Genomic DNA, 109,984 nt, shown 5'->3' on the forward strand with positions numbered 1-109,984 from the left:
GAGCTCGGGAGTATGTGGCAATTCAAGGAAATTGAGCTCCACCAGCCGTTCCCTGCTCAAACGCTCCAGCGACGAGCCGTGGCGCGGATGATGCATGAGGATGCGCCGCGGCGGCACGTGATATTCGGAAAAATCGTCACCGGTCGTATCCAAGGCAGCACCCCTTCGGGCACGCATGTTAAGTCCGATATCCTCACAAAACGTTAGACGTTCCAACCGCCATGGCCGGCCGTCAGCAGCCGACTGCTGGCGACCGGCATCGGATCGGCAATCGGGCTTCGTCAAGCCACGCCTTGTTGTTTCCCGCGGCGGGTGCTGAAGCCGAGCAAAGTCGAGCGGTCGCGTTCTTCGGCCTGTTTCCGAGACCGCACGCGCATCAGATCCTTCCAGCCGACATAGCCGACCAGTTGCAGGCTTTCGGGATTGACCACCGGCAGATGGGACACGTTGGCCATCAGCAGCTTGTCGGAGAGGCCTTCCAGATATTCGTCGGGATAGGCGAGCGTCACCTTGCTTCCGGCGAGCAAGTCGCCGAGCGTCGTCGTCCTGTGCTTGCCGGCACGGCGCCAGCGCAGAATTGCCGGCGGATCGATGAGGCCGAGCACCTGCCTGTTCTCATCGACCACAGGAAAGCTCGGATGCCGCGTTTCCGGTGCGGTCAGGAAAGCCGCCGCGCCATGCAGCGTCATGGTCGCCGGCACGCTCTCGACCTGCGAGGTCATCACCTCGCGCACCCTGGTCAGCGCGAAGGGATCGACACGATATTCACGAACCAGATGATGTCCTCTTCTGGCGATCTTCTCGGTCAGGATCGAACGTTTCATCAGCAGCACCGTCACGGCGTGCGCCGCCGCACAGGCCGTGATCAGCGGCACCAGCACATGCGTGTTGCCGGTCAATTCGACGGCGAAGAAAGTCGCCGTCAGCGGCGCGCGCATCGTGCCGCCCATCGTGGCGGCCATGGCCAGCAGCGTCCAGAAACCCGGGTCCGCCGGAGGCAGAATTCCGGCAAGCACCGCCCCCATCGCCCCGCCCATGATCAGAAGCGGCGCGAGCACGCCTCCGGATGTTCCCGAACCGAGCGCCACCGACCAGATGATGGCCTTGACCACGAGCAGGAGCAGTGCCGCGGTGGCGAGCGTGCGGCCATCGAGCATGTCGGCGATATTGTCGTAGCCGACGCCAAGCGCCCTCGGCTCGATCAGCCCGCCTATGCCGACCACCAAGCCGCCGAGCATTGGCCACCACATCCAGTGGATGGGCAGCTTCTGGAAGCCGTCCTCGCAGGCATAGACCATCCGCGTCAAAAGCCCTGACAGCAAGCCGGCGCAGATGCCGACCAGAACCCAGCCGCCAAGCCCAAGGAACGAGACCGCCATGCCGCCCTGGAACGGGAAAATCGGCCCAGGCAGATGCAGCAGAGTGCGCTCGACCTCGGCGATGATCGCGGCAACCGCAACGGGAATGAAGCTGCGCGGCGTCCATTCGAACAGAAGCAGCTCCACCGCGAGCATGATCGCGGCGATCGGCGTGCCGAACACGGTGGTCATGCCCGCCGCCGCCCCCGCCACCAGCAATGTCTTGCGCTCATTGTCGCTGACCGGCAGCATCTGCGCGATCAATGAGCCGATGGCGCCGCCGGTCATGATGATCGGCCCCTCGGCGCCGAACGGCCCGCCGGAGCCAATCGAGATCGCCGACGACAGCGGCTTCAGGATCGCCACCTTGGCATCGAGCCTTGAACGTCCGAGCAGGATCGCCTCGATGGCCTCGGGAATGCCATGGCCTCGGATCTTCTCGCTGCCATAGCGCGCCATCAGGCCGATGATCAGCGCACCGATGACCGGGACGATGACGGCGGCAAGCCCAAGCGGCGTGTCCTGCAGCTTCAGCTCGGCGAGCGAGAACTGGCCGAAATAGGCGATATTGGTGGCGAGCCGGATCAGCTTCAACAGCACGATGCCGGCAAACAGCCCAGCCGTGGCGACCACAACGGCTATTGCCGCGATGAACAGCACCCGTGCATCTGTGGTGAAATCCCTGAGATGACCGGGGTTGGGTTGATGGGTCTTCATCGTGGTTTGCTTCCTGGCGGCGGGCCGTGTCTGGGATATGCGGCACGGTCGAAACGGCCAGCCGGACTGTCGGCTGGCTATGTATCGTAACGCGATATAATTATTCAAGCCGGTTTCGCCTGAAATCCGTTTGAGCTTTCGCCGGAAAACGAACAAATGTCTGGCATGACGCAGCCCGCAAAATCTCGCCCCGCCATCAAACAGGCCGACTACCAGCGGCTGTCCGAGTTTCGCTATCTGATCCGCCGTTTTCTCGAATTCAGCCAGTTGCAGGCGGAAGACGCCGGCCTGACACCGCGCCAGCATCAGGCACTGCTGGCGATCAAGGGATATCCGGGCGGCGGACCGGTGACGGTCGGCGATCTGGCGGAGCGCCTGCGCATCCGCCACCACAGCGCCGTCGAACTGGTCAACCGCCTTAGCGAGGCGGGACTGGTCGTGCGGGATCAGGACACGGACGACCATCGCCGTGTGCTGCTGCGGCTGACGGAGCGCGCCGACGATTGCCTGGCCGAGCTGTCGGCGGCGCATCTCGACGAGCTCTCGCGCATCGAACCCGTGCTGAGGCGCCTGCTCGATCGGGACCGCGAGTGACGTCTCGGGTCTTGGGTGGAACGATACTGATTATTTCCCGGCACCCGAATCCTGTGGCTTCGCCGCAGGGTCTTGGACGCAGGACAGCCAAAGCAGCGATGCCGTGAAATCAATGGCTGTCCCCGTTGCTGCCAACGGCGCTGTCTCGGTGCATGGCAAGATCAGGCCAGCTTGATCAGGTCCTGAGCCACCAGCGTGCCGCCAAACTGCTGCAGATGGCTGGCCTGCCGCAGCGTGCCGAGGTCAAGCGCCGCATAGCCGAGTCGCTCGATGAGAGCGGCAACCTGGGACCTCGCGCTGCCGTCATCACCAGACAACACCACAACGCGCCGCCCGCCCGCCTGCGCTGGCGGCGCTTCCAGTTTTGCCGCCGGGACCGTATTGAAGGCCTTCACGACACGGGCGCCAGGGAAAGCCTCAGCAACGATTTCGGTTGAGAGACGGCCGCCCAGATCGGCGGGCTTGAACGCTGGAAAATCGACCGCGTTGCTCGCGTCGATCACCAGACGGTTGTTCCAATCGGCACCCGTGCTCCCGGCGAACGCCTGAATGGCACCAAACGGAATCGCCAGGATCACCACATCGGCGTGGACCACGTCACCGGTGGTGGCAGGCTTGATGTTGGGACCGAGTGCGCGTGCCATGTCGGTGAGCGACGACGGTCCTCGGCTGTTGGCCACCATCACATCGATGCCTTGGCGCGCGAATTGCGTGGCGATGGCATGGCCGATGGCGCCAGATCCGATTATCGCATAGGTCATTTGCCAGGTCCTCTGAAGTCGGTGGAGTCGTCTGTTGCGAATGGTAGCGCCCCTGACCAAGGTACGAAACTTGTAAAATTTCGAGTCTTCTATTCGAGAAAATCGTCATGTCTGATCCCGGCACGCCGCGCGCGCGAAACTTCCAACGTCGATCACGGTCAGAAACACTCGCAATTGATCAGACGTTGGCGCGCCAGCTCAACCGAGCCACTTCGGTTGTCAGCTACACGATCACCAATCTGGAAGCGTAGCTTGGCGTCACGCTTTTCGAACGAGATTCCACCCGCCGGCCCGGCTCACTGACAACGGGAAAGCGCTGCTTTCGCAAGCGCGCAATGTCGCCCGAGCAGCAGACGTCGAATTGAGCAAATGGGAATAGCGAGCGAATGCATGTCACCCAAAAGTGACTTCGGTTTTGGCAACACGACAGGCATAAGACAAAGACCAGAGACGGGTCGCCTGAATCCGTTGAGAGGCGACGCGCTTGGAGCGCTGGTGGCTCCAGTCGGCGCGTAGCGCCGGCTTCGCCGCAAGACAGTCAATTTAGTTCGATGATCCACACGCCTCGTAACGGCTTGTCGATGGCGTCGAACGTCACGCTCGACCGTATCTGACTGTTCGCCTGATGCAACTGCGGTCAAATCTGATCCCGTACGAACCAGCTATTCGATCACTTGAATTGAAGATTGAACCACCATGCGGATGGGCGCAGACCCGTCTGCGAAAATGACAAAAGGAAATTACATGGCCGCTGCAGTATTCCCCAAGGTTGGTCTCGAGGCGATGTTGACGCCCGAGAATTGCGTCCTTGTGCTTATCGACCATCAGGCCTTCCAGGTTGCGGGTGTTCGAAACATCGACCCGCAAATCATGATCAACAACACGGTTGCTCTCGCAAAGGTGGCCAAAGCGTTCAATGTGCCGACACTTCTGACGACGGTGATCAAGGATCGCGGTGGAGAGCTTCTCAAGGCGATCCAGGACGTGTTTCCCGATCAGGTTCCGATCGACCGGACCACTATCAACACCTGGGAGGACAAGGCCTGCGTCGACTGGGTGAAGAAGACCGGTCGGAAGAAAGTCGTCATCGCTGGCCTGTGGACCGAAATATGCCTCGCTTTCCCCGTCATCCAGGCGCTTGGCGAAGGCTGGGAAGTCTACTTTGTGACCGACGCTTCCGGCGGGGTCAGCACGGAAGCGCATGATCGCGGCGTTCAACGGATGATCCAGGCCGGCGGCGTGCCGCTGACCTGGATAGTATTCGCATCGGAACTCCAGCGCGATTGGGCGCGGGAATCCACCGTTCCGGCGCTGGCGCAGGTCCTCCTGGACCATGGTGGAGCGACCGGCACCAGTCTGGCGTGGGAATGGCAACTCCTCGGCTCGCACGGCGGAGCCTGACGGCACGGCGAAGCCCGCTGCCAGGCTGCCGCGGGTTTCGCCTTCCGGACCTCATTGGTTACTGCCGCACGACCTCCCTCCGGTTTGTAGAGATCGGCGGGTTAAAAGTTCGGCTTTCGAGCGCTCTTCAATTCCGCGTCGGGGCGTAGCCCGGTGAAGGTTCTCATGTCTGGAGACTGGCGATGACGACGATGCGCGCCGTTCGCTTTTCGGCCTTTGGTCCGCCCTCGGTCCTGGGCGTTCAGACTATCGCAAAGCCCGTCGCGCAAGCGGGCGAGGCGTTGGTGAAAGTGCTGCTTCGGCGATCAATCCCAGCGACGTGAAGTTTGTCTCCGGCGTCTTTAACCCAACGTTGCCGCGCACGCCTGGCCGCGACTATGCCGGGACGGTCGTCGCAGCTTCGAGCCGTTGGGCGGGCAAGTCCGTATGGGGCAACGGCGCCGGTTTCGGCATCAACCGCGACGGCTCCCATGCCCAGTTCGTTGCCATACCGGAAGATTGGCTTTCGGAGATGCCGGCGAACCTGTCGATGGAGCAGGCCGCCGCCATCGGCGTCCCCTTTGTCACGGCGTGGTCCGCGCTTGTGGTGGCGGGCGATATCCGAGCCGGCGAAACGGTGCTCATCACCGGCGCGTCCGGCGCCGTCGGCCCCGCGGCGATCCAGATTGGGCACTGGAAGAAGGCTCGCGTGATCGGCGCCGACATCAACATGAGCCAGGATTCCGAAGCGGATATCTTCATCAACACGAAAACCAAGGACCTGCCCACCATGGTGGCGGCGCTGACCGAGAACAAAGGCGTGAATCTTGTGCTGGACGCTGTCGGCGGGCCGGTCTTCGAGCTGGCGATGAAGTCGATGGGTCTGGACGGCCGCCAGGTGGCGATCACAAGCGTCGGTTCGCGCCGTGTCGAATTCGATCTGACGGATTTCTATCACAACCGTCAACGTTTGATCGGCGTTGATACCGCCAAGCTCACAGGCGTCGAAATCGCGGTGATCATGAACGCGCTTCGCCCGGGTTTCGAGAGCGGCGCGTTGCGACCGTCGCCGCTCAAGACCTGGCCGCTCGATGATGCCGTGAAGGCCTATGAGGCAGTCGCCGCCGGCGATGCCTCGGCAAAACATATCCTGCATCCGCAAGACGCCTAGACCGTTGCAAGAAGGATCCGCTGATGTCCGACTCCGAAGCCAACAAAGCCATCGTGCATCGCTATTTCGAGATGTTCAATTCCGGCGACCTCAGCCGGCTCGCTGACATTGTATCGGAGGACTATGGCGACAAGCTCGAGGGGCAGACCTCGGGAATCGAAGTCGTCCGGAGCTACCTCAAGGGGCTGAAGGCCAGCTTCCCGGACTTCACCTGGACCATCGAGCAGATTATCGGCGAAGGCGATCGGGTGGCGGTGATGAACCGTGTCAGCGGCACCCAGGTGAATGATTTCGGGGACATCAAGGCGACCGGGAACCGCGTCGATTTCGCCGCCTTCCAGTTCTACCGGATCGCCGATGGCAAACTCGCGGAGCACTGGGAAGTCGCCGACTTCGCCAAGTTCCAGGAACAGCTCACCGCCAAGCCCGCGGCGACCGCCTTCAAGTCCTTCCAGAACACCCTGAAGGACTGATCTCCAAACGGCGCGCAGACGCGTCCCATTGTTGATCCGGTTGTCGGCGGCGCTGATCTTTCGGCGCGAGCGGGGAAGGCGGCTGCCCTACTGCCCTACTGCCCTACTGCCCTACTGCCCTACTGCAGCGACTTCAGCAGATTGTCGATCGTGAACGGATTGGCCTTTGGCTTGGCCGGAGGGTTGTCGTTGGCCTCGGGCAACGGCGCACGCTCGACCTTGGACGCCCGTTCCGCGGACTTGCGCTCGGCATCTTGCCTGGCCTTTTCCTGCGCTGCGATGCGCATCGCCTCTTCCGCGTTCTGGCGTTCCTGCTCAGCCTGCGCCTTGGCGGCCTCGTCCGCCGCTTGCTGTTCCGCGGCGGCTTGCGCTTCTGCGTCGGCCTTTGCCTTGGCGTCGGCATCAGCCTTGGCTTTCGCTTCCGCTTCGGCCTTCGCCTTCGCATCCGCTTCAGCCTGGGCCTGCGCGTCAGCCTCCGCTTTCGCCTTGGCGTCCGCCTCGGCTTTCAGGCGGGCCGCTTCCTCCTGCTGGCGCAGTTCCTCGGCGGCCTTGTCGCGCGCGTCCTGCAGCGCCGCGTAGTAACGCACCTCGCGCCGCAGGCGCTGCTTCTCCAGCAGCGCCGCCTGCATCGCTTCGACGCGCTGCTGCTCCTTTTCCAGCGCGCGCTGGGTCAGGAACTGTGCCAGCGGCTCGCTGTCGAACTGCCGCTTCACGGCGCCGAATGGACCCTCGGCGGTAAAATTCATGACCGGCTCGGAGCCGACCAGTGCCTCGTCGCCGGGCCGATAGGTGATCGCGCCCTTGGCGGAAACCGTGCTGGCGTTGAAATCGGCGGTGACGTCGGCCGACAAGGTCGCCGCCGGATTCTCGAGACTGATCGGCGGCGCCCTCAGCATGCCGCCGGCAACCGTGAAGGCGATGTCGGCGTCCTTGGCGGCAAAGCTGCCATCGGCGGCAATGTCAGGTGCAAAGGCGGCGGTCTTGGCCGCGTCGATATCGCGCCCGATGGCATCCGCCTTGGCAAGGAACGCGCTGAACGCATCGGGATTGACGCCAGCGACCTGCATCCCCCTCAGTGCCGCCGTGCCGGAACCCGACAGGGCGGCGACCATCGCATCGACCGACTTGCCGCTGGTCGACAGCGTCGTCGAGAAATCGCCATTGCCGCTGATGCCGGCGTCGGGCAACACGTTTGCCAGATCGGCGCCCGCCAGCTTCATCTGGCCGGTGAAAAGCCCGGTGCCGTCATTGTTCTTCAACTCGAACAGGCCGGTCAGCGCGCCGCCCAGGTATTTCGCCTTGAGGTCGGAGACACGGATGCCTTCCTTGTCGAGCTTGAGTGAAAAGGCGGCGCCATAGGCGGTGGCTAACGGGCCGGCTGCCAATGCCGCCGTCGTCAGGTCGAGGTCGGCGCTGAACGGCAGGCTGGATTTCTGGCTGAACGGCGCGGCCGGCCACACGGTGCCCTTGTCGCTCGCGGTTTTGTCGGCCCCGTTCTTGTCGGCCCCGTTATTGTCGACAAGGAAAGCGGAATCGCCAAACAGCGCCACCGCCAACGGATCGAGGTCGAGTTCATCGAGCACCAGCGCGCCGGCCAGATGCGGCGCGCCGTCCTTGATATCGATATTGACGTCGCCGGAGACCGCTGCTTCGTTGATGGCACCATTGACATTGTCGAGCACCAACAGGCCGTTGCCATAATCGCCCTGCGCCGCAAGCGACGTCGACATGCCAGCCCCCATGCCCGGCAGACCGATACCTGTGGTCATCAGCCAAGGTTCGATGTCGGCGGCATCAAGGCTGATCTTGCCCTTTGCCGTGGGTCCCTGCGGGGTCGCCGCGACAGTTCCTTCGAAGCCGGCCCTGAAGTCATTGCCGGCGAGATTGAAACTCGTCGCCAGGCCGCCGCCAAATGTGCCCTTGGCCTGGATATCCGTGCTTGCCTCGCCCAACATGCCGAGCGGCAGCGCCGGCAGGCCGTAGAGCGCCAACAGCGTTGTGGCATCGGGATTTTTGGCGTTGAAGGTCAGCGTCACCGGCGCTTCGAGCAGTTTGTCGGGCGCCCCCTTCCCCGACAGCGATGCGGAAAAAGCCGAACCACCGGCCTTGCCTTGCCCGCTTACCGCCAGCCCCGTTGTGCCGTCGCCATTGTCGGCGGCACTCGCCACAAGGTCGACGCGGGCGTCCTGGAAAAGTTCGGGATAGGCAGCGGCGCGGCTCGCCAGTCCCTTCAGCACCGCATTGCCCGGATAATGCTGCGCGGCAACGTCGATCAGCGGCTTCAGGTCGACGGCGACAACCGAGGCATCGAGCTTGCCGGTCGGGCTTGCCGCAAAATCCTTGATCCGGCCGGTGGCGCTGATCGAGGCGCCGGCCAGCCCGCCAACCGAGAGCCGGTCGACTTCAAGCAACCCGTCGCGCAGCCTGAGCGCCGTGTCGACCGTGTCGGCGGTCAACCCGCCGGCGCTGACCGGCCCGGCCTTGATCTGAAAATCGAGATCGCGATCGGCAAAGCGGTTGGCGCCCTTGTCGCTGACGAAGATCGAGGCGAAGGCCGCCAGCCCATCGACATCGAGCTCACCGCCCTCGAGCCGCATCAGCACCGAAGGCCTGGCATCGTCGGGCTGGCTGGAATCGATGCGTCCGGAAAATTTCGCCTTGCCCAGGATCAGCTCGAGATCGCTGAAGGCCTGGCGCTTCTCCGAGAGATCGACCTTGGCCTTGAAGCCGGCGGCCGGCAGACGGCGGATCGCCTCGTCTACGTCCTTCGACAGCCAGGCGGCAAAGCCGGAAGGTTGGGCGACGGCGAGCAGGAGCGAACCGGTGAAGCCGAAACGGTCCTCGACGCTGAGCATGCCGTCGGCTTCCAGCGTGGTGCGGCCGGGCAACGTCGCGGCAAGCGATTTGACCGACCAGCCGCCTTCGACGGGTTCGGCGGAGAGATGGACGTCACGCACGGTCGTGTCGCCGGCCACCACCGCGGGCAGCCTGACCTCGACGGTGCCGGGTATGGTCGGCTTCGGCAGTTCGAGCAGCGCCTGCTCCAGCCCGGCAATGCGCTGGTCCAGCGTCAGGCCGGCGCCGGCCTGGGCGCCCACCGCCTCGTCGAACTGCACCTGCGCGCCGTTGGCCTCGATGGCGAAGCTCGGCCTCTGGCCGAGATCCACCGAAGCCTTGCCGTCGGCGGTGTAAGGGTTGTCGAGCGGACCCGTTTCGAAACGAAATTCGTCGACACCGAGCTTCCGGTGGTCGAGCGAGAATTTGCCGTTCAGCCGGAAGCCGGGATCCGGCTTGCCGGCGCTGACCTTCACCGTCTCGCCGTCGCTGCCGCGCGACTGGGCCGAATTCTTGTCGGCACCATTCTTGTCGGCACCGGAGACTTTGAACTGGCCGGAATAGGCGGCGGCACCATTGACGATGCCGGCATTGCCATCGGTTTCGATCACCAGCGGATAGGCGTCGGGATCGGCCTTCAGCCGGATCCGCATCTGCCCGGAAGGTTCGGCCTTGCCGGTCGATGCCGCGATCTTGGTGCGCAACCCGTCAAGCCGCAACGTGCCATCCATGCGCCACGGCCCGGCCAGCGACTTGGCCGAAATGGTGGTGTTGATCTCGGAAAAGACATGGCTGCGTCCGCCGGCGGCATGGCGCAATTCGATCCGCCCCTCCGTCACCGTCAGCTTCTCGATCGAGATCTGGCCGGGATTGACCGGCGTGGACGGGCGCATCGCCCAGTCGACCGTGCCGTCATTGGCAATACCGATTGTCGCTTTCGGGTGCACCAGCCGCATGTCGAAGATCAGCACCTCGCCGCGCAGGAAAGGCGCCAGTTCCGCATCCATCGAAAACGTCTCGACGGTCATCGCCGGCTGGCCGTTGGGGCCGCCGGCGACCGCGACGTTGGAGAAGGTCACCGAAGGGAACGGCAACAGTCTTGCCGTGGCGTCGCCCTGCACCGTCACCTTGCGGCCAAGGATGGCGCTTGCCTCGCGCTCGAACTCGGCGCGGTAGCCGGTCCAGTCGACAAAGTACGGCACCACCAGTGCAGCGCATAGCACCAGTACGAAAAAGCCACCGAAGATCACGAACAGACGTGCGAGCATCAGCTCCGAACTGGTTGATTGAAATTCTGCCGCACTCTACCCGCATCCGCGTGTCGATAAAGAGGCAATTCACCCAGTGTTGCGTCGCGTCGGCCGATCTGAAAACAAATCCGGGACAAAGCAGGGATTTTTGGACGTCTCCATCTCGCAGGGCAGCACGACATTTTTTGGCGCCTGATGCTGGGGTTTTGTCCAGAGCAAGCAGAGGCAAATCCCGCTGCACGCTAAGGTGGCGGGCCGACAGTCACAATTGAAAAAACCTCAGCGTGCGTCGCGCTTCGCCTGCGCCACCTTGCCCGCCTTGCGCTGGCGGCCAAGTTCCGCCGGCCGCACCAGCTTCGGCGTCCGCTCGTTGGCCACGACCCGCATGCCCTTGTGAGCCGTCCGCGAATTGTGAGCGGGACCGTCCGCCGACGCATCCTGCTTCATCGCCAGGGCGTTGCGTGCATTTCCGACCAGCGAAACGCGAGCCGCCAGTTGGCGCCGGCGTTCGGCCTCGCCATTCAGGCGCCGCATGGCCATCGCCAGCACCGCCAGCTTCACCTGGGAACCACCATCGGCCTTCGAGGCGGCCGCGCCTTTGGGCGCGCCCTTGCCGCGTATTTCCCGCCGACGGCGGTGAGCTTCGGTCTGCGCCTTGTCGCGCCGCTCCCGCAGCAGCTTGACCAGGCCGGAAAGGTCGGCGTCGGAAAGATCCTGCACCGCCGGATGGTGCGATTTCTCCACCAGTTCCTTTTCATCGGCGCTCAGCGCGCGGGCTTCTTCCTTGCGTGAAATGGCCATGACAGTCCTCCTCAGCCGGCAGACCCGTGTTTCAGGGTTGCCAAAGGAAGCCTCGAACTGAATGGCGGCGCCGTCAAGGCACGGCAAATCGGAACAATCGTGCCGCCAAAACCTATCGAGAAAGCGGACCGGCTTCGACATGATGTGGGATAGGATTTACGGCGGCCTCCATCAACGCGGCGAGGACCGCACCTTCATGAAGGCTGGTCGAGAAACTCGCGGCGACGAACTCAAGTGTGGAATCGTGGAACGTTAGGATGAAATGCCGATAGCCGGAGAACAGCTCCGGCGCATGGGACGAGTGAACCCGATTTGCCCTTTCAAGAGATTCGATCCAGGACGAATTGACGACTTCGAACGCGGAATAGGGCTGCAAACCCAATACATGCAACCGATGCCCACTGATCGTTTCGTCGTTCGGCGGTCCAAATTGCAACGCCAGATAGGGATCTGCCGCCAGTATAACGACGGTCTGGTTGCCGGTTGCAGCAGAAACCGATCGCGGGTTTGTGCCATCGAATGACGGGCCCGGGATGTTGGCCAGGTAGGCTATGAGCAGCCTGCCTTCATCCGCAAATACATGAGGCAGCGGCGCGCCGGCGCTCGACGGCGGCATCGCGATCGGCCGCAAAGTCTCGGCTTTCGACATCTAATGATCGTCGCCAGGCAATATCTTGCCCGGATTCATGATGTTTTGCGGGTCGAGCGCTTGCTTGATCGTGCGCATGATGTCGACACCATGGCCGAGTTCGTGGCGCAGGAAGCCGATCTTGCCCTGGCCGATGCCGTGCTCGCCGGTGCAGGTGCCGTCCATGGCGATCGCCCGCATGTTGAGCCGCGCGACGAATTTTTCCGACAACGCGATCTCCTGGGGATCGTTGACATCCATCAGCACCAACACGTGAAAATTGCCGTCGCCGGCATGGCCGACGATCGGCGCGATCAATCCCATTTCGGCGATGTCGGCTTCGGTCTCGGTGACGCATTCGGCAAAACGCGAGATCGGCACGCAGACGTCGGTGGAAAGCCCCTTGGCGCCCGGGCGCAGCGTCAACGACGACCAGTAGGCGTCATGCCTTGCCTTCCACAGTTTGGAGCGTTCCTCGGCGACGCTGGTCCACAGGAACGGGCCGCCGCCATTCTCTTCGGCGATCATGCCGAAAGTCTCGGCCTGTTCGGCGACGCCGGCATCGCTGCCATGGAACTCGACGAACAGGCAAGGGCTCTCGGGATAGTCGAGCTTGGAATAATTCTTCATCGCCCGCATCTGCAGCGCGTTGACCAGTTCGATGCGCGCCACGGGAATGCCCATCTGAATGGTCGCGATGACCGCGTTGCAGGCTGCCTCGACGCTCGGAAACGGGCAGACACCGCCGGAGATCGCCTGCGGAATGCCTTGCAGCTTGAGCGTCAGCGAGGTGATGATGCCGAGCGTGCCTTCCGAGCCGACCAGCAGCCGCGTCAGATCGTAGCCGGCCGAGCTCTTCTTCGCCCGCTTGCCGGTCGTCACCGTCTCACCGTCTGCCATCACCGCCGTCAGCGACAGCACGTTTTCGCGCATCGTGCCGTAGCGCACCGCATTGGTGCCGGAGGCCCGCGTCGCCGCCATGCCGCCCAGCGAGGCATTGGCGCCCGGATCGATCGGGAAGAACAGCCCGGTGTCGCGCAGATGCCGGTTCAGATCCTCACGCGTCACGCCAGGCTCGACCGTGCAGTCGAGATCCGGCGGATTGACCGCAAGGATGCGGTTCATGCGTGACGTATCGACCGATATGCCGCCACCGGGCGCGTTGGTATGGCCTTCCAGCGACGAGCCGACGCCGAAGGCAATCACCGGCACGCGGTGCGCGGCGCAAGCGCGCACGATCTCCTGCACCTCGGCCGTGGTCTCCGGGAAAGCGACACCGTCCGGCGCTTGCGTCGGAATATAGGTGGTGGTGTGCGCATGCTGCGAACGGATAGCCTCCCCGGTCTGGAAGCGCTCGCCCAGCCGCTGCTTGAGGATGCCAAGCACCGCCGCGATGCCTTCCTCGTTGCGTTCGACCGGATTGAGGTCGCTCAGAGCCATGAATTCCTCCGCGAATGGACCAGCACGCATGCTTGTCATGCGATTATGGATGCGTAGTCTCACCAGCCACGCTGTGTCCAGCACCAGAACAAGGAAGTTTCGATGTCCATCCCCGCCCCCTTCGTCTCCAGGCCCATGGATATCGAGAAGGATTGGATCGACTACAACGGCCATCTCAACATGGCCTATTACAACGTGCTGTTCGACCGCTGTTCGGACGAGGCCTTCGAAGCGATGGGCATGGGGCTGGATTACGTGAAAGAGCGGCGGCTCACTATTTACACCGCCGAAGTCCATGTCTGCTACGTGCAGGAGCTGCACCTGGACCACAAGGTCACGGTTTCCTTCCAGCTCATCGACCATGACGAGAAGCGGCTCAGGGCCTACCAGGAAATCCGCCATGTCGACGGCTGGCTCGCCGCCACGTCCGAGACCCTGTCGCTGCATGTCGACATGGCGGGGCCGAAGGTGGCACCCTTCCCCGCCGATGTGCTGGCCAGGATCGAAGCCATGCGCGCCGCCCATTCGGCCCTGCCCATGCCCGAGCGCGCGGGCCGCTCGATCGGCATCAAGCGCAAGTAGGGCGAGGCCGGTATTCGTCCAGCTCCCGAACGGCGAGGCGACCGGGTCTGACTTCAATGCCACACCCGAAACTCAAAATCGCCGAACCTTTGATGTCCGCTGGCACCGGTGCTTGAAGCGGCTCCGGACCCACGTTAACCTTACCGAGGTTTTAACGGGAACAAGCCAATTGAGACGTTGAACGACTCAGCGGAGCGGTCGAAAACGATCCGCATTGAGTTGCGATACGGGCGGCGGGGCAAAGCCGGTTCGAGGGACGTGCATGAAAACCGACATCAAGGTCGAGGTGGACAGGCTGGCCGCCGATCCGCGCATAACGGACTATGATTTCTGGCGTTCGCTCAAGAACGTCGACAACGAAATCTTCCACATCGCCAACAACAATGAGCCGATCCCGTTCGACATGATCCGCTGGCGCAGCATTTTAAAGCGCGCCCGCCTGAAGCGCGGCCATGCCTGACGCCGGCGAGCCGGCCCGAGGCTGATGCCGTTCGTCACAGCCGCCCCGCAGAAACATCCGATAACCTCGCGCTATTTCACGGCGATCGCCGGATCGCCGCCAGAGGCGAACGCGTGGTCACCGGCGACGACTGGATGATGGCCGTGTTCGTCATCGCATAGGGGATGATGCGGTCGATCACCCGTTCGAGTTCGGCGACCGAGCCGACGTGCGCCAGGGCGATGAAGCAGTCCTCGCCGGTCACCCGGTCGCATTGCGCGATTTCGGGCAGTTCGCGAATGATCTCGGCCACGACCGACAATTGTCCCGGCACCGGCCGGATGCGCAGCCACGCCGACAGCTTCAGCCCAAGGGCCGCAGGATTGATCCTCACCGAATAGCCTTCGATCACGCCATTTTCCTGGAGCCGCTTGATGCGCTCGGCGACGCTGGGCGCCGACAGGCCGACCGAGCGCGCAAGCTCCGCCGTGCTGGCGCGTGCGTCTTTTTCCAAGAGGCGCAGGATCTTCATGTCGGCCGCATCAAGATCGATATTTTCAATTCGAAGACGTTTCATTGAAATCTCCTTGCTTCCAGTGATGAAAACGGCCGATAATCGACCATTATCCATGTAAACTGCGAAAAACGCCTGCGATACTGATCCGATGGACGATCGAACGCAAGCTTCTGCCGCCAGCCCTGCCCTCGGCCGCCACCTGCCCGGCAGCCTAGCGGAAAACCTGCCGCCGCATGTCTGGTTCGGTGTCAGCGCCGTCTTCCACTATCTCGGACCGGCCTTCGCCGTGCTGCTTTTCCCGCATGTTGGCGTGCTCGGCATGGCATGGCTGCGCATCGCCAGCGCGGCGCTGATTTTTGCGCCGCTGACGCGCCCATGGCGGAGCTTCGCCCGCGCCGATCGCCCAACCCGCCTGCTGTTGCTGGCCTTCGGCACCTGCCTGGCGGTGATGAACTGTTCGTTCTACCTGGCGCTTGACCGACTGCCGATCTCGCTGGTGGCGGCGATCGAATTCGTCGGCACCATCGGCGTCGCGCTGGTCGGCCTCAGAAGCGCTCGCAGCCTGGCCGCCCTGGCCGTGGCCGTCAGCGGCACCTTGCTGCTGATCGACGTCAAATGGTCCAGCGATCCTGTCGGGCTGTTCTGGGCCTTCCTCAACGGCGCGCTCTTTGTCGGCTACATCGTTCTTGGCCACCGCGTCGCCCACGCCGGTGCGGGCGACGGCATAGCGGGCCTCGGCGCCGCCATGGCGGTCGCCTTCGTCGTCGTGCTGCCGATCGGCCTCAGAGACGCGCTGCCCGCCTTCTTCTCACCGCTGCTTCTCATTGCAGCGATTGGTGTCGGCATCTGTTCTTCGGTCATTCCCTACATCTGCGATCAGCTTGCCATGTCACGGCTGCCGCGCTCGAGCTTTGCGCTGATGCTATCGCTGCTGCCGGTCACGGCAACGCTGATCGGCGTCATCGTGCTACGCCAGGTTCCCGGCCTCAGGGATTGCCTCGGCATCGCGCTGGTGGTGGCCGGCGTTGCCTTCCACAAGCCGGCCCCATCAGCCGGGTGACCCGGCCGGCTGCGTGACACTCGCGCTATGCCAGTTTCTGCTTGAGGAAAGCGACAGTCCTGCCCCAGGCGAGATCGGCCGCCTTCTTGTCGTAGCGGGCCGCCGACGTGTCATTGTTGAAGGCATGGTTGGCGCCTTCATAGACATAGACCGTGTACTCGACATGGGCGGCGTCGAGCTCTTTCTTGAAGGCATCGATGCCGGCATTGGTGCGTTCGTCGAGCCCGGCATAGTGCAGCAGCAACGCGGCCTTGATCTTCGAGACATCGGCGGCCTTCGGCTGCATGCCGTAATAGGCGACGCTGGCGGCGAGATCGGGCGCGTTGACGGCCAGCATGTTGGCCGTCCCGCCGCCCCAGCAGAAGCCGATGACGCCGACCTTGCCATTGCCGTCCTTGTCGGCCTTGAGGAAGGCGACGGTCGCCACGCCGTCGGCCACGGTCTGCGCGGAGTCCAGTTGAGTGAACATGTCGCGCGCCTTATCCTCGTCGGCGGGTGTGCCGCCGAGCGGTGACAGGAAATCCGGCGCAAGCGCCACGAACCCCTCCAACGCCACGCGCCGGGCGACGTCGCGTATATGCGCGTTGAGCCCCCTGTTTTCATGGATGATGATGACGGTGCCGAGCTTGCCGGTCTGGTTTGCCGGTTTGACCAGATAGCCCTTCATTTCGCCGCCGCTGCCGGGATAGGTGATGTCCTCGCCTTTCACGCGGGGGTCGTTGTCGGCAACGATTGCCGCCTGGGCGGAATTGGCAGCCAGAAGCGGCGCGATCGCGGCCGCCGCCGCGCCCGATCCGGCAAGCCTCGTCAGCTGTTCCATGAAGCGCCGGCGATCGAGCGTCAGATGGGTGTATTCGTCATAGGCGTCGATCATCGCCTGGGTAATGACGGGTTTTCCGGTGTTTGCGGATGTCGTCGTCATGGACGCACTCCTCGATCTCGATGCCTCGACTGCCTTGCGGTTGGCAAGATAGGGGCGAGCCTCACATCGTCCAGTCACGGCTCGGTGACACTCCGGTTGCGCGGCTATGGGCGAGCGGCGGGACGATCATCACGTTTTGGTCATCGGCGACAAATCTTGATGGCGCTGCCACAATAGTGGGGGAAACTGAGGAACCGGCCGCCCCATGGGGCGGCCACGGTCCTGAATGGTCCGATCTGAAAGGAACACGCCGATGACCATGACCTCGCCAATCCTGGCAACCGCCTTCATGGTTGCCGCAGCCGCCATCCTGGCGATGCGCGCGACCGTTGTCGCCACGAGCTGGAAATCCATGGTCAAGGTTCGCAGCCGCCAGCGCCATCCGGCAAACACCAAAACCCAAGGATGAGGTGAGATCATGAACGTCCAGGATATCGTCAACACCGTTTCTCAAAAGGCAGGCCTCGATCAGGCGACGACGGAGAAAGTCGTCGGCACCATCCTCTCGGTGCTGGAGCACGAGGCCGATGGCACCAGCGCCTCCTCGTTTTTCGCCAAGATCCCCGGCGCCGATGATCTTGCCCACCAATATGACGTCATGGCCGCCGCCCCAGCCGGCGGTGGCGGCTTCCTGTCCTCACTGCAGGGCGCGCTTGGCGGTGTTCTCGGCGAAAAGGCGGGCGCGCTGGTCAACGGCCTCGCCGCGCTCAAGGCATCCGGCCTCGACATGGCGCAGATCCAGAAGGCGGGCGCCACGCTGGTCCAGCAGGCCGAAGCCGCCGCCGGCCCCGATTTGACCAACGAGGTGCTCGGCTCGGTGCCGAGCCTGAAGAGCCATCTGGGGCTTGGCTAAGGCGTTCGACTCGGAAGGCTTTGCGCCGCCCTCATCCGGCTGCCGCCACCTTCTCCCAGTGGAGTGACTGGGGAGAAGGTGCAATTTCAGCCCTGGCGCAATCCCTGCACAACAATTCCGGCAGAACTTGATCGATCACTCGTCCAGCATTGCCTTACTTCGGCAGCGCGTAAGCCATCACATAGTCCCCGGGCTTGGTGCCGACCGAGCCATGGCCGCCGGCGACGATGACCACGAACTGGCGTCCGTCGGCGACCGTATAAGTCATCGGCGTCGACTGCCCGCCGGCCGGCAACCGCGCCCGCCAGAGCTGCTTGCCGGACGTCAGGTCGTAGGCGCGCAGATAGTCGTCGACCGCGGCACCCAGGAAGGCGACGCCACCAGCGGTGATCATCGGCCCGCCGATACCGGGCACGCCGACCCTCAAGGGCAGCGGCAGCGGCGTCATGTCGTAGACCGTGCCGTTGCGGTGCTTATAGGCGATCGCGCCGGTCCTCAGATCGACGCCGGCGACATAGCCCCAGGGCGGCGCCTGGCAGGGAATGCCGAGCGGCGACAGGAACGGTCCCATAACCACCGCGTAGGGAGCGCCCTCATTGCGGTTCAGGCCCTGCTCGCTGCCCTTCGCGTCGCCCGGCGGCGGCACGTCGGCGCGAGGAATAAGTCTGGATGTGAACGCCAGGTAGGTCGGCATGCCGAATATCACCTGCCGCACCGGGTCCACGGCGACCCCGCCCCAGTTGAAGACACCGAAATTGCCGGGATAGATCAGCGATCCCTGTAGGGAGGGCGGCGTGTAGCGGCCTTCATAGTGCAATTTGTGGAAGGCAATCCGGCACGCCAGCTGATCGAACATGGTGATGCCCCACATATCGGCATCGGTCAGCGGCGGCGGGTTGAAGGAGAGGCCCGATGCCGGCTGCGTCGGCGATGTGTGGTCGCCTTCGATGGCGCCACCGGGCGCCGGCATTTCCTTGACCGGTATCATCGGTTCGCCGGTACGCCGGTCGAGCACATAGAGGTCGCCCTGCTTGGTCGGCCCGACCAGCGCCGGCACCACTGTCCCGTCGCCCTTGGTGATGTCGATCAGGCTCGGCTGCGCCGGCACGTCCATATCCCAGAGGTCGTGGTGCACGGTCTGCCGCACCCATTTCAACTGCCCGGTGTTGAGGTCGAGCGCGGTGATAGAGGAGGAGAATTTCTCGACATTGGCGCTGCGCCCGGCGCCGAGCTGGTCGGGAGTCTGGTTGCCGAGCGGCACATAGAGCAGGCCGAGCTTCTCGTCGGCGCTCGGCGTCGACCACATATTGGGCGAGTTGGCGGTGTAGGTCTGGCCGGCCGGCAGCGGCGTGGTCTGATCCGGATTGCCGGAATCCCAGTTCCACAGCAATTTGCCGGTGCTCGCATCATAGGCGCGGATGACGCCGGACGGCTCCTGCGTCGAATAATTGTCGTTGACCGCGCCGCCGACGATGATCTTGCCGCCCGCGATCAGCGGTGCCGAGGTCGAATAGTAATAACCCGACTTCGGGTAAGGCATGCCGGTCAACAGGTTGAGCGTGCCGCCCTCGGCGAAGGCCGGACAAACCTGCCCATTGGCGGCGTCGAGCGCGATCAGCCGCGCATCCGACGTCGGCAGGTAGACACGGCTTGCGCAAGGCTGGCCGACGGCCCCGGCGGCATCGGCATAGTAGGACACGCCGCGACATGTCTGGTGCTGGCGATCCTTGTCGAGCTTGATCTTGGGGTCGTAGCGCCATTTCTCCTTGCCGGTCGCCGCATCGATGGCGATGGCGAAATTGTGCGGCGTGCAGATGTAGAGCGTGTCGCCGATCTTAAGCGGCGTCACCTGATAGGTGGTCTCGCCGACATCGTCCGGCCCCTTCACATCGCCGGTGCGGTAGGTCCAGGCCGGCTGCAGATTGGCGACATTGTCCGGTGTGATCTGATCGAGCGGCGAGTAACGCTGGCCGAACTGCGTGCGGCCATAGAAGTGCCACTCGCCGGCCGGCACGTCGCCGCCAAGATTGGCATTGGGGATCACCTTGTCGGTGTCGAGCGCGCCGCCGATGTCCTTCGGGTCCGCGGTCATCGAATAGCCGGCCACCGCCAACGATGCCAGCACGGCCAGGATCAGCGGCGCGCGCCCGTCAGGCCCGGCAAGGCCGCGCCTCGCCCAGGGCGTCAAAAGCCACAGCGCCACCAGCACGATGATGCCGCCGCGCGGGCCGAGTTCCCACCAGTCGAAGCCGGTTTCCCAGACCGCCCAGGCCAAAGTGCAGAGCACGATCGCCGCGTAAAGCCACAGGGAGGTGGACCGGCGTCGATAGAGTAGCCAGGCGGTGATCAGGAAGGCGAGGCCTGCAATGATGTAATACCAACTGCCGCCCAGCGAAGCCAACCAGATGCCGCCCGCGCCGAGCGCCAGGCCGATGAGGAAGAGGATGAGGGAGGTGATGGAGACAGCCAAGATGATACTCCTTCGACTGTTGCACGCCAGCGAGGCGGCCATGGGCAACGTCCCTGCCCTTTGTTCAGCTTTCCCTCACCCGCTCCGCCTGTCAAGCTGGCCCACACGCCAAGGTGGCAATCCATCTTGCCATAAGCAGGCCGGTAACATTCGCGAGAAAGCCGAAAAGCGGATCATGGAAAATACTGCTTTCGCGTGTCGCGACTTGTCGCTTGATGATCTCGGCCTTTACGAAGCTTTCCTGGCCTCACCTGCCGGTAGCCACTATTACGACCAGATGCAGGTCGCTCTGGGCGCGGCGATAACCGACGAGGCGCGTGCGGTAGGGCAGCGATTTTTCGTCGCTCTCGGCTACCGCAAGGCCTGAGCGGCCTTCTCGGCACTTTACCGGGAACAAAACGTAGACAGTTCTGGTCTTTCGCCACCGAATCACTACATTCGGGGGAGATGTCCGGCTTTTCCGAAGACATGCCCTTTTTCGACGAACCCAATGCGCGGCCCTCGGCCCCGTCGGGTATTGCCGCGCGCGCCATGGCCGCCCGCGGCGCCCATAACAACGCGCCCGACTATCTCAGGGGGTTGAACCCCGAGCAGAGGCTGGCGGTGGAAACCACCGAGGGCCCGGTTCTGGTGCTGGCCGGCGCCGGTACCGGCAAGACGCGCGTCCTGACCACCCGCATCGCCCACATCCTCGCCACCGGCAAGGCCTTCCCGTCGCAGATCCTGGCCGTGACCTTCACCAACAAGGCCGCGCGCGAGATGAAGCAGCGCATCGGCATCCTGATCGGCGAAGGCAATGTCGAGGGCATGCCCTGGCTCGGCACCTTCCATTCGATCGGCGTGAAGCTGCTGCGCCGCCACGCCGAACTCGCGGGGCTGCGTTCCGACTTCACCATCCTCGACACCGACGACGTCGTGCGGCTGATCAAGCAACTGATCCAGGCCGAAGGCCTGGACGACAAGCGCTGGCCGGCCAAGCAGTTCGCCCAGATGATCGACGGCTGGAAGAACAAGGGGCAAGGTCCGGCCGATATCGCCGAGGGCGACGCGCGCAGCTTCGCCAATGGCAAGGGCCGCGAACTCTACAAGGCCTATCAGGAGCGGCTGCGGACGCTGAACGCCTGCGATTTCGGCGACCTGCTCTGCCACCCGATACGCATCTTCCGCGCCAATCCGGACGTGCTGAAGGAATACCACAAGCGCTTCAAATACATCCTCGTCGACGAATACCAGGACACCAACACCGCCCAGTACATGTGGCTGCGCCTGTTGGCGCAAAGGCCGCAGGTTTCGCGCACACCCCCGACAAGCGATCTCCAATCGGCCGAGGGCCGCAAGCCCGACCGGGCGTCCGAGCCGTTGCGAGGCCCGCGCGGAGGGCCCGCGCCGGCAGGCGCGGAACAGCCCGTGAGCGATAACAAAGTCAACATCTGCTGCGTCGGCGACGACGACCAGTCCATCTACGGCTGGCGCGGCGCCGAGGTCGACAACATCCTGCGCTTCGACAAGGATTTTCCCGGCGCCACCATCATCCGGCTGGAGCGCAACTACCGCTCGACCGCGCATATCCTCGGCGCCGCCTCCCACCTCATCGCCCACAATGAGGGCCGCTTCGGCAAGACGCTGTTCACCGACCGTGACGATCCCGAGGACGGCAAGGTCAATGTGCACGCGGCCTGGGATTCCGAGGAGGAAGCCCGCGCCATCGGCGAGACCATCGAGGCCTACCAGCGTCAGAAGCACAATCTCAATGACATGGCGATCCTGGTCCGCGCCTCCTTCCAGATGCGCGCCTTCGAAGACCGCTTCATCACGCTCGGTCTCAATTACCGCGTCATCGGCGGTCCGCGCTTCTACGAGCGCATGGAAATCCGCGACGCGCTGGCCTTCTTCCGCGTCGTTGCCAATGGTACCGACGACCTTGCCTTCGAGCGTATCGTCAACGTCCCCAAGCGGGGACTCGGCGAGGCCACCATCCGCCAGATCCATGACACGGCGCGCGCGCTGCGCATCCCGATGCTGGAGGCTGCGGCGACTTTGGCCGAAAGCGACGAGCTGAAGCCGAAGCCCCGCGCCGCTTTGCGCGAAGTGGCCGCCAATTTCGAACGCTGGCAGAAGGCGCTGGAAAACAAGCCGCACACCGAGCTTGCCGAGACCATTCTCGAAGAGAGCGGCTACACCGACATGTGGAAGAACGACCGTTCGGTCGAGGCGCCCGGCCGGTTGGAGAACCTCAAGGAACTGATCCGCTCGATGGAGGAGTACGAGTCGCTGCGCTCCTTCCTCGAACATGTCGCGCTGGTCATGGATGCCGAGCAGAATGCCGACCAGGACGCCGTCAGCATCATGACGCTGCATTCGGCCAAGGGCCTCGAATTCGAGACCGTCTTCCTGCCCGGCTGGGAGGAAGGCCTCTTTCCCCATCAACGCGCGCTCGACGAGGGCGGCCGCTCCGGGCTGGAGGAAGAGCGGCGGCTGGCCTATGTCGGCCTGACACGGGCCAAGAAGAACCTGCACCTCTGGTTCGTCTCCAACCGCCTCATCCATGGCCTGTGGCAATCGACCATCCCGTCGCGCTTCCTTGAGGAACTGCCGGAAGCCCATGTCGAGATCGCCGAAGCCGGCAACTCCTATGGCGGCTACGGCAATCCCTATGGCGGCGGTTCCTTTGCGTCGGGCCGTGGCGGCAAAGGGGCAGGAAGGCAGAATCCCTACGGCGCCTCGCGCTTCGACAATATCGGCGGCAACGCCAGCGGCACGGAAAAATCCGGCGCCTTCTCCAACACCTACTCGACGCCGGGCTGGCAGCGGGCGCAGGCCAACCGCACCGAGGCGACCGACCGCAACTGGGGCACGCGCTCCGGCCATCAGGTCGAGCGCATCGGCTATGGCGAGACCGATTCCGGCTACGGCGCCGGCCGCACGAGCGTGAAAGGCCGCACCATCGACGGCGAACTGGTCGCCAAATCCGTCGCCGACAAGCCGTCGCCCTTCAGCGTCGGCGACCGTGTCTTCCACCAGAAATTCGGCAACGGCAACATTTCGGCCATCGAAGGCAACAAGCTGACCATCGACTTCGACAAGGCCGGCCAGAAACGCGTGCTGGACGGGTTTGTCGCGGCGGTGTGAGTTCTGCCGGCCCCGTCTGGCCGCAGCCCCTCAATCCACCTTCTTCTCGCCCCGCTCGCCGGCCTTCACGATATCGTCCGTCGTGAACAGGATTTCCTTCAGTTCCGCCCGCCAGTCCAGCTTCTGGCGCAGCAGGAATTCGAGATCCATGCCGAAATGCTTGAATTCCTCGCTCTGCGCGTTCTGCATGATCGCCTTGGCCTGAGGGTCCTTCTCCACCGCCATGCGCTGTTCGTACCAGCTTATCGCTTCCGCCTCCTCGATCAGCGAGGTGATCATGCGGGCAAAGGTCCGCACTTGCTGCGACAGTTCTTGTGGCGGTTCGTGATACTGGTCGAAACCCATGTCGTCCTCCGTGGTTAGTCCCAGTGAATGCCCGGGAACGGCGCCGGTTCCGCATCATCGTTGCAATTCGGCCAGCGCCCTCTCCAGCGGTGCCGTCGATATTTGGATCGGGCCGGAAAATGCCAGATCCATGTCGAAGATCAGGTAGATCGCCCCGGCAATCATGGCTGCCGACACCACGTAGGTGCCGATGGTGATCGCGTTTCGCGGTGCCCTGAAGCCGAAACCGGCAAAGATCAGCACCAGCCAGGCAACCAGCATGACAATCAGCGCCACGGGGATCGTACTCTCCGACTGCTCGATCAGAACCCAACGTAGTTCCGTCACCTTCTGCAGATGCTGGCGGGCATCTTGCAGCAAGGCGCTATGCGCGTCATCCGCCGGTATCAGCGCACTCAGCCTATTGCCGATCTCAATGAGCAGGTGCTCCGATAGCCGGTTGGCGTCGATTGGCGTTTCATGGGTCGGCGAGTCCTGACCCGTCACGCGCTGCACATAGATGCCAAGAGGCTGGCGCACCACGTCGGTCTCAGGCCCGTATTGGCGGAGCGACCGGTCGAGAAGGATCATTTCGGTCGCATAGGCGTGCACGTTGCGGTCGATCGATTCGTAGGTGTTCCTGGCCGAGTTGATCATGAGCCCGAGCATCAGCGACGTCATGACCCCGAACAGATTGGCGGTGAGCCGAACCACGGTGTTCGTGTCGTCGTCGCGATGTTTGGCCGGCAATGTCGGCCAGATCGCCATGCTGGCGAACGCCGCCGCCACCAGACACAGGAAGATCACCAATGCGATCAACGCTTCGCGCATCCGCTCATTTCTGCACGGCATGCGCCAATTGCCAATGGCAAGACACTGGTCACACAGCGAAAGTTGCGACTCCGTCAGGCGTTCTCGTATCTCTGGTGTCTTACGACACCGGTGCTGCTCCGCCTTCCTCGGTGCGCCGCGCGATGAACTCGTCCAGCACGCCCGACGTGGCTACCGCCGTCGCCGGCGGCTCGAAATCGGCGAGGATGCGTTTCCAGATGCCGGTGGCGCGTTCGGTGGCGGTCTTGGAACCGCTTTGTGTCCAGTTGCCGAAATTCGACCAGTCGGCCACCAGCGGCTCGTAGAAGGCGGTGCGGTAGCGCGCCATGGTATGGCCGGCCGAGAAGAAATGACCGCCCGGCTGCACTTCGGCGATCGCCTCGAACCCAATGGAATCGCTGTCGCCGGGCGTCGCGGCACAAAGTTCGGCGATCGTCTGCAGGGCTTCGACATCGGTGACCAGCTTCTCCAGCGAGACGCTCAAGCCCCCCTCCAGCCAGCCGGCCGCGTGGATGCAGACGGTGGCGCCGGCCAGCACCGAGCCCCACAAGGCGAACTGCGTTTCATGCGCCGCCTGCGCGTCCGAGATGTTGGCGGCACTGCCGCCGCCGGACCGCCAGGGAAGTCCGGTGAAACGGGCCAGCTGGCCGGCGCCGAGCGTCGCCTTGATGTGCTCGGGCGTGCCGAAGGCCGGCGCTCCGGACTTCATGTCGACATTGGAGGAGAAGGAGCCATAGACCACCGGCGCGCCGGGCCGCACGATCTGCGCCAGCGTCAGGCCGGCCAGGGCTTCTGCATGCTGCAGCGCCAGCGCGCCGGCCACCGTGATCGGCGCCATGGCCCCCGCCAGGCAGAACGGTGTGATGATCGAGACCTGGCCCGCCTTGGCGAAATCGATGATGCCTTGCGCCATCGGTATGTCGAGCTGGCGCGGCGAGTTGGTGTTGATGACGGTGTAGCACCAGGCATTCGACTGAAATTCGTCCCGCGACAGGCCGCGCGCCAGCCTGACCATCTCGAAACTGTCATCGACCTGCGGCGTGCCGCGCGCGAACACGAAGGGGAACTTGTCGGACAGCGTCAGCTGCGCGCGGTTGACGGCATAGTGACGGAAACGGTTGTCGACGTCCTGCGGCTCGACGCAGGGCCCCAGCATGTGCAGCACGTCGAAATGCTGCACCATCTTGATGAACTCCTCGAAGGCCTCGAGCGTGCCAGGCCGCCGGCCGCGTACGAGGTCGGTGACGTTGGGCGCGCCGGAGCCGGCCAGGAACGTCATCGACCCCAGTTCGAGGGACAGGTCGCGGTCACGCGCGCCGGCATGAGCATGGATCGATCGCGGCGCGGAAGCCAGCGCCGCCGCCACCATGTCGCGGCCGATGCGCACCATGTCGGTGTCCGGATCGACCAGCGCGCCGGCGCGGGCGAAATAGTCGCGCGCCTGCGGCAGCAGCACCTTGATGCCGAGCTCTTCCAGCACACGCAGCGCCGTGTCGTGGATCGCCGCGACCTGGTCATCCGAAAAGATCGGCTGCGGCAGGAACGGGTTCTTCAGCGACCGGTAATTCGGCCGGCGGCTGCTCTCGCTGCCGGCCTCGCCTGTCCGTCCACGCCGGCGTTCGCGCCTGGCGTCTCGTGCCGCGTCATCGACCATCGAAAATCCTCCTCATTGCCGCATCGCCTTGCCCGAGGGATCGTAGGGCGAGGCCGCGATGACCCGCGCCGGCCGCTCGACGCCGACAATGTGCACCGAAAGCGCCGTCCCCTCCTCGGCAAAACCGTCGTCCACCAACGCCAGCGCGACGCTCTTGCCGATCGTGTAGCCAAAGCCGCCCGAGGTGACGAAGCCAACTCGCCGTCCGTCGAGCCACACCGGCTCGAAGCCGCTGGCGTCGGCATCGACGGCGTCGATCTCCAGCGTCACGATCCGCTGCGAGGTACCCGCCTCGCGCTCCCTCAGCGTCGCGTCGCGGCCGACGAAATCGCCCTTGTCGAAAGCGATGAAGCGGTCGAGTCCGGTCTGCCCTGGCGTGTAGCCTTGCGTGAATTCGCGTGACCAGATGCCGAAGCTTTTCTCCAGCCGCAATGCATTGAGCGCGTAGTAGCCGATCTCCACCAGACCAAGGTCCTCGCCGGCGGCCAGCAGCATCTGGCGCAGCGTCGCGTGCATGGCCACGGGGCAGCTGATCTCGAAGCCGAGTTCGCCAGCAATGGAAAGGCGGGCAACCCGCGCACGCACCATGCCGATGTCGAACGCGCCGCAGGCCATGAACGGCAGCGCTGCCGCCGACACATCCTGATGCGTGGTGCGTTCCAGGATCTTGCGCGCATTCGGCCCCGTCAGCAGGAAGCCGCTCATGGCGTCCGAAATGTCGGTGACCGTAACGTCCTCTCGCGCCTGGCCCTCGAACCAGCGCATGTGGAATTCGCGCAGGTAGTAAGAGCCCATCAGCCAATAGTCGTCGCCGCCCCAATTGATCACGGTGAGGTCGCCCTTCAAGCGCCCGTCCGGCCCGAGCATCGGCGCCAGCCGCGCCTGCCCGGCCTTTGGCAACCTGCACGCCAGCAGCCGGTCGAGCCACGCCTCGGCGCCCGGCCCGCACACCGCATAGCGTGAGTAGGCCGAGATATCGATGAGACCCGCCGCACGCCGCACCTGCAGCGCCTCGTCGCCGACAATGTCGAAGGCGTTGGAGCGTTTGAGCGTGGTGTTCTCGCGAAATCCCATCGGCGCGAAATAGGCCGGGATTTCCAGCCCCCATGAGGCCGTCCATTCGCAGCCCGCGGCAGCCATCCCGTCATAGGCGCCGGGGCGCTTCAAGGGCCGGCCCGCAGGCAGCCGCTCGTTGGGAAAGGTCATGACGAAACGGCGCGAATAGAACTGGCGCGTCGTCTGCTTGAGATATTCGCGGTTGGCGGCGAAGGCGCCGTAGCGGGCAATGTCCATGCCGAAAATGTCGGCCTGCGGCTCGCCGAAGATCATCCACTCGGCCAGCGATTTGCCGACGCCACCGCCCTGGCTGAAGCCGGCCATGACGCCGCAGGCGACCCAGTAATTCTTCAAGCCGCGCACCGGTCCGACGATCGGATTGCCGTCCGGCGTGAAGGTAAAGGCGCCATTGACCCATTTGCGGATGCCGGCCGTTGCAAGGCAGGGAAAGCGCTCATGCGCCTTGGCGAGTTCCGGACTGATACGGTCTATGTCTTCCGGGATCAGTTCGATGCCGTAGTCCCATGGCGCGCCATCCATGTTCCAGTGCTTCGGATTCTGCTCGTAAACGCCGAGCAGCACGCCCTTGCGCTCCTGGCGCAGGTAGGAGAAGCCGTCGAGGTCGACGGCGATGCCGATTTCCCTGTCGAGCGCTGCGATCTCGGGAATATCCTCGGTGACGAAATAATGGTGCTCCATCGGCGTCACCGGCAAGTCGACGCCGGCCATGCGGCCGAGTTGCTTTGCCCACAAGCCGCCGGCATTGACGACGTGCTCGGCGACGATTGTGCCCTGCTCGGTGACGACGTCCCACTGCCCATCGGCGCGAGACTTCAGCTCGACCACCCGGTTGCGCAGGATGACATCGGCACCGCGCTTCCTGGCGGAGCCCGCATAGGCATGCGTCGTGCCATAGGGATCGAGATGGCCCTCGTTGGAATCGTGCAGGCCGCCGAGCACGCCGGCGACATCGACGATCGGGCAGATCTCCCTGATCTCTTCCGGCGTCACCAGCCGCGCGGTTTCGATGCCCACAGACTGGAACACCGCCCAGGCCGACTTCAGCCATTCCCAGCGGGCGGGATCGCTGGCGATGTTGACGCCGCCGGTCATGTGCAGGCCGATTTCCTGGCCGGATTCGGCCTCGATCTCGCGGTAGAGGTTGATGGTGTAATCCTGCAGCGCCGCGACGTTGGGATCGGCGTTGAGCGCATGGAAACCGGCCGCGGCGTGCCAGGTAGAGCCCGCGGTCAGCTCGGCACGCTCGATCAGCGCCACATCCGGCCAGCCGAACCGCGTCAGATGGTAGAGCACCGAAGCGCCGACCACCCCACCTCCGATGACCACTGCGCGATAATGCGGCTTCAAGGCCTTCCCTCCCGATCTGTCCGAAGCCGGCACCATATACGCACTGGACATAAGTGTCTAGTGCGCTGAATGCGCCCGATGCAGATCAAGCCTCTCGCGCTATCCCGCCTTTCATCGATGCATGAAACGCCGGCAGGGATGCGCCGCCCGCTGTCACGCCAGCATCATGTTCACCCCTTAGATCGCTTCCGGGGAGGCGCGCGCGGCATCATCGATGTGGCACCTCTTTCCGTTTTCGTCGTTCAGCCGCTCCGGCATGCTTCGTCACAAAGAGGATTGTCCATGAATCACCCGCACCGAACCGCGTCGCTCGCCGTCGCGCTGGCCTTGTTCACCGCCCTCACGCCGGCGCTCGCCGAGACCACCGCGGCCGTCGGCGGCACCAGCTTCGTCAACAAGGGCCTGGTCGGCGTCGGCCGCATTCCGGCCGCGCAGCGCGACAAGTTCGGCGAGACGTTCGGCTCGGGCTCCGGCATGGCGATCGACACGTCAGGCTGGACGCGTGACGCGGCCGGCTACAAGGGTTCGCTCTGGTTGCTGCCGGATCGCGGCTACAACGTTGCCGGCACGACCGACTACCGTGCGCGCGTCAACACCATCGGCATCGAGTTCTCACCTATCGCGCCGGGCGCGGCACCCGCCGCCGGCCAGGAGCAGACCGCCGTCAAGGCGACGCTTGCCGACACGATGCTGCTCACCGACGACAAGGGCGCCGACACCACCGGCCTCGATCCGCTGTCGGATGTGCGCCCGGCCGCCGGCGACATGCCGATGCTGCCTGTCGCTACCAACGGCAAGCTCGCCCTCGACAACGAGGCGATCGTGCGGCTTCCCGACGGCTCGATGTTCATCTCCGACGAATATGGCCCCAATATCTACCGCTTCTCGGCGCAAGGCCGCCTGATGTCCGCGACCCAGCCGCCCGCCGCCCTCGTGCCGATGCGCAAGGGCGCGCCGAATTTCTCCTCGGACAATCCAGGTCCGGGCGCTGCCGATCCTGATCCGAAGGATCCCGAGACCGGCCGCCAGAACAACCAGGGCCTGGAAGGCATGGCGATGACGCCGGACCGCAAGTTCCTGATCGCCGTGCTGCAGTCGGCGCCCAGGCAGGATGGCGGCGATTCCCCTGCGACGCGGCAGAACACCAGGGCGTTGGTCTATGGCGCCTCCGATCTCGCCCACCTCAAGCTCGCGCATGAATATGTCGTGCCGCTGCCGGTGTTCAAGGATGCCAAGGGCAAGACCAAGGTCGCCGCGCAAAGCGAGATCGTGGCACTGTCGGATACGGCGTTCCTGATGCTGGCCCGCGACAGCGGCAACGGCCAGGGGCTGGCAAAAGGTGACGCCTCGCTCTACCGCCGGATCAACATCGTCGATGTCTCCGCTGCGACCGACATCGCCGGCGGCGCCTTCGATGCCGCCGACAAGCCGGTGGCGCCCAAGGGCGTGCTCGATCCGTCGGTGACGCCGGCCAAGCTGATGCCGTTCATCGACATCAACGACGCTGCCGAGCTCGGCCGTTTCGGCCTGCACAATGGCGGGGCGAAGGACCGCAACGAGCTTTCCGAGAAATGGGAAGCAATGTCGCTTGCCAGCGTGCTCGATCCGAAGCTGCCCGACGACTATTTCCTGTTCGTCGCCAATGACAACGACTTCCTGACCCAGGACGGCTTCCAGGTCGGCGCATCCTACAAGGCCGACGATGGCGCCGATGTCGACACCATGTTCCTGGTCTATCAGGTCACAATTCCGGGTCTCGCAAAGAAGTAATGCCGCATGCGGGCGGGCGCGCCGAGCGCGTCCGCCCGCAAATCGTAAAGACCCGACTCAACATCTCCGCCTCGCTTGGCGGCACGGGCTCGACCACGCCGGCTATGGAATCCAATCCGACGTGCCGTGCGGTCGCGCGTGTCTTTTGCGGCGCGGACGCGGGCCGGGCGGCAAGCCGTCCTGGACTTGCCAGTTCCAGCCGACGCTGTATCTGTTCAGGCGGCAGTGTCCAGACCGGCCATCTCTTCACCGGCTGGACCACGGCCTGGACGCTTCACATCGACCTGTCCGGTTCAATCTGCAATCATCGCAACCGGGTTCAAACAGGTCTTCACCGAATTGCCAGCCATGGACGAAAAAATGCCCTCACGCCGGCGAACCGGCGACCTGACAAGCGGTCCGATCCCGCGGACACTCCTGCTGTTCGCTCTGCCGGTCCTCGGCTCCAACGTGCTGCAATCCCTCAATGGGTCGATCAACGCCGTCTGGGTCGGCCGCTTCCTTGGTGAATCGGCGCTGACCGCCACGTCCAACGCCAACCTCGTCCTGTTCCTGATCCTTGGCACCGTGTTCGGCATCGGCATGGCGGCCACCATCCTGGTGGCGCAGTCGGTCGGCGCGCGCGACCTGCCCGAGGCGCGCCGCATCGTCGGCACAAGCGCCACGTTCTTCTTCCTCATATCGGTGGTCTTCGCGGTCTGCGGCTGGATCTGGGTCGATGCGATTTTGCGCACGCTCGGCACTCCGGCCGACGCGCTTCCACTGGCGCGTTCCTATCTGCGCATCATCTTCGTCGCCGTGCCGATGATGAACCTTCTGTCCTTCGTCATGACCGTGCTGCGCGGCGCCGGGGATTCGCGCACGCCCTTCATCTTCATGGCGCTCGCGGTCATGCTCGACATTGTGCTCAATCCCCTGCTCATCCGCGGCATCGGCCCGTTTCCCGAACTCGGCATCGCCGGATCGGCGACCTCGACGCTGATCGGCCAGACGGTGAGCGTGATCGCCATCCTTGTCGTGCTCTACGCCCGCAAGCATCCGCTGCGGCTGGCCGGCGCCAACCTCGCCCTGCTGCGGCCCGACCCCACCCTATTGCGCATCGTCGTCTTCAAGGGCGTGCCGATGGGCCTGCAGATGATCGTCATCTCGGCGGCCGCGCTGACCGTGATGGGCATCGTCAATTCATACGGGTCGCAGGTCGCCGCGGCGTATGGCATCGCCGCGCAGCTGTGGACTTACATCCAGATGCCGGCGCTCGCCATCGGCGCCGCGGTCTCCTCCATGGCGGCGCAGAATGTCGGCGCCGGCCGCTGGGACCGGATCGGCCGCGTCGCTGCCTCCGGCGTCGGCTTCAATCTCGTCCTGACCGGCGCCCTGGTCGCGCTGCTTTGGGTTTTCGACCGCTCGATCCTCAGCCTGTTCCTGAGCAGCGACAGCGCGGCGATCGACATTGCCGCCCACATCAACAATATCGCGTCCTGGTCGTTCATCCTGTTCGGCGCCACCATCGTTCTGTTCGCGACGGTGCGCGCCACCGGTGCCGTGATGCCGCCATTGATCATCCTGGTGATCTCGGTGTTGGTCGTGCGCACCGGCTTTGCCTATTTCATGCGCGGTGTGATCGGCGAGGAGGCGCTGTGGTGGAGTTTCCCGGCGGGTTCGATCACCTCGCTGGTTCTGGCCGCGGCCTATTACCGCTTTGGTGGCTGGCGCACCGTCCATATGATCGAGAACAGGCCCGCAGCGGGCGAGCCGCCGGATACCGGGCTTGGTGTGCCGCGCCAGCGCGCGCATCTTTCTCCGGGAGCGCCGAACGGCTGAGGCCGGGCACCGCGTCGTGTTACCGGCTGTGCTTCACCCCGAAGGCCAGCGCCACCAGCGCAAACACGATGATGATGCCGGCGAAGGCAAGGCTCGCGGCGACGGAACCGGCATAGGTAGAGACGATGCCGATGCCGATCACGGGCAAGGCGTTGCCGACAAAGCAGCAGATGAAGAAGCTGGAGACGACTTTCGCCCGGCGATCCTTCGGCGCGATCTCGTTCACCACCTGCAGGCCGCCCCGGTAGCCAAGCGCCGCCACGACGCCGCAGCAGGCGGTGGCCACGATCATCAGCGCCATCGAGGCCGATATCTGTGCCGCGACCACCAGCAGGACGCTCGGGATCATCAAGCCCAGCGCGGCCAGCATGGCCCTGTTGCTCTGCACGCGCATCAGCACCACGATGCTGGCCGCCGCGACGATCGCTAGTTCGAAGAACAGCGCACCGGCAACAGCGTGGTTGGCCTCATGAAGCTGCTGCGCCAGGATGCTTGGCGCCACTGCAGCGTAGAAGCCGACCAACGCCATGGCACCAAAGCCGGTAACCGCCGGCGCAACAAAGCGCGCGCGGATTTCCTGCGGCACGGAGAATTGCGGCCGTATGGAAATGCGCCTGAGGCTGCCTGGCTTCGCCACGGTTTCGCGGGTGCGCCAGACCAGGATCGTCACCACTGCAAGCGCCAAGAGATAGGTGACGAAGACGAGGCGCAAAGGCCAGGGCTCATATTGAGCCAACAGTCCCGAGACAAGCGCGCCAAAGCCGAGGCCGAGGAAATTGGTGCTGGTGGCGATCACGCTGGCGCGCGACCTGTCGGTACGGGAGAGAAGTTCAGCAATCCAGGCGGTTCCGGACCCCGCGCCGATACCGATGCCGAGCCCGCTCAGGATGCGCGCTATATCCAGCGAAAGAACATTCTCGGAGAACAGGAAGACGATCGCGCTGACGATGGCAACGATCATCGCCCCGAGAGCGGCGGGCCGGCGCCCGACAACATCCGACACGCCGCCGAACAGCAGCAAGGCTCCTAGGTTTCCCACGACATAGACCGCGTAGATCAACGTCAGCGTGATCTGTGAAAAGCCGAATTGCTGCTTGTAGAGGATATAGAGCGGCGTCAGCACCGTGCTGCCGGCAAACAGCACGGCGATCATCGCGGCGACGGTCGGGATGGCAAGACCGTCGCCGCGAGTTGCCTCTTGCTTATGCGCCAAATCGGGAAAGCCCATGCCAACCTCGTTCCGGTTTGGGGGATCGCGACCCTAACGCGTTTTCATCCGCGGCGTTCCGGCCGGTTGGCGGGCTCCTGACACAACGGGCCGGAAAGCCTGGAGAGGAAAGCCTGGAGAGGAAAGCACGAACCGAAAAGGACGGACCGGAGCCATTGATCCCGGTCCAATCACGAAGCGGATTTGTGCCGTATATCCGGTGCAACCAGGTCCATTTGCAGGCAAAGCTGGGCGCGATCTTCGGCGCGAGGAAGGCAAGAGCCGGGAGCAGAAAGGTCAACAACCAGCCAATGCCTGTCAGCACCATCGGCGGCCTGGCGCGAAAGTTCCCCTGCCATGGTTGAGGATTTGTCGCATGCCGTTTATCGAACCGGCCAGATGAGCTAACAATTTGCTGTCTTTCGACAATTCCTTTTAGGCAGGGCGGTGATCATGGGCAAAGGCAGGGTCGAGGCATTCACCGACGGCGTGGTGGCCATCATCATCACCATCATGGTGCTGGACCTGAAAGTGCCGGAAGGCGAGGATTTCTCCACCCTGGTGCCACAACTGCCGATCTTCCTCTGCTACGTGCTCTCCTTCGTCAATGTCGGCATCTACTGGAACAACCTGCATAACATGTTCCACACCGTGCAGCGCGTCGATGGTGGCGTGCTGTGGGCAAACCTGCATCTGCTGTTCTGGTTATCCCTGATGCCGGTAACGACGGCTTTCATGGGCGAGAACCATTTCGCCACGGTTCCGGTCGCGGTTTACGGTTTCGACCTTGCAATGTGTGCCGCCGCTTACGGCATCCTGGTCATTACCCTGCATCGGCTGCACGGGCCGGACACCGCCTTCGCCAAGGCGATCGGCCGGGACCGCAAGGGAAGGCTTTCCCTCGCCGTCTACCTCGCGGCGATCGCGCTTACCTTCCTCAACCGGTGGATCGGCGTGGCGCTCTACGTCGCTATCGCCCTGGTGTGGCTTGTACCGGACACGCGTTTTTCGCGCGTTCTCGAAAAATAACACGCAGGCTCATCGCTCGGCGCGATGCCGGACGGAAAACCGCTTCGCACTTTCCTGGAATTGCTCTTGGGTTCGGCGCAATTCCGGGCGGAAAACCGCTTCGCACTTTTCCTGCAATTGCTTAGCCGCGAATTGCTTAGCCGCGCATCTCTTTCAGTTTTTCCGCCACCGCGGCGGCCAGATCGGCATAGCGCTCCTCCAGCCGTTCCGCGGCCTTGATGATCGAGAAATCATGGCCGAACTTTTCCAGCGCCATGCGCAGTTTCTCGACGAAATCGGCCTGCTTTTCCAGCGCTGAAAACAACGTCTTCACCTGGGCTTCGGTGATGTCGGGGTTGGCCAGCATCTGCGGTACCTCGCGCCCCATCTGTTCGCCGGTGGCGGTCTGCTCCTTCAGAATTGCGACCCAGTCCGTCAATCGAAAATCTCCATTTGCCGGGGCAGCATGCGCAGCCTCGGCCGGCATGGTCAACCCGAACCCATCTCTCCCGCTGGGGAACGCGCTGCGGTTTGGGGACAAGGACATGCATGAAACACCACTTTCAGTGTGCGCCACGGGGCCTTGAGCGCCGCTGCCCGAAGGGCTTGCGCAAGCCCGTCGCGGCGCTAAGTTCGGCGCTATCGAAGAAGGAAGCCATCGCCGATGATCCCCGACACCGAGATTCAGACCGCCCTGCCCGCCCTTGAGCCAGGCAGGACCGCTATCATCACCGGCGCCGCCAGCGGAATTGGTCTCGCGGCCGCCAAGCGGCTGGCGCTGATGGGAATGAAGATCGTGCTCGCCGACATTGGCGGCGCGCGCCTTGACGATGCTTCCCGGGCCATCTCCGCGATCGCCGGCAATGACGCTGTGCTTGCGGTCGCCGCCGACGTTTCGAACGCCGATGAGGTCGATCGTCTAGCCGACCGGGCATTCGGCGCCTTCGGCGACATCTCGCTGCTGATGAACAATGCCGGTGTCGGCGACAACCCCGGAAAGCCCTGGGAAAACCGCGACGCCTGGAAACGGCTGCTCGATATCAATTTCTGGGGCGTCGTGCATGGCGTCGAAGCTTTCGCCCCGCGCATGCTGGCCTCAGGCAGGCCGGGCCTCATCGTCAACACAGGCTCCAAGCAAGGCATCACCACACCACCCGGCAACCTCGCCTACAATGTCTCCAAGGCCGGGGTTAAGACATTCACCGAAGGCCTGGCGCATGCGCTGCGCAACGAGCCCGGTGCCCGTCTGTCGGCCCATCTGCTCATCCCCGGCTTCACCTATACCGGCCTCACCATAGGGGCGACGGAAAAGCCCGCCGGCGCCTGGACAGGCGAACAGGTCGTTGATTTCATGCTGGAATCGCTGGTCCGGGGCGACTTCTACATCCTGTGTCCCGACAACGAGACGGCGCGGCCGCTGGACGAGAAGCGCATGGCATGGGCGGCCGGAGACATCATCGAAAACCGCCCCGCTTTGTCACGCTGGCATCCAAACTACAAGGACGCGTTCGCGGCCTTCATGAAAGACTAAGCTCGAGTCTTTAGGCCGCGCGCTTTTTCGGAGTTCGTTTTTGCGCCACGGCCTTCTTTGCGGCCATGGCGGCGATCTTCTCATCGTGCCGGCGCGCCGCCTGCTCGCACTTGTCGCGGATTTCCTCGACCTCGGATTCCGTCAGGTGCTCGATGCCGATGAAGCGGTTGCGGCCCTCGCTGACCCGGATCAGTTCATCGAGTTTGGCCTGGATCGCCGCGCCGTCCCGATTCTGGGTGTTTTGGATGAGAAACACCATCAGGAAGGTGACGATGGTCGTGCCGGTGTTGATCACCAACTGCCAGGTGTCCGAGAATTTGAACAACGGCCCACTGGCCGCCCAGATGACGACGATCAGGCAGCAGACGGCAAATGTCGGTGACAGGCCGGCTATGTGGGCGACCCGGTTGGCGATCCTGGTGAAGAGCTTTTCCATCTGTCGAGGTCCCTCAATGGCTGCCGCGATGAGAAACAACCGGCGACCGTTCGGGTTCCCGCAGGCAATAAATACAACCGCTGCAATTGAATGCACGCAAAGCGTGCATATGGTGAAAAACACACCTTATCGGTTCAATGTCATGGTAACCGTGCAGGCAAAAGTGCCTGTTCCGTCCGCTTCACGGCGGTTTACCTCCAGCCCCTTCCGCCGCGCCACCCCCGCATGGCGGAAGGGGTTTCAGTCCGTGGCGCGGAGCCTGGTTTCCCGAAAACGCCGACCAGCATACAGACAGACGGTCACTCCCCTTTCCCGCAGCCTGCTTCGCCAGTGCGGGCAGGCTCAAACGGCGTCGTTTTCCCAGCGATCGAGGAAGGCCTCGATCGGCATTGCCTGGATGTCGGGAACCGCCCTGGCGAGTTTCTCGACCGGCCAGTCCCACCAGGCGAGAGCTTCGATCCGTGCCGCGATTTCAGGAGCGAAGCGCGGCCGAAGCGGCTTCGCCGGCACGCCGGCGACGATCGTGTAGGACGGCACGTCGTGAGTCACCACCGCATTGGCGCCAATGACGGCCCCATTGCCGATGGTGATATCAGGCATGACCACCGCCCCATGGCCGATCCAGACATCGTGGCCGATAGCCACGGCCTTCGCCTGCCGCCGCTCGCGAAATGCGGCATCGACGCCCAACCAGCGAAAATACTCGTTTGGCCGATAGCTGACCTTGTGCTGGGTCAGCCGTTCGATCGGATGCCCCAGCGCATTGATGCGGCTGTTGGCGGCGATCGAGCAGAATTTGCCGATGCTCGTATAGATCGCCTCCGCATGGCGCTCGAAATAGGAAAAATCCCCCACGCTCACCTCGCGCAGCACCACCCGCTCGCCGATCGAGGTATAGCGGCCAAGCTTGCACGCCTTCAGCTCCGCGGTCGGATGGATGCGCGGTTCTGGATCTTTCAGGACGAGGTTTTCGGAATGGTCCATGGGCGCGGCTTTACGTCAGAGCAATTGTTCCCGCAAGCGGGACCAATTATCCGTCAAGCCAGTTCCGGGAAAGAGTTCGATCAGCCTATCTCGGCTTGCCCTTGGTCCACACCACGTTCTGGCCGTAGAGCGGCACCGTCGTGACCGACATCTTCGCGGAGCCGTTCTGCACCTGGCGCGAGTGCGACAGATAGATCAAGGTCTCGTTGGTCTTGTCGTAGATGCGGTTCACCACCTGCTTCTTCCAGATCAGGCTGAGGCCTTGTTTGAACACCTCCTCGCCGCCCTCGCCCATATCGATGTCGCCGATGGTGATCGGGCCGGTCTGGCGGCACGAGATCGAGGAATCGCTGGGATCCTCGAACCAGTTGCCCTTGTGTAGCCTATCGATGATGCTTCGGTCGAAATAGGCGACATGGCAGGTCACCCCATCAACCTTGGGGTCCTTGATCGCGTCAATCATAATGTCATTGCCGACCCAGTCGACGCCAACCTTGCCGACTTCCTCGGCAATGGCGCCGCCAGCACCAAGGACAAGGCATGCGGCCAGAGCGCCGCCGATCAGTTTTGGCCCAATCGGTCTTTGCAAGGAAGCCTCCTGCGGTTCGAGTAGCCGGTCTCAGGTGGGGCGAGTTGGGCTGCTTTGCAAGCAGCAACGTCAACACCATATGCGGTTGCGGCAACGCGGCACTTTGCCTGGGCAAGGTCGAACCGCTAAGACTGTCGCACCGGCGCGGCACTGAGCCGGCGCGATGATTTCTGCGGACGGACTTTTCTGATGATGCGTTCTATCCTGATCGGCATTCTCGTCCTGATGGCGGCCGGCATCGGTTGGCTGACCTTCGACTGGTATCGCGGCCACTATGGCGGCGAACCGTTCGGAGCCCCGTTCACTCTTGTCGACCAGAAAGGCGCGCCGATCACCGAGGCCGCCTTCCGGGGACAGCCGAGCGTCGTCTTCTTCGGCTTCACCCACTGCCCCGAGGTCTGCCCGACCACGCTGTTCGAACTCTCCGGCTGGCTGAAGACGCTCGGCGACGACGGCAAGAACCTGCATGCCTATTTCGTCTCGGTCGACCCGGAGCGTGACACGCCGCAGGTGATGAACGCCTATGTCAGCAATTTCTCCGACCGTATCACCGGCATCACCGGTGACCCGGACAAGGTCCATGCCATGGCCAAGTCCTTCGGCATCTACTGGAAGAAGGTCGACACCGGCGACGGCGACTACACCATGGATCACACCGCCTCGGTGCTGCTGCTGAACGCCAAGGGCGACTTTGCCGGCACGATCGCCTACGGCGAAAGCGCCGGCACCGCCGTGGAGAAGCTGAAGCGTCTTGCCGCCAAGGGCTAGGGCTTGAATCCGAAAACCAGTTTCGGACAAGATCAAGCTCAAGGAAGACCTTAATCCATATGACCCAGACGCGGCTGCATTTCACCACCGGAAAGATCGAGGCTGACCGCATTTTCGCGGCGCTCGAGATCGCCTTCGAGGATGAAGGGCTGCCGATCGCCGTGCTGGAGGTGGACGAGGACGAGGACATCCACGAAGTCTCGCTCTACGCCGACGACGACGTCGATGCGGTCGAGGCGCGGGTGAAGGACGTTCTGGCCGGCCTCGCTCTGTCAAAACCGGTCGAGCGCGAAAAGCTGCCCGACATTGATTGGGTGGCGCGCTCGCTGGAAGGCCTGAAGCCGGTGCGCGCCGGCCGTTTCTTCGTCCACGGCGCGCATGATCGCAGGAAGCGCCACAGCGGCGAACTCGCCATCGAGATCGAGGCCGGCCTCGCCTTCGGCACCGGCCATCACGGCACCACCGCCGGCTGCCTCGAAATGCTGGAGAAAGTGGTGCGGCGCGAGCAGCCGCGCAACGCGCTCGACCTCGGCACCGGCAGCGCGGTGCTGGCGATCGCCGTTGCCAAGCTGGCGCATATTCCGGTGCTCGCAACCGACATCGATCCGGTGGCGGTGAAGGTCGCCGCCGCCAATGCGCGGCTGAACCACGTCAAGGCGCTCATCGAAACGGTGACCGCCCCGGGCTTTCACCACCCGATCTTCGGCAAGCGCGCACCCTTCGATCTCATCGTCGCCAACATATTGGCACGCCCGCTGATGCGGCTGGCGCCGCAAATGGCCGCGCATATCGCGCTCGGCGGCTCGATCGTGCTGTCAGGCATTCTCGATCGCCAGCGCGACGCCGTCATCTCGGCCTATATCGGCCAGAACTTCCGCCACGTGCGCACGCTGCACCGCGAAGGCTGGGTGACGATCCACCTCAAGCATTGAGGCCGGCAGGATAGTTGGCCGGCCGTCGACGCCCCAACGACCTCACGTCGAACAGCACCATCCGTGCGATCGCGAGCTGGAAAGCGTGTTTCAGCGGCATCGACCTTTGTGCTGCCACTGGACCAAGCGCGGTCGGTTGTAAGCCAGGCGACGCTGTAGCAGTTTGCGCCGGCTGGAAATCGATTCCGATTTCCGGCCCCATAGGTTACGGTCGCGCCAATACTAGGAGGCCCATCATGTTCCAGACCTTCGATTCCGCGGGCGACCCGGCGGTCGGCAAGCCGCGCGTGACGCTGCTGCGCCAATGGCTGGCGGCGAATGGTCTGGACGGCTTCATCGTTCCACGCGCCGACGAGCATCAGGGCGAATATGTCGCCGACCGTTCGGCGCGGCTGAAATGGCTGACCGGCTTCAGCGGCTCGGCCGGCGTCGCCATCGTCCTGCGCGACCGCGCCTTCATCTTTGTCGACGGCCGCTACACGCTGCAGGTGCGCAACGAGGTGGACCTCGACATCTTTTCGATCGAAAGCCTGGTCGACAATCCGCCCGCCGTCTGGCTCCGGGACAATATCGGCAAGGGCGCGCGGCTGGGCTTCGATCCATGGCTGCACACGATCAGCGAGGTCAAGGCGCTGCAGGCCTCGGCCGACAAGACGGGCGCCGTGCTGGTGCCACTCGACAGGAACCCGATCGACATCATCTGGAACGACCAGCCCGCCGCGCCTGTGACCCCGGTCGAGCTTCACCCGATCGGCTTTGCCGGCGAGCTCGCCAAGGACAAGCTGGCGCGGCTGGCAACAGCAATCGGCAAGGAGGGCGCCACCCATGCGGTGCTGACCGACCCCTCCTCCATCGCCTGGGCCTTCAATATCCGTGGCGGTGACGTGCCGCACACGCCGCTGGCGCTCGGCTTCGCCGTCCTTGCCGCCGATGGATCGCACCAGCTGTTCATGGACAAGCGCAAATTCTCGCGCCAGGTCGCGGCCTATCTCACGCAGCTCGCTGATCCGCATGAGCCCGGCGAATTCGAAGCGGCGATCGTGGCCCTCGCCAAGGGCGGCGCCAAGATCGCGCTCGACCCGGTGCTCGCGGCCGACAGGCTGCGCATGCTGGTCGAGGACAATGGCGGCACGGTGATCGCCGCGCCCGACCCGGCCCGCATCCCGCGCGCCACCAAGAACCAGGCCGAGATCAACGGCTCGCGCGCCGCCCATCGTCGCGACGGTGCCGCGGTGGCCAAGCTCTTGTGCTGGCTGGAGCGCCAGAAACCCGGCTCCCTCGACGAGATCGCCGTTGTCACCAGGCTGGAAGAGACGCGCCGGCAGACCGGCGAGGAGACCCAGATGCCGCTGCGCGACGTCTCCTTCGACACCATTTCCGGCGCCGGCCCCAACGGCGCCATCATGCATTACCGCGTGTCACGCGCCACCAGCCGCAGGCTTGAGGCCGGCGAGCTGTTCCTGCTCGATTCCGGCGCGCAATATCAGGACGGCACCACCGACATCACCCGCACCGTGCCGATCGGCCAGCCAACCGAGGAGATGCGCGAACGCTTAACCCTGGTGCTGAAAGGCATGATCGGCATTTCGACGCTGCGCTTTCCCGCCGGCACGCGTGGCTCGGAAATCGACGCCGTCGCGCGCATGGCGCTGTGGAAGCACGGCTGCGACTTCGCCCATGGCACCGGCCATGGCGTCGGCTCATATCTGGCCGTGCATGAGGGTCCGCAGCGCATTGCGCGCACCGGCACCGAAAAGCTACTCGAGGGCATGATGCTGTCCAACGAGCCCGGTTACTACAAGGAAGGCTCCTACGGCATCCGCATCGAGAACCTGATCCTGGTGACGCCGGCCGAACAGATCGAGGGCGGCGACATTGCCATGCATGGCTTCGAGACGCTGACGCTGGCGCCGATCGATGTAAGGCTGGTGCGGTCGGACCTGCTAACGCGCGAGGAACTGCACTGGCTGGACACCTACCACGCCCGCGTGCTGGCGGAGATCGGACCGATGCTCGACGGCGAAACGCTGGCCTGGCTGCAAAAGGCGACCGCGCCGCTGCCGCATGACGCCAAGATTTGAGGCGGCCGATATTCAGCTTGGAAGGCTGGCGCTGCCCCTCATCCGCCTGCCGGCACCTTCTCCCCGTGTAGTGACGGGGAGAAGGGAGCTGTCGCAACCTTCGCCGCAGCGAGGAAAACTGGCGAAATCGTCGATGACAGCGTCTTTCCCCCCGTCCCTATACGTGGAGAAATGCCCGGCAGGGCAATGAGGGGGCGGCGCCTACGTCGGAAGCATCGCGAGGCAGAGCTCTTATCCGATGAACTGCCGCGCCAGGATCAGCACCGCGGCACCCGCCAGAAACATCGCCATCAGCCCGCCACGCAGCGAAACCGTCGCCGTGACGACCAGCGCCGCCCATTCCGCCGGTCCGGCGTTCAACAGCTCCGGCGCCACCAGCGTCGTCAGCACCGCCGCCGGCACCGCATTGAGGCCGGCTTCCACGCGCGGATGAATGTTTTCGAAGCGGGAGATGACCAGATGCCCGCCGATGCGCGTGAGATAGGTCGCGATTGCGCCGGCGATGATGATCCAGAATGTCGTGCTCATGGCCGCTCTCCCACGCCGCTATGGTGCGGTGGCAGGATGACGGCGAGCAGCACGCCGGCGACGGCGCCGATCGAGACGTGCCAGGGTGAGCCGACCGTCTTGTAGGCGATGATCGAGGCGCAGCCGCTGGCGACGACCACCGGCAGCCATAGCGGCCGCTTGCGAAAACCCATCACGAGGCCAAGAAAATAGATCGGCAGCAGGAAATCGATGCCCAGCGCATGCGTGTCGGGAATGAGCTTGCCGAACACCGCGCCGAGCGCGCTTTCGGTGATCCAGAACAGATAGACCGGCAGGCCGAGCCCCAGATACCAGGCAAAGCCGACGGTCTGCCCCGATTGCGCCCGCGCTTCGGCAACCGCGTATTGCGGATCGGTGAGGATGAAATAGCCGAGCGCCTGCTGGATGACAGGCCAGTGCGCGATGCGCCGGCCGATCCCGGCGGAATAGAGCACGTGGCGGAAGTTGACGGCGAAGATCGAAAGCACGATCAGCCATGGCGCGACATGCTGGCCGAACAGCTGGATGCCCACCATCTGGCTGGCGCCGCCGAACACCAATGCGCTCATCAGGAAGGCTTCGAAAACCGAGAAGCCCTGGTCGACGGCAAGCGCCCCGAACAGCACGGCAAAGGGCGCCGACGCCACCACGACCGGCATGGACAGCCGCACGCCCTGCCAGAACTCGCTCTTGCCGCCGCTTTCGGAAATAGCGTCCGTCGCCATCGATCACTCCTGATGCATGTCGCCCAAATTGCGTGGCGGTTTTGGGACAACGGCATGCACAATAAAGGGAGTGGCGGTATGTAGGTGGCATGCCCCGCCTTGTCACACGAATTCGCTTGAGCCGAACGATCAGCGGAAATCATCGCGGATCGCGGCGTCGACGATTCAGCCGTTCGCGGGTTTGCCTTCGATCGCCCTGCCCCAGTCGAGCAGCGGCTTGGCCCGCAAAGTGAAATCGACGAGTTCCTCGACCAGTTCCGGTCCATGGATACCAGCCGGATCGATGACGTGGCGAACAACAAAATGCCGGTTGCGGATGGCGGCAACGAGATCCTTTTCCACGACATGTTCGAAGCCACGCGGCGTGCGTTTCATGCCGCCTTCGGCATCGAGCTCGAGGCCATTCTTGTTCAACGCCTTCACCATGGCGCGAAACCTTTCGGGCCACGTCTCGATGGCGCGCCGCATCGACAACAGCAGCGCCGCTTCCGGCTGCCACCAGGCGACACCGGCAAAGCAACCCTCCAGCCCGATATGGACGTAGAACACGCCTTGCTCCATCTTGCTGCCGTCGGGCGACAGGATCGCCGACAGATGCCGGTTGTAGGGCCGCTTGTCCTTGGCGAAGCGCACGTCGCGGTTGATACGGAACAGCGATTTCTTGCGATCTCCGCGCAGACCGAGCCCGGCTGCCAGGAAACGCTGCGTCAGCGCTTCGACGAGATCGCCCAGGGGATCGCGCAATTCCTTTTCGAACAATTCCCGGTTCTCCAGGAACCACTCCCGGCTCTGGTGGAAATCGAGCGCCTTCAGGAATGGGATGGCCTTTGGACCGAACCCTTTGAATTCGCCCGACATCACGCCTTGCCGACCCGCTGCAGCCAGGTGTCTTCGTCGATGACTTCGACACCGAGTTCACTGGCAAGCTTGAGCTTGGAGCCGGCACCCGGTCCCGCCACCACCAGATCGGTCTTGGCCGAGACCGAACCAGCCACCTTGGCGCCAAGCCGTTCGGCCATCGCCTTGGCTTCGGAGCGCGTCATCTTCTCCAACGAACCGGTGAACACGATCGTCTTGCCGGCGACCTCGCTGTCGGCCAAGATCGTGACGATATACGGCTTCGGCTCGACCTGTTCGAGCAGCTTGTCGAGGACGTCGTCATTGCGCTCATTGCCGAAGAAATCGCGAAGCGCATCGATCACCGTGTCGCCGATGCCGTTGATGGATGGGAAGACTGTGTGCGGGTCCTCCGCCGCCGCCGTCTCCTTGCCGACGCGGATCAACTCCTCGATCGTCGAGAATGTCCGGGCAAGCACGGCCGCCGTCGTCTCGCCGATATGGCGGATGCCGAGCGCAAAAATGAAACGATCGAGTTCCGGTTCGCGGCGCGCGTCTATGGCCGCGAACAGCTTGTCGAGACCTTCATAATTGCGGTCCTCGACGCCGCGCACATTCTTGCGCGTCTTGCCGGACGCGGCCTCGCGCTGCCTGGCCTGCTCCTCGCGCCGCTCGGCCAGCGCCCTGGTGACGGCCGGACGGCGATCCCGGAGCGTGAAGATATCGGCGGCTGTCTTGACCAGTCCAGCATTGAAGAACAGGTCGATGTTTTCAGCGCCCAGGCCTTCTATGTCCATGGCGCCGCGCGACACGAAGTGGCGCAGCCCTTCCACGGCCTGCGCCGGGCAGATCAGCTCGCCGGTGCACCGGCGGCGCGAATCCTCCTTGCCGGTCTTCTCATTGATCTCGCGCGTCGCCGGCGAGCCGCAAACCGGACAGGTGTGTGGGAATTCGTAAGGCACGGCATCGGCCGGGCGCTTGTCGATGACGACGCTGACGATCTGTGGGATCACATCCCCTGCCCGCTGGATGACCACCGTGTCACCGATGCGTACGTCGATGCCGTCGCGGATCGGCAGGCCATTGCTGTCCAGGCCCTTGATATAATCCTCATTGTGCAGCGTCACATTCTCGACCACGACGCCGCCGACGGTGACGGGTGCCAGCCGCGCCACTGGCGCCAGCGTGCCGGTGCGGCCGACCTGGATGTCGATCTTCTCCACCGTCGTCATCGCCTGTTCGGCCGGGAATTTGTGCGCGACGGCCCAGCGCGGCTCACCGGTGACGAAACCCCAGCGGCGCTGCAAATCGAGTTGGTCGACCTTGTAGACGACGCCGTCAATGTCATAGCCCAACGACGAGCGCTGCTCCTCGATCCGGTGATAATGCGCGACCAGTTCCTCGACCGACTTCGCCCGCACCATCAGCGGACTGATCTTGAACCCCCAATCGGCGAATTTCTGGACCGAATCATACTGGGTCGGGGCTGGATCTTCCGTGGTGTAGCCCCATGCATAGGCGAAGAATTTGAGGTTGCGGCTGGCGGTGACGGAAGGATCCTTCTGGCGCAGCGAGCCGGCGGCCGTGTTGCGCGGATTGACATAATCCTGGCCGCCCGCCGCGGCCGAGCGTGCCTTCAGCGCCTCGAATTCGGCATAGGTCATATAGACCTCGCCGCGGATCTCGATGATTTCAGGCCAGCCCGACCCTTTCAACCGCGCTGGAATGTCGGCGATGGTCCTGAGGTTGGCGGTGATGTCCTCGCCCACGGCACCGTCGCCGCGCGTCGCGCCCTGTACGAAGACGCCCTTTTCGTAGCGCAGCGAAGCCGACAGCCCGTCGATCTTCGGCTCGGCGGTGAAGGCGATATCGAGGTCCTTGTCGCGGTCGAAGAACCGCCGGCCGCGCACGATGAAATCGGCGACGTCCTCGTCGGTGTAGGCCTTGGCGAGGCTGAGCATCGGCACGGCGTGGCGCACCTTGGCGAAGCCCTCCGCCGGCGGCGCGCCGACCCTGCGCGATGGAGAATCCTCGCGTATCAGACCGGGAAAACGCTCCTCGATGGCGAGGTTGCGTCGCGTCAGGGCGTCATATTCCGCATCCGTGATGACAGGCGCATCCTCGGTATGGTAGCGCCGGTCGTGCTCGGCGATCTCCGCCGCAAGGCGCTTCAGCTCGGCTTCCGCCTCGCTTTCATCAAGCGAATCGACTGGTTTTTCCGACATGGAAAGCTTCCTTGGACAATGGCACGTCACAATAAATCAGGATTTCGGGAAAATCATTCCTGAACAGCAGGATGGAGCCATATCCTGACTCGATCCATGACACCGGAGATTCTCATGCCGCGTTGGTGTTTTCGCGCAGCAGCCGCTCGGCGGCCGCGCGCGCCTCGTCGGTGATGGTGGCACCGGCCAGCATACGCGCGATCTCTTCCTGCCGCGCCGTCCGGTCCATCTCGGCGATGCCGGTCGCCACGCGGTCGGTGCTGCCCGATTTGGAGATCAGGAAATGCGTCGCCGCGCGCGCCGCCACCTGCGGCGCGTGGGTGACCGACAGCACCTGCACGCGCTTCGACAGGCGCGCCAGCCTCTGGCCGATCGCGTCGGCCACGGCGCCACCAACGCCGGTGTCGATTTCGTCGAAAACCAGCGTCGGCGCCGAGCCGCGGTCGGCCAGCGCCACCTTCAGCGCCAACAGGAAGCGGGAGAGCTCGCCGCCGGAGGCGACCTTCATCATCGGCCCGGGCCGCGTGCCGGGATTAGTGCGCACCCAGAACTCGATCTGGTCGATGCCCTCTTCCATGCGGCTCTCGGCCTCACTCTTCATCTCGACGATGAAGGCGGCGCGTTCGAGCTTCAGCGCTGGCAGTTCGGCCATCACCGCCTTGGTCAGCCCGACGGCCGCCGCATGGCGAAGCGAAGAAAGCTGCGCGGCGGCAATGTCATAGGCCTCGCGTGCGGCGGCGGCCTGCTTCTCCAGCCCGTGCAGCCGCTCCTCGCCGGCATCGAGATCGGCAAGATCGGCAACCATCGTGTCGCGCAATTGCGCCAGGTCGTCGACAGCGACGCTATGCTTGCGCGAGGCGGCGCGCAGCGAGAACAGTCGCTCCTCGGCTTTCTCCAGTCTTTGCGGGTCATATTCGGTGGCGCGGAGCGCGGCCTCGACCCCCGACTGTGCCGCGTCAAGCGACAGCATGGCTTCGTCCAGCGACTTGACCACGTCTTCGAGCAGGCCGGGTGCTTCCGTCGCTTTGCGCTGCAGCCGTCTCAGCAGGCTGGCGAGCTGCGGCAGGGGTGAGGACGGGCCTGACAGCACATCCTGCGCATCATGGATTTCGGAAGCGATCTTCTCGGCGCGCATCATATGGGCGCGCAGGTCGGCAAGTTCCGTCTCCTCGCCGGGCTGCGGATCGAGCCTGGTCAGTTCCGCGACCGCGGCGCGCAGATAGTCGGCCTCGCGCGCCGCTGCCGCCACCTTGGCGCGGTGGCGCGAAAGCTCCTGCTCGCCGGCGCGCCAGTGCCGCCAGGCCTCGCCGGTCGAGCGAACGACGCCGAGATGGCCGCCGAAAGCGTCGAGCACGTCACGGTGTGCGCCGGGATCGACCAGGGCGCGCTCATCGTGCTGGCCGTGGATCTCGACCAGCGCGCGGCCGACATCGCGCATCAGCGTCACGCTGGATGGCTGATCGTTGACGAACACGCGCGTGCGGCCGTCCGCCGTTTGCACACGGCGCAATATGACGTCGCCATCATCCTCTATGGCGTTTTCGGCAAGCAGCGCGCGAACCGGATGGTTGCGCGGCACATCGAAGACGGCGATGACCTGGCCCTGTGCCGCGCCATGACGCACCAGCGAGGCGTCGCCGCGCGCGCCGAGCGCCAGCGACAAGGCATCGAGCAGGATGGATTTGCCGGCGCCGGTTTCGCCCGTCAGCACGGAAAGGCCCGGCTGGAAGTCGATATCCAGCTTCTCGATCAGGACGATATCGCGGATCGACAGTCTGGAAAGCATCAGAACCCGGACCTATTGCATGCCGCCCAAAAGTGGACCCGGTTTTGGGATAACGACATGCACGAAAGCAAAAGACTTAAAGCGCGTCGCATGGATCCGTGCAAGCACGACGCGCTTCAACGCGGCACGCGACCGATTGGAGTCGCAGCGCCGCACTATCTTTTTGTTTGCGCATCGGATCAATCCGAAAAAGCGCGCTATGCACGCTTCGGTCCGAGGTACAGCGGTCAGGCGCCGGTGATCAGCTTCCCGGCCTTGGATATCCACGACCCGGCATTCTCGCGCGGCGCCAGCCCATTGCTCTGCAGGAGCTTGTAGGAATCCTTATACCATGGGCTGTCAGGGTAGTTGGTGCCGAGCACCGCGGCGGCGGTCTGGGCCTCCGAGGTCAGCCCCATTGCGTAGTAGCTTTCGGTGAGGCGGGCCAGCGCTTCTTCCACATGACGCGTGTTGGAATAGTTCTCCACCACGGTGCGGAAGCGCTTGACGGCGGCGATGTATTCGCGGCGCTCCAGATAGTAGCGGCCGATCTGCATTTCCTTGCCGGCGAGCTGGTCGTTGGCAAAGCGGATCTTCTGCTTGGCGTCCTCGACATACTCGGAGTTCGGCCAGCGCGTCACCAGATCCTGCATCGTCTGCACGGTCTGGCGCGCTTCCTTCTGATCCTGCGTCACATCCTTGATCTGGCGATAGTAGCTCAGGCCGATGATGTACTGCGCATAGGGGGCGTCATCGGTGGAAGGATAAAGCGCCAGATAGCGTTTAGCTGACGAGATCGCTTCATCGTAACTGCCCTTGCGATAATCGGCGAACGCGCCCATCACCATCGATTTGCGGGCCCATTCCGAATAGGGATGCTGGCGGTCGACGGCGTCGAACTTCTTGCTCGCCTCGTCCAGCCGCCCGGCATTCAGATTGGCGAGGCCTTGATTGTAGAGAACGTCCCCAGGCTCGGTATGGTCGACATAGGTCGAAAGGTCGATATCTTTCTCCGACGACATGCAAGCCGACAGAAAGAGCGATGGAACAACCACCGAAAGCGCCAGGAAAACAGACCACTGCGGCGCTTTCGATTGACCGACTCGCTTGAAGAACATGATTGGATTGCGCCCTTTCGGCGTTATTTCAATGCCCGTTGCATGCAGTTCTCCCAAAACTGGTCCCCACTTTTGAGCGACATGCACTAATCGACGGCAGCAGCCATAGACCATAACCGCCTTGCCGGGCAACGCTATGTCTAGCCAATCGCACATTTTTGTGGCGGTCGGTCGGAGCCTCGGCATCCCTGCGATTTCACCAGCCGATGGTGCATTCCTGCAACACCGGCCATCTCCAAGCGAATCGAAAAAACTAAGGGATTCAGATCATCCAGGGCGCATAGAGCGGCGCATTGACGGCGCTCATCTCGGCCGCGCGGCCACGCTCGCGGCGTGTCGTCTCGACGATCTCGAAAGCCGTGCGGTCCGACAGCAGGCGCCGCAGCGCCGCGGCGTTCAGCCTGTGGCCGCCGCGATAGGAGCGGAAACAGCCGATGAAGCGGGCGCCGCCCAGCGCCAGGTCGCCCATGGCGTCCAGCGTCTTGTGGCGCACGAATTCGTTGGGGTAGCGCAGGCCGCCCATGTTGATGACGCGGTTGTCGTCACCAATCACCAGAGAATTCTCCAGCGACGATCCCAGCGCGTAGCCGGCGGCCCACAGCCGCTCGACATCCTTCATGAAGCCGAAGGTGCGGGCCCGCGCGATGTCACGGCGGAAGATGTCGGCATTGATGTCGGAAGCAAAGAGCTGACGCCCGATCGCGGGACTTTCGAAATCGATCTCGACCTCGAAGCGGGTGCCGTCATAGGGTCTGAACTCCGCCCAGGAAGCACCGTTCTCGATGCGGACCGGCTTGACGACCCTGATGTAGCGCCGCTTGACCGGCAATTTTTCGATGCCCGCCTGGTCGATGGCTTCCACGAAGGCCATGGCGCTGCCGTCGAGAATGGGAACTTCGTGGCCATCGATCTCAATGACGACATTGTCGATGCCGACCCCGAACAGCGCGGCCATGATGTGCTCTACAGTGGCGATGTGCTCGCCCGAAGGATCGCCGAGCATGGTGCAAAGGTCCGTGGCACCGATCTCGGAAAACAGGGCACGGAACTCGCGGCCCTGCCCTTCCTCATTGATAAGCTGGAACACGATGCCGGTGTCGGCATCCGCGGGCAGGAAACTGATGGAAACTTCTTTGCCGCTGTGAACGCCGGTGCCTGTAAGCGACGCGCGCGTCTTCACTGTCGTCTGATAGTCGTGCAAGACAATCCCCATAAGCCCGAAATGCCTAGGTCCGCTTCTCCAGCCCGAGGGCGCGGCTCTTGTGAAATCGGCAGGCAGGGCCACTTCCCCGAAATCCCGGCAGACCGACTATGGTAGGCGGCGAAGATAATGTCCCGGCAAGGAGACTCCAAATCACGGTTTCTTACTCTCTGTAACCGCGAACTGGAACATGTACGGTACCATAAGCTTTTGATTTTTCATAACTTTAAACGTTAACAGGCAAGCAATTCCTTGCCTGCCTGTTAACACTTGTTACAGTCCGTTAACTACTCAGTTGGCCTGGCGGCGCAGGAAGGCGGGAATCTCCAGCTGATCGTCGTCCTGAGTCGCCCTGGTCTGTGGCGTCAGGCGGCCCTGCTCATCCAGCTGGCCACGGCGCGGCGCGTAGAGCTGCGCGTCCTGGCTGGCGAGGCGGCGCACTTCGGGCGCGGCCTGGCGCAGCTTCGGCTCGCGCGGTTGCGCCGGCTGCAGCCGTGCGGGCTCCTCCTCGCGGCGGGTCAGCCCATTGGTCAGACGCTTCAGCAGGCCCATAGGCCCGCTATTCTCATGGTGGTCTGCCGGACGGCTCTTGGCTTCGACCTCGGCCTTCACGACCGGCGGAAAGTCCTCGACGCGCGGCATGCGCTGCGGGGCCATTGCGACCGGCTGCTGGACCTCACGCAGCATTTCGCGCGGCTGCGGAGCCGGTTGCATCATCTGCTGGACGACCGGCTGCACCATCGGCTGCGGCTGCGCGGGCGGCGCCTGGAAGATCTTGCTCTGCGGGCGAAAATCGTCCGCATGGGCAACCTGTGCCGGGCGCGGCTGAGCCATGGCCGCGGCGTTTGCTTCGGCCAACTGGATCGCTTCCGCGACCGGATCGACGGCGCGCGGCTCGTAAGCGGCCTGCTGGACCGGCGCCGGGCGGCTTTCCACGGCGGCAACAGCCGGCCGGGCGGCCGGCTTCTGCGGCGCGGCGCGGATCGAGATCGGCGCGGCGGCGATTTCAGCGGCCGATTTGTCGATGCCGGTGGCGACCACCGAGACGCGGATGACGCCTTCGAGTTCCTCGTCGAAGGTGGCGCCCAGGATGATGTTGGCGTCCTGGTCGACCTCCTCGCGGATGCGGGTTGCCGCTTCGTCGACTTCGAACAGGGTGAGGTCGCGGCCGCCGGTGATCGAGATCAGCAGGCCCTTGGCGCCCTTCATCGAGGTCTCGTCGAGCAGCGGATTGGCGATTGCCGCTTCCGCCGCTGCCATTGCGCGGCCCTCGCCCGAAGCCTCTCCGGTGCCCATCATCGCCTTGCCCATTTCGCGCATGACCGAGCGCACGTCGGCGAAGTCGAGGTTGATCAGGCCTTCCTTGACCATCAGGTCGGTGATGCAGGCGACGCCGGAATAGAGCACCTGGTCGGCCATGGCGAAGGCATCGGCGAAGGTGGTCTTGTCATTGGCCAGCCGGAACAGATTCTGGTTGGGGATGACGATCAGCGTGTCGACGCATTTCTGCAGCTCTTCGATGCCCATGTCGGCCGTCTTCATGCGGCGCTGGCCTTCGAAGTGGAACGGCTTGGTCACGACGCCAACGGTGAGGATGCCCTTCTCGCGCGCGGCCCGCGCCACGACAGGAGCGGCACCGGTACCGGTACCACCGCCCATGCCGGCGGTGACGAAGCACATATGGGTGTTGGACAGGTGATCGATGATCTCGTCGATGCATTCTTCCGCCGCCGCGCGGCCGACTTCCGGCTGCGAACCCGCGCCGAGACCTTCGGTGACATGCGCGCCGAGCTGGATCAGCCGGTCGGCCTTCGACATGGTCAGCGCCTGGGCGTCGGTGTTGGCGACGACGAACTCGACACCGCGCAGCCCGGCAGTGATCATGTTGTTGACGGCGTTGCCGCCGCCGCCGCCGACACCGAACACGGTGATGCGTGGCTTAAGCTCGGTGATGTCCGGCTTCTGCAGATTGATGGTCATTGTCTCCGTCCTTTGCCTTTCACGCCGCTTCGCCGCCGCGGCCGCCTATGGGGCTGCCCCCGTCAATTAGAAACTGTCTCTCAACCACTGACTCATGCGATGCAGTTTTCCACCCGTTCCGGTCATCCTGAGACCGGAAATGCCTTTCGCCGGATGGCTCTCGAAACTCGCCATCTGCGGATAGATCAGAAGCCCGACGGCGGCCGAGAAAGCCGGCCCCTTCGCCGCCTCGGGCAGGCCCGCCACGCCGAGCGGGCGGCCGATGCGCACATTGCGTCCCAGGATACGGCGTGCCGCCTCCGGCAGGCCGGCCAGCTGACTGGCGCCGCCGGTGAGCACGACGCGCTTGCCGACCGCGTTGCCGTAGCCCGACTTGTTCAGCCGGTCGCGCAGGAGTTCGAGCGTCTCGTCGATGCGGGCCCGCACGATACGCGTCATCACCGAACGCGGGATCTGCAGCGGCACGTCGCCATCGTCGCCGATCGGCTGGATCGAAACCAGGTCGCGGTCATCGGCACTGCCCGGCAGCGCCGAACCGTGCATCACCTTGAGCCGCTCGGCGGCATCGAGCGAGGTCGAAAGTCCTTTGGCCATATCGAGCGTGACATGGTTGCCGCCGATGGCGATCGCGTCGCCGTGGATGAACCTGCCTTCCGAAAACACCGAGATCGTGGTCGTGCCGCCACCCATATCGATGCAGGCGGCACCCAGTTCCAGCTCATCATCGACAAGCGCCGCCAGCCCGCTGGCATAGGGCGTCGCCACCATGCGCTCGACCGACAGATGCGAGCGGTTGATGGAGAGCTCCAGGTTGCGCATCGGGGCTGCGTCACCCGTCAGCACATGCATGTCGACGCCAAGCGTGTCGCCGACCATGCCGCGCGGATCGCGAACGCCGCGCTCGGCGTCCAGCGAGAAGCCGACCGGCAGCGAATGGATCACCTCGCGCTCGGCCTTGAGCGCCTGCTTGGCGCCGGCGCCGAGCACGCGCTTGATGTCGGCTTCGTCGGCCTCATGGCCGCCGAGGTTGATGGTCGCCGAAAAGGCTTCGCTCTTCAGCCGGCCGGCGGTCATGTTGACGATCAGCGAATCGACCGTCAGCCCGGCCATCCGCTCGGCGGCGTCTACGGACAAGCGGATCGCATGCTCGGCGCGGTCGAGATCGACCACCACACCCGACTTCACGCCCTGCGATTTCTGATGGCCGATGCCGATGACCTGGATCCGGTGCGAGCGGCCGCGCAACAGCTTGCCGTCATCGTTCGGCTTGAGCTTCGCCACCATGCAGCAGACCTTGTTCGAGCCGACATCCAGCACCGTCAAGGTGCCGGACCGGCGCGACGAGGCATCGCCAGAACCGCCAAGCCAGCTCATATCTTCGTCTCCGGCTTGCGCTTGAGCGTTTTCGGTTTCTCGTTGAGCGCCGCCTCGCGCTGCGTCGCCGCCTCGGGCGTCAACTGCACGACCAGCCGGTCCGTGAGGCGCATGTCGACGGCGGCGATGTCGCGCGACAAAAGCCCGTTGTCATGGTCCATCTTCACGAGTTCCGCGAGTGCCTGGTCCTCGCCATCCTCCGGCAACTTGACGGTGATGCCGTTGTCCAGCTTCAGGTCCCAGCGCCGCTCACCGACACGGATGTAGCCCTTTATGCGGCTGGCGAGATCGGGATATTGCTCGACCTTGGCCAGGAAATCAGGCGCCTTGGCGGGCGCGCCAGTGCCGATCAGCAGCGGCAACAGCACCTGCTTGCCGCCTGAGAAGGGCGCGATGACGGCACCATTCTTCTCGATGACCGAAAGATCACTGCCCTGCTGCCAGAGCGCGAAGGCCTCGCGCTCCTCGACGCGCACTTCCAGCGTGTGCGGATAGACCTTGCGCACCGCGGCGACCTCGATCCAGGGCAGGCCGGAGATGCGCTCGCGCGCGGCCTCCGCGTCGAAGCCGATCAGCGACGTCCAGCCGTCAAGCTCGAGCCTGTCGAGAATGTCGATTTCCGAGGTCTGATGGTTGCCGACCACCTTGACCTGATCGACGGCAAAGCCGGTGCGGGCAGTGATGCTCTGGATGATACCGTCGGCATGACCGCCAAGATAGGCACCGTAGGCGCCGCTCGACGCGAGCAGCACGGCCGACATGATCGCGGAGGAGAAACGCGGCGCCTGGAATTCGCCATCACCAAGGCGGGCGAGCATGCGCACCGGGCGGCGAAGCATGCGTGGCAGCACGAAATGGCCCGATGACAACGGCAGGCCGAACAGCGACGGCACCGCCGCGCCCTTCCCCCTACCCTGTCCCCATTTCAACGCAGACACGAAGCGTCCTCCACCATCCAACTCAACAGTTCACCAAACGAATGCCCGGCCTGGGCGGCGATTTCAGGCACCAGAGATGTCGGCGTCATGCCCGGCTGGGTGTTGACCTCGAGCCATACAACTTCGCCATTTTCGGAGTGACGATCGTCATAACGGAAGTCCGACCGGGAAACGCCCCGACAGCCGACAGCTTGGTGAGCCTTGAGCGCCAGTGTCTGTATTTTTTGGTAAATATTCGGTGAAACTTTTGCGGGGCATTCGTGTTTTGATCCGCCGGCAACATATTTTGAATCGTAGTCGTAGAAGGAATGGCCCGTCGGGATGATCTCGCAGACGCCGAGCGCCACATCACCCATGACGGCGCAGGTCAGTTCGCGCCCATGGATGTAGCGCTCGACCATGACGGTATCGCCATATTTCCACTCGGACGATCCGACGATCTGCGGTGGATGCGACTGCCCTTCAGACACGATGACGACGCCGAAGCTCGATCCTTCATTGACCGGCTTGATCACGTAGGGCGGCTTCATCGGATGTTTGTTCTGGATGGCGAAGCGATTGGCAACCTTCGATTCGGCGACGGGAACGCCGACTGATTTGACGATCTTCTTCGCCTGCTCCTTGTTCATGGCGAGCGCCGAGGCGAGCACGCCGGAATGGGTGTAGGGAATACCGAGATATTCGAGGATACCCTGGATCGTGCCATCCTCGCCGAATGGACCATGCAACGCGTTGAAGGCGACATCCGGCCGAAGCTCGGCGAGCACGGAGCCGACGTCGCGCCCGACATCGACGTGGGTGACCTGGTAGCCTTCCTTCTCCAGCGCATCGGCACAGGCCTTTCCGGAGGACAGGGACACGGGCCGCTCGGACGAGAAACCTCCCAGCAGGACGGCCACATGCTTGCTCTTCATTCCCCGTCATCCCCTCTCACGGCGGACCAAAAACCAAAATTTCCGCAACATTGAGTCCGAGTCTCCCGGCAGGTTGCCCCCCAGACGGAAAACGCGGGTAACGCGTCGAACGACTCAAATCAGGAAACGCTTTGGAGCAGAGAATCAGAGAGTTGATTTACTGGCAAGTGCTTATGATTCCGAGAGATTCACTTTCTGAGAAAATGGACGTGAAAACCGTGTCGGTGAGTCCCCGAAGCAACGCTTTTTGCGCACTCTGGGAACGCGTTTGAAGTTCAACCATCACGTGAACTTCACCGGCAACTAAAGCGAATTGAGATTGAGGTCAGAGCAGTTGGCCGAGAAACTCCTGCACGGCATGTCCGGGCCGGAAATTGCCGATGCGCTGGATCTCCCAGTGCAGGCGGATGCCGGAATGTTCGAGCACGCGCGCCCGCACCGTCTCGCCGAGATATTCGAGGTCGTAACCGGTGGCGGTGCCGGTGTTGATCATGAAGTTGCAGTGCATGGGCGACATCTGCGCCCCGCCGATCAGCAGGCCGCGGCAGCCCGCCTTGTCGATCTCCTTCCAGGCCGAGGTGCCTTCGGGATTCTTGAAGGTCGACCCGCCGGTCTTCTCGCGGATCGGCTGCACGGTCTCGCGGTGGTTCTGCACGGCATCCATCGCCGCCTTGATCACCGCCTTGTCCTCGGCAAACCCTTCGAACACGGCCGAGGTGAAGATCAGCCCGGTCGGTGCGGCCGAATGGCGATAGGCATAACCCATGTCGGCATTGCTCAGCGTCTGGACATTGCCCTTGCGGTCGAGCGCGCGCACCTCGACAACCCGCTCGCGCGTCTCGACGCCATTGGCGCCAGCATTCATCCTGAGCGCGCCGCCAATGGCGCCTGGAATGCCGTGGTAGAAATGGAAGCCGCCAATGCCGGCCTCGAGCGCCACGGCGGCCACGCGCTTGTCGGGCGTCGCCGTGCCTGCCCTGATCCTGATCGGTGAAACAAGTTCGGCCTCACCAAACCCCTTAGCGGAAAGCCGGATGACAAAGCCGGGAATGCCGCCATCCCTGACCAGCAGGTTCGAGCCAATGCCGACGATGGTCAGCGGAATTTCCTCGGGAACCGCCCTGAGGAAGGCGGCGAGATCTTCTTCATCCGCCGGCTGGAACAGCGCCTCCGCCAGCCCTCCGGCACGGAACCAGGTGATCTTGTCCATCTCGGCATTCGGCGTGATACGGCCACGCAGGCCGGCAAGCCGGTCGCCAAGTCTGTCGATCAGGGCCTGGCCGTGCGTCATGAGGCGGCAAGCTCCTTGGGCAAGGCATAAGCCCATTGGGTGATATTGCCGGCGCCGAGGAAGACGACGAAATCGCCGGGCTTGGCGAGATCACGGATGATCGGCGCGATATCGGCCGGTCCTTCGATGTAGCGGGCGTCGCGATGGCCGCCGGCGCGGATGCGCGACACCAGCGCATCGGAAGTCACGCCCTCGATCGGCTCTTCGCCGGCCGCGTAGACAGGGGCGACCATCACCGTATCGGCGTCGTTGAAGCAGGCCGAAAACTCGTTGAACAGATCATGCAGCCGGGTGAAGCGGTGCGGCTGGGCAATGGCGATGACGCGTCCCTTGGTGGCGCTGCGCGCCGCCTTGAGCACGGCCGCGATCTCGACCGGATGATGGCCGTAATCGTCGAAAATGTCGACGCCGTTCCAGGAGCCGGTACGGGTGAAGCGGCGTTTGACGCCGGCGAAGGACGACAGGCCCTTCTTGATCGCCTCCCCGGACAGGCCTAGTTCGTGCGCCACTGCGATCGCGGCGGTGGCGTTCGAAACATTGTGGCGGCCTGGCATTGGAAGCCGCAGGTCCGCTATCGTCTTCTGGCCGCCGGTCTTGCGGTCGCGGATCACCACGTCGAACTCGGACGTGGCACCCGCCATGCGATGGTTGGTGAAGCGCACATCGGCCTGCGCGTTCTCGCCATAGGTGATGACGCGCCGATCCTCGATGCGTCCGACCAGCGCCTGCACTTCCGGGTGGTCGGTGCACATCACGCCGAAGCCGTAGAACGGCACGTTCTCGACAAACTGGCGGAATGCCTCGCGCACCTTGTCGAAACTGCCATAGTGGTCGAGATGCTCGGGATCGATGTTGGTGACGACAGCGATGTCGGCCGGCAGCTTGAGGAAGGTGCCGTCGCTCTCGTCGGCCTCGACCACCATCCATTCGCCGTCGCCCATGCGCGCATTGGTGCCATAGGCATTGATGATGCCGCCATTGATGACGGTCGGGTCGAGCCCGCCGGCTTCGAGCAGCGTCGCCACCATGGAGGTCGTTGTCGTCTTGCCGTGCGTGCCGCCGATGGCCACCGCCTGGCGGAAGCGCATCAGCTCGGCCAGCATCTCGGCGCGACGCACGATCGGCAGCAGCCTTTCACGCGCGGCCTTGAGCTCCGGATTGGATTTCTTGATCGCCGTCGAGACGACGATGACCTCGGCATCGCCGAGGTTTTCGGCCTTGTGGCCGACGAAGCATTCGATGCCCTTGTCGCGCAGGCGCTGCACATTGGCGCTGTCGGCCTGATCGGACCCTTGCACCTTGTAGCCGAGATTGTGCAGCACCTCGGCGATGCCGCTCATGCCGATGCCGCCAATGCCGATGAAATGCACGAGGCCGATGGTCTGCGGCATTTTCATGCGTGCGTCCCCTTCCTGAAGTCCGAAACGGTTTTTCTGGACGCAATAGCTTCTGTGAGATCGGCGAGCAACCGTGCCGCATGCGGCCTGCCAGCCGATTTCGCCCCAGCCGCCATCGCCGCCAGCCGCTCGGGTGCGTCCATCAGTCCGCCAAGGAGGGTTGCGATGCGCTCCGGCGACAGCGAGGATTGTGGGTGCACCTCGCCGCCGCCGGCGGCGGCAAGGGCCGCCGCGTTCGCCGCCTGGTCGTGGTCGAGCGCATAGGGATAGGGCACCAGCAACGCCGGTCGTCCGATGACGGCGATCTCCGAGACGGTCGAGGCACCGGAACGTGAGATCACCAGATGCGCCCCCGCCATGCGTGCCGCCATGTCGGTGAAGAAGGGCGAAACCTCGGCGGCGACGCCAAGCGCGGCATAGGCCGCCTTCACCCGCCCCACGTCATCGGCACGCGCCTGCTGCGTGATCGCGAGCCGCTTGCGCTGTGCATCGGAAAGTAGTGCGATCGCCCCCGGCATGGCATCGGAAAAAAACTGGGCGCCCTGGCTGCCGCCGAACACCAGCAAGCGGAACGGCTCCTCCCCGGTCGATGCCGTATAAGGTGTCTTGGCCGCTTCCAGCACAGCCGGCCTGACCGGATTGCCTGTCGTCACCGTCTTGGCGCCGGCGGCACTCGCGTCCTGCGGCAGGAAACCGCCGGCTATGGCATCGACACGGCCGGCCAGCGCCCGGTTGGCGCGCCCCATCACCGCGTTCTGCTCATGGATCAAAGTCGGCACCTTGCGCCGTGTCGCCGCATAGAGCGGCGGCAGGGTCGGGTAGCCGCCGAAGCCGACGACGACATCCGGCTTGATCCTGCCGATAATGGTGGACGCCTGCCGTACGCCGCGCCAGATTTTCCAGAAGGCCCCGAGCAAGGCGAAAGGGTTCTTCGAACCCATCGTCGCCGACTGGATCGGATGGATGGCGGCGGCCGGGAAGCGGCTGGCAAATCGTTCGGCGCGCTCGTCCGTCGCCAGATGCACCGTCCAGCCGCGCTCGGCGAGCTCATGCGCCAGCGCCTCGGCCGGAAACAGATGTCCGCCGGTTCCGCCCGCCGAAAGAAGGATGACACCCCTCGCCATATCACTCCGCCGGCAGGGCGCGCTGTGGCAGCGTGAAGCCCATCTGCTTGCGTTTTTCAGGTCGCTTGCGCGTCAGCGCCAGCACCATGCCCATGGAGATGGCGATCGCGATCTGCGAGGAACCACCGTAGGAGATGAAGGGCAGCGTCATGCCCTTGGCCGGCACAAGCTGCAGGTTGACGCACATGTTGATGACGGCCTGCAGGCCGAACACGGTGACGAGGCCGCCGACCGCATAGCGGGTGAAGTCGTCATGTTCCTTGAGTGCCGTGTTGAGCCCGCGCAGCACGATGAACGCGAAGATCGACATGATGAAGAAGCACATGATCAGCCCGAACTCCTCGCCCGCGACCGAGAACACGAAATCGGCGTGGCTGTCGGGGATGACCCGCTTGACCGTGCCCTCGCCTGGCCCGACGCCGAACCAGCCGCCATTGATCAGCGCGTCGCGCCCCATATCGACCTGGAACGTGTCGCCCTCGCCGGTGAGGAACTTGTCGATGCGCAGGGCAACGTGCGGAAACACCGTATAGGCGGCGAAGACACCGCCGACACCGGCAGCGCCCAGCACGATGATCCACAGCCAGGGCAGCCCCGCCATGAAGAACATGATGCCCCAGGTGCCGGTCGTCAGCATGGTCTGGCCGAGGTCCGGCTGCGCCACCAGCAGCGATACGACGAGCACCAGAAGCAGCATGGCGAACAGGTTGCCGGGAATGTCGGGCTGGCGCTTGTGCTCGGCGAACAGCCAGGCGCACATGATGACGAAGGCCGGCTTCAGGAATTCCGACGGCTGGATCGACAGGCCGGCGAGCGAAACCCAGCGCCGCGCGCCCTTCACTTCGACGCCGACATAGAGCACCGCGACCATCAGCACCAGCATGAGGCACAGCATGATCAGCGACATGCGCCGGATCTGCCTGGAATCGAGGAAGGATACCGCCAGCATCACGCCGAGCGCCGGCACGGTGAAGATGATCTGCCTGGTGGCGAAGTGGAAACTGTCGAGGCCGATGCGTTCGGCGACCGCCGGGCTCGCGGCGAAGGACAGCACGATGCCGAGCCCCATCAGCGACAGGAATGCCGCCAGGAACCAGCGATCGATCGTCCACCACCAGGTTGCGACGGGACTTTTATCGAGACGGCTCTGCATTATCGTGCCCCTCCGATGGGTTTGACGCCATCTATAGCGCTCGCAGCTTGCCTGAAGGCTTCGCCGCGAACTTCGAAATTCTTGAACTGGTCGAAACTGGCGCAGGCCGGCGACAACAGCACCACCGCCTCGCCGCCATCCTCCTTGGCCGCGTCATGCGCGGCGTGCTCGACCGCGGCGGCCAGCGTCCCCGATATCTCGTAGGGCACCGCCTCGCCCAGCGTCGCCGAAAAAGCGGGCGCCGCCTCGCCGATCAGATAGGCCTTGGCGATGCGCGGAAAGAAGCCGCGCAGCGGTTCAATCCCCCCTTCCTTGGGCAGGCCGCCCGCGATCCAGTAGATGCGGTTGAAGCTGGACAGCGCGGGCGCGGCCGCATCGGCATTGGTCGCCTTGGAATCGTTGACGAACAGCACATGGTCCTTGCGGCCGACCTGCTCCATGCGGTGGGCGAGGCCCGGGAAACTCTCCAGCCCGGACTGGATCTCGCCAAGGTCGAGCCCGACCTTGAGACAGGCGGCGACCGCGGCGAGCGCGTTCTGCGCATTGTGCTGGCCGCGCAGCGAGCCGATGCCCTCGAGGAAGGCGACCCGGCTGTAGCGGCCGTGCACGGCTTCCATCAGATTGGTGCCGTCGGCGAAATAGCCGTCGGTCAGCGGCAGCCGCTTGGAAATGCGGATGACCTGCCGGCCTGCCCGCTCCAATCGTTCGGCGATCTGCGCGCACCAGGAATCGTCGATGCCGATGATTGCCGTCTCGCTGCCCGCCACCAGGCGCTCCTTGATCGAGGCGTAGTGCTGCATGGTGCCGTGGCGGTCGAGATGATCTGGTGTCAGGTTGAGCAGGATACCGGCCGTCGGGTTGATCGATGGAGCAAGGTCGATCTGGTAGGACGAGCACTCGACCACATAGTGGCGGTCAGGCTTCGGCGGATGGAGCGTCATCACCGCGCGGCCGATATTGCCGCCCATCTGCGTGTCGCGGCCGGAGGCCTTGAGGATATGCGCCGCCAGCGCGGTCGTCGTCGATTTGCCATTGGTGCCGGTGATGCCGATGAAAGGAGCCGTCGGCGCGCTGAGCATCCGCTCCCTGCAGAACAACTCGACGTCGCCAATGATCTCGACGCCGGCGCCGCGCGCAAGCTCTACCGTCCAGTGCGGCTTGGGATGCGTCAGCGGCACGCCGGGCGACAGCACGAAGGCCGAGAATTTCGCCCAGTCGGCGCCGCGCAGATCGCCGGTCGCGATGCCTGTGGCGGCGGCCTTGGCGACACTGTCGGGATTGTCGTCCCAGGCCAGCACCTGCGCGCCGCCCTCGATCAGCGCGCGCGCCGTCGCCATCCCCGAACCACCCAGCCCGAAGAGCGAAACCTGCTTGCCTGCGAAGGATGCGGCGGGGATCAAGGTGTTGCCTATCTCAGCTTGAGGGTGGACAGGCCTACCAGCGCCAGGATGACGGCAATGATCCAGAAGCGGATCACCACCTGGCTTTCGGTCCAGCCGAGCTTTTCGAAATGATGGTGGATCGGCGCCATCAGGAAGACGCGCTTGCCCGTCATCTTGAAGTAGCCGACCTGAATGATGACGGACAGGATCTCGACCACGAACAGGCCGCCGACGATGACCAGCACGATCTCGTGCTTGGTGGCCACTGCGACCGTGCCGATCAGGCCGCCCATGGCCAGCGAGCCGGTGTCGCCCATGAAGATTGCCGCCGGCGGCGCGTTGAACCAGAGGAAGCCGAGGCCGGCGCCGATGACGGCGCCCAGCACGACCGCCAGTTCACCGGTGCCGGGAACGAAATGGATCTGCAGATATTCGGCGAACACCGCATTACCCGAGAGATAGGCGATGACGCCGAAGGATGCCGCCGCGATCATGATTGGCACGATCGCCAGACCGTCGAGGCCGTCGGTCAGGTTCACTGCATTGCCGGCGCCGACGATGACGAAGCAGGAGAACGGAATGAAGAACCAGCCGAGGTTGACGATGAATTCCTTGGCGAAGGGGAACGTCAGCGACGACGAGAACGGCGCCTGGCCGTTACGCATGATCACCCAGGCGGCGATGCCGGCGATGATGAATTCGAGCCCCAGCCGCGCCTTGCCGGAAAAGCCCAGATGCGACTGCTTGGTCACCTTCAGATAGTCGTCGTAGAACCCGATCGAGCCGAAGCCCAGCGTCACCAGCAGCACCACCCAGACATAGATGCTCGACAGGTTCGCCCACAGAAGCGACGAGCCGATGATGCCCGACAGGATCATCAGTCCGCCCATGGTCGGTGTGCCGGCCTTCTTGAAATGCGTCTGCGGCCCGTCGGCGCGGATCGGCTGGCCCTTGCCCTGGCGCAGCCGCAGCGAGTTGATGATGGTCGGCCCGAAGATGAAGACGATCAGCGCCGAGGTGATCAGCGCCCCTCCGGTGCGGAAGGTGATATAGCGGAAAACGTTGAAGACCGAGATCTTGTCCGCGAAATCGACCAGCAGTGTGAACATGCGCTTTTCGTCCCCGGCTTGATCTAGGTCAGTTTGCTGGTTGTCGTTTCAGCCGGGTATTTGCCCAGCAAGGCATCGACCAGTTTTGCAAAACCGATGCCCTTCGACGATTTGATCATCACCACGTCGCCCGGCTTCAGCGCGGCAAGCAGCACCGGCTTCAGCTCTTCGACACCGGCGCGGTATTCCGTCTTGACGTCGTCCGGCAGCGCTTGCGCCAGCGCCCGCATTTCGGGGCCGCCGAGGAAGACGGTCCGCGTGCCGGTGCCGACGATGAGATCGGCAAGACCGGCATGCAGCTTGGCCGAGTGGTCGCCGAGTTCGAGCATATCGCCAAGCACGGCGATGCGCCGGCCCTCGCCCGTTACCGGCGTCGCGTTGAGCAGCGCCATGGCGGCCCCCATCGAGGCGGGATTGGCGTTGTAGCTCTCGTCGATCAGGGTAATCAGGCCCTGTGGATGCCGCAGCACATGGCGCGTGCCGCGCCCGCGCTCGGCGGAGAGATCAGCCAGCGCCAATGCAACTCTGTCGATATCCGCGCCCACCAGATGCGCTGTGCCCAGCACCGCCAGCACGTTCTGCACCATATGCCGGCCGGGCGCGCCGATGCGGGCCGTCACCTCGTGGCCGCCGATCCTGGCGGCGATATCGGAATGGTCGGCGTGGAGTTCGCATTTGGTGAGCCTGAAGCTCGAGCGCGCATTCTCGCCGAAGCCGTAGACATGCTCGACGCCGGCGGCATGCGCCATCTTGTCAAGAAGCTTGAAGCGCGCGTCGTCGCGATTGAGGACGGCGGCACCTTCGGGCTCCAGCCCTTCGAAAATCTCGGCCTTGGCCTGGGCGATCTCGTCCAGATTGCGGAAGAAGCCCAGATGCGCGGCCGCGATCATGGTGACGATGGCGACATGCGGCCGCACCATCTTCACCAGCGGCCGGATCTCGTCGGGATGGTTCATGCCGATCTCGAACACGGCATAGTCGCAATCGGCGGGCATGCGCGCCAGCGTCAGCGGCACGCCCCAATGATTGTTGAAGGACTGCGCCGAGGCATGCACCTTGCCGACGGCCGACAATACATGGCGCAGCGCTTCCTTGGTGGTGGTCTTGCCGGCCGAACCGGTCACCGCGATGATTTTGGCCTGCGAACGGCCACGTGCTGCGATCCCGAGCTTCTCCAGGGCGGCCAGCACATCCTCGACGACGATGATCGGTGCCGTCAGCCGGCCGAGAGACGGCAGCTTGCCCTCCGCCACCACCAGCAAGCCGGCGCCGGCCTTGATGGCCGCGGTGACGAAGTCGTGGCCGTCCATCGCCTCGCCCTTGATGGCGAAGAAGGCGTCACCTGGCTGCAGGCTGCGGCTGTCGATCGAAATCCCCGATATTCCTTCGGGCATAGGACCAAGCGGCCGCCCGTCCATGGCGGCAACCAGCGCCTCGGAGGTCCACAGAAGACTCATGCGGCACGCTCCCGCAGGGCGGCGCGGACTTCCTCGTGATCGGAAAAATGCAGGGTCTCGGAGCCGATCGTCTGGCCTTCCTCATGGCCCTTGCCGGCCACGATCAGCGTGTCGCCGGCATGAAGCATGCCGACAGCCTCGTGGATCGCCTGGCGTCGGTCGCCGATCTCGATGGCGCCGGGTGCGGCGGCAAGAATGGCGGCGCGGATCGTCTCGGGCACTTCCGAGCGCGGATTGTCGTCGGTGACGATGACGACATCGGCAAGCCGGGTCGCGATCTCGCCCATGATCGGCCTTTTTCCCCGGTCACGGTCGCCGCCGCAACCGAACACGACCATGACGCGGCCCGTCGTGAACGGCCTTACCGAGGCCAGCACGTTTTCCAGCGCATCGGGCTTGTGGGCATAGTCGACATAGACTGGTGCGCCGCTGGCAGTGGTTCCGACGAGGTCGAGGCGGCCAGGCGCGCCCTTCAGTTTTTCCAAGGCCATCAAGGCTTTGGCGATGGGTGTTCCCGTGGAAATGGCGAGCCCCGCCGAAACCAGTGCGTTCGCGATCTGGAAATCGCCAGCCAGCGGCAGGTCGATCTCGTGAATCACGCCGTCGGCCTCCACCTCGGCGCGTTGGCGGTGGCGCTCATGCTCGACCCGCTTCAGTTTCAGGAAATCGCCGTGGCGGCCAACCGTCAGCACCTGGAGCCCGGCCGCCCGCGCCGCCTGGATTGTCGGCGCCGACCACGGATCGTCGGCGAAAATGACCGCCGGCGCACCTTTCGGCAGCAGCGTGTCGAACAGGCGCAGTTTGGCGCAATGATAGTCCTCGACCGTCGGATGGTAATCCATGTGGTCGCGGCCAAGATTGGTGAAGCCGCCGGCCGCCAATTTCACGCCGTCGAGGCGGCGCTGGTCGAGCCCATGACTGGAGGCTTCCATCGAGGCATGGGTGACGCCGGCATCGGCCAATTCCCTCAGCAGTTGATGCAGGGCGACCGGGTCGGGCGTCGTCAGTGAGCCATACTCGTTGCGGCCGGGCGCCACCACGCCGGTGGTGCCGATCGAAGCGGCGGCATACCCCGCCTGCTCCCAGATCTGCCTGGTGAAGGCGGCGACCGAGGTCTTGCCGCTGGTGCCGGTGACGGCGACCATGGTCTGCGGCTGCTTGCCGAAATAGCTGGAAGCACTGAGCGCCAGTGCCAGGCGCGGATCGTCGACCGCCAGCACCGGAACCGGCAGTCCGGCAACGGAACTGCCTTTGCTTGCCACGACCGCAAGCGCGCCGCGGCTTGCCGCGTCGGCAGCGTAGGCCGCACCGTCCGCCTTGGTGCCGGCGAGCGCAAAAAAAACGACGCCCGGTTTTACCTGGCGGGAATCGGACGAAATCCCGGTGACCTCCAGATCGGCGGAATCTGTTCCTTCGACTGGCAGGACACCGGCTAGATCTCTGAGCTTCATTGAGTTCCGTTCACCGCAATATAAAGAGCGCGCAGTCGCCGGCGCGCCCCAAGAATCACTCATAGGAAACCAGCGTTGCACCATTTTCATGGCTGAAATCGGGTTTCACGCCAAGCATGGCCGCTGAACGCCTGATAATATTGCCGGCGATAACCCCCGCATTGGCGGCCGCGACGTCTGTCATGCCAGGCTTTTCCGGGTGCGGGGCGTCGGCAATCGTAAACACCAGGTATTGCGGATCGTCCATCGGGAAGGCGGCGACGAAGGTATTGAAATTCAAGTCCTTCGAGTAACGGCCGTTGATGACCTTCTCGGCCGTTCCGGTCTTGCCGCCAACGCGGTAGCCGGGAACTCTGGCGTTTCTGGCCGAACCCTTCTCGGCGTTGAGCGAATAGAGGTAACGCATACCTTCGACCGTCTTTTCGCTAACCACTTTCTTCGCCGCCGCCATCGCCTCCTGCTGGCTGCGGACCAGAAATGTCGGCTGCATCAGGTAGCCGCCATTCATCAACGCCGCGCAGCCTACGGCCGCCTGCAGCGGCGTCGTCGACACGCCGTGGCCGAAGGCGATGGTGAACGAATTGACCTGCTTCCAGACCTTCGGTTCGGTCGGGCGGGCGACTTCCGGCAGTTCGGTCTGCATCCTTTCCAGGATGCCAAGGCGATGTAGGAATTCCCTGTGCGCCTCGATGCCGACCAACTCGGCCTCCCTGGCCGACCCGATGTTGGACGAATAGAGGAACACCTCCGGCAACGACAGCACACGGTTCTTGCCGTGGAAATCATGGATGGCCTGATGCCCGACCCGGATTGGATGCGAAGCATCGAAGCGGCTCGCCATCGTCGCCTTGCCGGAATCAAGCGCCATGGCCGATGTGAAGCTCTTGAAGGTCGAGCCCATCTCATAGAGACCCGCCGACATCCGGTTCAGCCGGTCCTTTTCCTGCGCATTGTAAGGATTGTTCGGATCAAAATCCGGCACCGATGCCATGGCTATCACTTCGCCGGTCTTGACGTTCAGCACAACGGCGCCAGCGCCGACGGCGCGATAACGTTCCAGGCCGGCGGCGATCTCGTCGCGCACCACATGCTGGACCCGCAGATCGATCGAAAGCTTTACTGGCTTGAGATCCTTGGCCACCGCCAGGCCCGACGCCTGCAGGTCGCTCAGGCCCTGCTCATCTATATATTTCTCCATGCCGGAGATGCCCTGGTTGTCGATATTGGTCAGGCCGACGACATAGGAAGAGGTCTCGCCGCTCGGATAGAAGCGGCGCTTTTCGGTACGGAAGCCGAAGCCGGGAATGCCAAGCTGCATGATGTCGGCTTGCTGCTTGGGCGTCAGCTGCCGCTGCAGCCAGACGAAGCCGGCACCGCTCTTGAGCTTGTGGTAGGTCTGCTCGTAATCGATCTCGGGCAGCACGGTCGACAGTTTTTCGATCGCCTCGTCGGCATCGACAATGCGGCGCGGCTCCGCGAACAGCGACGCTGTCTTGATGTCGGTCGCCAGCACTTCGCCATTGCGATCGACAATGTCGGGCCGCGAGGCTGTGATCCGGCTCTGCGGGCCGCCCGACAGGTCGGGCGTCTGGAAACCGAGATAGACCAGACGCCCAGAAATGGTCGAGAAGATGCCGAAGAACACCGCCATCGTCATCACGATGCGCGCCTTGCCCTTACCGCCGGTCGCCTTGCGGGCGCCGTCGACAACGATCGATCCATCTTCACCCGTCCTGGCGCGACGCTTCAGCAGTTTGCCAATCCCGATCATTGGGCGATGCCTCCGGTCACGACGGGGTCCTTGCCGCCCGAGGGCGCCTTGTCGGAATTGTCGGCCATGGTGCCTTGGCGTCCGTTCAGGATGTCCTGAATGTCCAGGGCCTTCGCCGGCAGGTCGCTCAAGCCCACGATCTGGCGCCCGCTGACCGGCTCGAGTGCGAGTTGCGACTTGTAGAGTTCGGTCAGCTTCTGCAGCCGCGACGGTTGGGTGAGCAGGCTCCAGTCGGCCTTGAGCAGGTCGATCGTCTCCTCCTCGTAACGGATCTGGGTATGGATCTTCTGCACTGCCGCCAACTGGTCCTCGGCCTCGCGCTTGGTTTTGTAGGTCAGGGCCGCAGCCGAAACCATGACGGCGATCAGGACAATGTCGCTGGTACGGAACACGTGCTTACCTCTCCCCCGGCCGGTCGATACCGGGAAGTTTTGGAAGGCCGAAGATCGAAAAATCGCCGGCGCGCGCCGGAGCCTCGGTGCGGATCGCCGCACGCAGCCTGGCCGAGCGGGCGCGCGGATTGGCCGCGATCTCGGCGTCGCCGGGCGTCACGCCGCCACCGGTCTTACGGAAGGTGGCGCTGCGCGCCTGCGCCTCGGGCATGTAGCGCGAGCCGCTGGCGGCATCGGCGCGGTCGGCGATGAAGCGCTTGACGATGCGGTCTTCCAGCGAATGGAACGTCACCACGACGAGGCGTCCGCCCGGTTTCAACGCGCGTTCGGCCGCGAACAGGGCCTTGGCCAGTTCGCCAAGCTCGTCATTGACGAAGATGCGCAGCGCCTGGAAGACGCGGGTGGCGGGATGGATCTTGTCCTTCGGTGCGCGGCCGATATGCGTCTCGATGGCGTCAGCGAGTTCGAGCGTGCGTTCGAATGGGCGCTTTTCACGGCGTGCCTCGATCATGCGGGCGATGCGGCCGGCGTGACGCTCTTCGCCGAGGAAGCCGAAGATGCGGGCGAGATCGCCCGGCTTGAAACTGTTGACAACATCGGCGGCGCTCAAGCCCGCCTGCGCCATGCGCATGTCGAGCGGGCCGTCGGTGCGGAAGGAAAATCCGCGTTCGGCCTGGTCGAGTTGCATGGAGGACACGCCAATGTCGAGCACGACGCCGTCGGCGCTCTCGACATGTTCGTCGAGCGTCGAGAACGGCGCCTGCACCAGCCTCAGTCGGCCGCCCGACTGCGCCTCGAGGTCGCGCCCGGCCGCGATCGCATCAGGATCGCGATCGATCGCCACCACGGAAGCGCCGGTCGCCAGGATGGCTTTGGTGTAGCCGCCGGCGCCGAACGTGCCGTCGATGATGATGTCGCCCTCCGCCGGCGCCAGTGCCGCGAGCACTTCGCCAAGGAGGACCGGAATGTGGCGGGCCGATCCGCCAACGGCGTGAAGGTCATCGCCGTGCCCCGCCGTCATTCCGGCCGCTCCCCAGCCTTGGCCTCGTGAGCCTTCGTCCCCTGCCGAAGCTGCAAAAGCCTGGCCCGCGCCTGCGCCCCGTAGGCGGCAAGCCGTGCCGGCTCCCAAATCTGAAAGAAATTGCCACGGCCGACAAAGGCCACCTCCGCCGAGATGCCAGTGTGCTCGCGGATGAAATCGGTCATCGTGATACGGCCATCCTGATCGAGTTTCAGGAATGCTCCGTCGCCATGGCAGAAGAACGACATGTCGTCCGCCGTCTGCAGGAAGGGATCTTCCTGAGCGATGCGCTGCTCGTAGCGATCGAGAAGATCGAGCCCGCCGACATCCATCGCCGGCAGATCGAGACAGCGCAGTGCGTAGAGTTCCGAATAGCCTCGCTTCTGCACGACAGCACGGAAATGCGCCGGAACGGACACCCGCCCCTTCGCATCGATCCTGCTCACCGTGTTCGACAGAAACCGGTCCATCACACGTCACAGCCGCTTGCGCCGCCGCACCCCTCTTCATCGTGTCGCACGCGCCGCCGCAGCGCGTTCCCTGCCCCGCACTCACCCCGTCCAAACAGGCAAAAACCGGCAAACGCGCAGCCGCCGCGGCTACCTGATTGGCGTACGCTTTAACCTGACACGGAACGAAGGCTTGAGTGTTGGAAAGGGATATCATGGGGCACTATGGGCGTCAACGGGAATAAGCTTCACAACACGTGCCGCGACCAATCAGAGCAGCCGCAGCGGCACGTCTCGTTTTTATGATCCATTAAGCCTAACGAAGCGTTTAGAGCCGTCTGGCCCAACCGGACGCGCCTTGCCGCGAACGGCTGCCGGGCATAGCGTCGCTCGCGTCCGACCGGTCACCAAGAAGGGTTGAGAATCGATGCCAGGAACAACGAACACGCGCGCCGCGGCACTTCCTCATCTGCGCAACAGCGGGCTCGCAAAGGGCGATCCGATTCCTCTGCCGCTGACCATGGCCGCCATCTACCACACGCCCGGCGACGCAACCGGTTATGACCAGTATGGCCGCTTCAGCAACCCGACATGGGCTGCCGTCGAGCACATGCTATCTCATCTGGAAGGCGCGCCCTGCGTGGCCTTTCCCTCGGGGATGGCCGCGATTTGCTCGGTGTTTTTCGCGCTGCTCAAGGCTGGCGATCGTATTCTGCTGCCGTCGGACGGCTATCACACGACAAGGGCGCTGGTCGACCGTTTCCTGAAACCGTTTGGCGTCGATTACGATGTCCGCCCGACATCCACCTTCCTCGATGGAGGCTTCGACGGCTATCGGCTTGCCTTCGTCGAAACCCCCGCCAATCCGGGGCTGGACATCTGCGACATAGCGGCCGTTGCCGCCGCGGCCCACAAAGCAGGTGCGCTGCTTGCGATCGACAACACGACAATGACGCCTTTTGGGCAACGACCGCTCGATCATGGCGCCGATATCGTGGTGGCCGCAGACACCAAGGCGCCCAATGGCCATTCCGACGTGCTGTTTGGCCATGTCGCCAGCCGTAATGCGGATATCATCACCGCCGTGACCGGCTGGCGCGAGGTGTCAGGCAGCATTCCCGGGCCGTTCGAAGCCTGGCTGGTGCATCGCGGCCTGGAGACACTCGACGTGCGCTTCGACCGCATGTGCTCCTCGGCGGAAGTGATCGCCCGACGGCTGCAGGGCCACAGAGCGATCAGCGGCCTGCGTTATCCCGGATTGGAAAGCGACCCGTCGCACAATCCTGCCCGCGCGCAGATGGAACGATTCGGCTTCCTGATCTCGTTCGAACTCGCCTCGGAGGAGAAGGCCGAGGATTTCATCAACAATTGCCAGCTGATGCAGGCGGCGACATCTTTTGGCGGCGTCCATACCTCGGCCGAACGGCGCTTGAAGCGCGGCGATGCGGTGCCGCCAGGTTTCGTCCGCGTCTCCGTCGGCTGTGAACCGGTCGAGGAACTCTGGAAGGCGATCGAGGCCTCGCTGGACGAGATCAGCGGGTGAGCGGATCCGTCACGACCCGAGATCGTCGGCTTCGATCTTGCGATGGCCGTGCAGCACGCAAAGAATTTCGATCGCGTCGCCGCTGACACAATAGGGAGTGAGATAGTCACCGACGACCAAATGTCGGGTGCCAGGCGCAATATCATCGCGTGGCGCGCCTGAGAATGGATAGGCGGCCAATTGTTGCCACCGTGCTTCGATGCGATCGAGCAGCCGGTCGGCTGCAGCCTCGTTATCGCGCGCAATATGCAACCAGATCGTGATCAGATCGTCTTCAGCGCGTGCGTTCCGGAGAATCGCCAGCGAATTCATGCTGCACTGCTAGACCGCAAGCGTCTCCGTGCCTCGGCCTTGATTTCATCCATCGATGCAAATCGTCCCGGCCCGCTGTCGATCCCTTCCTGCACCAGCTTGCGCAGTTCCTCCACCGTGTAGCCGAAGAGGTCGCGACGATCCTTCCACTGCCTGAGCGCATCGCGGATTACTTCGCTTGCCGACGCATATTCGCCAGCAGCAACGACATCATCGACAGCTGCCGCCAGTTCCGGCGAAAGCGTAATGCTACGTTTGTCGACCTGACCCATGACTGGCTCCTTATTCCGTTCACAGGCATGGTACGATTTAATCGCACCATTTTCAAGGAAAGCCATCCTGTCCTGTTGGCGGAATGGCGAGGCGGCAAAACCTGAATCGCCAGGCGCGCCGGAGAGCGCAACCTGCTGATCTCAAAGGGTTTCTCGGGGAGAGAAACTGCCAGCCGGCCTGTAAGCCGGGTTCTGTATGGCCCTCGCCCCTTGCGGGACGAGAACGTGGCGGCCATTCATCTTGGACGCATATTGCCATGCGCCTCACGCAACCTACCCGGACGGTGAGCCGGAAACAGCCCTCGAGGGTTTCCCCCCGCACCGCCCCTATTCGGTCTTGCTCCCGGTGGGGTTTACCGTGCCGCTCCTGTTGCCAGTCGCGCGGTGGGCTCTTACCCCACCCTTTCACCCTTGCCACGATAAATCGTGGCGGTTTGCTTTCTGTGGCACTTTCCCTGGGGTCGCCCCCGCCGGCCATTAACCGGCACCGTGTCTCCATGGAGCCCGGACTTTCCTCACCCGCGGCCTTTCGGCGCTTGCGGGTGCGGCCGCCCAGCCAGCTGGCAGGGCGTATAAAGGGGTTCAGCCGGCAAAACGCAACCGAAAAAGCCGGTTGCGGCCAGTTCTTCTCATGCGGGCGCCCCAACAGCGGCCAACTGCACCTTGACCTTGCTGCAATAAGCCGCCGACACCGGGTTCATCCGGGTCGCGCCGTGGCCCGCATTGTATTTCAGGATCGTGCCGCAAGTGGTGCCGCCGCCGAGATCCCGCGCCATGGCGAGATACTTCATGCCGTATTTGATGTTGGTGTCGGGATCGAACAGCCCCTTGGCAGAGCCGTTATAGCCCATCATCCGCGCCGTTGCCGGCTTGATCTGCATCAGGCCGATCTCACCGGCGCTGCCGACCATGTCCGGCCGGTAGTTGCTCTCGATCTTGATGACGGCTTGAGCCAGTGAAACAGGAACGCCGTAGCTCGCCGCATAGCGGGCAACGATCGCGGAATACTGGCCGCCACTGGCCACCGCCGCGGTCGACGCAGCGACATTCCTCAGTCCGATCGATGCCGTCGTCGTCATGTCGATGGTCTTGCGGCTAGGCTTGGCCTGCCTTTTGGGTGCGGATTTTTTCGCCTTGGACCAGCTTGCCTTTTCCACCTTCGCCGAAGCCTGCTTCGTCGCCGCCTTGGTGCTCTTGCTGCTTTTGGCCGAAATGACCTTGCCCTTGGCATTCACTGCGACGAGCCCCTGATCGGCCCGTGGGCTTACCGGCGCGGCGTTCGCCGCACTGAAGGCAAAAGTCATTACGCCGGCAGCAAGAGCTGCCGTTACAACGGTCAATTTCTGCATGGGATCCTGTTCTGTCTGGACCACGCGAAGATTTTCGCGCGGGATTGCTTGATCAATATCGGAACATCCGGGGGGATAGGCGTCCGACAAACTGTACGAATTGCCCTTTGAAGCCTGAATTGGCGGCAATGAAGGCGGGGCAAGTCACTTTGAGTGACAGTTTGTAACCTAACGGCGAAAAGGATTACTTGGACGGCGCCTTGACCTAGGGTCAGCCCCGGATGGAAGCGAGCAGCCTTTCCAGCGTGCGCATGGTCGACCCGTCTGCCGTCCCATCGATCCGGCGCGGCCGAAAATGCCGCTGGAAAGCCTCGATGACGTTCTGTGTCTGATGGTCAAAAGTGCCTGATATCTCAACGCCGTAGCCATAGAGCGCCAGCATCGACTGCAGCGCCTCGACATCAGCTCCGCTGTCGCCGGGCTTCAGCGCCGCTCCGCGTCTTACAGGCGCGGCCGGCACCAGATGGCCGACACCGGCCTCGAACAGCACCGCCCAGGGAAACTTCTCACCCGGATCGATCTTGCGACCCGGCGCCACGTCGGAATGCGCCAGCACCCGCTCGGCGGCGATCGCATGGCGGCTGATGATCCCCCGGCATAGGCCGATGACCGCGTCGATCTGACCTCGGGGAAAACCGGGATATCCCAGCGAGTGCCCCGGATTGACGATCTCGATGCCGACCGAGCAGGAGTTGATGTCGGTGCGTCCGAACCAGGAACTCTTGCCGGCGTGCCAGGCGCGGTCGCTTTCCCTGACCATCTGCACGATGTGGCCATTCTCATGGACGAGATAGTGCGAGGAAACCTCGCTCGCCGGCTCGCACAGCCAGGCTTCCGCGCCGGCCCCTGTCGCCATGCCGGTATAGTGCAACACGATCATGTCGGGCTTCAGCGTGTCGCGCCTTGGCCCGAAATTCGGAGATACCCTGACTTCGGCGCTCGGCTCGTCGGGCAGGAAGCCACTCATGCGTGCCGCAGGCCCCGCTCGATCATCTCATAGGCGGCGTTGATCGCCGCGACCCTGGTCGTGGCGATCTTGATGAATTCCTGCGGCAGGCCGCGCGCGATCAACCGATCGGGATGGTTGTCGGAAACCAGCTTGCGATACCGCTTCCTGACTTCCTCGAACGGCTTGCCGCGCTCGATACCGAGCACAGTATAGGGGTCGGCGGCGCCGAGATTGACGTGGCGGGCCAGGATCGACTCGTAATGCGCCTCGTCGATGCGGAAAATCTCGGCGATGCGATGCAGGAACTGGCCTTCGCGCTCATGGATCAGCCCGTCGGCCTTGGCGATGTGGAAAAGGCCGTCGAGTATATCTTCCAGCATCACGCAGTTCGAATGTCCGGAGCCGCAAAGTTGGGCCATACGCTCGGCATAGGTTTCGAAGCCGGCAACGTCTTGCTTGGCCAAGTCATAGAGCCGCGCAACGTTGCGCGTCTCCTTTGGCGGCACCTCGAATATCTCCTGGAAGGCCCGTACCTCATCCTGGGTGACGATGCCGTCGGCCTTGGCCATCTTTGCCGAAAGCGCGATCATCGCCACCGAGAAGGCAATGCGTCGGCGCAGGTCCGCATCCCCGGAGAAAACCGTGCGCACGGCTTCGACGACGTCGGCAACGCCCGACGAGGCTGACGACGATACCCGTGTGATGAAGTCGCCGAGGCGTTCCCAAATCGACATGGCCGCTTCTTAAAGCGAACCGGTCCCCGCTATCAAGCCAATAACGGCCATGACCCTGCTTGTGAACGACGGGCATTTGCCGGTCCATGAGTGCCTGACGGAGAAAAGGCCGACGAGACGTCGGCCCTTCCTCCCAAGACACTTTTACTGCTTAGCGAACTACTGCGCGGGCGCAGGAGCAGGCGTTGCCGGAGCCGGCTCGGCGGGCTTGGTCGATTTATCGGCCGGAGCCGCAGGTTTCATGGGCTGCTCGGCAGGCGGCGGATTGGTGCTCTGGGTGGTGGTCTTGTCAGTGCCGCTGTCGCTGCAGGCCGCAACGCCCAGCAAGGCAAGAGCGGACACAGAAGCAAGAATGAGCTTTTTCATGACATCTCTCCTTCAACACACGCTCACGTTGCGGTGAACGGTCGCAGGGGAAATGCATCACACGGCCATGAGTTTCGTAACGTTGCGTTTCCGCGTGTAACAGCAACGGCATGCGGGCGGCGTTGCTGTGGGCGTCGAGGCAGATTAACAACAGATAGGAACGAAAATGCCGGGGAGAGCCGCCATGGCCGGGAAATGGGATTTCTGGATCGATCGCGGCGGCACCTTCACCGATATCATCGGCCGTGACCCGCAGGGTGGGCTGCATCCGCGCAAGCTCCTTTCGGAGAACCCTGAAGCCTATGCCGATGCCGCCATCCAGGGCATCCGCGATCTGCTCGGGCTCGAAACGGGCGCTGTTATCCCATCCGGCTCGATCGGCGACATCAAGATGGGCACTACCGTGGCCACCAACGCGCTTCTGGAACGCAAGGGCGACCGCGTGCTCTTGCTCATCACAAAGGGGTTTCGCGATGCGCTCAGGATCGCCTACCAGGCGCGGCCGGACATTTTCGCCAAGGAGATCATCCTTCCCGAACAGCTCTATGAGCGCGTCCTCGAGATCGACGAGCGCGTGCTCGCCGATGGCTGCGTCGAACGGCTGCTCGACATCGCTGCTTGCCGGCCGGCGATCGAGCAGGCCAAAGCCGATGGCATCGACGCCGTGGCGATCGTCTTCATGCATGCCTGGAAATACCCCGATCACGAGAAAGCGGTGGCGAAGGTCTGCCGCAAGCTTGGCTTCAGCCAGGTCTCGGTCAGCCACGAAGTCTCGCCGCTGATCAAGCTGGTCGGCCGCGGCGATACCACCGTGGTCGATGCCTATCTGTCTCCCATCCTGTCGCGCTATGTGCAAAGGGTTGCGGGAGAACTCGGCGCCCTCTCCCCGCTCGAGCGGGAGACGTCGGCAAAGCCCGCAGAGGGGGTCATCTCAGAAGCTACCGCTAGAGCGTCGCGTCCGGTCGAACCGACCCCACCCGGCGGCTTTACCGCCACCCTCTCCTCGAGGGAGAGGGAAGGCCCCCGCCTCATGTTCATGATGTCGTCGGGCGGCCTCACCGCCGCCGACATGTTCCAGGGCAAGGACGCCCTGCTGTCGGGTCCCGCCGGCGGCGTCGTCGGCATGGTCGAGACGGCGAAGCTCGCCGGCTTCGACAAGGTCATCGGCTTCGACATGGGCGGCACCTCCACCGACGTCGCCCACTATGATGGCGAGTACGAGCGCGCCTTCGACACCGAGGTGGCCGGCGTGCGCGTTCGCGCTCCGATGATGCGCATCCACACCGTCGCCGCCGGCGGCGGCTCGGTCCTGCACTACGAAGCCGGCCGTTTTCGCGCCGGACCGGACTCCGCGAGCGCCAATCCAGGCCCCGCCGCCTACCGGCGCGGCGGCCCGCTGGCCGTCACCGACGCCAACGTCATGCTCGGCAAGCTGCAGCCCGATTTCTTCCCGTCGATCTTCGGCCCCGGCCAGGACCAGCCGCTCGATCTGGAAACGGTGCGCGCGAAATTCGAGGCACTTGCCGCCGAAATCGCCGACGGCCGTTCGCCGGAAGCGGTTGCCGAGGGCTTCATCACCATCGCCGTCGAAAACATGGCCAATGCCATCAAGAAGATTTCGGTGCAGCGTGGCTACGATGTCACCGAATATCTCCTGAACTGCTTCGGTGGCGCCGGTGGCCAGCACGCTTGCCTGGTCGCCGACGCGCTTGGCATGGAAGCCGTGCTGATCCATCCTTTCTCCGGCCTTCTATCAGCCTATGGCATTGGCCTGGCGTCGGTCTTTGCCTCGCGCCAGCAGGCGCTGCTCAAGCCACTTGCCGAGGACTCCAGGACAGAGGTCAGCGGTCTCATCGCAACGTTGAGAAAAGCCGTTATTGCCGAACTCGCCGCGCAAGGCATCGCCGAGGATGCGGTTGCCACCAGGCCCGTGCTGCACATTCGCTATGACGGCACCGATACGACGCTGCCGGTGAATTTCGAAAGCGGCTCGATTTTCCAGGCCAAGCGCGATTTCGAAATCGCCCACAAGGCGCAATTCGGCTTCGTCTATGACGATAAGCCGATGATCGTCGAGTCGGTCGGCGTCGAAGGCACCGAAATCGCCGAAAACAGCGCCGAAGCCCATGCATCCGCCGGACCTGCGAAGGATAAGATCGGCGCTTCCCAAACCCGGCGCATCTATACGGAAGGCCGATGGCATGAAGCTGGCGTCCACCGTCGCGAGAATCTGCGCCCGTCCGATCTGGTCGCTGGCCCCGCTTTGATCATCGAACCGAACCAGACCATCGTCGTTGAACCGGGCTGGCAGGCTGAAATCACCAACCTCAATCACGTCGTGATCCGCCGAACGGAAAGAAAAGCGCGCACCGCCGCCCTCGGCACCGAAGCCGATCCGGTGATGCTCGAAGTCTTCAACAATCTCTTCATGTCGATCGCCGAGCAGATGGGCGTGACACTGCAGAACACCGCCTACTCCGTCAACATCAAGGAAAGGCTGGATTTCTCCTGCGCCGTCTTCGACCACACCGGGGCGCTGGTCGCCAACGCGCCGCATATGCCGGTGCACCTCGGCTCGATGGATCGCTCGGTCGAAACCATCATCCGGCTGAACTCCGGCGACATCCGTCCTGGCGATGTCTTTGCCCTGAACGCCCCCTATAATGGCGGCACACATCTTCCCGACATCACCGTGGTGACGCCGGTCTTTGACGACGCCCAAAGGAGTATCCTTTTCTGGGCGGCCTCGCGCGGTCATCACGCCGATATCGGCGGCACCGCTCCCGGCTCGATGACACCGCTTGCCACAAGGGTCGACGAGGAAGGTGTGCTGTTCGACAATTTCCGCATCGTTGACCGCGGAAAATTCCGCGAGAAGGAATTGCAGGCGCTGCTGACCGACCACCGTTATCCGGCCCGCAACCCGCATCAGAACATTGCCGACCTCAAGGCGCAGATCGCCGCCAACGAGAAAGGCGTCGCCGAACTGCGCAAGATGGTCGCCCATTTCGGCCTCGATGTCGTCGAGGCCTATATGGGCCACGTCCAGGATAACGCCGCCGAGAGCGTGCGGCGGGTGATCGAGCGGCTGCCCGACACATCGGCCTATGAATATCCCACTGACACCGGCCAGGTCATCAAGGTGAAGATATCGGTCGACCGGCAGAAGCGCGAGGCGACCGTCGACTTCACCGGCACGTCGCCAGTGATGAAGAACAACTTCAATGCGCCCGAACCGGTCGCCCGTGCCGCTGTGCTCTACGCCTTCCGCGTCATGGTCGAGGACATGATCCCGATGAATGCCGGCTGCCTCAGGCCGATCAACATCGTCATTCCCGATGGCTGCATGCTGAAGCCCGCCTATCCTGCCGCCGTTGTCGCCGGCAATGTCGAGACCTCGCAACATGTCACCAATGCGCTGTTCGGCGCCATGGGCGCGATGGCCAATGCGCAAGGCACGATGAACAACTTGACCTTCGGCAACAAGAAATACCAGTACTACGAGACCATCTGCTCCGGCTCGCCGGCCGGGCACATGAACTCTGGGCGCGGCTTCGCCGGCACCTCCGGCGTCCACACCCACATGACCAATTCGCGCCTCACCGATCCTGAGGTTCTGGAATTGCGTTTTCCGGTGGTGTTGGAGGATTTCCATATCCGCGAAGATTCCGGCGGCAAAGGCAAATGGAACGCCGGCGACGGCACCAGACGCACGATCCGCTTCCTCGAGACGATGGAATGCGCGATCCTGTCATCACACCGCAACCGTCCGCCGCAGGGCCTGGACGGTGGCGGCGACGGCGAGGTCGGCTCGACCAAGGTCCGTCGCAAGGACGGCGCAATCGACGTGCTCAAAGCCTGCGACCAGACCGTGCTCGACGCGGGCGACGCCGTCATCCTGACGACGCCGACGCCGGGCGGGTTCGGAAAGCTGTAAAGAAGGCGTCAACAGACTGTCACCGGCCTGTCATGACCCTGCGCTACCCGCTTGCGCCAAAGCAAATGGGGAATCACTTTGCCATGACGGACGTTTCCGCAGATCTGGTTTTTCGGCGCGGCAAGGAAGTTGGAAAAGCCGTCTACCAGAACCGCCCGCTTTCGAAAGCCGGCATCTCCGAACGGCTGTTCGCCTTCCTCTTCTCCGGCCTCGTCTATCCGCAGATCTGGGAAGACCCGGATGTCGATATGGAGGCCATGCAGCTTGGCGAAGGCCACCGCGTCGTTACCATCGCCTCGGGCGGCTGCAACATCCTGGCTTACCTCACGCGCTCGCCAGCAAGGGTCGACGCGGTCGACCTCAACGCCGCGCACATCGCGCTGAACCGCATGAAGCTGGAGGCGGTGCGCCGCCTGCCCTCGCAGGGCGACCTGTTCCGCTTCTTCGGCGCGGCCGACACAAGCCATAATTCGGAAGCCTACGACCGTTTCATCGCGCCGCATCTCGATCCGGTCAGCCGCCATTACTGGGAGCGCCGCAACTGGCGCGGTATCAGGCGCATCGCCGTCTTCGACCGCAATTTCTACCAGACCGGCCTGCTCGGCCTGTTCATCGCCATGGGCCACCGCACGGCGAAGTTCTTCGGCGTCAACCCGGCCCGCATGATGGAAGCCAGGAATATCGGCGAACAGCGCCGCTTCTTCAACGAGGAATTGGCTCCGGTCTTCGACAAGAAGCTTCTGAAATGGGCGACCTCGCGCAAGGCCTCGCTTTTCGGCCTCGGCATTCCGCCGGCGCAGTACGATTCCCTGATCACATCAGGCGACGGCACCATGGCCAGCGTGCTGAAGGCCCGGCTGGAAAAGCTCGCCTGCGATTTCCCTCTGGAAAACAACTACTTCGCCTGGCAGGCGTTCGCCCGGCGCTATCCGAATCCCGGTGAAGCCGCCCTGCCCGCGTATCTGGAAAAGCAGAACTACGAGACTATTCGCGGCAATATCGACCGCGTCGCCATCCACCACGCCAATCTGATCGAGTTCCTCGCCGCCAAGGAAGCCGGCGCGGTCGACCGCTTCATCCTGCTCGACGCACAGGACTGGATGACCGATGATCAGCTCAATGCGCTGTGGTCGGAGATCACCCGCACGGCTTCCGCCGGCGCCCGCGTCATCTTCCGCACCGCCGCCGAGCCCACCCTGCTTCCGGGCCGCGTCTCCACCTCGCTGCTCGACCAGTGGGACTACCAGAGCGAGGCGTCACGTGAATTCTCGGCCCGCGACCGCTCGGCCATCTATGGCGGCTTCCACCTCTATGTGAAGCGCGCGGCATGAGCGCGACGGAGCTGCCGGCCAGCCACGCCGAACTGATGGACGGCGTCTACCGCTGGCAGCGCCACATCTACGACCTGACCCGCAAATACTATCTGCTCGGACGCGACAGGCTTGTCGACGGGCTCGCTGTGCCGGCAGGCGGCACGGTGCTGGAACTTGGCTGCGGCACCGGCCGCAACATCATCCTCGCCGCCCGCCGCTATCCCGATGCGCATTTCTTTGGTCTCGATATTTCGGCCGAAATGCTGGAGACGGCCAGCGCCGCAATTGCCCGCGAGGGCCTGTCCGCGCGCGTCAAGCTGGCAAAGGGCGACGCCACGGATTTCAACGCCGGCGCGCTGTTCGGCCGGGCCGCCTTCGACCGTGTCTTCGTTTCGTACTCGCTGTCGATGATTCCCGGCTGGGAAAAAACGGTGTCGGCCGCGCTCGCCGCCCTTTCGCCCGGCGGCTCGCTGCACATCGTCGATTTCGGCCAACAGGAGGGCCTTCCAGGCTGGTTCCGTTCGCTGCTGCGCGGCTGGCTGAGAAAATTCCACGTCGCGCCACGTGAATCGCTGCGGGACGTCCTTGAATCGGAATCGCAGCGAACCGGCGCAACCTTCCATTTCAGAACGCTTTATCGCGGCTATGCCTGGCTTGCGATTGTCAAGCTCGGCCACTGACATCAGGTAAATTGCCGAGCGGGATGCCATCACCGTTGGCAGCCGGCCCTGATATCCCACCCCGGCGCTTCCAAGGATGCGACCCGGGCCCCCGTCCGAAACAGATTGCAATCTGACCCAAGGAGTGGTACATTATCTCCGCTTGGGAGAAATGCGGAGTGATCGTCAGATTTCGAGACGAATGGCTGCGGGCGTTCTTCGTGGAAGATATCCCTTCCCGCAACATTCCGCCCGATCTGGAAAGCCGGCTATTCCGTAAACTCCAGATGATCGATGACGCGATGACTGATCAGGATTTGTGTGCTGCCTAGCAATCATTTCGAGAAGTTGCGTGGCAATCTCGATGGCTTTCATTCAATCCGCGTCAACAATCAGTGGCGGCTGATCTTCCGGTGGGACGGCGGTCGCGGTGAGGCGGCGGATATCTATCTCGACGACCATAGCTATAAGTGAGGTGACATATGTTGATGACCACGCGCAAGCCAGCAACGGTTGGTGAAATCCTCACGGAAGAATTCATGCAACCGCTCGGCCTGACACAGGCGGCGTTGGCCGAGGCGATGGGTGTTCAGCGCAAGCATGTCAACGAATTGTGCAATGACCGCCGCAACGTGACCGCAGCGACCGCGCTCATTCTGGCTCGGGTGTTTGGCAACAGCCCGGACTTCTGGCTGAACGTGCAGCGTCGTAGCGATCTTTGGCAAGTCATGAATTCGCCCATCGAGCGAGCGCGCGTTGATCGTGCCAAGCCTTTGGCGACAGCAGCGTAGATGACACGACAAATGGGGCGCGGTTTAATGCAGCGCCTTCACCAGCGCTCCTACCATCGCCCGCGGACGGTAGTTGAGCTTGGCCGGCGTCAAGCCGAGCCGCACCACCACCAGTTGCTCCGATGGGATGATGGCGACTGTCTGCCCGTCATGCCCTTCCATCCAATAGGTGTCCTTGGGGAGGCCGGCGGCGACGCCCGCACCTGGGTTTTCCTCATCGCCGGGCGCCTCGATCCACAGCTGGCCCTTGCCGTAGACTTTCGAGCCAGGCGCCGGCTCGCGCATCCAGTCGACGAACCCGGCCGGCAGAACCTGGTTGCCGTTCCACACCCCGCCTTGCAGCAGGAACTGGCCGAAGCGGGCCCAGTCATGCGCCGTGGCATAGAGGTAGGACGAGCCTACGAAAGTGCCCTGCTCGTCAGTTTCGAGCACCGCGCTGTGCATGCCGAGCGGCTGGAACAGCGCCGTGCGAGGCCATGTCAGTGCCTTGGCCTTGTCGCCGATCGCGTCCTGCCATAGCCGCGACAGCATCACCGCCGTGCCGCTCGAATAGGAGAACGCCTTGCCCACATCGCCCGCCAGCGGCTTTGATTCAGCAAAGCCCGCCATGTCGGGTTCGAGATAAAGCATGCGCGTGACGTCGGCGACGTCGCCATAGTCCTCGTTGAACTCCAGCCCGCTCGACATCGCCATCATGTCGGCGAGGCTGATCGCGGTACGGCCATCCGCCTTCCACGGTCCGAACAGGCTCTTGTTGTCGACCGCCATCTTGCCGTCCTTGACCAGCGTGCCGACGATAGCGGCGTTCACCGTCTTGGTCATCGACCAGCCGAGCAGCGGCGTCTTGGCTGAAAAGCCGTCGCCATAGCGTTCGGCGACGACACGGCCGTTCTTGACCACCACGATCGCGCGCATGCCGGTGCCGGCCATCGCGGCATCGCCGATGATCTTCGAGACTTCTGGGTTCTGCGAGGCATCGACCCGCTCGCCCTCGGGCCACAGCGCGTCCTGATCGGTCGGGGATGGCTCGGTGTGGATTGCCGTGCGACGCGCCTTGCCGACATCCCCATCGGGAACCGAAGCGCAGCCCAGCCCTTCGCGCGAGACGGCGACGCTTTTACCGAGGAAGCCGAGCAGTCCGGCGGAGACCGTGCCCCGGTTCTTGTCGACCGAGACCCGCATCAGCCGCAGCAGCGGGTGTCCGGGCGCCTGAACGTCGACGGCAAGCACCTCCTTGGCATCGCGCCCGGCAATGAAGACATTGGAGCAGACGATCTTGGCCGAATAGCCCGAGCCGACACGGATGAGTTCGGGAGGCGCGATATAGAGCCACGCAAACAGCGCGACGACCGCCAGCACGATCAGGCCAAGCAGCCATCTCACGAACTTGACCACGATCCGCATGTGTTGCCTCCCCGGCTTTCGCCCGGCTCTTATGTCATCGATTTGCCGTCATTGCTTCCGCAAAATCGGGTCTCTTGTCGAGCGCCGTCAACGGATTATCAACCATGATCGGCGATCACAGGGAGCGTGTCGCCCGAACTTCGCAACGGTTCTGGGGCAGGGACATGCAAAAAAGGAGATACCAGGCGATGCTGTGGGGCGATCGCCTGGAGGGGGCTCGACCAGTCGGCGGCCGTCAATGCACAGACCCATCAGCGACCGGCTGATTCCGGCTCGGGAGTTGTGATGCGCCGTCTTGCGGCTCTTTTCGTGCTGACGCTGCTTGGCGCCTGCTCGACCGTCGACGATCTATCGCCATCCGCGTCGAGCGGTTCGACGGTAGCGGTGCGCGCGCCGCGCTTCGCCGATTCCAAGCCGCATGAATGGGACAGCGGCGCACCGTGGAACTATTCCGTCCACGGCACCGACGTCTCCAAATATCAGACCTCGGTCGACTGGCCCGCGGCCAGGGCGAGCGGCATTTCGTTCGCCTTCATCAAGGCGACCGAAGGCGGCGACCGCTTCGACGACTATTTCAGCGAGCACTGGGCGCGCACAAAGGCCGCCGGTGTTCCACGCGCGGCCTATCATTTTTTCTATTTCTGCACGCCGGCGGCCCAGCAGGCGCGCTGGTTCATCCAGAATGTCCCCGTCGATCGGTCCGCCATGCCGCCGGTCCTAGACATGGAATGGAACCCGAACTCGCCGACCTGCAGGCTGCGCCCGGACGCGGCCACGGTGCGCGCGGAGATGACCACCTTTCTCGAGATCGTCGAGCGGCATTACGGCAAGAAGCCGATCATCTACACGTCGGTCGATTTCTTTGACGACAACGAGTTGTCGACCTTCCGCGGCTATCCCTACTGGCTGCGCTCCGTCGCAGGCCATCCGCGCGAGAAGTATGGCGGCCACCCCTTCACCTTCTGGCAATACACCGGAACCGGCATCGTTCCGGGCATGACCGGCAAATCCGACATCAACGTCTTCAACGGCAGCGAAGCCGCCTGGAACAAGTGGCTGCGGCAGAACGCCCGTTGACACCGGTTCAACGGCGCACCGCCGTCAACAAGGGCTGCGGCAGGCATCGTTGACACCTGTTCCGCGGCAGCGGAGGCGACTCTAAGAAGCGGCTACGGCAGAAGAACCGTTGACACCGGGCCTGCCGCCTGCTTTTCGACACTGCCGGCGGCCAAGAGTACAACCGCCGGTATTCCAAGACGACGCGCATCCGCACGGACGCGCCGGGTCGCCTGGAGCCCTGAGCGTCGAAAGGAAGCTGATGCGACTGCGTTCCCAAGCCCTCGCGGCGCTATTGCTGTGCGCCACGGCCTTGCCGGCAATGGCGCAGGAATGCGGCGGCGACTTCGAAACCTGGAAGCAGGCTGTGGCGGCCGAAGCCAAGGCGGCTGGTGTCGGCGCTGTCGGCCTCGACGCGCTGGAGGATGCCGCCTTCGACCCGAGGGCGCTGGCGCGAGACCGCGCCCAGGGTGTCTTCACCCAGACCTTCATCGAATTCTCCAACCGCATGATCTCGGCCTACCGGCTGAAGCAAGGTGCGGCGAACATGAAGAAATACGCCGGTATCTTTGCTCGCGCCGACCAGCAGTTCGGCGTTCAGGCGCCTGTCATCACTGCCTTCTGGGCACTGGAAACCGATTTCGGCGCCGTGCAGGGCGATTTCCACACGCTGAGCGCGCTGGTGACGCTGTCGCATGATTGCCGCCGCCCGCAGCTGTTCCGGCAGCAACTCGTGCCGCTTCTGGAATTGATCGATCGCGGTGTGCTGCCGGCCGACGTCAAGGGCGCGTGGGCAGGCGAAATCGGTCAGACGCAGATCCTGCCTTCGGACTATCTTGCCCGTGGCGTTGATGGCGACGGTGACGGCAAGATCGACCTGCGCAACAGCGTGCCCGACGTGATCATGACCACGGGCAACAAGGTGCTGTCGCGCGGCTGGAAGCGCGACGAACCCTGGATCCAGGAAGTCCGTGTTCCCGAAGACATGCCCTGGGACCAGACCGGGCGCACCAACAAATTGCCGCTGACGCAGTGGGCGCAGTGGGGCGTCACCAATCCCGACGGCTCGCCGCTGGTCGACAAGGGCCTCAAGGCCGGACTGGCGCTGCCCATGGGCCGCAAGGGTCCCGCCTTCCTCACCTATGACAATTTCGACGTCTATCTCGAATGGAACCAGTCCTTCACCTATGCGCTGACGGCAGCCAACCTCGCCGCACGGCTGGCGGGCGCGCCGCCGATCGATCCGCGCAATCCCGAGCCGGGCCTCAACAACGAGCAGATGAAGGCGTTGCAGACCAAGCTCGAAGCCAGGGGCTACGATGTCGGCACGGTCGACGGCATTCTGGGCACCAACACGCGCGAAGCAATCCGCAAGGAGCAGACGCGGCTGGGCCTGCCCGTTGACGGCTGGCCGACGCCGGAGCTGCTGGGGAAATTATAAGGCAGTAGGCAGTAGAAGTTACTCGAAACCGGTGACCGCCACCCCTATTGCCAACTGCCTATTGCCTATTCCCTAATCCGCCATCGTCTCCAAACTTGCAAACCCTTCCGGCGCATCGCCCTCGTCGAAGGGTGTCGCCACCTCGACGAAGGTGTCGGGATAAAAGCCGTTGAAGCGGGTCCTCAGCGACAGCGAATAGGCGCCGATGTGGCCGATCTCGATCCAGTCGCCGGTGTCGACCGTTTCAGGCAGCCAGAACGGCCTGGACAGGATGTCGACGGAATCGCAGGTCGCGCCGCAGACCTTGAACGGCACGATGTTCTTTTCGGCGCCATTGCGGGTCCGGATCGCCGGATCGGGAATGAAGCGCGCCGGCAGCGTGATCTTGCCGGTCCAGGAATCCGACAGCGACGCCCAAATGCCGTCATTGATGTAGAGCCGCTTGCCCTTGCGCAGGAGCACGCGCACGATCAGCGACAGGCAGCGCGCCACGATCACCCTGCCCGGCTCCGCCACCAGCGGCATCTGGTCGAACTGGTATTCCTTCATGTCGCCGGACAGCCGCGACATGATCTGGCCGAGAGACGGCATCTCGATCTGCTTGCGGTTGGGGTCATGCCCGTATTCAGCCGGAAAGCCGCCGCCGACATCGAGCCCGGCGAGGTCGAAGGTCAGCCGGTTGCGCACCCAGTCGGCCGAGGCCAGCGCCCGCTCATAGGTGTCGGGGTCCTCGATCTGACTGCCGACATGGAAACACAGGCCGACCTTGTAGCCGGTGCGGTTCAGCCGCTCGGCGAGTTCCACGGCATAAGCTGGCCCGGCGCCAAACTTCTTCGACAGCTCGTAGGCCGCATGGCCCTTGGTCTGCACCCGCACGAAAACACTGATCGCGCCGGGGTCGATGTCGAGCGCCCGCACCACCCGTGTCAGCTTGGTGATCTCGTCCTCATGGTCGAGCGAAATGACGCGTATGCCGTATTTCTCCAGCGCCAGCTTGATGTCCGACTGCGCCTTGACCGGATGCATGTAGAGCATCTCGGCATCGGGAGAGACGGCGCGCACGGCGGCGAACTCGCCGGGCGAAGCGACGTCGAAAGCGGTGACGCCGGCATCGACCAGCGTCTTCAGTACGATCTGCTCGCCATTCGTCTTGACCGCATAGGCGGTCTTGCCGGGGAACATGCCCATGAACTGCCTGGCATCGGCCTTGAGCACCTGCGGGCGGAAGCAATAGACAGGATCGTCGGGGCGAAGCGCCAGAGCCGCTTCGCGTGCATTCTCGAATCGCTGCATTGACGAATCCTCGACTTCGGCTGTGCACAATTAATCCAAGCTAGCGGCTAATGAAAACAATTCTGTGTCTCGTGCGCTTGGCGCCGTGGCGCTAGATCTTTTTGATGGCGATGTTTGCCATCGATCAGGTTTCGGGTGGCGCTTGTCGCCGAACCCGATATGGCTTCTGCCTGGCTGACTGGCTCTCAGGCCATCTTGGGGAGGACCGATTCACATGGCGATAGCCGCGACTTCAGCGCCGCGCGGGCCGATGGCCCTCAAGGACTGGGGGCAATTGCTGCTGCTCGGCGCGATCTGGGGCGGCTCCTTCTTCTTCGCCCGCATCGCGGTGGCGGAGCTTCACCCACTGGTGCTGGTGCTGTTTCGCGTCGCCATCGCGGCAATCGCGCTGCAGCTCTATCTCGGCCTGCGCGGCCCCTCCTTCCGCCTCGCCCTTCCCCATGCCGGCATGTTCTTCCTCCTGGCCTTCACCAACAACGTCGTGCCCTTCTCGCTGATCTTCGCCGGCCAGACAGAGCTTGGCGCTGGTGTCGCCTCCGTGCTCAACGCAACGACGCCATTCTGGACGCTGATCCTTGCCAACGCGATGACATCGGACGAAAAGCTCTCCTGGAACAAACTGGCCGGCATTGGTCTCGGCGTCGCGGGCACCGCGGTCATGATCGGTCCCGGCCTGCTTGCTGGGCTTGGCGGCCCGGTCTGGGCCAAATTCGCCCTGATCGGCGCATCACTGTCCTATGCCGTCGCGCTGATGGTCGCCCGCCGGTTCAAGGGCGTGCCCTCGCCGGTCCTTGCTGCCGGGCAGATGACCGCTTCGACCATCATCATGATCCCGATCGTGCTCTTCACCCACGGGCCGGCCGGCCTGTTCTCGGCCTCGCCCCCGGTCTGGGCGGCGGTGCTGGCGCTGGCGCTCTTGTCCACCGCCTTCGCTTATATCCTCTATTTCAATCTCGTCGCCTCGGCCGGCGCCACCAACGCCTCGCTGGTGACGCTGGTCGTTCCGGCCAGCGCCATGCTGCTCGGATTCCTGTTTCTGGGCGAACGGCTGGAACTGTTCGAAATCGGGGGCGTGGTGCTGATCGCACTCGGCCTGATCACCATCGACGGGCGGGTGTTTGGAACACGGTAGCGCTGCCACAACACAATGGCGACACGCCGCCGCCATAATTTATTCACAGGTCTCTAGCGGGTTTTTGCCTAGAGGTTTCAACATCTAACGGCAAAAAACGAGTCGCAAACTTTGCATTCATGTCGCAATGCAGCACATTTTCCGCTTGCCTGTGGCACAAATGAACCTAGACTCCGGGCATAGCTCTTTAAGAGGAGGCTATGTCATGGGACTTACGAGGCCAATCAACGCATTGATGATTTGTGCTGCGTTTGCTTTCATCGGCGCCCTCATTATGGGCGTCCTTCCCTGAACCCGCCAAGCCGGGGAAGACCAGCACCAGATAGTTCAAACAATTCAAAAGGCCGGGTTTTTACCCGGCCTTTTGCTGTTCAGCAGTGCCTCATGCCGCGGCCGAGCCAGCCACCTCCGCCTCGTGCGAGCGGATGCCGATCATGTGGCAGATGGCAAAGACAAGGTCGGCACGGTTCATCGTGTAGAAATGGAAGTCGCCCACCCCGCGCTCGACCAGATCCAGCACCTGTTCGGCCGCCACCGCCGATGCCACCAGCGCATGCGTCTGCGGGTCGTTCTGCAGGCCGTCGAAGCGCTCGGCCAGCCATGCCGGCACCAGCGCGCCGCAACGCGCAGAGAAATTGGCGACCTGGGTGAAATTGTGCACCGGCAGGATTCCAGGCACGATCGGGATGTAGATGCCGGCGCGGCGCGCGCGCTCGACATAACGCTCGTAGAGATCGTTGTCGAAGAAGAACTGGGTGATCGCCCGCGTCGCGCCATTGTCGGCCTTGCGCTTCAGCATGTCGATGTCGGTGGCGAAATCGGGGCTTTCGGGGTGCTTCTCGGGATAGGCCGAAACCGAGATGTCGAAATCCCCGGCACCCCTGAGCGCCCCCACCAGTTCGGCGCCATTGGCGTAGCCGTCCGGATGCGGACGGTAGGCCGTGCCGACGCCGGCGGCCGGATCGCCGCGCAAGGCGACGAAGCGTTTCACGCCCATATCGGCGAATTCCTGGATCACCCCGTCGACCTGATGGCGGGCGGCGTCGACGCAGGTCATGTGCGCCGCCGGCGTCAAGCTGGTCTCCTTCAGGATGCGGTCGATCGTGCGCGCCGTCCGCTCGCGCGTCGAGCCGCCGGCGCCATAGGTCACCGAGACGAATTTCGGCTTCAGCGGCTCCAGCCTTGTCACCGTGTCCCAGAGCCTCGCCTCCATCTCGTCGGTTTTCGGCGGGAAGAATTCGAACGAAACCCGGACCTTGTCGCCAATGTCGGGCCGGCGGGAAAAACGGAACTGGTTCATCACGCGATTTCCCCTATCGAGCTCACTCTGGTCTGCTGGCTGGCGTTGGCGGGATCGGCGATCAGCAGGCGCCGGTCGCGGCCAAGCCAGAGCTTGACGGTGAGCCTGGCTTCGTTGCCGCCGCGCGGTTCGAACTCCTGGGCATCCTCGAGATCCAGGCCGGCCTCGGCGAACCACTCGCCGATCTGCCGGTCGGAAAAGCCAAGGCGCATATGCGCGTGCTCATCACGCAGGAATTCCAGCGTGTGCGGCGCGAAGTCGACGATGACCAGCCGGCCGGCCGGGCGCAGAAGCCGCGCCGCCTCACGGATGGCGCGGGCCGGATCGTCGAGATAGTGCAGCACCTGGTGAATGGTGACGAGATCGAAGGCATCGCGCTCGACCGGCGGCGAGAAGATATCGCCCTGCCGCACCTGCGCATTCGAAACGCCGGCCTTGTCGAGATTGGCACGCGCCACGGTCAGCATCTCGCGCGACATGTCGATGCCGACACCGCGCCGGTAGAGCGGCGAGAAAATTTCGAGCAGCCGGCCTGTACCGGTGCCCAGGTCCAGCATCGACTGGAACGGCCGCTTGCCGACCAGTTTCAGCATCGCGGCCTCGACGGCACGGTCCGGCACATGCAGCGAGCGGATATGGTCCCAACTCGCGGCATTCACCGAAAAATACTCCGCCGCCCGGTCCTGCCGCTTGCGCTTGACCGAGGCCAGGCGCTCGAGATCGCGTTCGACCTGCGGGTCGGCGCCGCGAATGCTGGAAACCAGGCTCAGCACGAAATCACGCGCCGAATCGATATCCGACAGACGGAAGAAGGCCCACGATCCCTCCTGGTAGCGGCCGATCAACCCGGCTTCCAGCAACAATTTCAGGTGCCGCGAGACACGCGGCTGCGACTGGCCGAGAATTTCGGTAAGATCGGAAACGGTGAGGTCGCCGCGCGACAGCAACGCCAGTATGCGCAGGCGGCTCGATTCGGCCGCCGCCTTCAACGTATCCACCATCGTATCGAGCGAGACATGCATCAGCGTATTCTCTTTGAAAAAAGATATAAACATATGTTTATGTCGATTTTTGAGGCCTTGCAAGAGCTATGTCGCTTCCGGACAAGAAAATGCCGCATGCGTGATTTCCGGGTGCATGTCGTCCAAAAATGTGTTGCGGTCTTTGGACCATGACTTGTACCAACCATGACTTGCACCAACACAGAGATCGACAGAATGACCGGGCCGCGTGAGATGTTCGAGTCGCGCGAAGGCGAGATCAGGCTGGAGCAGGATCCGGCAACGATGCCCGCGGATGGCGGCGTCGTTTTCATTGGCCGCATCGCCTCGCCATGGACGACACGGGAAAGCTGCCCGAAAAACATGCGCGCGGCGCGCGAGACCGGACAACCCGCGGTGCTGACCATCGATGCGGCCTATCGCGATGGCCTGCGCGGACTGGAACGAGCCAGCCATGTCATTGTCTTGTCCTGGCTGCATCACGCGCCGCGGAATCTGATCGTGCAGAAACCCCGCCATGCGTCTGATGCGAAAGGCGTATTCGGCCTGCGATCCCCTGCCCGGCCGAACCCGATCGGCCTGCATGTGGCCAGGCTCGTCGGGCTGGACATCGGCACCGGGCGCGTCGACCTCGACGCCATCGACGTGCTCGACGGCACGCCGGTCATTGACATCAAGCCTTACTTCGCCTCGACCGATGCCATGGCAGAGGCGACGATCGAAGGACGTGATGAACGATGACAGCGCCGACCGGCCGCCGCCGCGCCATCGCCAAGGCGCTGACCGCGCTCCTGCCGCTGGCGCCTTATGCCGACATGGAGAAGATCCGCGCCGACGCCGGCTCGGTGCACATGAAGACCTTGCCGCCGACGATCGCCGTCTGGCTGGCGACCATTGCCCATATCCGCCACAGCCATACCGACTACGAAAAGCTGCTGACGGAGGGCTACGACCGCGACTCAGCCCGTTTCTTCGTCATCGAGCAGACCAACATCATGCTTACGCGCTGGCGCGCGACCCGCTTGCTCGACGCCGACGAGGAGGATGAGTAGGGCTTGGTCCCCTGTTGCCGCGTCGGCACGACGATTGCATTGTAAGACTGGCCGTCCGCCTGGCCGACCCAGGCCCAGGACAGGTTTCCGTTGTAAATCCTGATCCTGATAGAGGACGAACAGCGCCGGATGGCTGGCCCTATGCCTTCCGACTGGGGCCGCTAGGCTGGTGGTCCGCCTTGTGCGAGAGGAGGCCTCGATGAGCCAGACAACGAAGATGCGGGATACACGGCGACTGCCCTCTGTCTCCGATCGGCATATCGACCCGCATGCCTATCCCGATGGCGTCGCCTTCCTCGATGGCCAGTACCTGCCGATGTCGCAAGCCAAGGTGTCGGTGCTGGACTGGGGGTTTCTGCATTCCGATGCCACCTACGACACGGTGCATGTCTGGAACGGCAGTTTCTTCCGTCTCGATCAACATCTCGACCGCTTCTTCGCAGGGCTGGAAAAACTGCGCATGACCATCCCGTTCGATCGCGATGGCGTGAGCGAAATCCTGCATGATTGCGTCGCGCTGTCTGGTCATCGTGCTGCCTATGTCGAAATGCTGTGCACGCGTGGCGCCTCGCCGACCTTCAGCCGCGACCCGCGCCAGGCGATCAACCGCTTCATGGCCTTCGCCGTGCCATTCGGCTCGGTCGCCAATGCCGGGCAGTTGCAGCGCGGCCTGCGCGTGGCCATCAGCGACAAGGTGCGCATCCCGCCGGCCTCGATCGACCCGGCGATCAAGAACTACCACTGGCTCGACCTGGTGCGCGGCCTCTACGACGCTTATGACCGTGGCGCCGAGACCGCCCTCATCCTCGACTTCAACGGCAATATCGCCGAAGGCCCGGGCTTCAACGTGTTCTGCGTCAAGGACGGCAAACTGTCGACGCCGGCCGTCGGCGTGCTGCCCGGCATCACCCGCCGTACCGTCTTTGATCTCTGCGGCGAGGAAGGGCTCATCGCAGAGGCCACCGATGTCAGCGTCGCCGCGCTCAAGGCGGCCGACGAGGTCTTCATCACCTCGACCGCCGGCGGCATCATGCCGGTGACGGAGATCGACGGCGCGGCGGTCGCCGGCGGCAAGGTCGGGCCGGTCACCAATCGGCTGATGACGCTCTATTGGCAAAAGCACGACGATCCAGCATGGTCGAGCCCGGTGCGCTATCCCTGATCAACCGGGAAGCCTGGTCAAAAAGATTTCGCCTCGCCTCTGGAAAATCGCGGAATAGGCCGTATATGCCCGAAAGCGGAGAAGCCTCCGCTTTCGCCAAAAATCACGCCCGCACGGGCAAGGATTCTACATCATGACAAACAAGGTTTGGTTCATCACCGGATCGTCGAAGGGCTTTGGCCGCGTCTGGGCTGAAGCCGCGCTGGCGCGTGGCGACCGCGTCGCCGCAACCGCCCGCGACGTCGCCACGCTCGCCGATCTCGTCGCGAAATATGGCGACAACATTGCCGCGATAAAGCTCGACGTCACCGACAAGAAAGCCGTCGATGCGGCAATTGCCGAGGCGCACAAGCGCTTTGGCCGGCTCGATGTCGTCATCAACAATGCCGGCTACGGTCATTTTGGCGCCATCGAGGAAGTGAGCGAACAGGAAGCCCGCGACCAGATCGAAACCAATGTGTTCGGCGCGCTCTGGGTCACCCAGGCCGCGCTGCCGATCATGCGGGCGCAGCGGTCCGGCCACATCATCCAGATCTCGTCCATCGGCGGCGTCAATGCCTTTGCCTCGCTCGGCCTCTACCATGCCTCGAAATGGGCGTTGGAAGCGTTCAGCCAGTCGCTGAGCCTCGAAGTCGCGGAATTTGGCATCCACGTGACGCTGGTCGAGCCGGGCGGCTTCTCCACCGACTGGGCCGGCCCGTCGGCCAAGGTCTCCAAAGCGATCGAGGCCTATGCGCCTGCTCGCGCCGCCATGGCGGAACGCCGCAGCCGCGCCGTGGCCGGCGATCCCGAGGCCACCGGACCGGCGATGCTGGCGATTGTCGATGCCGCCGAACCGCCGCTTCGGGTGTTCTTCGGCGACGGCGGCCTGCCGATGATCCGCCAGGAATACGCCAACCGCATTGCGCTCTGGGAAAAGTGGGACCACATTTCCGTTATGGCGCAAGGCGCCAACAGGAACCGCAAGGGCTAAGGCCCGGGTCTTGCTATGCCGCCCATGGGCGGCATAGCCCAACCTCGGCCGACAGGAAACGCGGGCGCTACGCGCGATAAATCCACTGCTCGGGCACCCGCACAGAAATCTCCTCACCGGCCCTGATCGTTCCCGGCTTCTCGACCCAGGCGACGACGCCGCGCAGTCGTTTGGCCGCTTTCGGGAACAACAGCGCGCCGGCTTCAACGTCAGCCATCCCGACGTTTTCAGCGATCGATCGCCCGGCGATGCGGCACGGTCCGTTCTGGGCATCGACCTTCAGGGTCACGCCACCCTTGAAGAACAGCAGCGTGCCGGCCGGCAGCATCGACAGATGCGGCACGCCTTCGATCACCAGATTGGCGCCGATCCACTCCGGCTTGATTTCGGCGAGCCCCATCCGTTCGGCGACGATGGCCAGTTCATCCGTGGCGACGATCGACAGTTGCCGTTCGTTGCGCATTTCGGTGCCGCGCGGATACCAGGGTTCGCGCCCGCCCGAGCGTCGCGTTGGCCCGGCGTGGAAATCGCCTGAAATGCCGTCGAAGCCCAACCGCAATTCCTCCGCCGGACGCGTCTGGAAATGATCCGCCGGCGCGAGATAGAGCGCCGCCGCGCGAGCAGAAAGCTTCTTCGCCGGGATGATTTCGACCGGCTTCTCGGCCTCGGGGAAAAGATCCAGCATGGTGTTCCGTCCTTTCGTCATCCGGGAATTATCCGGACACCCCTCCATGCGTCCAGTCGAAAGTGCTGATCGTCGGATCAACGTCACCGATGCGATTGCGATCACGAGTTTCTTACCTACCGTCGATCGCAGGCGGGATTGCCGCCATGCCGTGCCGGCCCCATGGTGACGCGCGGACAGGTCTGCGGAGGTTACCATGCGTCCCGGAACGGTAATCGTGCTGCTTTGGCTGATCTGGGTGGTGTCATGGGCGGCTGCCGCCTTCTGGGCGGATCCGGTGGCCAAACGTGCCGACCTTGGGTCGGAGATGCGCTACCGGATGGTGATGGTGTTTGGCGCGGTCCTGTTCCTGCTTCCGGCACACAATTATTATGGGCGCCTGCGACTGTGGGTTCCCGATCTTGCCGTGGCCTGGATATGTGTTGTGCTGATCGCTGTCGGCTTCGGCTTCTCGTGGTGGGCAAGGCTGCATCTTGGCCGTCTCTGGTCGGGCAATGTCACCGCCAAGGCAGGGCACCGTGTCGTCGACAGCGGCCCCTACAGCCTCGTTCGCCATCCGATCTACACAGGATTGCTTCTGGCGATTCTTGCCACCATGGCGGCAAAAGGAACTGTCTGGGGCATTGCCGGCGCGCTCCTGCTCATCATCGGCATCGTCATGAAGGCAAAGCTCGAGGAGCGTTTCCTGCGCGGCGAACTCGGAACCGCCTATGACGACTATGCCAGGCGTGTGCCGATGCTGGTGCCGTTCGCTCCCGCCTGACGCGCGGCCGGAGCACCCCGCAAGTCAGAGCATCCTCAGCAACGCGCCGCCTATCGAATACCCCGCGCCAAAAGCGCAGATCAGGCCGAAATCGCCGGGCTTCATGTCGGCATGGTTTTCCGACAGCGCGACGATGGCGCCGGCGCCCGCCGTGTTGCCGAGTCGCTCCAGCACCATCGGCGCGCGGTCGTGGCCGACTTCGTGGCCGAACGCCAGCTTCAGGATCATCGCGTTCATGCGCGCATTGGCCTGGTGCAGCCAGAAGCGGCGGACGGCCTGCGGCGTCAGTCCATGTTCGGCCAGGAATTCGACGATGAATTTGTGCCCGGCGACAGTGACTTCCTTGAACACCTTGTTGCCGACCTGCTTGATCAGATTGCCCTCCAGGTTGATCATGTAGGGATCGTCCTGGGCGGTGCGGGTGTGGTAGCCAAGATTGGTGCGGATGTTGTTCGACATCTGCGTCCAGATGCGGGTGTCGAGCACCTCGAAGCATTCCGGCCGCTTTTCGCCCAAAGCGAGCCCCTCCACCACCATCGCCACCGAAGCGTCGCCGAAGATGAAATGCGTCTGCCGGTCGCGGAAATTGAGATGGCCGGTAATGATCTCGGGCGTGGCGACCAGAATGCGCTTGTGCGCGCCCGAGCGCACCAGATTGACCGCCATGTGCAATGCCGCCGCCGCCGACGAACAGCCAAGCCCCATATCGAAGCCGGCCCCCTTGGTGCCCAATGCCTCCTGCATTTCAATGGCGATGGCCGGATATGGCCTTTGCTGATGCGAGGACGAGCAGATCACCAGATCTATCTCCGACGGGTCGATGCCGGCATGGGCGATCGCCTTCCTGGCCGAAGCGATGCCGAACTCGGCCTGCAGCGACAGGACGTCATCCGGCCGCGCCGGAATGCGCGGTGCCATGCGGGTTGGGTCGAGAATGCCTTCGCGTTCGATCACATGGCGGCTGCGCACGCCGGAAGCATGGACGATGAAGTCTGCGTCCGACTTCTGCAGCAGCGTACCGCCCGTGGCCTGGCGCCGCTCATTCTCGGTGTCGACCCAGCTGTTGAAGCTTTCGACCAGCTCTTCATTGGTGATGACAGGTTGAGGAATTTCAGCGCCGATGCCGCTGATGATGACGCGATGCATATTTCAGTCCGTCCCATCCGCAGGCCTTGCGGCTTCATGTGAGCGCCGAAACGCTTCGGCGCAACACTTTTCTCACTTCGCCGGTTTACGCCGGCTTAAACCAAAGATTTACGCCTACGTAAACCTGACTTCACCAGGCGGACGCTTGAGAACAGGAGCGGCGTGTAGTTCTCGTACCTGGCAGCGGACGCGCAGGAGGCCGCCGTTTGCAGGCGAGCGCCATCCGAATCTCGACATACCCTATCCGGCCCGCTTGGCGACAATGAAGATGCGGGGGAAACGCAGCAGCACCTTGCCGTTCGCGGTGTTGGGATAGGCCTTGGCGATCCTGGCCGTGTAGCTGTCGAGGAACAGTTTGCGCTCGTGCCCGTCAAGCGGATCGAGGAACGGCTTCAGCCCGGTTGCCTTCACCCAGTCGACGATCGCCTCGGCATCGGCCAGCGGATGGTTGTAGATGGTATGCCAGATATCGACCCTGTCGCTGAGCGGTGACAACAGGTCGTAATAGAACGACACCGAAGGCAGCGGCGCGCGCGCCGCCCCCTTCATCTTGGCGGCAAACGGCATTTCGGCGGCGGTCTCACGCATCAGGCGGTGGGAGTCCTCGCCCATATTGTCGGGCATCTGTACGGCAAGCGCGCCACCGGGAGCAAGAAAACCCATCAGCCGCTGGAACACCGCAGGATGTTCCGGCAGCCACTGGAACACCGCATTGGCGAAAATGACGTTGACCGGCTCGGCCGGTTGCCATGTGGAGGCGTCCGCCAGATCGAAACTGACGCCGGGCAGGCGCGCCCTCGCCTTTTCGATCATGTCGGGGGAGGTATCGAAGCCGCTGACCTCGGCATCCGGCCAGCGCTGGACCAGGAGCTCGGTCGAATTGCCCGGCCCGCAGCCGATGTCGACGACGCGGCGCGGAAAATCGACCGGCACCTGGGCCGCGAGATCACGCGCCGGCCGGGTGCGTTCGTCCTCGAATTTCAGATATTGGGCGGCGGACCAGTCGGCCATCTGAGCTCCTCATATCGCCTTGAGAATTCGCCGCCCAGTGCCCCCTTACCGCGTCAGCCGCTTGTGCGTCATGCGGTGCGGGGCTGCCGCTTCGGCGCCGAGGCGGCGCAGCTTGTCCTTCTCGTACTCCTCGAAGTTGCCCTCGAACCACTCGACATGCGCGTCACCCTCGAAGGCGAGCATATGGGTGGCCATGCGGTCGAGGAACATGCGGTCGTGGCTGATGATGACGGCACAGCCGGCATAGGCTTCCAACGCGTCTTCCAGCGCGCTCAGCGTCTCGGTGTCGAGATCGTTGGTCGGCTCGTCGAGCAGCAGCACATTGCCGCCGGTCTTGAGCATCTTTGCCAGGTGCACGCGGTTGCGCTGGCCGCCCGAGAGGTTGCCGACCTTCTGCTGCTGGTCGCCGCCGCGGAAGTTGAAGGACGAGCAGTAGGCGCGGCTGTTGACCTCGTGCTTGCCGAGCTTGATGACTTCGGCGCCGCCGGAGATTTCTTCCCACACCGTCTTGTTCGGATCGAGCGCGTCACGGCTCTGGTCGACATAGCCGAGCTTGACCGTCTCGCCGATGCGGATCGAGCCCGCATCCGGCTTCTCCTGGCCGGTGAACGTCTTGAACAGCGTCGTCTTGCCGGCGCCGTTCGGGCCGATGACGCCGACGATGCCGCCCGGCGGCAGCCTGAATGACAGGTTCTCGATCAGAAGCTCGTCGCCGAAGCCCTTGCTGAGGTTCTCGACCTCGATGACGACATTGCCCAGCCGCTCGCTCGACGGGATGACGATCTGCGTGTCGGTGGGCTTGCGGTTCTGCGACTGCTCGACCAGTTCCTCATAGGCCTTGATACGCGCCTTCGACTTGGTCTGGCGCGCCTTTGGCGAGGACTGGATCCATTCGCGTTCGCGCCAGATCGACTTCTGTCGGGCGTCGTCCTCGCGGCCTTCCTGGATCAGGCGCTTGGCCTTGGCGTCTAGATATCTGGTGTAGTTGCCCTCGTACGGAATGCCGCGACCACGATCGAGTTCGAGGATCCAGCCGGTGACATTGTCGAGGAAGTAGCGATCGTGGGTGATGATCAGCACCGAGCCCGGATAGTCGCGCAGGTGCTTTTCCAGCCACGCCGTGGTCTCGGCGTCGAGATGGTTGGTCGGTTCGTCGAGCAGCAGCAGATCAGGCTGCTGCAGCAGCAGCCGGCAGAGCGCCACGCGGCGACGCTCGCCGCCCGACAGGTTGGTCACCTCGGAATCGCCCGGCGGGCATTGCAGCGCGTCCATCGCCATCTCGACCTGCTGCTCGAGATCCCACAGGTTCAGCCGGTCCATCTCGTCCTGGAGCTTTGCCGACTCGTCCGCCGTCTCGTCGGAATAGTTCATCATCAGCTCGTTGTAGCGCTCGATGATGGCTGTCTTCCTGGCGACGCCGTCCATGACGTTTTCCATCACGGTCTTGCTGTTGTCGAGCTGCGGTTCCTGCGCCAGGTAGCCCACGGTCGCGCCCTCGGCCAGCCACGCCTCGCCCTGGAACTCCTTGTCGAGCCCGGCCATGATGCGCAGGATGGTCGACTTACCCGAGCCGTTCGGCCCGAGAATGCCGATCTTGGCGTCCGGATAGAAAGACAGATAAACGTTATCGAGCACCTTCTTGGTGCCATAGGCCTTCGACAGGCCGGACATGTGATAGATGAACTGGCGTGCCACGCGCGCTTTCCCTGAAACTGACTGAATTGTCGATCTGAATGGAGGTTGGCCGCTATGTAGGCGATGCGGCGGCGAACGGCAATCGCTTTTGCGGGCCAGGCACACGGGGAAGTGGCCGCCGAGAGACGACGTTTCTGCCGGACACACCCCTGCTGAAGGCTTCGATTACCCTTCCGCATCTGTCCGCGACTGGCACGCCGGCTTACCGGAAGCGGCGGTCCAGCGCTTACTGGAAGCCGATCGGATCGACCGTGCCCACTGGGCAGCCGGCCTTGTTGGTGGGAACCGATGCCAGCAGCAGGTCCTTCAGCGAACTGGAGGGACCGATCGGGCCGGCGAGGCCGAGCGTCAGTTCGCCGATCAGCCGCCGGCCGCTCGACGGATCGATGACGCAGGAAACGCGCACCCGATCCCCTGCCCCCGAGCCGAAGGCCTGGTCGAAGGCGCTGCGGATCTGGTCGGCCGTCAGTTTGCCGCCGATGTTCTTGGTAAAGAGATCGCGCACAGGCGAGCTGTTCACTTCGCGCATCAGGCTGAGTGCGTCGGAAAAATACTCCTGCTGGTTCTTGCCGTAGCAGGTGCCGTGTTTGATCCATTCATGCCGCTCGAGCTTCGAGGCGGTGCCCGGCATCACCTTGTCGAGCTCCGCGCGGGTGCCGGCGTCAAGGTTGACCGGCGGCAGGTCCTGCCAGTGGGCAGGATTGTCGTTGGCCTTGTCGCCGGCCGAAACCTGGCAATAGAAATTGCCGTTCGGCTGTGGCCACAGGCCGTGCAAGGTGAAATTGGTGGCGTCGAATTCGCTCGGATTCTGCGCCCTGCATTCGGCCTTGTTCGACTTGGTCTCGCAAAAGGCCGGCTGCCAGCTCAGCGCGAAGACATATTCGGGTTTTCCCGAAGCCGCCGGCTTGTCTTGCCTACCAGGAGCCGCCGGAACCGTCGCGGCGCTGCTGCCCGAGAGATGGCCACAACTGACCTTCACCCAGCGACGCTCCGGGTCGGCGCCGGGCACCTGGATCAGATAGTGCGTCGGCGCATCCTTGTTGCCGGCAAGCAGTTGATAGCCCTGTCCAGCATCGGTCGAGACATTGCCAGGGTTCTTGCCGTTCTTGATAGCCTGCGTTGCCGGACAGGCCGCGTCGGCAACGAAAGTGCCGCTCAGCTTGACGTCGGCACGCGCTGCACTGGCCAGCGATGCCGCCAACAAGGCCAATCCGAAAACAACACCAATGCGCATAAGAATCCCCGCTGAAGCAAATGGGTGACAGACTGCCGCTGTCTCCATGTCAGAATTGCGATATTTTGCTGGCCAAACGCAAGAAACATCGTTGGGCAAAAAGTGGTTGGTGTGGATTGACGCAAAACCGGCGGCAGGCGCACACAGGTCAGACGCCATGAGGCGAACCGGGGGTGGAAACCAGCCTGCATGCCATTCAACCAGCAACGCCTGGTCCGCTCGCCGACCGGCGCCGAGCTCAACCTCTTCGTCAGGCAGGCCGATGGCCGGCCGCGCGCGGTCGTCCAGATCAATCATGGACTGGCCGAGCATGCCGCGCGCTATGCTCGCTTTGCCGATTTCCTTGGCTCGCGCGGATTCCACGTCTATGCCCATGATCATCGCGGCCACGGCCAGACCAAGGCGCCGGACGCGCCGCTCGGCAGATTCGCCGACAGGGATGGACCGGCCAAGGTGATCGCCGATGTCGATGCCGTCCACGATCTGATCGCCGGGGAACGCCCAGGCCTGCCGGTCATCCTCTTCGGCCACTCGATGGGCGCGTCCGTGGCGCTGAATTTCCTTTTGGGCCATTCATCCCGCATCCATGCCGCCGCGATCTGGAACGGCAATTTTTCGCAAGACCTGCTTGGACAGCTGGCGCTCGGCATCCTTGCCTGGGAGCGGATGCGGCTGGGCTCGGACGTTCCGTCGCGGCTGCTGCCGAAACTCACCTTCCAGGCCTGGGGCAAGGCGGTGCCCAATCATCGTACACCGTTCGACTGGCTGTCGCGCGACGAGGCGGAGGTGGCGAGATACATCGCCGATCCGCTGTGCGGCTGGGATGCCTCTATCTCGATGTGGCGCGACGTGGTCTCGATGGCGCTCAATGGCGGCAAGGATGCCGGCTTCGTCGGTGTCCGGCGCGACCTTCCCGTCGCCATCGTCGGCGGTGAGAAAGACCCCGCCTCGGACTATGGCAAGGGCATCACCCATCTCGCCAACCGCATGCGCAAGATGGGTTTTTCGAATCTCGTATCAAAGGTTTACGCCGACACTTGTCACGAAAGCCTGAACGAGGTGAACCGCGACATCGTCATGGACGATTTCGCGGCCTGGGCAGATAGCGTCCTGAAAGCGTGACCGAGCCAGTTCGGTGGCCCATTGCAAGGGCCGTGACAGCCGCCGCCGGGCTTGATAGAGGCTCTGTTTTCGCAGCAATCACGGTGATTGCGGCAACCACGGTGATTTATGGCTGAGCCCCCGCTGAAAGGCGTCCGCGTCGTCGAACTCGCCCGCATCCTCGCCGGGCCCTGGGCCGGGCAATTGCTTGCCGATCTCGGCGCCGATGTCATCAAGGTGGAAAGCCCCGATGGCGGCGACGACACCCGCAAATGGGGCCCGCCCTTCGTCATGAGCCATGACGGCGAGAATCTGTCGGCCGCGTATTATCATTCCTGCAATCGCGGCAAGCGCTCCATCGCCATCGACTTCTCGACGCCCGACGGCGCCGAGACCGTGCGCCGGCTGGCCGCGACGTCGGATGTGCTGATCGAGAACTTCAAGCTCGGCGGCTTGAAGAAGCATGGGCTCGATTATGACAGCCTGCGCAAGATCAACCCGCGCCTGGTCTACTGCTCCATCACCGGCTTCGGCCAGGATGGACCCTATGCGCCCCGCGCCGGCTACGATTTTATCATCCAGGCCATGGCCGGCATGATGTCGATCACCGGCGAGGCCGGCCGCGAGCCGCAAAAGGCCGGCGTCGCCATATCGGATCTCTTCACCGGTCTTTATTCGGTCGTCGCCATCCAGGCAGCCCTGCGCCATGCCGAGCAGACCGGCGAGGGCCAGCACATCGACATGGCGCTCTTCGACACTCAGATCTCGGCGCTCGGCAACCAGAACCTCAACTATCTCGTCTCCGGCAAGTCGCCGGTGCAGATGGGCAATGCGCATATGAACATCGCCCCTTACGAAGTGCTTCCGGTCAGGGACGGCCACATCATCCTTGCCGTCGGCAATGACGGCCAGTTCGCCAAATTCTGCGCCGCCGTCGGACTGGACGATTTGCCTGCCAATCCCGACTTCGCCACCAACCCCGCCCGCGTCGCCAACCGCGTGAAGCTGCGCGAGCGCATCGTCGAGGCGCTGAAGTCTCTCGACCGCGATCCGCTGCTGGCAAAGCTCGAAGCGGCAAGCGTGCCGGCGAGCCCAATCAACACGATCGGCCAGATGTTCGCCGACCCGCAGACGATCGCGCGCGGCATGCGGCTCGACCTCGACGACGGCCATGGCAACCTGCTGCCCTCGGTACGCGCCCCGATGGTGATGTCCGGCACGCCGCTGGTCTATGAGCGCCCCTCGCCGCGCCTTGGCGAACACACAAAAGAAATCCTTGCCGAACTGGAGAGGTCTGGAGAATGAAGACCGGCGGACAACTGATCGTCGACGCGCTCGAAGCCAACGGCACCGACCGCATCTATTGCGTGCCCGGCGAATCCTACCTCGCGGTGCTCGACGCGCTGCATGATTCAGCGATCCGCACCATCGTCTGCCGTCAGGAAGGCGGTGCGGCGATGATGGCCGACTGTCACGGGCGCCTGACCGGCAAGCCCGGCATCTGCTTCGTCACCCGCGGCCCCGGTGCCACCAATGCGTCGGCCGGCATCCACATCGCTATGCAGGATTCGATTCCGCTCATCCTCTTCATCGGCCAGGTCGCCAGCCACGCCAAGGAGCGCGAGGCGTTCCAGGAAGTGGATTATAAGAGGTTCTTCGGCGACATCGCCAAATGGGTGGTCGAGATCGACGACGCGTCGCGCATCCCCGAATTCGTCACCCGCGCCTTCGCGGTGGCGACATCGGGTCGTCCGGGCCCGGTGGTCATCTCGCTGCCGGAGGACATGCTGACCAGCGTCGTCGAGGCGCCTGCCGCCTTGCCGCACACGCCGGTCGACACCCGTCCGGGCGAGGCAGAGCTCGATGCGCTGGAGACGCTGCTCAGCACCGCCAAGCGCCCGTTCGTCATTCTCGGCGGCACGCGCTGGGACGAGGAAGCAGTGGCGCGGATGCGCGGCATCGCCGAGGCGTGGTCGCTGCCGGTCGGCTGTTCCTTCCGCCGCCAGATGCTGTTCGACCATCTGCACCCGAACTATGCCGGCGATGTCGGTATCGGTATCAACCCGAAGCTTGCCACCGCCATCAAGCAGGCCGATCTCGTTCTGCTGATCGGCGGTCGTATGGGCGAGATGCCTTCGTCGGACTACACACTGCTCAAAAGCCCCTACCCGGACCAGACGCTGGTGCATGTCCATGCGGACGCCGGCGAACTTGGCCGCGTCTACCGGCCGACGCTGGCCATCAACGCCTCGCCATCCGCCTTTGTCGAAGCCTTTGCCAGCCGCAAGCCGGCCTCCGAGCCGGTATGGGCGGCCGAGACGCCAAAACTGCATGCGGCCTATCTCGACTGGTCGACGCCGCCGGAAAGCGGCCCTGGCCCGGTCCAGATGGGCCCGATCATGAATTATCTGGAAAAGATGCTGCCGGAAGACGCCATCCTCACCAACGGCGCCGGCAACTATGCCACCTGGGTGCATCGCTTCCACCGCTTCCGCCGCTTCGGCACGCAGGCGGCGCCGACGTCGGGCTCGATGGGCTATGGCACGCCTGCCGCGGTCGCAGCCAAGGAGCTGTTTCCGGAACGCACCGTGGTCGCGTTTGCCGGCGATGGCTGCTTCCTGATGAACGGTCAGGAATTCGCCACCGCCGTGCAGTACGACCTGCCGATTGTCGTCGTGGTCGTCAACAATGGCATTTACGGCACCATTCGCATGCATCAGGAGCGCGAATATCCTGGCCGCGTGGTTGCGACCGAACTCAAGAACCCCGACTTCGCGTCGCTGGCCCGAGCCTATGGCGGCCATGGGGAGACGGTGGAGAAGACGTCCGATTTCGCAGCCGCCTTCGAGCGTGCGCGCGCCAGCGGCAAGCCGTCGGTCGTCGAAATCCGGCTCGATCCGGAGGCGATCACACCGACCCGGACGATGACCCAGATCCGCGACAGGAGCTGAAGCGAAGGCAGCCTGCTGCCTTTCGCCGGCCGTGCTGAGCTAAGGACTCGTTTGGCGAAAGGGGCGGTGCGCCGCCCCTTCTGACCGCGCTACATCGCCTTCTCGATCTGACCGCGGATCTCGCCGTCCTTGTTGGCGGCGGTGTGGACGTTAACGTAGTATTTGCCGGCCTCAAGGTCAGCCGCTTGCGCATCTGTGAGCGTCGCCGATCCCTTGATCGGGCTCTTGAGCTTGCCCTTGAACGGGATTACCGGCGCGGCATTCTCGCCCATCCCCGCGGGGCCGTGAATGTGCGCGGCCGTCGCCGGTCCGCTGAGACCGGAATATTTGACGTTCCAGCTTAGCTTCTTCTTGGTGGTGTCGAAGGTCAAGGTGGCAGTCCCCTTGCCCTTGGTGGTGACGGGAGGGCTCTGCTGGCCGCCATCGAGCGTTGCCTTGTACTTCACCATTTCGGCCATGGCCGGCGATGCGAATAGAAAGGCGGTCGAAATGGCCAGCGCGGAAAGCACCGGCATGAAGGATTGTCTGCGCATTTTCCTAGGACCTCCGTTGGATGTTCATCCTCGCGGCTCTCCACGCGTGGATGCACCAGCACAACGGTCGGGTGGCCCAAAGTATCCCTCGGGGCACATTTTTTTGATGTCTGATCAAAAAGGGGCGGTCACCCGCCCTTTCAAGACGCGCGGAAGGACAACGCTCAGACGGCGGCCAGAGCCTGCGCAAGGTCGGCGATCAGGTCATCCGGGTGCTCGACGCCGATCGACAGCCTGACCGTGCTCTCCAGAACGCCGATGCGCTGGCGCACGTCGAAGGGAATGCCCGAATGGGTCATGGCGGCTGGATGGCTGGCCAGCGATTCCGTGCCGCCGAGGCTTACCGCCAGCTTGAAGATCTGCAGCCCGTTGAGAAAGGCGAAGGCCGCCTTCTGTCCGCCCCTGATGTCGAAGGAGAAGGTCGAACCGGCGCCGCTGCATTGCGCCCGATAGACGCGGGCGGCAGGCGTGTCCTCGCCGAGGAACGGCAGATAATGCACCTTCTCCACCTTGGGATGCTCTTGCAGGAATCCGGCAATCAGGCGGGCATTGTCGTTCGCCCGTTCCATGCGGATCGACAGCGTTTCCAGCGAGCGGCCGAGCATCCAGCAGGAATGTGGATCAAGCTGCGTGCCGATCGCGCCACGCAGAGCTTTGATCGGCTTCGTGACCGCCTTGCCGCCCATGACGCCGCCCGCGATCAGGTCGGAATGGCCGCCGACATATTTGGTCAGCGAATAGACGGAAACATCGGCGCCGTGCTCGATAGGCCGCTGGAAGACTGGACCGAGCAGCGTATTGTCGCAGGCTATGATCGGCGTCGATCCTTGCCTTGCGCCGATCTCGTCGGCGACCTTCCGCATCAGCGCGATATCGACCAGGCTATTGGTCGGGTTCGACGGCGTCTCGATCAGGATAACCGACACACGGCCCTTCGCGGTCGCCGCATCGGCCGCCACGCGCACCGCCGCCTCGTCGACGCCATCCGCGAAGCCGACCGCGCCGATGCCGAAGCCGGCAAGCGTGCGCGTCAAAAGCGTCTCGGTGCCGCCATAGAGCGGCTGCGAATGCAGGATCACGTCGCCGGGGCGGGCATAGGCAAGCAGCGTCGTCGCGATCGCCGACATGCCGGAAGAAAACAGGATGCAGGCATCCGTCCCCTCATAGACGGCGAGCCGGTCCTCGACGATCTCGCTGTTGGGATGATTGAAGCGCGAATAGACAAGGCCCGACGCCGTGCCGCTCGGCGGCTCCTTTCGGCCGGACGTGTAGTCGAAGAAATCACGCCCCTCCTCCGCCGATTTGAACACGAAGGTCGACGTCAGGAACACCGGCGGCTTGACCGCGCCCTCCGACAGCTGCGGATCGAAGCCATAGCTCAGCATCAGCGTTTCGGGATGAAGCTTGTGGTTGCCGATATGGGTTTTCGAAGGACGCGGCGCGGTCATGATGTTCCCTGTTTTTTCGAGACGTGTGGCGGCAATTTATGCGATCCCCACCACGCAGTCCTTGCTATTTTTGGACCCCCATGGCTGCACTATCGCAATGAATCGCCTGGAGACACCAAAAGTGCGGCAGAAAATAGCTGATGATTTCGACCGCAAGATCCTGCATGAACTGCGCGCCGATGCGCGTATCACGAACAACGAGTTGGCGGAGCGCATCGGCCTGTCGCCGTCGCCTTGTCTCAGGCGCGTGCGGCGGCTGGAGGAAGCCGGAATTATCAAGGGCTACACGACGCTGGTCGATCCGGCTGCCTTTGGCTGGACCATGGTCGCCATCGCCACCATAAGGCTCGGCCGCCAGAACGAGGACGAGATCGTCATGTTCGAGGAAGCGATCCGCGGGTGGGACGAAGTGCTGGAATGCCACCTCGTCACCGGCTCACGCGACTATGTGCTCAAGGTTGTGACCGGCGGCCTCGACCAGTATGAGCGCTTCATCAAGGAAAAGATCGCGCGGCTGAAATGCGTCGCCTCGATCGAGACCAGTTTTGTCATGAACACCATAAAGGAACGGCGCCTCTGACCCTTGGTCGGAGGCGCCGCTCTGAAGATCGATCGTAGCGGGACTACGCTTACTTCACAGCCTTGTCGGTGATGGCGGTGGTGTAGGCGCCGGTCGGCTCCTTGGTGATGATCTTCTGGTCGAGCAGGGCCTTGGCGGTGCGCTCGTAAGCCGCGGGGATCAGCTTGCCGTCCGCATTGTCGATCAGCTTGGCCACTTCCTTCATCATGAACTTCTGGTGGTTCTCGTCCTGACCGCCATTGTCCACGACGATGCCGGCCGCCTCGTCGGTGTTCTCGGTTGCATATTTCCAGCCCTTCATCGAGGCGCGCACGAAACGCACCATCTTGTCGGCGAAAGCCGGATTCTTGAGCTTGTCCTCAAGCGTGTAGAGCCCGTCCTCCAACAGGTCGTTGCCCATGGCCGAATAGTTGAAGACGATCAGGTCCTCGGGCTTGTAGCCGGCATCCAGCACCTGGCCGTATTCGTTGTAGGTCATCACCGAGATGCAGTCCGCCTGCTTCTGGATCAGCGGCTGCACGTCGAAGCTCTGCTTCAGCACGGTGACGCCGTCGGGGCCGCCATCGGTCTTGAGACCGATCTTGTTCATCCAGGCGTAGAACGGATATTCGTTGCCGAAGAACCAGACGCCGAGCGTGTGGCCCTTGAAATCGGCCTCGGTCTTGATCGGTCCGTTCTTCGGGCAGACCAGTTCCATGCCCGCCTTCTTGAAGGGCTGGGCGATGTTGACCAGCATCACGCCCTTGTCGCGGGCCGCGAGCGCCCCGCCCATCCAGTCGACGATGACATCGGCGCCGCCGCCGGCAATCACCTGTTCGGGCGCGATATCAGGGCCACCCGGCTTGATGTCGACGTCGAGGCCTTCAGCGTCATAGAAGCCCTTGGCCTTGGCCACATAGTAGCCGGCGAACTGGGCCTGCGTGACCCATTTCAACTGCAACGTCACCTTGTCGGCGGCGATTGCCTGGAACGCGGCCAGCGAAAGCGCGCCGGCCAGAAGTGGAATAAGAAGTCTTTTCATTTTTTTACCCTCTGAAGTTAGTGCCCTGAACCCACCGCCCCTATCCACCACGGACAGAGGGATGCCAAAACGTGACGGCCCTTTCGACAAGGGCGACCACGCCATAAAAGACCGAACCCGCAAGTGCTGCAACTGCGATTTCAGCCCACACCATGTCGATGTTCATCCGCCCGACCTCGGTCGAGATACGGAAGCCCATTCCGACGACGGGCGTGCCGAAGAACTCGGCGACGATGGCGCCGATCAGCGCCAGCGTCGAGTTGATCTTCAGCGCGTTGAAGATGAAGGGAGCGGCGGCCGGCAGCCTGAGCTTGATCAGCGTCGGCCAGTAGCCCGACGCATAGGTGCGCATCAGGTCGCGCTCCATATGGCCCGACGCGGCAAGCCCGGCGACCGTGTTCACCAGCATCGGGAAGAAGGTCATGATGATGACCACGGCTGCCTTGGACTGCCAGTCGAAGCCGAACCACATGACCATGATCGGCGCCACGCCGATGATGGGCAGCGCGGAAACCATATTGCCGATCGGCAGCAGGCCACGCCGCAGGAACGGCACCCGGTCGGCTAGGATCGCGGTGATGAAACCGGCGCCGCTACCGACGACGTAACCGAAAAGCACCGCCTTGAAGACGGTCTGGCGGACATCGGCACCGAGTATCGGCAGCGAGTTGACAATGCGCACGCCGACGGCGCTCGGCGGCGGCAGCAGGATGAAGGGAATGCCGGCGCCCCGGGTCACCGCCTCCCAGATGATCAGGATCCAGGCGCCGAAAATGGCGGGAATGATCAGGCGCAGCAGGTTCCGGGACCAGCCTGTCGTCGGACGAAGCCCGGACAGCACCGCCACGCAACGCCATCCGAGCAGCCAGGCCGCGATGAGCAGCAGAAAATACGGCGCCAGTGCCGTGCCTTCGAAACCGGCAATGCCCGAGATCAGCAGCCAGGCGACGAGATGGGCGCCGACGAACAGCACCACGGCCTCGCCCAGCGATGGCAACCTGACCATCGAGATCAGCGCCGCCACGATCGCCAGGCCGAGCATCAAACCCTTCGTCCCGAGATAGGGATAGTTGACACTGGCAGCCGGATCCGCGAGTGCTGCCGCCTCGGGCTTCGACATCGCGCCAAGCGTGACCGCGATCAGACACAGCACGATCGCCAGCACGGCTTGCCAGGAGGGTTTTACCCAGCTCATGCCGGCCTCCCGCCCATGGCGCGGTCGACGAGGCGGCCGGCGATGCCGACCACCATGACCAGAAGCGCCGCCACCATCGAACCGGCGACCAGCGCCGACCAGATGTCGATGGACTGGCTGTAATAGGCGCCGGCGAGCAGTTTGGCGCCGATGCCGGCGACAGCACCGGTCGGCAGTTCGCCGACGATGGCGCCGACCAGGCTTGCCGCCACCGCCACCTTCATCGAAGTGAAAAGGAACGGCACAGAGGCCGGGACCCGCAACTTCCAGAAGGTCTGGGCGCGGCTGGCATTATAGGTGTGCATCAGGTCGAGATGCATGATCTCCGGCGAGCGCAGCCCCTTCACCATGCCCACCGTCACCGGGAAGAACGACAGATAGGTCGAGATCAGCGCCTTCGGGACCAGGCCGGTGATGCCGACCGCCGCCAGCACGACGATGATCATCGGCGCCACCGCCAGGATCGGAATGGTCTGCGAGGCGATGATCCAAGGCATAAGGCTACGGTCGAGCGTCGCCACATGCACGATGCCGACCGCGATGATAATGCCGAGCGCGGTGCCGAAGGCAAAGCCGAGCAGTGTCGAGGACAGCGTCACCCAGGCGTTATAGATCAGGCTGCGGTTCGAGTTGACAGGCCGCAGGAAGGTGTTCTGGAAGAAGTTCACCGCCACCTGATGCGGCGCCGGCAGCGTCGGCTTGGGCTGCGACAGCGTTTTGCCTATGAATTCGACGGTGCCCGGTGTCACGTTGGCCCGGCTGTCGATATCGCGCTGAAACGGCGCATTGAGGATGACGGCGAAAACGTACCAGAGCACGACCACGCCGGCGAGGATCGAGGTCACCGGAACGAGCTTGTCGCGGAAGCTATCCATGGCGATGTCCTCCTCTCAGCGGTACTGCGCTACGCAGCGCGCTCTTCGTCATCCTAGGGCGGAGCAGGCGCGAAGCCGCCTGCGTGACGCGAGCCGTCCATGGCGATTTCGTCATCCTAGGGCGGAGCAAGGAGCGAAGCGACGCGGCGCAGACCCTAGGATCCATGCCGTTTCCTCCGCGTTCCGCATCGGCGCAGAACGGGGCACCTTCCGTCGCGCCTCGGAAGGCGAACATTTTCGACCGCTCACACCCCTCGATCGACGTCACGGCATGGATCCTAGGGTCTGCGCAGGCGGCTTCGCGCCTGCTCCGCCCTAGGATGACGAAGAGCGCGCTGCGTAGCGCAGTACCGCTGAGAGGAGGA

Annotated in this window: 96 protein-coding genes, 1 other RNA gene and 2 pseudogenes; 36 read left to right on the forward strand and 63 right to left on the reverse strand. The window is 63.7% G+C overall.

Translation table 11 applies throughout. The features are described 5' to 3' along the window. Nucleotides 1–281: 281 nt before the first annotated feature. Complete coding sequence (locus FJ938_RS16910; protein ID WP_140695539.1) at nt 282–2,075, reverse strand: chloride channel protein; 1,794 nt, start codon at nt 2,073–2,075, stop codon at nt 282–284. Nucleotides 2,076–2,231: 156 nt separating this feature from the next. Here FJ938_RS16910 and FJ938_RS16915 point away from each other — a divergent pair, with 156 nt between their 5' ends. Continuing rightward, on the forward strand, nt 2,232–2,669 hold the full coding sequence (locus FJ938_RS16915) for a helix-turn-helix domain-containing protein (protein WP_140695541.1): 438 nt from the start codon (nt 2,232–2,234) through the stop codon (nt 2,667–2,669). 161 nt (nt 2,670–2,830) lie between these two features. Here FJ938_RS16915 and FJ938_RS16920 read toward each other — a convergent pair whose 3' ends face one another. Next, entirely contained in the window at nt 2,831–3,430 is a 600-nt protein-coding gene (locus tag FJ938_RS16920; protein WP_140695543.1) for an NADPH-dependent F420 reductase, read from the reverse strand. Between the two features lie 188 nt (nt 3,431–3,618). On the opposite strand from FJ938_RS16920, the pseudogene FJ938_RS29965 reads away from it, so the two are divergent. From FJ938_RS29965 to FJ938_RS16940, 4 genes and pseudogenes are all read left to right on the forward strand, one after another. Further along, nucleotides 3,619–3,773, forward strand: a pseudogene (locus FJ938_RS29965) (LysR family transcriptional regulator); the annotation flags it as partial. A gap of 401 nt (nt 3,774–4,174) precedes the next feature. After that, nucleotides 4,175–4,831, forward strand: coding sequence for a hydrolase (locus FJ938_RS16930; RefSeq protein WP_140607946.1), 657 nt, complete (start codon nt 4,175–4,177; stop codon nt 4,829–4,831). A 319-nt stretch (nt 4,832–5,150) separates the two neighbouring features. Next, nucleotides 5,151–5,981 (forward strand): zinc-binding alcohol dehydrogenase family protein, encoded by an 831-nt coding sequence (locus tag FJ938_RS16935; RefSeq protein WP_140695546.1) that lies wholly within the window; start codon nt 5,151–5,153, stop codon nt 5,979–5,981. Nucleotides 5,982–6,004: 23 nt separating this feature from the next. Further along, complete coding sequence (locus tag FJ938_RS16940; protein WP_140695548.1) at nt 6,005–6,454, forward strand: ester cyclase; 450 nt, start codon at nt 6,005–6,007, stop codon at nt 6,452–6,454. Between the two features lie 119 nt (nt 6,455–6,573). Here the strand turns inward: FJ938_RS16940 and FJ938_RS16945 are convergent, their stop codons facing one another. The 4 genes from FJ938_RS16945 to FJ938_RS16960 form a co-directional block, all read right to left on the reverse strand. Continuing rightward, a complete protein-coding gene (locus FJ938_RS16945; RefSeq protein WP_140695550.1) occupies nt 6,574–10,557 on the reverse strand; it encodes an AsmA-like C-terminal region-containing protein in 3,984 nt (1,327 codons plus the stop codon). Between the two features lie 261 nt (nt 10,558–10,818). Next, nucleotides 10,819–11,340, reverse strand: a complete 522-nt coding sequence (locus FJ938_RS16950) for a hypothetical protein (RefSeq protein ID WP_140695552.1) — start codon at nt 11,338–11,340, stop codon at nt 10,819–10,821. A gap of 112 nt (nt 11,341–11,452) precedes the next feature. Next, the gene (locus tag FJ938_RS16955) at nt 11,453–11,989 is read right to left on the reverse strand and encodes a hypothetical protein (protein WP_140695554.1); all 537 of its coding nucleotides are present in this window, start codon (nt 11,987–11,989) and stop codon (nt 11,453–11,455) included. Next, complete coding sequence (locus FJ938_RS16960) at nt 11,990–13,408, reverse strand: FAD-linked oxidase C-terminal domain-containing protein (protein WP_140607960.1); 1,419 nt, start codon at nt 13,406–13,408, stop codon at nt 11,990–11,992. 102 nt (nt 13,409–13,510) lie between these two features. On the opposite strand from FJ938_RS16960, the gene FJ938_RS16965 reads away from it, so the two are divergent. Together FJ938_RS16965 and FJ938_RS16970 are read left to right on the forward strand one after the other, a co-directional pair. Beyond that, nucleotides 13,511–13,990, forward strand: coding sequence for a thioesterase family protein (locus FJ938_RS16965; protein WP_140607962.1), 480 nt, complete (start codon nt 13,511–13,513; stop codon nt 13,988–13,990). A 262-nt stretch (nt 13,991–14,252) separates the two neighbouring features. Beyond that, on the forward strand, nt 14,253–14,450 hold the full coding sequence (locus FJ938_RS16970) for a hypothetical protein (RefSeq protein ID WP_013894716.1): 198 nt from the start codon (nt 14,253–14,255) through the stop codon (nt 14,448–14,450). A 76-nt stretch (nt 14,451–14,526) separates the two neighbouring features. Here the strand turns inward: FJ938_RS16970 and FJ938_RS16975 are convergent, their stop codons facing one another. Further along, complete coding sequence (locus FJ938_RS16975; protein WP_140607964.1) at nt 14,527–15,006, reverse strand: Lrp/AsnC family transcriptional regulator; 480 nt, start codon at nt 15,004–15,006, stop codon at nt 14,527–14,529. Between the two features lie 88 nt (nt 15,007–15,094). Between FJ938_RS16975 and FJ938_RS16980 the strand changes: the two genes are divergently transcribed. After that, a complete protein-coding gene (locus tag FJ938_RS16980; RefSeq protein ID WP_140695556.1) occupies nt 15,095–16,006 on the forward strand; it encodes a DMT family transporter in 912 nt (303 codons plus the stop codon). Nucleotides 16,007–16,031: 25 nt separating this feature from the next. Here the strand turns inward: FJ938_RS16980 and FJ938_RS16985 are convergent, their stop codons facing one another. Next, nucleotides 16,032–16,928 carry a dienelactone hydrolase family protein gene (locus FJ938_RS16985; protein WP_140607968.1) on the reverse strand — a complete coding sequence of 299 codons (897 nt, stop codon included), beginning with the start codon at nt 16,926–16,928 and terminating at the stop codon, nt 16,032–16,034. Between the two features lie 129 nt (nt 16,929–17,057). Further along, nucleotides 17,058–17,282, reverse strand: a complete 225-nt coding sequence (locus tag FJ938_RS29530) for a hypothetical protein (RefSeq protein WP_181165538.1) — start codon at nt 17,280–17,282, stop codon at nt 17,058–17,060. A 64-nt stretch (nt 17,283–17,346) separates the two neighbouring features. Here FJ938_RS29530 and FJ938_RS16990 point away from each other — a divergent pair, with 64 nt between their 5' ends. Beyond that, nucleotides 17,347–17,781 carry a hypothetical protein gene (locus FJ938_RS16990; RefSeq protein WP_140607970.1) on the forward strand — a complete coding sequence of 145 codons (435 nt, stop codon included), beginning with the start codon at nt 17,347–17,349 and terminating at the stop codon, nt 17,779–17,781. A gap of 154 nt (nt 17,782–17,935) precedes the next feature. Here FJ938_RS16990 and FJ938_RS16995 read toward each other — a convergent pair whose 3' ends face one another. Further along, nucleotides 17,936–20,251: a glucose/quinate/shikimate family membrane-bound PQQ-dependent dehydrogenase gene (locus tag FJ938_RS16995; RefSeq protein WP_140695558.1), complete on the reverse strand. Its 2,316-nt coding sequence runs from the start codon at nt 20,249–20,251 to the stop codon at nt 17,936–17,938. On the opposite strand from FJ938_RS16995, the gene FJ938_RS29970 reads away from it, so the two are divergent. Then, a complete protein-coding gene (locus FJ938_RS29970; protein ID WP_246673372.1) occupies nt 20,238–20,618 on the forward strand; it encodes a hypothetical protein in 381 nt (126 codons plus the stop codon). The two genes, FJ938_RS16995 and FJ938_RS29970, sit on opposite strands and share 14 nt — an antisense overlap. Nucleotides 20,619–20,698: 80 nt before the next feature. Beyond that, nucleotides 20,699–23,380, forward strand: a complete 2,682-nt coding sequence (locus tag FJ938_RS17005; RefSeq protein ID WP_140695560.1) for a UvrD-helicase domain-containing protein — start codon at nt 20,699–20,701, stop codon at nt 23,378–23,380. Between the two features lie 30 nt (nt 23,381–23,410). Here the strand turns inward: FJ938_RS17005 and FJ938_RS17010 are convergent, their stop codons facing one another. From FJ938_RS17010 to FJ938_RS17025, 4 genes are all read right to left on the reverse strand, one after another. After that, complete coding sequence (locus FJ938_RS17010) at nt 23,411–23,725, reverse strand: hypothetical protein (protein WP_140695563.1); 315 nt, start codon at nt 23,723–23,725, stop codon at nt 23,411–23,413. Nucleotides 23,726–23,779: 54 nt separating this feature from the next. Continuing rightward, nucleotides 23,780–24,535: a DUF4239 domain-containing protein gene (locus tag FJ938_RS17015; RefSeq protein WP_140695565.1), complete on the reverse strand. Its 756-nt coding sequence runs from the start codon at nt 24,533–24,535 to the stop codon at nt 23,780–23,782. Between the two features lie 100 nt (nt 24,536–24,635). Then, nucleotides 24,636–26,189, reverse strand: a complete 1,554-nt coding sequence (locus FJ938_RS17020; RefSeq protein ID WP_140695567.1) for a trimethylamine methyltransferase family protein — start codon at nt 26,187–26,189, stop codon at nt 24,636–24,638. 12 nt (nt 26,190–26,201) lie between these two features. After that, entirely contained in the window at nt 26,202–28,613 is a 2,412-nt protein-coding gene (locus tag FJ938_RS17025; RefSeq protein ID WP_140695569.1) for an FAD-dependent oxidoreductase, read from the reverse strand. A gap of 282 nt (nt 28,614–28,895) precedes the next feature. Between FJ938_RS17025 and FJ938_RS17030 the strand changes: the two genes are divergently transcribed. After that, complete coding sequence (locus FJ938_RS17030) at nt 28,896–30,383, forward strand: esterase-like activity of phytase family protein (protein ID WP_140695571.1); 1,488 nt, start codon at nt 28,896–28,898, stop codon at nt 30,381–30,383. Between the two features lie 360 nt (nt 30,384–30,743). Beyond that, nucleotides 30,744–32,204 carry an MATE family efflux transporter gene (locus FJ938_RS17040; RefSeq protein ID WP_246673368.1) on the forward strand — a complete coding sequence of 487 codons (1,461 nt, stop codon included), beginning with the start codon at nt 30,744–30,746 and terminating at the stop codon, nt 32,202–32,204. Nucleotides 32,205–32,223: 19 nt separating this feature from the next. Here FJ938_RS17040 and FJ938_RS17045 read toward each other — a convergent pair whose 3' ends face one another. Next, complete coding sequence (locus FJ938_RS17045) at nt 32,224–33,432, reverse strand: MFS transporter (protein ID WP_140607988.1); 1,209 nt, start codon at nt 33,430–33,432, stop codon at nt 32,224–32,226. A gap of 432 nt (nt 33,433–33,864) precedes the next feature. Here FJ938_RS17045 and FJ938_RS17050 point away from each other — a divergent pair, with 432 nt between their 5' ends. After that, entirely contained in the window at nt 33,865–34,440 is a 576-nt protein-coding gene (locus FJ938_RS17050; RefSeq protein WP_140607992.1) for a TMEM175 family protein, read from the forward strand. A 136-nt stretch (nt 34,441–34,576) separates the two neighbouring features. On the opposite strand, the gene FJ938_RS17055 is transcribed toward FJ938_RS17050, so the two are convergent. After that, nucleotides 34,577–34,858 carry a hypothetical protein gene (locus FJ938_RS17055; protein WP_140607994.1) on the reverse strand — a complete coding sequence of 94 codons (282 nt, stop codon included), beginning with the start codon at nt 34,856–34,858 and terminating at the stop codon, nt 34,577–34,579. A gap of 225 nt (nt 34,859–35,083) precedes the next feature. Between FJ938_RS17055 and FJ938_RS17060 the strand changes: the two genes are divergently transcribed. Then, the gene (locus FJ938_RS17060; protein ID WP_140607996.1) at nt 35,084–35,950 is read left to right on the forward strand and encodes an SDR family NAD(P)-dependent oxidoreductase; all 867 of its coding nucleotides are present in this window, start codon (nt 35,084–35,086) and stop codon (nt 35,948–35,950) included. A gap of 10 nt (nt 35,951–35,960) precedes the next feature. On the opposite strand, the gene FJ938_RS17065 is transcribed toward FJ938_RS17060, so the two are convergent. The 3 genes from FJ938_RS17065 to FJ938_RS17075 form a co-directional block, all read right to left on the reverse strand. Further along, a complete protein-coding gene (locus tag FJ938_RS17065; protein WP_140695577.1) occupies nt 35,961–36,386 on the reverse strand; it encodes a low affinity iron permease family protein in 426 nt (141 codons plus the stop codon). 342 nt (nt 36,387–36,728) lie between these two features. After that, nucleotides 36,729–37,370: a DapH/DapD/GlmU-related protein gene (locus tag FJ938_RS17070; RefSeq protein ID WP_140695579.1), complete on the reverse strand. Its 642-nt coding sequence runs from the start codon at nt 37,368–37,370 to the stop codon at nt 36,729–36,731. Between the two features lie 85 nt (nt 37,371–37,455). After that, the gene (locus tag FJ938_RS17075) at nt 37,456–37,959 is read right to left on the reverse strand and encodes a CreA family protein (RefSeq protein WP_140695581.1); all 504 of its coding nucleotides are present in this window, start codon (nt 37,957–37,959) and stop codon (nt 37,456–37,458) included. 189 nt (nt 37,960–38,148) lie between these two features. On the opposite strand from FJ938_RS17075, the gene FJ938_RS17080 reads away from it, so the two are divergent. The 3 genes from FJ938_RS17080 to FJ938_RS17090 all read left to right on the forward strand — a co-directional run bounded on the left by FJ938_RS17080 (nt 38,149) and on the right by FJ938_RS17090 (nt 41,740). Then, a complete protein-coding gene (locus tag FJ938_RS17080) occupies nt 38,149–38,727 on the forward strand; it encodes an SCO family protein (RefSeq protein WP_140695583.1) in 579 nt (192 codons plus the stop codon). A gap of 59 nt (nt 38,728–38,786) precedes the next feature. Then, the gene (locus FJ938_RS17085) at nt 38,787–39,659 is read left to right on the forward strand and encodes a 50S ribosomal protein L11 methyltransferase (RefSeq protein ID WP_140695585.1); all 873 of its coding nucleotides are present in this window, start codon (nt 38,787–38,789) and stop codon (nt 39,657–39,659) included. Between the two features lie 236 nt (nt 39,660–39,895). Then, nucleotides 39,896–41,740 (forward strand): aminopeptidase P family protein, encoded by a 1,845-nt coding sequence (locus FJ938_RS17090; protein WP_140695587.1) that lies wholly within the window; start codon nt 39,896–39,898, stop codon nt 41,738–41,740. Between the two features lie 231 nt (nt 41,741–41,971). Here the strand turns inward: FJ938_RS17090 and FJ938_RS17095 are convergent, their stop codons facing one another. The 23 genes from FJ938_RS17095 to mraZ form a co-directional block, all read right to left on the reverse strand. Continuing rightward, nucleotides 41,972–42,268, reverse strand: a complete 297-nt coding sequence (locus tag FJ938_RS17095; protein ID WP_140695589.1) for an AzlD family protein — start codon at nt 42,266–42,268, stop codon at nt 41,972–41,974. Then, nucleotides 42,265–42,993 (reverse strand): AzlC family ABC transporter permease, encoded by a 729-nt coding sequence (locus FJ938_RS17100; protein ID WP_140608012.1) that lies wholly within the window; start codon nt 42,991–42,993, stop codon nt 42,265–42,267. Before FJ938_RS17100 ends, FJ938_RS17095 begins: the two co-directional genes overlap by 4 nt. A 165-nt stretch (nt 42,994–43,158) precedes the next feature. Further along, nucleotides 43,159–43,851: a TIGR02453 family protein gene (locus FJ938_RS17105; RefSeq protein WP_140695592.1), complete on the reverse strand. Its 693-nt coding sequence runs from the start codon at nt 43,849–43,851 to the stop codon at nt 43,159–43,161. Next, complete coding sequence (ligA, locus tag FJ938_RS17110) at nt 43,851–46,055, reverse strand: NAD-dependent DNA ligase LigA (protein ID WP_140695594.1); 2,205 nt, start codon at nt 46,053–46,055, stop codon at nt 43,851–43,853. Before ligA ends, FJ938_RS17105 begins: the two co-directional genes overlap by 1 nt. A gap of 112 nt (nt 46,056–46,167) precedes the next feature. Beyond that, nucleotides 46,168–47,841, reverse strand: a complete 1,674-nt coding sequence (recN, locus tag FJ938_RS17115; RefSeq protein ID WP_140695597.1) for a DNA repair protein RecN — start codon at nt 47,839–47,841, stop codon at nt 46,168–46,170. A gap of 227 nt (nt 47,842–48,068) precedes the next feature. Next, nucleotides 48,069–48,938 carry an outer membrane protein assembly factor BamD gene (locus tag FJ938_RS17125; protein WP_140608020.1) on the reverse strand — a complete coding sequence of 290 codons (870 nt, stop codon included), beginning with the start codon at nt 48,936–48,938 and terminating at the stop codon, nt 48,069–48,071. A 262-nt stretch (nt 48,939–49,200) separates the two neighbouring features. Further along, the gene (gene lpxC, locus FJ938_RS17130; protein ID WP_140608022.1) at nt 49,201–50,151 is read right to left on the reverse strand and encodes a UDP-3-O-acyl-N-acetylglucosamine deacetylase; all 951 of its coding nucleotides are present in this window, start codon (nt 50,149–50,151) and stop codon (nt 49,201–49,203) included. 279 nt (nt 50,152–50,430) lie between these two features. After that, entirely contained in the window at nt 50,431–52,119 is a 1,689-nt protein-coding gene (ftsZ, locus tag FJ938_RS17135; protein WP_140608024.1) for a cell division protein FtsZ, read from the reverse strand. Nucleotides 52,120–52,185: 66 nt separating this feature from the next. Next, a complete protein-coding gene (ftsA, locus tag FJ938_RS17140; RefSeq protein WP_140608026.1) occupies nt 52,186–53,493 on the reverse strand; it encodes a cell division protein FtsA in 1,308 nt (435 codons plus the stop codon). After that, nucleotides 53,490–54,431, reverse strand: coding sequence for a cell division protein FtsQ/DivIB (locus FJ938_RS17145; RefSeq protein WP_140608028.1), 942 nt, complete (start codon nt 54,429–54,431; stop codon nt 53,490–53,492). Before FJ938_RS17145 ends, ftsA begins: the two co-directional genes overlap by 4 nt. After that, nucleotides 54,419–55,345 carry a D-alanine--D-alanine ligase gene (locus tag FJ938_RS17150; RefSeq protein ID WP_140608030.1) on the reverse strand — a complete coding sequence of 309 codons (927 nt, stop codon included), beginning with the start codon at nt 55,343–55,345 and terminating at the stop codon, nt 54,419–54,421. Before FJ938_RS17150 ends, FJ938_RS17145 begins: the two co-directional genes overlap by 13 nt. Nucleotides 55,346–55,670: 325 nt before the next feature. After that, nucleotides 55,671–56,636: a UDP-N-acetylmuramate dehydrogenase gene (gene murB / locus FJ938_RS17155; RefSeq protein WP_140608032.1), complete on the reverse strand. Its 966-nt coding sequence runs from the start codon at nt 56,634–56,636 to the stop codon at nt 55,671–55,673. Beyond that, nucleotides 56,633–58,033: a UDP-N-acetylmuramate--L-alanine ligase gene (gene murC / locus FJ938_RS17160; RefSeq protein ID WP_140608034.1), complete on the reverse strand. Its 1,401-nt coding sequence runs from the start codon at nt 58,031–58,033 to the stop codon at nt 56,633–56,635. The genes murB and murC overlap by 4 nt, the downstream gene beginning before the upstream one ends. Continuing rightward, a complete protein-coding gene (gene murG, locus FJ938_RS17165) occupies nt 58,030–59,157 on the reverse strand; it encodes an undecaprenyldiphospho-muramoylpentapeptide beta-N-acetylglucosaminyltransferase (protein WP_140695603.1) in 1,128 nt (375 codons plus the stop codon). Before murG ends, murC begins: the two co-directional genes overlap by 4 nt. Before the next feature lies 1 nt (nt 59,158). Further along, nucleotides 59,159–60,310: a putative lipid II flippase FtsW gene (gene ftsW / locus FJ938_RS17170; protein ID WP_140695606.1), complete on the reverse strand. Its 1,152-nt coding sequence runs from the start codon at nt 60,308–60,310 to the stop codon at nt 59,159–59,161. Next, nucleotides 60,310–61,710 (reverse strand): UDP-N-acetylmuramoyl-L-alanine--D-glutamate ligase, encoded by a 1,401-nt coding sequence (gene murD / locus FJ938_RS17175; RefSeq protein ID WP_140695610.1) that lies wholly within the window; start codon nt 61,708–61,710, stop codon nt 60,310–60,312. Before murD ends, ftsW begins: the two co-directional genes overlap by 1 nt. Before the next feature lie 8 nt (nt 61,711–61,718). After that, nucleotides 61,719–62,801 carry a phospho-N-acetylmuramoyl-pentapeptide-transferase gene (gene mraY / locus FJ938_RS17180; RefSeq protein WP_140608041.1) on the reverse strand — a complete coding sequence of 361 codons (1,083 nt, stop codon included), beginning with the start codon at nt 62,799–62,801 and terminating at the stop codon, nt 61,719–61,721. A 23-nt stretch (nt 62,802–62,824) separates the two neighbouring features. After that, nucleotides 62,825–64,258, reverse strand: coding sequence for a UDP-N-acetylmuramoylalanyl-D-glutamyl-2,6-diaminopimelate--D-alanyl-D-alanine ligase (locus tag FJ938_RS17185; protein ID WP_140695613.1), 1,434 nt, complete (start codon nt 64,256–64,258; stop codon nt 62,825–62,827). Next, on the reverse strand, nt 64,255–65,709 hold the full coding sequence (locus FJ938_RS17190; RefSeq protein ID WP_140695616.1) for a UDP-N-acetylmuramoyl-L-alanyl-D-glutamate--2,6-diaminopimelate ligase: 1,455 nt from the start codon (nt 65,707–65,709) through the stop codon (nt 64,255–64,257). Before FJ938_RS17190 ends, FJ938_RS17185 begins: the two co-directional genes overlap by 4 nt. 55 nt (nt 65,710–65,764) lie before the next feature. Then, nucleotides 65,765–67,480 (reverse strand): penicillin-binding protein 2, encoded by a 1,716-nt coding sequence (locus FJ938_RS17195; RefSeq protein WP_140608047.1) that lies wholly within the window; start codon nt 67,478–67,480, stop codon nt 65,765–65,767. Next, a complete protein-coding gene (locus FJ938_RS17200; protein WP_140695619.1) occupies nt 67,477–67,872 on the reverse strand; it encodes a hypothetical protein in 396 nt (131 codons plus the stop codon). The genes FJ938_RS17195 and FJ938_RS17200 overlap by 4 nt, the downstream gene beginning before the upstream one ends. A gap of 4 nt (nt 67,873–67,876) precedes the next feature. Next, nucleotides 67,877–68,893: a 16S rRNA (cytosine(1402)-N(4))-methyltransferase RsmH gene (rsmH, locus tag FJ938_RS17205; RefSeq protein ID WP_140695622.1), complete on the reverse strand. Its 1,017-nt coding sequence runs from the start codon at nt 68,891–68,893 to the stop codon at nt 67,877–67,879. Beyond that, nucleotides 68,890–69,363, reverse strand: a complete 474-nt coding sequence (mraZ, locus tag FJ938_RS17210; protein WP_140695625.1) for a division/cell wall cluster transcriptional repressor MraZ — start codon at nt 69,361–69,363, stop codon at nt 68,890–68,892. The genes rsmH and mraZ overlap by 4 nt, the downstream gene beginning before the upstream one ends. Nucleotides 69,364–69,769: 406 nt before the next feature. Between mraZ and FJ938_RS17215 the strand changes: the two genes are divergently transcribed. After that, a complete protein-coding gene (locus tag FJ938_RS17215; RefSeq protein ID WP_140695628.1) occupies nt 69,770–70,885 on the forward strand; it encodes a cystathionine gamma-lyase in 1,116 nt (371 codons plus the stop codon). A gap of 9 nt (nt 70,886–70,894) precedes the next feature. Here the strand turns inward: FJ938_RS17215 and FJ938_RS17220 are convergent, their stop codons facing one another. From FJ938_RS17220 to FJ938_RS17250, 7 genes are all read right to left on the reverse strand, one after another. Continuing rightward, nucleotides 70,895–71,197: a type II toxin-antitoxin system RelE/ParE family toxin gene (locus FJ938_RS17220; protein ID WP_140695630.1), complete on the reverse strand. Its 303-nt coding sequence runs from the start codon at nt 71,195–71,197 to the stop codon at nt 70,895–70,897. Beyond that, nucleotides 71,194–71,469, reverse strand: coding sequence for a type II toxin-antitoxin system ParD family antitoxin (locus FJ938_RS17225; RefSeq protein WP_140608059.1), 276 nt, complete (start codon nt 71,467–71,469; stop codon nt 71,194–71,196). The genes FJ938_RS17220 and FJ938_RS17225 overlap by 4 nt, the downstream gene beginning before the upstream one ends. Before the next feature lie 165 nt (nt 71,470–71,634). Continuing rightward, nucleotides 71,635–72,033, reverse strand: an RNA gene (rnpB, locus tag FJ938_RS17230) — RNase P RNA component class A. A 65-nt stretch (nt 72,034–72,098) separates the two neighbouring features. After that, entirely contained in the window at nt 72,099–72,818 is a 720-nt protein-coding gene (locus FJ938_RS17235) for a transglycosylase SLT domain-containing protein (RefSeq protein WP_140695632.1), read from the reverse strand. A 211-nt stretch (nt 72,819–73,029) separates the two neighbouring features. Next, entirely contained in the window at nt 73,030–73,785 is a 756-nt protein-coding gene (locus FJ938_RS17240) for an N-acetylmuramoyl-L-alanine amidase (RefSeq protein WP_140695637.1), read from the reverse strand. Further along, on the reverse strand, nt 73,782–74,501 hold the full coding sequence (locus tag FJ938_RS17245; RefSeq protein WP_140695640.1) for a DnaJ family molecular chaperone: 720 nt from the start codon (nt 74,499–74,501) through the stop codon (nt 73,782–73,784). Before FJ938_RS17245 ends, FJ938_RS17240 begins: the two co-directional genes overlap by 4 nt. Before the next feature lie 159 nt (nt 74,502–74,660). Next, a complete protein-coding gene (locus FJ938_RS17250) occupies nt 74,661–74,867 on the reverse strand; it encodes a hypothetical protein (RefSeq protein ID WP_140608067.1) in 207 nt (68 codons plus the stop codon). Nucleotides 74,868–75,051: 184 nt separating this feature from the next. Here FJ938_RS17250 and FJ938_RS17255 point away from each other — a divergent pair, with 184 nt between their 5' ends. The 5 genes and pseudogenes from FJ938_RS17255 (at nt 75,052) to FJ938_RS17275 (ending at nt 81,567) form a co-directional block, all read left to right on the forward strand. Continuing rightward, a complete protein-coding gene (locus FJ938_RS17255) occupies nt 75,052–78,804 on the forward strand; it encodes a hydantoinase B/oxoprolinase family protein (RefSeq protein ID WP_140695643.1) in 3,753 nt (1,250 codons plus the stop codon). A gap of 32 nt (nt 78,805–78,836) precedes the next feature. After that, on the forward strand, nt 78,837–80,135 hold the full coding sequence (locus FJ938_RS17260) for a DUF3419 family protein (protein ID WP_140695646.1): 1,299 nt from the start codon (nt 78,837–78,839) through the stop codon (nt 80,133–80,135). Further along, nucleotides 80,132–80,797, forward strand: a complete 666-nt coding sequence (locus FJ938_RS17265; protein WP_140608073.1) for a class I SAM-dependent methyltransferase — start codon at nt 80,132–80,134, stop codon at nt 80,795–80,797. Before FJ938_RS17260 ends, FJ938_RS17265 begins: the two co-directional genes overlap by 4 nt. Nucleotides 80,798–80,955: 158 nt before the next feature. Then, nucleotides 80,956–81,250, forward strand: a pseudogene (locus FJ938_RS17270) (type II toxin-antitoxin system RelE/ParE family toxin). Between the two features lie 8 nt (nt 81,251–81,258). Then, entirely contained in the window at nt 81,259–81,567 is a 309-nt protein-coding gene (locus FJ938_RS17275; RefSeq protein WP_140608077.1) for a HigA family addiction module antitoxin, read from the forward strand. A 24-nt stretch (nt 81,568–81,591) separates the two neighbouring features. Here FJ938_RS17275 and FJ938_RS17280 read toward each other — a convergent pair whose 3' ends face one another. Further along, nucleotides 81,592–82,971: a serine hydrolase gene (locus FJ938_RS17280; RefSeq protein WP_140608079.1), complete on the reverse strand. Its 1,380-nt coding sequence runs from the start codon at nt 82,969–82,971 to the stop codon at nt 81,592–81,594. A gap of 285 nt (nt 82,972–83,256) precedes the next feature. Between FJ938_RS17280 and FJ938_RS17285 the strand changes: the two genes are divergently transcribed. Further along, the gene (locus FJ938_RS17285; RefSeq protein ID WP_140608081.1) at nt 83,257–84,048 is read left to right on the forward strand and encodes a GH25 family lysozyme; all 792 of its coding nucleotides are present in this window, start codon (nt 83,257–83,259) and stop codon (nt 84,046–84,048) included. Between the two features lie 241 nt (nt 84,049–84,289). After that, nucleotides 84,290–85,468, forward strand: a complete 1,179-nt coding sequence (locus tag FJ938_RS17290) for a lytic murein transglycosylase (RefSeq protein ID WP_140608083.1) — start codon at nt 84,290–84,292, stop codon at nt 85,466–85,468. 72 nt (nt 85,469–85,540) lie between these two features. Here FJ938_RS17290 and FJ938_RS17295 read toward each other — a convergent pair whose 3' ends face one another. After that, nucleotides 85,541–86,761 (reverse strand): alanine racemase, encoded by a 1,221-nt coding sequence (locus tag FJ938_RS17295; RefSeq protein ID WP_140608085.1) that lies wholly within the window; start codon nt 86,759–86,761, stop codon nt 85,541–85,543. A 214-nt stretch (nt 86,762–86,975) separates the two neighbouring features. On the opposite strand from FJ938_RS17295, the gene FJ938_RS17300 reads away from it, so the two are divergent. Continuing rightward, entirely contained in the window at nt 86,976–87,893 is a 918-nt protein-coding gene (locus FJ938_RS17300) for a DMT family transporter (RefSeq protein ID WP_140608087.1), read from the forward strand. 382 nt (nt 87,894–88,275) lie between these two features. Here the strand turns inward: FJ938_RS17300 and metF are convergent, their stop codons facing one another. After that, complete coding sequence (metF, locus tag FJ938_RS17305) at nt 88,276–89,193, reverse strand: methylenetetrahydrofolate reductase [NAD(P)H] (protein WP_140695649.1); 918 nt, start codon at nt 89,191–89,193, stop codon at nt 88,276–88,278. Further along, complete coding sequence (locus FJ938_RS17310) at nt 89,193–90,215, reverse strand: metalloregulator ArsR/SmtB family transcription factor (protein ID WP_140608091.1); 1,023 nt, start codon at nt 90,213–90,215, stop codon at nt 89,193–89,195. The genes metF and FJ938_RS17310 overlap by 1 nt, the downstream gene beginning before the upstream one ends. Before the next feature lie 195 nt (nt 90,216–90,410). Between FJ938_RS17310 and tsaA the strand changes: the two genes are divergently transcribed. From tsaA to FJ938_RS17330, 4 genes are all read left to right on the forward strand, one after another. Continuing rightward, on the forward strand, nt 90,411–90,935 hold the full coding sequence (gene tsaA / locus FJ938_RS17315) for a tRNA (N6-threonylcarbamoyladenosine(37)-N6)-methyltransferase TrmO (protein WP_140608093.1): 525 nt from the start codon (nt 90,411–90,413) through the stop codon (nt 90,933–90,935). Next, nucleotides 90,932–91,246 (forward strand): DUF2293 domain-containing protein, encoded by a 315-nt coding sequence (locus FJ938_RS17320; RefSeq protein WP_140695652.1) that lies wholly within the window; start codon nt 90,932–90,934, stop codon nt 91,244–91,246. Before tsaA ends, FJ938_RS17320 begins: the two co-directional genes overlap by 4 nt. Nucleotides 91,247–91,445: 199 nt before the next feature. Next, a complete protein-coding gene (locus FJ938_RS17325) occupies nt 91,446–92,408 on the forward strand; it encodes a D-amino acid aminotransferase (protein WP_140695654.1) in 963 nt (320 codons plus the stop codon). 133 nt (nt 92,409–92,541) lie between these two features. Beyond that, entirely contained in the window at nt 92,542–93,381 is an 840-nt protein-coding gene (locus tag FJ938_RS17330) for an SDR family oxidoreductase (RefSeq protein WP_140695657.1), read from the forward strand. Nucleotides 93,382–93,448: 67 nt separating this feature from the next. Here the strand turns inward: FJ938_RS17330 and FJ938_RS17335 are convergent, their stop codons facing one another. Continuing rightward, nucleotides 93,449–94,066 carry an MOSC domain-containing protein gene (locus tag FJ938_RS17335; RefSeq protein WP_140695695.1) on the reverse strand — a complete coding sequence of 206 codons (618 nt, stop codon included), beginning with the start codon at nt 94,064–94,066 and terminating at the stop codon, nt 93,449–93,451. 277 nt (nt 94,067–94,343) lie between these two features. On the opposite strand from FJ938_RS17335, the gene FJ938_RS17340 reads away from it, so the two are divergent. Then, the gene (locus FJ938_RS17340; RefSeq protein WP_246673370.1) at nt 94,344–94,829 is read left to right on the forward strand and encodes an isoprenylcysteine carboxylmethyltransferase family protein; all 486 of its coding nucleotides are present in this window, start codon (nt 94,344–94,346) and stop codon (nt 94,827–94,829) included. A gap of 24 nt (nt 94,830–94,853) precedes the next feature. On the opposite strand, the gene FJ938_RS17345 is transcribed toward FJ938_RS17340, so the two are convergent. The 4 genes from FJ938_RS17345 to FJ938_RS17360 all read right to left on the reverse strand — a co-directional run bounded on the left by FJ938_RS17345 (nt 94,854) and on the right by FJ938_RS17360 (nt 99,915). Next, nucleotides 94,854–95,975 (reverse strand): beta-ketoacyl-ACP synthase III, encoded by a 1,122-nt coding sequence (locus FJ938_RS17345; RefSeq protein ID WP_140695663.1) that lies wholly within the window; start codon nt 95,973–95,975, stop codon nt 94,854–94,856. A gap of 240 nt (nt 95,976–96,215) precedes the next feature. After that, nucleotides 96,216–96,986 carry a trans-aconitate 2-methyltransferase gene (tam, locus tag FJ938_RS17350; RefSeq protein WP_140695666.1) on the reverse strand — a complete coding sequence of 257 codons (771 nt, stop codon included), beginning with the start codon at nt 96,984–96,986 and terminating at the stop codon, nt 96,216–96,218. A 45-nt stretch (nt 96,987–97,031) separates the two neighbouring features. Continuing rightward, nucleotides 97,032–98,681: an energy-dependent translational throttle protein EttA gene (gene ettA / locus FJ938_RS17355; protein WP_140695669.1), complete on the reverse strand. Its 1,650-nt coding sequence runs from the start codon at nt 98,679–98,681 to the stop codon at nt 97,032–97,034. Between the two features lie 226 nt (nt 98,682–98,907). Continuing rightward, nucleotides 98,908–99,915, reverse strand: coding sequence for a ribonuclease (locus tag FJ938_RS17360; protein ID WP_140695672.1), 1,008 nt, complete (start codon nt 99,913–99,915; stop codon nt 98,908–98,910). A 189-nt stretch (nt 99,916–100,104) separates the two neighbouring features. Between FJ938_RS17360 and FJ938_RS17365 the strand changes: the two genes are divergently transcribed. The 3 genes from FJ938_RS17365 (at nt 100,105) to FJ938_RS17375 (ending at nt 103,967) form a co-directional block, all read left to right on the forward strand. Next, nucleotides 100,105–101,037: an alpha/beta hydrolase gene (locus FJ938_RS17365; RefSeq protein WP_140695675.1), complete on the forward strand. Its 933-nt coding sequence runs from the start codon at nt 100,105–100,107 to the stop codon at nt 101,035–101,037. Nucleotides 101,038–101,145: 108 nt separating this feature from the next. Then, nucleotides 101,146–102,321, forward strand: coding sequence for a CaiB/BaiF CoA-transferase family protein (locus tag FJ938_RS17370; protein WP_140695678.1), 1,176 nt, complete (start codon nt 101,146–101,148; stop codon nt 102,319–102,321). Beyond that, nucleotides 102,318–103,967, forward strand: a complete 1,650-nt coding sequence (locus tag FJ938_RS17375) for a thiamine pyrophosphate-binding protein (protein ID WP_140695681.1) — start codon at nt 102,318–102,320, stop codon at nt 103,965–103,967. Before FJ938_RS17370 ends, FJ938_RS17375 begins: the two co-directional genes overlap by 4 nt. Nucleotides 103,968–104,056: 89 nt before the next feature. On the opposite strand, the gene FJ938_RS17380 is transcribed toward FJ938_RS17375, so the two are convergent. Together FJ938_RS17380 and FJ938_RS17385 are read right to left on the reverse strand one after the other, a co-directional pair. Then, a complete protein-coding gene (locus tag FJ938_RS17380) occupies nt 104,057–104,500 on the reverse strand; it encodes a CHRD domain-containing protein (RefSeq protein WP_140608120.1) in 444 nt (147 codons plus the stop codon). A gap of 164 nt (nt 104,501–104,664) precedes the next feature. Then, nucleotides 104,665–105,948 (reverse strand): cystathionine gamma-synthase family protein, encoded by a 1,284-nt coding sequence (locus tag FJ938_RS17385; protein WP_140695684.1) that lies wholly within the window; start codon nt 105,946–105,948, stop codon nt 104,665–104,667. A 121-nt stretch (nt 105,949–106,069) separates the two neighbouring features. On the opposite strand from FJ938_RS17385, the gene FJ938_RS17390 reads away from it, so the two are divergent. Continuing rightward, nucleotides 106,070–106,528, forward strand: coding sequence for an Lrp/AsnC family transcriptional regulator (locus FJ938_RS17390; protein WP_140608124.1), 459 nt, complete (start codon nt 106,070–106,072; stop codon nt 106,526–106,528). A gap of 49 nt (nt 106,529–106,577) precedes the next feature. On the opposite strand, the gene FJ938_RS17395 is transcribed toward FJ938_RS17390, so the two are convergent. Genes FJ938_RS17395 through FJ938_RS17405 form a run of 3 tightly spaced genes read right to left on the reverse strand, consistent with a single transcriptional unit; the run spans nt 106,578 to nt 109,619 of the window. Then, entirely contained in the window at nt 106,578–107,549 is a 972-nt protein-coding gene (locus FJ938_RS17395; protein ID WP_140695687.1) for an ABC transporter substrate-binding protein, read from the reverse strand. Between the two features lie 40 nt (nt 107,550–107,589). Further along, the gene (locus tag FJ938_RS17400; protein WP_140695689.1) at nt 107,590–108,744 is read right to left on the reverse strand and encodes an ABC transporter permease; all 1,155 of its coding nucleotides are present in this window, start codon (nt 108,742–108,744) and stop codon (nt 107,590–107,592) included. Further along, nucleotides 108,741–109,619, reverse strand: coding sequence for an ABC transporter permease (locus FJ938_RS17405; protein ID WP_140695692.1), 879 nt, complete (start codon nt 109,617–109,619; stop codon nt 108,741–108,743). The genes FJ938_RS17400 and FJ938_RS17405 overlap by 4 nt, the downstream gene beginning before the upstream one ends. Nucleotides 109,620–109,984 lie beyond the last annotated feature (365 nt).

Source organism: Mesorhizobium sp. B2-4-14, from assembly GCF_006442155.1.
Lineage (GTDB): Bacteria > Pseudomonadota > Alphaproteobacteria > Rhizobiales > Rhizobiaceae > Mesorhizobium.

Excerpts from the sequence above, each read along its gene's own strand:
- FJ938_RS17105 (WP_140695592.1), bottom strand. The coding sequence starts at position 43,851 with ATGTCGGGCGAATTCAAAGGGTTCGGTCCAAAGGCCATCCCATTCCTG.
- FJ938_RS17290 (WP_140608083.1), top strand. The coding sequence starts at position 84,290 with ATGCGACTGCGTTCCCAAGCCCTCGCGGCGCTATTGCTGTGCGCCACG.
- FJ938_RS17015 (WP_140695565.1), bottom strand. The coding sequence starts at position 24,535 with ATGCGCGAAGCGTTGATCGCATTGGTGATCTTCCTGTGTCTGGTGGCG.
- FJ938_RS17385 (WP_140695684.1), bottom strand. The coding sequence starts at position 105,948 with ATGACCGCGCCGCGTCCTTCGAAAACCCATATCGGCAACCACAAGCTT.
- FJ938_RS16980 (WP_140695556.1), top strand. The coding sequence starts at position 15,095 with ATGGACGATCGAACGCAAGCTTCTGCCGCCAGCCCTGCCCTCGGCCGC.
- FJ938_RS16930 (WP_140607946.1), top strand. The coding sequence starts at position 4,175 with ATGGCCGCTGCAGTATTCCCCAAGGTTGGTCTCGAGGCGATGTTGACG.
- FJ938_RS17125 (WP_140608020.1), bottom strand. The coding sequence starts at position 48,938 with ATGTTCTTCAAGCGAGTCGGTCAATCGAAAGCGCCGCAGTGGTCTGTT.
- FJ938_RS29530 (WP_181165538.1), bottom strand. The coding sequence starts at position 17,282 with ATGGATTTCCAGCTCGTGGCGACAACGGTCGCGCGCATCGCCAGGATG.
- FJ938_RS17265 (WP_140608073.1), top strand. The coding sequence starts at position 80,132 with ATGAGCGCGACGGAGCTGCCGGCCAGCCACGCCGAACTGATGGACGGC.
- FJ938_RS17365 (WP_140695675.1), top strand. The coding sequence starts at position 100,105 with ATGCCATTCAACCAGCAACGCCTGGTCCGCTCGCCGACCGGCGCCGAG.
- tam (WP_140695666.1), bottom strand. The coding sequence starts at position 96,986 with ATGGCCGACTGGTCCGCCGCCCAATATCTGAAATTCGAGGACGAACGC.
- FJ938_RS17225 (WP_140608059.1), bottom strand. The coding sequence starts at position 71,469 with ATGGGTCAGGTCGACAAACGTAGCATTACGCTTTCGCCGGAACTGGCG.
- FJ938_RS17285 (WP_140608081.1), top strand. The coding sequence starts at position 83,257 with ATGCGCCGTCTTGCGGCTCTTTTCGTGCTGACGCTGCTTGGCGCCTGC.
- FJ938_RS17010 (WP_140695563.1), bottom strand. The coding sequence starts at position 23,725 with ATGGGTTTCGACCAGTATCACGAACCGCCACAAGAACTGTCGCAGCAA.
- FJ938_RS17040 (WP_246673368.1), top strand. The coding sequence starts at position 30,744 with ATGCCCTCACGCCGGCGAACCGGCGACCTGACAAGCGGTCCGATCCCG.
- lpxC (WP_140608022.1), bottom strand. The coding sequence starts at position 50,151 with ATGGGGATTGTCTTGCACGACTATCAGACGACAGTGAAGACGCGCGCG.
- murG (WP_140695603.1), bottom strand. The coding sequence starts at position 59,157 with ATGGCGAGGGGTGTCATCCTTCTTTCGGCGGGCGGAACCGGCGGACAT.
- FJ938_RS17240 (WP_140695637.1), bottom strand. The coding sequence starts at position 73,785 with ATGAGTGGCTTCCTGCCCGACGAGCCGAGCGCCGAAGTCAGGGTATCT.
- mraZ (WP_140695625.1), bottom strand. The coding sequence starts at position 69,363 with ATGGACCGGTTTCTGTCGAACACGGTGAGCAGGATCGATGCGAAGGGG.
- FJ938_RS17090 (WP_140695587.1), top strand. The coding sequence starts at position 39,896 with ATGTTCCAGACCTTCGATTCCGCGGGCGACCCGGCGGTCGGCAAGCCG.
- FJ938_RS16965 (WP_140607962.1), top strand. The coding sequence starts at position 13,511 with ATGTCCATCCCCGCCCCCTTCGTCTCCAGGCCCATGGATATCGAGAAG.
- FJ938_RS16910 (WP_140695539.1), bottom strand. The coding sequence starts at position 2,075 with ATGAAGACCCATCAACCCAACCCCGGTCATCTCAGGGATTTCACCACA.
- FJ938_RS17260 (WP_140695646.1), top strand. The coding sequence starts at position 78,837 with ATGACCCTGCGCTACCCGCTTGCGCCAAAGCAAATGGGGAATCACTTT.
- FJ938_RS17045 (WP_140607988.1), bottom strand. The coding sequence starts at position 33,432 with ATGGGCTTTCCCGATTTGGCGCATAAGCAAGAGGCAACTCGCGGCGAC.
- FJ938_RS17245 (WP_140695640.1), bottom strand. The coding sequence starts at position 74,501 with ATGTCGATTTGGGAACGCCTCGGCGACTTCATCACACGGGTATCGTCG.
- metF (WP_140695649.1), bottom strand. The coding sequence starts at position 89,193 with ATGAACCAGTTCCGTTTTTCCCGCCGGCCCGACATTGGCGACAAGGTC.
- ftsW (WP_140695606.1), bottom strand. The coding sequence starts at position 60,310 with ATGCAGAGCCGTCTCGATAAAAGTCCCGTCGCAACCTGGTGGTGGACG.
- FJ938_RS17280 (WP_140608079.1), bottom strand. The coding sequence starts at position 82,971 with ATGCGGATCGTGGTCAAGTTCGTGAGATGGCTGCTTGGCCTGATCGTG.
- FJ938_RS17050 (WP_140607992.1), top strand. The coding sequence starts at position 33,865 with ATGGGCAAAGGCAGGGTCGAGGCATTCACCGACGGCGTGGTGGCCATC.
- FJ938_RS16920 (WP_140695543.1), bottom strand. The coding sequence starts at position 3,430 with ATGACCTATGCGATAATCGGATCTGGCGCCATCGGCCATGCCATCGCC.
- FJ938_RS16955 (WP_140695554.1), bottom strand. The coding sequence starts at position 11,989 with ATGTCGAAAGCCGAGACTTTGCGGCCGATCGCGATGCCGCCGTCGAGC.
- FJ938_RS17375 (WP_140695681.1), top strand. The coding sequence starts at position 102,318 with ATGAAGACCGGCGGACAACTGATCGTCGACGCGCTCGAAGCCAACGGC.
- FJ938_RS17065 (WP_140695577.1), bottom strand. The coding sequence starts at position 36,386 with ATGGAAAAGCTCTTCACCAGGATCGCCAACCGGGTCGCCCACATAGCC.
- FJ938_RS17070 (WP_140695579.1), bottom strand. The coding sequence starts at position 37,370 with ATGGACCATTCCGAAAACCTCGTCCTGAAAGATCCAGAACCGCGCATC.
- FJ938_RS17030 (WP_140695571.1), top strand. The coding sequence starts at position 28,896 with ATGAATCACCCGCACCGAACCGCGTCGCTCGCCGTCGCGCTGGCCTTG.
- tsaA (WP_140608093.1), top strand. The coding sequence starts at position 90,411 with ATGACCGGGCCGCGTGAGATGTTCGAGTCGCGCGAAGGCGAGATCAGG.
- FJ938_RS17395 (WP_140695687.1), bottom strand. The coding sequence starts at position 107,549 with ATGAAAAGACTTCTTATTCCACTTCTGGCCGGCGCGCTTTCGCTGGCC.
- ftsZ (WP_140608024.1), bottom strand. The coding sequence starts at position 52,119 with ATGACCATCAATCTGCAGAAGCCGGACATCACCGAGCTTAAGCCACGC.
- FJ938_RS29970 (WP_246673372.1), top strand. The coding sequence starts at position 20,238 with ATGGAGACAGCCAAGATGATACTCCTTCGACTGTTGCACGCCAGCGAG.
- recN (WP_140695597.1), bottom strand. The coding sequence starts at position 47,841 with ATGCTTTCCAGACTGTCGATCCGCGATATCGTCCTGATCGAGAAGCTG.
- FJ938_RS16985 (WP_140607968.1), bottom strand. The coding sequence starts at position 16,928 with ATGACGACGACATCCGCAAACACCGGAAAACCCGTCATTACCCAGGCG.
- FJ938_RS17405 (WP_140695692.1), bottom strand. The coding sequence starts at position 109,619 with ATGGATAGCTTCCGCGACAAGCTCGTTCCGGTGACCTCGATCCTCGCC.
- FJ938_RS17325 (WP_140695654.1), top strand. The coding sequence starts at position 91,446 with ATGAGCCAGACAACGAAGATGCGGGATACACGGCGACTGCCCTCTGTC.
- FJ938_RS17060 (WP_140607996.1), top strand. The coding sequence starts at position 35,084 with ATGATCCCCGACACCGAGATTCAGACCGCCCTGCCCGCCCTTGAGCCA.
- FJ938_RS17235 (WP_140695632.1), bottom strand. The coding sequence starts at position 72,818 with ATGCAGAAATTGACCGTTGTAACGGCAGCTCTTGCTGCCGGCGTAATG.
- FJ938_RS17310 (WP_140608091.1), bottom strand. The coding sequence starts at position 90,215 with ATGCATGTCTCGCTCGATACGATGGTGGATACGTTGAAGGCGGCGGCC.
- ftsA (WP_140608026.1), bottom strand. The coding sequence starts at position 53,493 with ATGAGCTGGCTTGGCGGTTCTGGCGATGCCTCGTCGCGCCGGTCCGGC.
- FJ938_RS16975 (WP_140607964.1), bottom strand. The coding sequence starts at position 15,006 with ATGAAACGTCTTCGAATTGAAAATATCGATCTTGATGCGGCCGACATG.
- ligA (WP_140695594.1), bottom strand. The coding sequence starts at position 46,055 with ATGTCGGAAAAACCAGTCGATTCGCTTGATGAAAGCGAGGCGGAAGCC.
- FJ938_RS17360 (WP_140695672.1), bottom strand. The coding sequence starts at position 99,915 with ATGCGCATTGGTGTTGTTTTCGGATTGGCCTTGTTGGCGGCATCGCTG.
- FJ938_RS17095 (WP_140695589.1), bottom strand. The coding sequence starts at position 42,268 with ATGAGCACGACATTCTGGATCATCATCGCCGGCGCAATCGCGACCTAT.
- FJ938_RS17150 (WP_140608030.1), bottom strand. The coding sequence starts at position 55,345 with ATGAAGAGCAAGCATGTGGCCGTCCTGCTGGGAGGTTTCTCGTCCGAG.
- murB (WP_140608032.1), bottom strand. The coding sequence starts at position 56,636 with ATGACGCACGGCCAGGCCCTGATCGACAGACTTGGCGACCGGCTTGCC.
- FJ938_RS17320 (WP_140695652.1), top strand. The coding sequence starts at position 90,932 with ATGACAGCGCCGACCGGCCGCCGCCGCGCCATCGCCAAGGCGCTGACC.
- FJ938_RS17080 (WP_140695583.1), top strand. The coding sequence starts at position 38,149 with ATGATGCGTTCTATCCTGATCGGCATTCTCGTCCTGATGGCGGCCGGC.
- FJ938_RS17300 (WP_140608087.1), top strand. The coding sequence starts at position 86,976 with ATGGCGATAGCCGCGACTTCAGCGCCGCGCGGGCCGATGGCCCTCAAG.
- FJ938_RS17255 (WP_140695643.1), top strand. The coding sequence starts at position 75,052 with ATGGCCGGGAAATGGGATTTCTGGATCGATCGCGGCGGCACCTTCACC.
- FJ938_RS17250 (WP_140608067.1), bottom strand. The coding sequence starts at position 74,867 with ATGAAAAAGCTCATTCTTGCTTCTGTGTCCGCTCTTGCCTTGCTGGGC.
- FJ938_RS17345 (WP_140695663.1), bottom strand. The coding sequence starts at position 95,975 with ATGCATCGCGTCATCATCAGCGGCATCGGCGCTGAAATTCCTCAACCT.
- FJ938_RS17400 (WP_140695689.1), bottom strand. The coding sequence starts at position 108,744 with ATGAGCTGGGTAAAACCCTCCTGGCAAGCCGTGCTGGCGATCGTGCTG.
- FJ938_RS17190 (WP_140695616.1), bottom strand. The coding sequence starts at position 65,709 with ATGAAGCTCAGAGATCTAGCCGGTGTCCTGCCAGTCGAAGGAACAGAT.
- murC (WP_140608034.1), bottom strand. The coding sequence starts at position 58,033 with ATGAAAATGCCGCAGACCATCGGCCTCGTGCATTTCATCGGCATTGGC.
- FJ938_RS17185 (WP_140695613.1), bottom strand. The coding sequence starts at position 64,258 with ATGAGTCTTCTGTGGACCTCCGAGGCGCTGGTTGCCGCCATGGACGGG.
- FJ938_RS17020 (WP_140695567.1), bottom strand. The coding sequence starts at position 26,189 with ATGGTCGATGACGCGGCACGAGACGCCAGGCGCGAACGCCGGCGTGGA.
- FJ938_RS17330 (WP_140695657.1), top strand. The coding sequence starts at position 92,542 with ATGACAAACAAGGTTTGGTTCATCACCGGATCGTCGAAGGGCTTTGGC.
- FJ938_RS16945 (WP_140695550.1), bottom strand. The coding sequence starts at position 10,557 with ATGCTCGCACGTCTGTTCGTGATCTTCGGTGGCTTTTTCGTACTGGTG.
- FJ938_RS17195 (WP_140608047.1), bottom strand. The coding sequence starts at position 67,480 with ATGATCGGGATTGGCAAACTGCTGAAGCGTCGCGCCAGGACGGGTGAA.
- FJ938_RS16990 (WP_140607970.1), top strand. The coding sequence starts at position 17,347 with ATGAACGTCCAGGATATCGTCAACACCGTTTCTCAAAAGGCAGGCCTC.
- FJ938_RS16940 (WP_140695548.1), top strand. The coding sequence starts at position 6,005 with ATGTCCGACTCCGAAGCCAACAAAGCCATCGTGCATCGCTATTTCGAG.
- FJ938_RS17085 (WP_140695585.1), top strand. The coding sequence starts at position 38,787 with ATGACCCAGACGCGGCTGCATTTCACCACCGGAAAGATCGAGGCTGAC.
- FJ938_RS17215 (WP_140695628.1), top strand. The coding sequence starts at position 69,770 with ATGCCAGGAACAACGAACACGCGCGCCGCGGCACTTCCTCATCTGCGC.
- FJ938_RS17220 (WP_140695630.1), bottom strand. The coding sequence starts at position 71,197 with ATGAATTCGCTGGCGATTCTCCGGAACGCACGCGCTGAAGACGATCTG.
- FJ938_RS17380 (WP_140608120.1), bottom strand. The coding sequence starts at position 104,500 with ATGCGCAGACAATCCTTCATGCCGGTGCTTTCCGCGCTGGCCATTTCG.
- FJ938_RS17295 (WP_140608085.1), bottom strand. The coding sequence starts at position 86,761 with ATGCAGCGATTCGAGAATGCACGCGAAGCGGCTCTGGCGCTTCGCCCC.
- FJ938_RS17005 (WP_140695560.1), top strand. The coding sequence starts at position 20,699 with ATGTCCGGCTTTTCCGAAGACATGCCCTTTTTCGACGAACCCAATGCG.
- FJ938_RS16960 (WP_140607960.1), bottom strand. The coding sequence starts at position 13,408 with ATGGCTCTGAGCGACCTCAATCCGGTCGAACGCAACGAGGAAGGCATC.
- FJ938_RS16970 (WP_013894716.1), top strand. The coding sequence starts at position 14,253 with ATGAAAACCGACATCAAGGTCGAGGTGGACAGGCTGGCCGCCGATCCG.
- mraY (WP_140608041.1), bottom strand. The coding sequence starts at position 62,801 with ATGTTCACACTGCTGGTCGATTTCGCGGACAAGATCTCGGTCTTCAAC.
- FJ938_RS16950 (WP_140695552.1), bottom strand. The coding sequence starts at position 11,340 with ATGGCCATTTCACGCAAGGAAGAAGCCCGCGCGCTGAGCGCCGATGAA.
- FJ938_RS17370 (WP_140695678.1), top strand. The coding sequence starts at position 101,146 with ATGGCTGAGCCCCCGCTGAAAGGCGTCCGCGTCGTCGAACTCGCCCGC.
- rsmH (WP_140695622.1), bottom strand. The coding sequence starts at position 68,893 with ATGACGGCGGGGCACGGCGATGACCTTCACGCCGTTGGCGGATCGGCC.
- FJ938_RS16915 (WP_140695541.1), top strand. The coding sequence starts at position 2,232 with ATGTCTGGCATGACGCAGCCCGCAAAATCTCGCCCCGCCATCAAACAG.
- FJ938_RS17100 (WP_140608012.1), bottom strand. The coding sequence starts at position 42,993 with ATGGCGACGGACGCTATTTCCGAAAGCGGCGGCAAGAGCGAGTTCTGG.
- FJ938_RS17275 (WP_140608077.1), top strand. The coding sequence starts at position 81,259 with ATGTTGATGACCACGCGCAAGCCAGCAACGGTTGGTGAAATCCTCACG.
- FJ938_RS17335 (WP_140695695.1), bottom strand. The coding sequence starts at position 94,066 with ATGCTGGATCTTTTCCCCGAGGCCGAGAAGCCGGTCGAAATCATCCCG.